Here is a 115,343-nt window from a genome sequence, read left to right as displayed (position 1 = left end):
CCTCACGCGTTACTCGCCACCCGTCAGACGGTTCGCATCTTCATCGCTCGTTTGCTGCGCGATCAGCGCTTCGCGCGCGGCCGCATTGAACAACGGGTGCCCGGCCGCTTCCGCCGCCGTCAGCACGGGCGACACGCAACAATCCAGCGGCACCAGCAGCTCGACCCATTCGGCGAGCGGCCGCGTCGCGATCAGCTCGGCCATGTCCTTGATCAATTGCGCGGCATCCGGCCCAGCGATCGCCTGGCCGAGACTCCAGTGGCGCGTCGCCCAGTCCGGGCGATCGAGCGCCATGCACAGCGTTTCCCAGAACTTGAGTTCGAGCGCGCCGACAGCGAGCCATCGTTCGTCGAGCGTGCGGTACAGGTTGTAGCACGGCACGCCGCCGTTCAGCAGGCTGCCGCCCGCAATAGGCGCCGTGCCGTCGTTGGCGAGCGCGACTTGTGCGACGACGTTGTGCGCGTACGTGCAATGCGCCATCGACACATCGACGAATTGCCCGTCGCCGCCACGCGCGACGGCCCACAATGCCGCGAGTATCTGGTTGACGGCCGACAGCGCGCCGCCCAGCAGATCGGCGATCTGGAAATTGGGGAGGATCGGCGTGTCGTCGCGCGCGGCCAGCTGGTCGAGCACGCCCGCGTAGCCGATGTAGTTCAGATCGTGTCCCGCCAGTTGTGAATACGGCCCCTGCGCGCCATAGCCCGAAATCGCGCAATAGACGAGCTTCGGATTGATCACGCGCAGCACGTCGTAGCCGAGTCCGAGCCGATCCATCACGCCGGGCCGGAAGCTCTCGATCAGCACGTCCGCTTCGCGCGCGAGCGCCATCAGCACGGTGCGTCCGCCTTCGGACTTCAAATCGAGCCGCGTTTCGCGCTTGCCGCGATTCAACTGACGGTAGAACGCGCCGGGACGTCCCGCGACGCGGTCGGCGCTGCTTTGCATCATTACGCGCGACGCGTCGCCAGCGCCGGGCGCTTCGATCTTCAACACGTCGGCGCCCATTTCCGCGAGCCGGAGCGTCGCGGCGGGACCGGGCAACAGGCGTGTCAGATCGAGCACGCGCAAGCCCTTCAGTGCGGCAGTAGACGACAATGCCCAGCCCTCCGTGGATGCTGGCGCGGCCTCGCTTTCCTGATGTCTTCCTTCGCGACGCGAAGGGGCCGCTAGCCGATTTGTTCGAGTTCCTCGTGCGCTTCGAGCCATTCGGCTTCGAGCGTTTCGAGGCGTGCGTTGACGTCCGCCTGACGGCGTATCGTTTCCGTCAGCTTGGTTTTCTGCTCGGCGCCATAGCTGGCGGGATCGGCGACAAATGCGTCGAGGGTCGCTTTTTCCGCGTTGAGCGCGTCCATTTCCTTTTCGATCTTCGCGATGCGCGTCTGCAACGGCTTCTTCAGGTGCGCGAGCTTCTGACGTGTTTCCGCTTCCTGGCGACGCTGCTCCTTTCGATTCACCGAAGCGTCCGCGCCATTTGCATTGCCGCCGTTCGCTGTCGTCGCGTCCGAAGCAGCCTTCAGCGCGGCGCGCTGCTCCGCGGCGTGCTGCAACAGCCAGTCGCGATAGTCGTCGAGATCGCCGTCGAACGGTTGCAACTGGTGCTTCGCGACGAGCATGAACTGGTCCGTGGTCGCGCGCAGCAAGTGGCGGTCGTGCGAGACGAGAATCAGCGTGCCTTCGAACTGCGCGAGCGCCATGGTCAGCGCGTGGCGCGTTTCGAGGTCGAGGTGGTTGGTCGGCTCGTCGAGCAGCAGCAGGTTCGGCTTCTGCCAGATGATCAGCGCGAGCGCGAGCCGCGCCTTTTCGCCACCCGAGAAGGGTGCGATGGCGGTGGTTGCCATATCGCCCGAGAAGTTGAAGCTTCCCAGGAAGTCGCGCAGTTCCTGCTCGCGCGTGTCGGGTGCGAGCCGAGACAGGTGCTGCAACGGCGAATCATCGGGACGCAGCGTTTCGAGCTGATGCTGCGCGAAGTAGCCGATCTTCAACCCCTTGCCTTCGCGCACGTGGCCGCCGAGTGGTTCGAGCGCGCCCGCGAGCGTCTTGATGAGCGTCGACTTGCCCTGGCCGTTCGCACCGAGCAGGCCGATGCGTTGTCCGTTCTGGATCGACAGCGCGACTCGCTCGACAATCGGAATCTCGCCGCCGTCCGCCCCGCGATAGCCGCAGCGAACGTTTTCCATCACCATCATCGGGTTCGGTGCGGAGTCGGGCGCGCGGAATTCGAACGTGAACGGCGACGCGATATGTGCGGGCGCAATCAGTTCCATTTTTTCGAGCGCCTTCATCCGGCTTTGCGCCTGGCGCGCCTTGGTCGCCTTCGCCTTGAAGCGGTCGACGAAGCTTTGCAGATGCTCGATGGTCTTGCGCTGCTTTTCGTAAGCGCTCTGTTGCAGCGCCAGTTGCTGCGCGCGCTGCACTTCGAACTGCGAGTAGTTGCCGCCGTATCGCTTGATCTGCTGGTTTTCGAGATGCAGCGTAACATTGCAGACGGAATCGAGAAATTCGCGGTCGTGCGAGATCACGATCAGCGTGCCCGGATAGCGATGCAACCAGTCTTCGAGCCAGACGATCGCATCGAGGTCCAGATGGTTGGTCGGTTCGTCGAGCAGCAACAGGTCCGAGCGGCACATCAGCGCCTGCGCGAGATTCAGGCGCATGCGCCAGCCGCCCGAGAAACTGCTCGCGCTCGCGCGCGTCTGTTCGAGCGTGAAGCCGAGGCCGAGCAGCAGCGCTTCGGCGCGCGCGGGCGCCGTGTAGCCGTCGGCATCGGCGAACGCGGCGTGCGCTTCGGCTTCGGCCGCGCCATCATGCGCGGCGGACGCCGCCGCGATGCGCGCTTCGATCGCGCGCAATGCAGCGTCGCCGTCGAGCGTATAGTCGAGCGCGGTTTTATCGACGGCCGGCGTCTCTTGCGCGACGTGCGCGGTCTGCCACGACGGCGGCATCGCAAAATCGCCTCCGTCGGCATGCAACTCGCCGAGCAGCACGGAGAACAGGGTCGATTTGCCCGCGCCGTTTGCGCCCACGAGGCCCGCCTTCTCGCCGGGATTGAGCGTGAAGGTGGTCTGTTCGAAAAGCGGCTTCGTGCCGCGCGCGAGACTGAACTGGTTGAAGCGGATCACAACGAGGCCGGCTTGAAGAAAAACGCTATTTTAGACTGCGCGGCGCAAGCTCAGGCATTGGCCGATCGGCCAGGTGGCGCGCGGCGCGAGAGTCCGTCGACTGGCGATATTCCTGGAGAGCAAAAACATGACAACGGACAAGTCTTCTATCTATTCCTTTTCGGCGCGCTCGCTGAATGGCGAGCCGATCAGTCTCGGCATGTATGACGGCAAGGTCATGCTGATCGTCAATACGGCGAGCGAATGCGGGTTCACGCCGCAATACGCGGGCCTGCAGAAGTTGCATGAGCAGTACGGCGTGCGCGGCCTGCAGGTGCTGGGCTTTCCGTGCAACCAGTTCGGCAAGCAGGAGCCGGGCGACGCCACACAGATCGGCGCGTTCTGCGAGAAGAACTACGGCGTCACGTTCCAGATGTTCGACAAGATCGAGGTCAACGGCGCGGAGGCGCACCCGCTTTTCAAGTATCTGAAGGACGAGGCGCCCGGCGTGCTCGGGATCGAAGCGATCAAGTGGAACTTCACGAAGTTTTTGATCGACCGCAATGGGACGGTCGTGAAGCGCTACGCGCCGACCACGAAGCCCGAAACGATCGCGGACGATATCGAGGCGCTGCTGTAAGCGCCGGGACACGGCTGCGTGATGGGCTGCGTGATGGGCTGCGTGATGGGCTGCCTGAGGCGGCCTTGGCGGCCACTTTACACAGCCCGTTAAACAGCCGTGCGACACGTGCCACGCGTCAGAGAATCGGCGCAAAGAGCCGCGCGACATGCATCGCGACGCGCCGCAGCGCAGGCGCATTGCGATATTCGCTGCGGTCGATCTCGAACGATTCGTCGAAGTCACGCAGCAGCATCGCTTCGACCTCGGCGGCAAATTTGCTGTCGACGGTCAGCACCATGATCTCGAAGTTCAGGCGGAACGAGCGGTTGTCGAGATTTGCGCTGCCCACGGCGGCGGCGATATCGTCGATCAGCACGACCTTCTGATGCAGAAAGCCCGGCCGGTAGCGGAAGATGCGCACGCCGGCGCGGATCGAGTCGTACGCGTAGAGCTTCGACGCCTCGAACACCACGCGGTGATCGCGCCGGCTCGGGATCATGATGCGCACGTCGACGCCGCGCAGCGCCGCGAGCCGCAGCGCGGCAAACACGGCTTCGTCGGGAACGAGGTAGGGCGTCGTGATCCAGATGCGCTCGCGTGCCGCATTGATCGCCTCGACGAAAAAGAGCGAACAGGTTTCCTGCTTGTCCGCGGGGCCCGTCGGAATGACGAGACAGTGCATGCCGTCTCCCGCTGCGACGGACGGCAAAGAGGGTAGCGAAGCGGCCCTTGAAGCAGGCGATAAAGCAGGCGGCGCGACGGCCGGCAAAACGCACGGCGCGGACGACGAATCGGGCGCCGGGTCGAATTCCGGCAGTCGCTGCGTAGCCCAGTACCAGTCTTCCGTGAACACGAACTGGATGCTCGCGACGGCGGGTCCGCGCACTTCGATATGCGTATCGCGCCACGGCGAGAGCGGCGGCTTGCCGCCCAGATACTCGACGCCCACGTTGTGTCCGCCGACGAATGCGCGCTCGCCGTCCACCACGACGATCTTGCGGTGATTGCGAAAGTTGAGCTGGAAGCGATTGACGAACCTGCGGTTCGTCGCGAACGGATGCATCTGTACGCCGCCCGCCAGCATCGACGCGACATAACGATGCGGCAGATCGAAGCTGCCGATGCTGTCATACAGCAGATACACGCGCACGCCTTGCGCGGCCTTCGCGATCAGCAGGTCTTTGAGCATTTCTCCAAGCGCATCGGCGCGCACGATGAAGAACTGCACGATCACGTAGCGCTTCGCGTTTTCGATCGCGTCGAGAATCGCGGCGAAGGTTGCGTCACCGTTCACGAGCGTGCGCACACTGTTGCCGGGCAGAAAGGGCATGCCGCCCAGACGCGTGAGCGAGCGCACGAACTGTTGTCCGAGCGCCTCCGTCGGCCGGCCCGGCGACGACGCAGCGCTATCCCATTCCGGCGGATGCGCGCGCGTGCGCAGCATCTTGTTCTCGATGCGGCGCGCGTCCGCATAGCCGGCGAACTTGCTACGCCCGAGAAAGAGATAGGGGACCAGCGTCAGATACGGCATCGCGACGAGCGACACCGCCCACGCAATCGCGCCTTGCGACGTGCGGGTATGCAGAATGGCATGGCACGCGGCGATTACGCCCAGCATATGAGCGAGAAACACGAGCGTGCCGACGTGAAGGAGATCGAATTGCATAAGCGTGCGAACGATGATCGTCGCGCTGCGCGTGGATGACTTTCGTCGTGAGTGCTATCCCATGTTGCCTGAGGTTGCACGGTGTTGCCTGGTGTCGCTTCAGGTTGCCTTCAGTTGCCTTCGGTTACGTTAGGACCACGCCAGCGCGGTCGCGCTCATATTACCGAAAGCGTCCGCATCGCGGTCTGCTCATCGGCAATCGGCGGCGGGCTTTTTTGCATGATCCGATGAAGACACAACGAGCCGAGGCGCACGGCATGGACTGCCCGAGAAAGCACACAACGCACGACGTCGGGCTTGATGGCGTGCGTTGTGCGATGCGACGAGAATGCGACTGCGGCGAGGCCGGGCGCTCGCGAAGGATCAGGCGGGCAAATCGTTCGCCTGGATCAGGAAGACGTTGTCGTCGCCGGCGCTCGTGGACATCCACACGAGGTCGAGGCCGCCGAACGCCGCTTCGACATGCGCGCGCTCATTGCCGATCTCGACAACGAGCCCGCCGTCGTCGGTCAGCCAGTTGCGCGCGTCGGCGATGATGCGGCGCACGATGTCCATGCCGTCCGCGCCGCCCGCCAGCGCCATTTCCGGCTCGTGCCGGTATTCGGCTGGCAGCGTCTTCATCGCTTCCGCGTTCACGTACGGCGGGTTCGTGATGATCACGTCGTAGCGGCGCTCGGGCAGCGGCGCGTACAGATCGCCTTCGAAGAGCGCGATGCGATCGTCGAGGTGGTAGTCGTGGACATTGCGCGTTGCCACTTCGAGCGCGGTGGGCGACAGATCGACGGCATCGATGTCGGCATTCGGGAACGCGTGCGCCGCGAGAATCGCGAGGCACCCGGAGCCCGTGCACAGTTCGAGCACGGCGGCGACCTGTTCGGGGTCCTCGACATACGGCTGCAGACCATCCTGCAGCAGCTCGCCGATGAATGAGCGCGGCACGATCACGCGCTCGTCGACATGAAAGCGGTAGCCGTGCATCCACGCTTCCTGCGTGATGTACGCGGCGGGCACGCGGTCGGTCGCGCGCCGCTCGATCACCTTCAGCACCGCGTCGATTTCCTCGGACGTGAGGCGCGCGTCGAGAAACGGATCGAGCAGATCGATGGGCAGATGCAGCGTGTGCAGCACCAGATAGGCGGCTTCGTCGTAAGCGTTCGACGAGCCGTGGCCGAACGACAGCCCGGCCTGGTTGAAGCGCGACACCGCATAGCGCAGCACGTCGCGAACCGTGGAAAACGGATGAGTCATGATGAAGGCCCTCCGTCAGGCGATCAGTTGTTCGAGCACGCGGCGATAGATGTTCTTGAGCGGCTCGATGTGTGCGACTTCGATATGTTCGTCGATCTTGTGGATGCTCGCATTCAACGGACCGAATTCGACGACCTGCTTGCAGATGCGCGCGATGAAGCGGCCATCCGACGTGCCGCCCGTGGTCGACAGTTCCGTCGCGATGCCCGTCTCGTCGCGGATCGCCTTTTCGAGCGCATTCGACAGCTCGCCGCGCGGCGTGAGAAAGGGCAGGCCGCTCACGGTCCACGTCAGATCGTAGTCGAGGCCGTGCCTGTCGAGGATATCGTGCACGCGCTTTTGCAGCCCTTCGACCGTGCTTGCCGTCGAGAAGCGGAAGTTGAACATCACGTCCGCGTGGCCAGGAATGATATTGGTCGCGCCCGTGCCGCTGTGCAGGTTCGAGACCTGCCACGTGGTGGGCGGGAAGTACTCGTTGCCGTCGTCCCAGCGTTCGGCGACGAGATCCGCGAGCGCCGGTGCAAGCAGATGGACGGGGTTCTTCGCCAGATGCGGATAGGCGATATGCCCCTGCACGCCTTTCACGATCAGCTTGCCCGTCATCGAGCCGCGCCGGCCGTTCTTCACCGTGTCGCCGAACTGCGTGCCCGACGTCGGCTCGCCGACGACGCAATAGTCGAGCCGCTCGCCGCGCGTCTGCAACGCTTCGACCACTCTCACGGTGCCGTCCGTCGCGGGGCCTTCTTCGTCGCTCGTGATGAGGAACGCCAGCGAGCCGCGATGCTGCGGATGCGCGGCGACGAACTCTTCGCTTGCCACCACGAAGCCGGCAATCGATGCCTTCATGTCGGCAGCGCCACGGCCATAGAGCTTGCCGTCGCGATGGCTCGGCTCGAACGGTGCCGACGACCATTGATCGAGCGGGCCCGTCGGCACGACGTCGGTATGGCCGGCGAACGCGAGCAGCTTGCCGTCCGTGCCCATCATGCCGCGCTTCACGGCCCACAGGTTGGTGACGCCGTTCGATTCGATCGTTTCGCATGCGAAGCCGATCGCGGATAGGCGCTCGACGAGCAGACGCTGGCAGTTCTGGTCGTCGGGCGTCACGGACGCGCGCGCGATCAGGGCTTCGGTAAGGGCAAGAGTGCCGGACATCGATTCAGTTCCTTCCAACCAGCTGGCAGATGAGATGCGCGGACCGTGTCCACGCTTGAAACTCGGGTGAAAAAATGCCGGCCTGAGTGGGCCGGCAACAGCATGCATGCAAATCGTTGCGCTCGGTGCGTTCTCCGCGCTCAATGCACTGAGCGCCGCGATGCAACGTGACGCACGGCGGCGTGGTGGGCCGACGCGAAAAACGCGGACGCTCAGTCGAACAGCGACGCGTACTGGTCAGCCGAAAAGCCGAGCGTTTTCACGCGCCCGTCGACCACCACGACGGGCCGCTTGATGACGGAGGGCTTCTCGATCATCAGCGCGATCGCGCCCGCTTCGCTGTCGGCGGAGGCCTTTACGTCATCGTCGAGGCCGCGCCACGTCGTGCCGCGCCGGTTCAGGAGCGCATCGAGCGACACGTCTTTCAGCCAGCCCTTCACGAGCGGCGCATTCACGCCTGCCTTCTTGAAGTCGTGAAACTCGAATTCGACGCCATGTTCTTCGAGCCACACACGGGCCTTCTTCACCGTGTCGCAGTTCGGAATGCCATAGACGACGGTCGTTTTCGCCGCGGCGCCTGCCATCAGTCGCCTCGCAGCAGTTCGTTCAGGCCGACCTTCGCGCGCGTCTTCGCGTCCACCTTCTTGACGATCACCGCGCAGTAGAGGCTGTGCGTGCCGTCCTTCGACGGCAGGTTGCCGGCGACCACCACAGAGCCCGCCGGAATGCGGCCGTACGACACTTCGCCTGTTTCGCGGTCGTAGATCTTCGTGCTCTGGCCGAGGTACACGCCCATCGAGATGACCGAGTTCTCCTCGACGATCACGCCTTCCACGACTTCCGAGCGCGCGCCGATGAAGCAGTTGTCTTCGATGATGACGGGATTCGCCTGCAGCGGCTCCAGCACGCCGCCGATGCCCACGCCGCCCGACAGGTGCACGTTCTTGCCGATCTGCGCGCACGAGCCGACGGTCGCCCACGTGTCGACCATCGTGCCTTCGTCGACGTAGGCGCCGATGTTCGTGTACGACGGCATCAGCACGACGTTCTTCGCGATGAACGAGCCGCGGCGCGCGATGGCGGGCGGCACGACGCGAAAGCCACCCGCGGCGAAGTCTTCGGCCGTGTAGTTCGCGAACTTCGACGGCACCTTGTCGTAGAACTGTGAGTAACCGCCCGCCGGCATCGGCGCGTTGTCCTCGAGGCGGAACGACAGCAGCACGGCCTTCTTCAGCCACTGATTGACGATCCAGTCGCCGTCCTTCTTTTCGGCGACGCGCAGCGCGCCCTTGTCCAGTTGCTCGATCGCGTGCGCGACGGCGTCGCGCACTTCGGCGGGCGCGGCCTTCGGCGACAGGTCGGCGCGGTTGTCCCAGGCGGTATCGATGATCTGCTGAAGTTGTTGCGACATGTTCGTGGTGTCAGAAGAGAAAGGGTTGAACTCGGAAAGCGGGTGAGGGCGCAGCGGCGGCGCTTTCGTGCGGCGCGTGGACTGCCGAAAGCTAGCCTCGACGCTAGCGCTTCAGGGAACGGCAGAAATCGACGATGCGCTGCGCGCCCTCCGTGCATTCGTCGACGCCGGCGACGAGCGCGAGGCGGACGAAATCGCGGCCGGGGTTCGTGTCGTGCGCGGTGCGCGCGAGATACGAGCCGGGCAGAACCGTCACATTATAGTCGGCGTACAGGCGGTGGGCGAACTCGGTATCCGACAGGCCCGTGCGCGCGACGTTCGCCCACAGATAGAACGCGGCGTCGGGCAGCTTGACGTCGAGCACGTCGGCGAGCATCGGCGTGACGGTCGAAAACTTCTGCACGTATTTCGCGCGGTTCTCGCGCACATGCGTCTCGTCGCTCCACGCGGCGATGCTCGCGGCCTGATAGACCGTCGACAGCGCCGCGCCGTGATACGTGCGGTAGAGCAGGAATTGCTTGAGGATGGACGCGTCGCCGGCGACGAAGCCTGAGCGCATGCCCGGCACGCTCGATCGCTTCGACAGGCTCGACAGCATCACCAGCCGCTCGAAGCCCCGGCCCAGCCGGTGCGCCGCTTCCAGCCCGCCGAGGGGCGGGCGCGCTTCGTCGAAATAGATCTCCGAGTAGCATTCATCGGATGCGATCACGAAGCCGTGGCGATCCGACAGTTCGAACAGCTCGCGCCAGTCGTCGAGCGTGAGCACGGCGCCCGTCGGGTTGCCCGGCGAGCAGACGTAGAGCAGCTGCGTGCGCGCCCAGACGTCTTCGGGAACGGCCGAGTAGTCGCACGCGAAATTGCGCTTCGGGTCGCTGTTGGCGAAATACGGCTGCGCGCCCGCGAGCAGCGCCGCGCCTTCGTAGATTTGGTAGAACGGGTTCGGACAGAGTACGATCGCAGGCTCGCCCTGCGCGTTCTTCTTCGGGTCGACCACCGTCTGCGCGAGCGCGAACAGCGCTTCACGCGAGCCGGACACGGGCAGCACCTGGGTCGCGGCATCGACGGGCAGGCCGTAGCGCTTCGTGACCCACTTCGCGATCGCCTCGCGCACTGCCGGCGTGCCGACGGTGGCAGGATACGACGCGAGACCGCCGAGCGAATCGATTACGGCGTCGCGGATCAGATCCGGCGTCGGGTGTTTCGGCTCACCGATCCCGAAGCTGATGTGCGCGAGGCCGGAGGGCGGCGTGACATCCTTGAAGAGCGCGCGCAGCTTTTCGAAGGGATAGGGCTGAAGGGAGTCGAGTAGCGGATTCACTTGGCGGTTCGGGCGTGTGTTCGGCGTGTTGCGGGACGGACTGACACAGGTGAAGGTGGCGCGCGGCGGCTGCGATGCTTGCCAGGCACATGATCCGAAAGGCCCGGAAGCGGCTGCGAAGTGCGCCCGATCGGGCATGGCAGCGGCAGCAGGACATCCGGCGGACAGGCATTGGCGCAGCACCGGCGACGAGCGATCGATTATAGCGTGTCGGCGGGCGGCGGAACGGCGCATCGTTCGAGCGGACAAGGCCTCGCGGCGTGCTACGCACGGTGCAGCAGGCGGGGATGCAAGCGGCGTGCGCGAGGCAGCGAACGCAGCGAAAAAAGCGCGGAGACGCCATGCGGGCAGTATCCCGACGCAGCGCCAAAGGATTCAACGGGATTCAACGGCAACGGAGGGCAGCGATCACGCGCCGCTGTCGCCGGAAACGGACAAAGCAGACAAGGCAGACAAGGCATGCAGCACAAGCCGGACATGTTGGACCTCGCGGGGAGCGGCCCGCGATGAACCTCTCGCTTCGCAACACATGGCCGACCCTCGCGATCATGATGGGCGCGTCGGTGTGGGGCATGGTGTGGTATCCGCTGCGGATGCTCAACGCGCTCGGCGTGACGGGCACCGCGGCGAGCGCGCTGACGAGCGGCGCCGGCTGCCTGTTCGTGCTGCTGGTCCGGCACAACGCGGTCAAGACCGTCCGCTGGCACTGGCTGTTGCCCGCGCTCGCGCTGTTCGCGGGCATCACCAATCTCGGTTTCGTGTGGGGCGCGATCCACGGTCAGGTGATGCGCGTGCTGCTGCTGTTCTATCTGACGCCCGCATGGACCGCGCTCTTTGCGCACTTCATCCTGCACGAGCGGCTGACGTGGGCGGGCGCGGGGCTCGCCGCGCTGTCGCTGGCAGGCGCGATGATGATGCTGTGGTCGCCGCAACTCGGGCTTCCCGTGCCGGGCAGTCTCGCTGAATGGGCGGGGCTCGCGGCCGGGATGAGCTTCGCGATGAGCAACGTGCTGATCCTGAAGACGAGCCGCGAGCTGCCCCACATGAAGGCCGAAATGCGCACGGCGATCATCTTCGGCGGCGCGGCGATCTTCGGCGGATGCGCGTCGCTGTTCGAAGCGATGCCGACGCCGCCGACGGGCGCTCACCTGGGCACGGCGGCGCTGCTCGTGCTCGCGATCGGCTTCGTGCTCGCGACCAACAACATGCTCGTGCAATATGGGCTCGCGCGCGTGCCGGCGAACCGCGCGTCGATCATCATGCTGTTCGAGATCGTCGTGACGGCGCTGACGGCCTGGCTATTCGCCGGCGAAGTGCCCGGTCCGCGCGAGTGGGCGGGCGGCGCGTGCATCGTGCTGGCCTCGGCGCTGTCGAGCTGGGTGCATCGGGCGAAGCCCAATGAAGAAGCCAGCGCCCGCAACGACGGAAACGCGGATGACAACGGTAAGAATCGCCCACGCGCGATGGTATGATTGCCCCTCATTGGCCGGCGGTGCAGCGTAGGGCGCGCCGCGGCGCCGGAATCGCAGCGGGCTCGCGCTCCGTTGTGCCGCTTGCGGGCTTTGCACCTGAAGCGGTCCACATACGAACACGCACGAACCGCGCGTTCCGTTTCCATAATTACTTTCAAACAGCGATATCGCCGTGCGTCTGACCTCGATTAAACTCGCTGGCTTCAAGTCATTCGTCGATCCCACGCATTTCCAGGTTCCGGGCCAGCTTGTCGGCGTGGTCGGTCCCAACGGTTGCGGCAAGTCCAACATCATCGACGCCGTGCGCTGGGTGCTCGGCGAATCGCGCGCCTCGGAGCTGCGCGGCGAGTCGATGCAGGACGTGATCTTCAACGGCTCGACGGCGCGCAAGCCGGGCAGCCGCGCCAGCGTCGAACTCGTGTTCGACAACGCCGACGGCCGGGCGGCCGGCCAGTGGGGCCAGTATGCGGAGATCGCCGTCAAGCGCGTGCTGACGCGCGACGGCACGTCGAGCTACTACATCAACAATCTCCCTGCGCGCCGCCGCGACATCCAGGACATCTTCCTCGGCACGGGACTCGGCCCGCGCGCGTACGCGATCATCGGACAGGGCATGATCGCGCGGATCATCGAGGCCAAGCCCGAAGAACTGCGCGTGTTCCTCGAAGAAGCCGCGGGCGTCTCGAAGTACAAGGAACGCCGCCGCGAAACCGAGAACCGTCTGCACGACACGCGCGAAAATCTGACGCGCGTCGAAGATATCGTCCGTGAATTGACGGCGAATCTTGAAAAGCTCGAAGGGCAGGCGGTCGTCGCGACGAAGTTCAAGGATCTGCAAGCTGAAGGCGAAGAGAAACAGCGCCTCCTGTGGCTGTTGCGCAAGAACGAAGCGGGCACCGAGCAGGACAAGCAGAAGCGCGCGATCGAACAGGCGCAGATCGACCTCGAAGCACACACGGCGAAGCTGCGTGAAGTCGAGGCGCAACTGGAGACGCTGCGCGTCGCACACTATTCGGCCAGCGACGCGATGCAGGGCGCGCAAGGCGCGCTGTACGAAGCGAACGCCGAGGTGAGCCGCCTCGAAGCCGAGATCAAGTTCATCGTCGAATCGCGCAACCGCGTGCAGGCGCAGATCGCCGCGCTCACCGCGCAACGCGAGCAGTGGCTCGCGCAGGCGCAAAAGGCCCAGGACGATCTCGAAGACGCCGAAGAGCAGCTTGCGGCGGGCGACGAGAAAGCCGTGATCGCCGAAGAGGCGGCCGCCGCGAAGCACGACGCGATGCCCGCGCTCGAAGCGCGCTGGCGCGACGCGCAGGCGCAACTAAGCGACGAACGCGCCGGGATCGCGCAGACCGAACAAGCGCTCAAGCTCGAAGCCGCGCATCAGCGCAACGCCGACCAGCAGTTGCAGCAGCTTCAGCAGCGCCAGGAACGTCTGAAGACGGAAGCGGGCGGCCTTGATGCGCCAGACGAAGCGCAGCTCGAAGAACTGCGCATGCAGCTGGCCGAGCACGAAGAAATTCTGCGCGACGCGCAAGAGCGTCTCGCCGACGCGCAGGACACGCTGCCGCGCCTCGACGCCGAGCGCCGCGCCGCGCAGGAGCGCGTGCAGGCGGAAAGCGCGCAGATCCATCAGCTCGAAGCGCGGCTGGCCGCGTTGCGTCAGCTGCAGGAGAACGTGCAGACGGAAGGCAAGATCCAGCCGTGGCTCGACAAGCATGAGCTGGGCGCGCTGCCGCGTCTGTGGAAGAAGCTGCATGTCGAAGCCGGTTGGGAGACCGCGCTCGAATCGTTGCTGCGCGAGCGTCTCGCCGCGCTGGAAGTGTCGAATCTCGACTGGGTGAAGCACTTTGTCAGCGACGCGCCGCCCGCGAAGCTCGCGTTCTACGCGCCGCCCGCCGCCGGTCAGCCGGTGGCCGCGCCGCCGTCGCTGCGTCCGCTGCTGTCGCTCGTGCGCATCGACGATGCGGGCATTCGCGCCGTGCTCAACGACTGGCTCGGCAACGCGTTCGTCGCCGACGATCTGCCCCAGGCGCTCTCGATGCGCTCGCAATTGCCCGAAGGCGGCGCGTTCGTCGTGAAGGCGGGTCACGTGGTGACGCGCGTCGGTGTGCAACTGTACGCGGCCGATTCCGAGCAGGCGGGCATGCTCGCGCGCCAGCAGGAAATCGAAAATCTGACGCGCCAGGTGCGCGCGCAGGCGCTGCTCGCCGAAGAAGCGAAGGCCGCGGCGATTCGCGCCGAGGCCGCGCATACGCAGGCATCGAATGCATTGACGGAAGTGCGCCAGCAGACCGAGCGCGCGACCCAGCGCGTGCACGCGCTGCAAATGGACGTCCTCAAGCTCGCGCAGGCGCACGAGCGCTACACGCAGCGCAGCACGCAAATCAGCGAGGAACTCGAGGAAATCACCGCGCAGATCGAAGAGCAGCGCGGGCTGCGAGCCGAATCGGAAGCGAACTTCGAGCGGCACGACGGCGAGCTCGCCGAACTGCAGGCGCGCTTCGAAGACAATCAACTGGCGTTCGAAGCGCTCGACGAAGAACTGGGCAACGCGCGCAACGAATCGCGCGATCTCGACCGCGCCGCCACCGATGCGCGCTTCGCCGCGCGCAACATGGCGAATCGCATCGACGAGCTGAAGCGCACGATTCAGGTCGCGCACGAGCAGAGCGAGCGCGTCGCGGGCTCGCTCGAAGACGCGCGCGCCGAACTCGAAACGATCAACGAGCAAACGGCGCATACGGGCTTGCAGGATGCGCTCGAAATTCGCCGCGTCAAGGAAGAGGCGCTGCATGCCGCGCGTCTCGAACTCGACGATCTGACGGCCAAGCTGCGTCAGTCCGACGAGCTGCGCCTGACAAGCGAGCGTGCGCTACAGCCGCTGCGCGACCGCATCACCGAATTGCAGTTGAAGGAGCAGGCGGCGCGCCTGAACGCCGAGCAGTTCATCGAACAGCTGACGGCGGCAGGTGTCGACGAAGCCGACTTGCAGGCGAAGCTCACGCCGGACATGAAGCCGTCGTACCTGCAAGGCGAAGTGACGCGTATCAACAACGCAATCACGGCACTCGGCCCCGTCAACATGGCCGCGCTCGACGAACTGAAAGCGGCGACGGAACGCAAGACTTTCCTCGACGCGCAGTCGGCCGATCTGACGCACGCAATCGAAACGCTCGAAGACGCGATCCGCAAGATCGACCAGGAAACGCGAACGCTGCTGCAAGGCACGTTCGACGAAGTGAACCGTCATTTCGGTGAGCTGTTCCCGCGTCTGTTCGGTGGCGGCCAGGCGAAGCTCATCATGACGGGCGACGAGATTCTCGACGCGGGCGTGCAGGTGATGGCGCAGCCGCCCGGCAAGAAGAACTCGACGATCCACCTGCTGTCGGGCGGCGAAAAGGCGCTGACGGCGACGGCCCTGGTGTTCGCGATGTTCCAGCTGAATCCGGCGCCGTTCTGTCTGCTCGACGAAGTGGACGCGCCGCTCGACGACGCGAACACCGAGCGTTTCGCGAACCTTGTGCGCGCGATGTCGGACAAAACACAGTTCCTGTTTATTTCCCACAACAAGATCGCGATGGAAATGGCGCAGCAACTGATCGGGGTGACGATGCAGGAGCAGGGCGTGTCGCGGATCGTTGCCGTCGACATGGAAACGGCTGCGGGATTTGTCCAGAATATCGTTTAAACGTCCACTCGCGCGCGATCTTCGGGGCCGCGCGCGGGTGTTGCTGAACACAGAATCGAACTCGCTGCGCGTCGGCGCCCGCAGCGGCGGCACGCAGTGCGTGCAGGCCGCGCGAGCCAGGCGCGGCGCGCAGCGGCGAAAAGAATTGCAGATGGAGCGTGCATGGACGAGTTGACACTCGGTTTGATCGGCGCGGGCGCCGTGGTGGTCGGGGGCGTGGTGGTCTACAACGCGTGGCAGGGCGCGAAGGTGCGTCGCAAGATGCCGCGGCCGATGCCTGCCGACACGGCGGAACCCACGGCTCGGGACGAGCACGTCGAGCAGAGCCCATTCATCGAGCCGGCGCGCCCGACGACGCGCCGCGAGCCCACATCGGGCGAGCATGCCGAGGCAGCGCGCGTCGAGCCGACCTTCGGCGCCGCCGCGCCCCTCGACACGCCCGCCGACATCCAGGCCGAGAACACGTCGCCGAACGGTTTCCCTGAAGCCGAAGAACGCGAGCAGCCGGCCGTCGAGCGCGAGGCCGACGATGAGCGCAACGAGCCGATCATGCCCGCTGCCACGACGATTTCGTCGGCGCCGCCGGCGATCGTCGACCGGCGCATCGACTGCATCGTCCCCATCAGGCTTTCCGCGCCCGTCGCGGGTGACAAGGTGCTGCCGCTCGCGCAGCGTCTGCGCCGCGCGGGCAGCAAGCCGGTGCATATCGAAGGAAAGCCGGAAGGCGGCGGCGCGTGGGAGCTGCTGCAAAGCGGCGTGCGCTATGAGGAGCTGCGCGCGGCCGCGCAACTCGCGAACCGCAGCGGCCCGCTCAACGAACTGGAGTTCTCCGAATTCGTGACGGGCGTCCAGCAGTTCGCCGACGCGCTCGATGCTTCACCCGAGTTTCCGGACATGATGGAAACGGTATCGATGGCGCGCGAACTCGATGGCTTTGCCGCGCAGTGCGACGCACAGCTGTCGATCAACGTGCTGTCCGACGGCGCGCCGTGGTCCGCGAACTACGTGCAAGCCGTCGCGTCGCAAGACGGGCTGCTGCTGTCGCGCGACGGCACGCGCTTCGTCAAGCTGGACGCGAAGCAGAGCCCCGTGTTCATGCTGCAGTTCGGCGACACCAACTTCCTGCGCGACGACCTCACGTACAAGGGCGGCCAGATGATCACGCTGATGCTCGACGTGCCCGTCGCCGACGAAGACATCCTGCCGTTCCGCCTGATGTGCGATTATGCGAAGTCGCTCGCCGAGCGCATCGGCGGACGCGTGGTCGACGACGGCCGACGGCCGCTGCCGGAAAGCGCGCTGCTCGCAATCGAGAAGCAGTTGATGACGCTGTACGCGAAGCTCGAACAGGCCGGCATTCCGGCCGGCTCGCCTGCGACGCGGCGGCTGTTCAGCCAGTAGCCGCGCGACGCAGCTTTGCGCGTGACGCGGCGGCTTATGCTGCCGTCGATGACACCGCCTGACGCATGGGAATGCTTCGGGCGGTTTTCATTTGCTCCGTGTATTTTCCGCGTTTTCCTTTGGAGCCGCGCCGAAAGCGCCATGGCATCGCCAGGTGCCAGCACCGATCGACGACGCGTATGCCGTGCCGTTTATCCCACGTCGTCCGGCCACGTTCGCCCGCTGATCCATGCCTTGACCGCGGCGACGACGGTCTCTTCCCTTCCATAGAACCCGTGATGCGACATCGCCTGGCAGGGTTTGCTGCGCGTGTCGCCGCCGTGCACGGTGATCAGCGCATATTGGCCGCTGTCAGCGATGCGCTTTAGCGCTTCATAGGAACAGAGATAGCAGCCATCGTCCGCGTGCTGGACGAACAGCTGGCGCGGACGAATCGCGCCGTAGTCGAAGCCGATCAGTGGCGCGGCCTGGCCGCGCGCCGGGCTGCTGAGCGTCGACATATGCACGATGGCGTTCCATACATCAGGCAACGCGCGTCCCACGTAGGCCGACGATATCGTGCCGCGGCTCATGCCCACCAGTACGAACTTCGCCTGTGGGAAGCGCTCACGCAGGTTCGCCGCAATCTGCGTGAGATCCTGCGCGGAACGCGGCGACGCACGAAAGGCATCCGAATAGCCACCCGGCTGATCCGACGGCGCATCGACGATGGCCGTCGCGAACAGTGAATCCACGAACAGGTTGCGCGCGCGGATCAGGAAGTTCTTCTTCTCGCGCATATGGATCGTGCCGCCCGGTTGCCGCGAGAGTTCGAGATCGCCTTCGCTGCCCGGAAACATGACGAGCACCCACTGCGGCTGGCTGCCGTCCTGTTGGGTCAGCAGATAGGAGATCGACGCGCCTTGACCGAGCGGCACGTCGACGACCTGTTCGCTCGCCATCGCGCTTCGCACATCGCAAGCGGCGAGCGTGGCTAGCACGATAAAGAGGCAGCGTATGAGGCAGGCGAAGGATGCAGGCATGTTGGCGGCTACGCAATGGAAGGCACGCGACAAGTTCGCATTGCGGACGACGTGCTGTCAACGGCTTGCGCGTCGATTGGCCGATCGGCCAGGATCGGCAGTCCATGTTCGGTTTGCGCGCGCACCAAACTGGCCATTCGGCCGATGCCACGGGAAGCGCTTCCTGAGATAATCTGACATCCGTTACATATGCCGAAACGCCGACAGCATGGCCCGAATCAAAGTCCCTGATCCTGCAACCAGCGCACCCGCCGAGCGGGCGTTGTGGCTGCGTGCCGAACTCGAACGCGCGAATCACGCGTACTACGTGCTCGACCAGCCGGAACTGCCCGATGCGGAGTACGACAAGCTGTTCAAGGAACTGCAGCAGATCGAAAGCGAGCATCCGGATCTGATCACGCCGGATTCGCCGACGCAGCGGGTCGGTGGGGAAGCAGCGAGCGGCTTCAGGCCCGTCGTGCACGACATGCCAATGCTGTCGCTGAATAACGGCTTTGCGGACGAAGACATCGCGGCCTTCGACAAGCGGGTATCGGACACACTGCATCATTCGCCCGTCGATTACGCGTGTGAGTTGAAGTTCGACGGCCTCGCGATCTCATTGCGTTACGAGGACGGCAAGTTCACGCAGGCGGCCACGCGCGGCGACGGCGCAACGGGCGAGGACGTCACGGAGAACGTCCGCACCATCCGCTCGATTCCCCTCAAGCTGAAAGGCAAGCGCGTGCCGAGGCTCATCGACGTGCGCGGTGAAGTGCTGATGTTCAAGCGCGATTTCGATCGGCTAAACCAGCGTCAGCGCGACGCGGACCAGCGCGAGTTCGCGAATCCGCGCAACGCGGCGGCGGGCAGCTTGCGGCAGCTCGATTCGAAGATCACTGCACAGCGTCCGCTGTCGTTCTTCGCGTATGGCATCGGTGTGCTCGATGGCGTCGAGATGCCGGCGACGCATAGCGAACTGCTCGACTGGTATCACGAGATGGGCCTGCCCGTGAACAGCGAGCGGGCCGTCGTTCAGGGCGCCGAAGGGTTGCTCGGCTTCTTCCACAAAGTTGGCGAGAAGCGGGAGACGCTGCCGTACGACATCGACGGTGTCGTCTACAAGGTCGACCGGCGCGATCAGCAGGACATGCTGGGCTTCGTTTCGCGCGCGCCGCGCTTTGCGCTCGCGCACAAGTTTCCGGCACAGGAAGCGCTCACGAAGCTCGTTGCCATCGACGTGCAGGTCGGCCGCACGGGCGCGATTACGCCTGTCGCGCGGCTCGAGCCCGTGTTCGTCGGCGGCGCCACGGTGACGAATGCGACGCTGCATAACGAGGACGAAATTCGCCGCAAGGACATCCGGATCGGCGATACCGTGGTCGTGCGGCGAGCGGGCGACGTCATTCCCGAAGTGGTGAGCGCGATGCTCGATCGCAGGCCAGCGGACGCGCGCGAGTTCGTGATGCCGACCGAGTGCCCCGTGTGCGGCTCGGCCATCGAACGTCTACCGGACGAAGCGATTGCGCGCTGCACAGGCGGCCTCTTTTGTCCGGCACAGCGCAAGCAGGCGTTGTGGCATTTCGCGCAGCGCCGCGCGCTGGACATCGATGGCCTCGGCGAAAAGATCATCGATCAGCTGGTCGAACTGAAGCTCGTGCGTACGCCCGCGGATCTCTTCAATCTGGGTTTCGCGACGCTTGCCGAACTGGATCGCTTCGCGGAGAAGTCCGCGCAGAACCTGCTCGACTCGCTGGAGAAAGCCAAGCACACGACGCTCGCGCGCTTCATTTACGCGCTCGGTATCCGGCACGTCGGCGAATCGACGGCGAAGGACCTAGCCAAACATTTCGGCTCGCTCGATCCCATCATGAACGCGACGGTCGACGAACTGCTGGAGGTCAACGACGTCGGGCCCATCGTCGCCGAAGCCATTCATCAGTTCTTCGCCGAGGAGCACAACCGCACGGTCATCGATCAGTTGCGCGCGCCCGGCAAGGTAACGTGGCCGGAAGGCCCGCCCGCGCCGAAGGCGCCGCAGGGCGTGCTGGCGGGCAAGACGGTCGTGCTGACGGGCACGCTGCCGAACATGGGCCGCGACGAAGCGAAAGAGTTGCTGGAGTCGGCCGGCGCGAAGGTGGCCGGTTCCGTGTCGAAGAAGACCGATTACGTGGTGGCCGGTGCGGAAGCGGGCAGCAAGCTTGCGAAAGCCGAGGAACTTGGCATCCCCGTGCTCGACGAAGATGGTATGCGTAAGCTCCTGGAGGGGCACACAACATGATTCACGAAATCCTCAAGATGGGCGATCCGCGTCTGTTGCGTATCGCCAAGCCCGTCGATCACTTCGACACGCCCGAGTTGCATGACCTCGTCCGGGACATGTTCGAGACGATGCGCGACGCGAACGGCGCGGGGCTCGCCGCGCCGCAGATCGGCGTCGATCTGCAGGTCGTGATTTTCGGGTTCGGCCATAACGAGCGCTATCCGGACGCGCCGTCCGTGCCGGAAACGGTGCTGATCAACCCTACCATCACGCCAGTCTCGCTGGATACGGAGGAGGGCTGGGAAGGGTGTCTCTCCGTGCCGGGGCTGCGTGGCGCTGTCACGCGTTTGTCGATGATCCGCTATCACGGCTTCGATCAGTTCGGCAAACCGATCGATCGCGTTGCGGAAGGCTTTCACGCGCGCGTCGTCCAGCACGAGTGCGATCACCTGATCGGCAAGCTGTATCCGATGCGGATCACCGATTTCGCCAAGTTCGGCTTTACCGAGGTGCTGTTTCCCGACATCGATCCGAAATCCGACGAATAAGCGGATGTCAGGGTCTCAGTAGTCGCTTTGGCCCCTTGCCGGAAAAGAAAAAAGCCCCGCTGATGCGGTTCGCCGCAGCGGGGCTTTTTCATACCAACGATATGCGATGCCTGCGGACCTCAGAACGACTCGTCGGGGCCCAAATAGCGCCATTGTCCGGGGGGCAGCGCGCCGAGCATGACGTGACCCATCCGCACGCGCTTGAGGCCGACGACATGCAGGCCGACCAGTTCGCACATGCGGCGAATCTGGCGTTTCTTGCCTTCACGCAGCACGAAGCGCAACTGCTCTCCGTTCTGCCAGCTCACCATCGCGGGCTTGAGCGGCACGCCGTCGAGTTCGAGCCCGTGGCGCAGCTTCGCGAGACTCTCCGGCGGGAAATGATGCTCGACATCCGTTTCCACGTCGCCGTATGTGACGCGCACGAGATACTCCTTGTCGACCTGCGAATTCCCGCCGATCAGCTGTTTGGCGACGCGCCCGTCCTGCGTCAGCACCAGCAGCCCGGTCGAATCGATATCGAGCCGGCCCGCCGGCGCCAGCTGACGCAGATGCGCGGCCGAAAAGCGGATGTCGGTGTGGTCGCCGTCCCACCGATTTTCGGGCTTGATGAGCGTCACGGCGGGTTCATAGCCTTCTTCCGCCTGGCCGGAAACGTAGCCGACCGGCTTGTGCACGAGGATCGTCACCTGCTTGAGCTGCGCGGCCTGGGCGGCGGGGTCGATCTGGATATCGGCGTCGGGGCGGACCTTCGTGCCGAGCGTATCGACGACAACGCCATCGACCGTCACCCAGCCTTTTTCGATCCACTCGTCGGCTTCGCGGCGCGAGCACAGGCCGAGCTCGGACATCAGCTTCGACAGGCGCAGATTGCCGGGCGCGTCGTTGTATTCGCCTTCGTCGCGGCGGCGCGGTTCTACGGCAGGGCGCGACTTGCGCGCCGGTTTCCCGGCGGGGCGGTCGAAGATCGCGGGACGGTCGAAGCTGTCGTCGATCGAGCGGGCGTCGCGCTTTGCCTTGTTCGTGCGTGCCGCGGGGGCCGATTTGGGCGGCACGGTTTCCTCGCGATCTGCATAGGCGCTCTTGACGGGTTTTGCGTAGGCGCGTCCGTCGCGGGCCGGGGTTTCGTCGCCGGTTGCACGGCGTGCTGCGCCTTCGTTCCGAGGACGACGATCTTGCGACGCGTCGCGGCCTTCATACGCGGCCTTGGCGGGGCGTGCATAGGTGCGTTCGCGCGACGGTGCGCCATCCGCAGCGCGGGCCGGACGCGGTGAGCCGCGGCGTTCTTCGTTGTCGCGCGGGGCGCGACGTGCACGGGGCGCATCGTCGTCGCGCGAAAAGCGCGGCGCGCGTTCGCCCGCCGAGGTGCCGCGCGAAGGGCGATCAGCTGAAACGCGCCGATCGGCAGGCGCCTCTGCATTGCGGCGGAAACCACCGTTTGTCGACGCGCCTTGCTTGCGCGCCGGCCGATCGTCCGCAGATCGGCGTTCGAACGACCCGGATTCGCCGCTTCGCGCGCGCGTCGGCCGGTCGCCCGCAGAGCGACGTTCGAACGATCCGGATTCACTCCGTCCGCGCGCCGGCCGGTCGTCCGCAGATCGGCGTTCAAACGACCCGGATTCACTCCGTCCGCGCGTCGGAAGGTCGCCTGCAGAGCGACGTTCGAACGATCCGGATTCACTCCGTCCGCGCGCGGGCCGGTCGCCCGCGGAACGGCGTTCAAATGAGCCGGATTCGCCGCTTCGTGCGCGCGCTGGAGGGTCGCCTGCAGAGCGACGTTCGAACGATCCGGATTCACTCCGTCCGCGCGCGGGCCGGTCGTCTGCAGAGCGACGTTCAAATGAACCGGATTCGCTTCGTCCGCGCGCCGGTGCGTCCGTCGCACGCGCGGGCCGGTCACCGGAGCGCGCGCCAGCGCCGCCTCGCGGCGCTGCGGACGAACCGCGGCGCTCACCCGCCGCGCCCGCCGTCTTGCCGAACGAGCGCTTCTCGGGCGTCGTCGAGCCTGTTTCGGCGCGGCGCGCGGCCGCCGATGTGGAAGAACCGGCGCCGCCGCGCGGCCCCGTGGACGGAGCCGTCTTGGCCGCCGGTGCGGCTGGCCGTGCCGGCTTGCGCGCAGTCGTGCTGCCCGGACGGACGGGGGCGCGTTCGGACGAAGCCGGCCGCGGATGCTTGGCTGTCAGTTTGACTCGCATGAAATCTCACACTGCGATCGCGCGCAGCAGCTCGGTTTCGACTTGGATTTGTCGTCGGTTGTCCGAGAGGCCGTGACCATCGAGTAGGAACACGTCCTCGACGCGTTCGCCAAGCGTATTGATCCGCGCCGCATGGACGCCGACCCGGTGCTCGGCCAGCACGCGCGCGATCGAATAAAGAAGGCCCGGCCGGTCGTTTGCCGACACGGACAGGATGTAGTACTGGCCGCGCTCGTCGGCCCGCAGGTCGACGCGCGGCGTGACGGGGAACGTGCGCGACAGGCGCGACAGACGGCCCTTCGATGGCTCCGGCAGCAGCGTGCCTTCCGCCGCGAGGCGTTCCGCCAGCTCCTGCTCGACGAGGTTGGCAATGTCGCGATAGTGGACGTCTCGCTCCGTATGCGCGACGAGGAAATTGTCGAGCGCGTAGCCGTGCTTCGTGGTGCTGACGCGCGCATCCAGCACCGACAGCGCATTGCGGTCGAAATACGCGCAGATGCCCGCGAACAGATCGGGGCGGTCCTTCACGTAGACCAGCACCTGCAGCGCTTCGCCGATGGGCGACGGACGCGCGCGCACGATCGGCGCCGCGGTCTCGACGTGCCGGTACAGCACGCGTGTCTGCCATGCGATATCGGCGGCGTCGTGCCGCAGGAAGTAGCCGACGTCGAGCTTGTCCCACAATGCGCGGTGCGCGTGCTCGGGCACGGTTTCGAGGCGCAGCAGCGCGAGCGCCTCCTCCTGACGCTGCTTCAGTTCCGAATGCGCGTCGGGACGGGCGCCGCCGAGCACGGCAAGCGTCGCACGGTACAGGTCTTCGAGCAGCTTGCCCTTCCACGTATTCCAGACTTTCGGGCTGGTGCCGCGAATATCGGCGACCGTCAGCAGATACAGCGCCGTCAGGCGCCGCTCGGTGCCCACCAGATCGGCGAAACGCTTGATCACCTCCGGGTCGCTCGTGTCCTGCTTCTGCGCGACCTGGCTCATCGTCAGATGATGCTGGACCAGCCATACGACGAGCGCTGCGTCGTCGGCGAGAATGCCGTGCTCGCGGCAGAAGCGCCGCGCGTCGGCCATGCCGAGCGTCGAGTGATCGCCGCCGCGGCCCTTGGCGATGTCGTGAAAGAGAGCAGCCACGTACAGCAGATACGGACGCTCGAAGTTCGCGATCAGCTGGCTGCAGAACGGATATTCGTGCGCATGCTCGGCGACGGCGAAACGCCGCATGTTCCGCAGCACCATCAGGATGTGCTGATCGACCGTATAGACGTGATACAGATCGTGCTGCATCTGTCCGACGATACGGCGGAAGTTCAGCAGATAACGCCCCAGCACGCTCGTCTGATTCATCAGACGCAGCGCATGCGTGATGCCTTGCGGTTGCTTCAGAATTTCCAGGAAAAGCCGACGGTTTTCGGGGTCGCGGCGCCAGCGATGGTCCATCTTGTCACGCGCGTTGTAGAGCGCGCGAAGCGTGCGCGCCGACAGGCCTTTGACACCCGGCGTTTTTTCGTACAACAGGAACGCTTCGAGGATCGCATTCGGCTCGCGTTCGAACACATCGTCGCTGGCGATCTCCAGCATGCCCTGCTTTTCGACGAAACGATCGGACAAAACGCGCGTGATGCCGCTCGTGTTCGGGAAGAGTTGCGCTTCGATGTTCTGGATCAGAATGGTCGAGAGCTGCGTGACGGCTTTGGCGGCCCAGTAGTAACGGCGCATCAGCTGCTCGCTGGCGCGGCGCGTGGACGTGGCCTTGAAGCCGAAGCTCTCGGCGAGTGCGGTCTGCAGATCGAAGACGAGGATGTCCTGGCGGCGTCCCGCGAGCACATGCAGACGCGCGCGCAACGTTTTCAGAAAACCTTCGTTGCGGCGCAGCTCGCGCGCTTCGCGATCGGTGATGAGGCCGCGCTTGTCCAGTTCGCGCCAACTGCTGCCGAATCCGGCCGCCTGAGTCACCCACAGAATCAGCTGGAGATCGCGCAAGCCGCCCGGACTTTCCTTGATGTTGGGTTCGAGCGCGTAGGGCGTGTCCTGGAACTTTGCATGCCGCTGGCGCATCTCCAGCACTTTCGCCTGGAAGAACGCGCGCGGATCGAGCGCATCGCGGTAGCGCAGCGAAAAGCCCTCGAACAGTGTCGTGCTACCGACGATGCGCCGCGCTTCGAGCAGCGACGTCTGCACGGTCACGTCGTTCGCGGCTTCCTCAATGCATTGCGACACCGTGCGCACGCTGCTGCCGAGCTCCAGACCCAGATCCCACGCAAGACCGATAAAGCGCTCGATGCTGGCTTCGAGATGCGGGACGGGCTCGTCGGGCAGCAGAACGAGAATGTCGATGTCGGAATGCGGGGCCAGTTCGCCGCGCCCGTAGCCGCCGACGGCGAGCAGCGCCAGCGACGCAGGCAGATCGCACGCGGCCCACGCGCCGCGCAACGCATCGTCGGTGATGCGCGCGAGCGAACGCATCAACGTGTCGACGTTGGATGCCGTCCTGAAACGATCGATCAGCGGGGTCTTGGCCACCTTGTAGTCCGCCTTGAGCGACGTGGCATCGGAAAGGGCGACGGCGGAAACGCTACTCATAGGCGAAGGGCGGAGAAATCAGGCGGTGGCGGCGGCCACGATTTGCGGGCGCGCGGGCGTGCCGGCCGAGACGGTCAGCACTTCGTAGCCCGTCGGCGTGACGAGAATCGTGTGCTCCCACTGCGCGGACAGGCTGCGGTCCTTCGTCTTGACGGTCCACTGGTCGGGCATCGTGCGGATCTCACGGCGGCCAGCGTTGATCATCGGCTCGATCGTGAAGATCATGCCCGGCTGCAATTCGATGCCGGTGCCGGGACGGCCGTAGTGCAGCACTTGCGGCTCGTCGTGGAAAACCTGGCCGATGCCGTGGCCGCAATATTCGCGCACTACGCTGTAGCCTTGGCCCTCCGCGTGCTTCTGAATCGCGTAGCCGATGTCGCCGAGATGCGCGCCCGGACGCACCTGCTCGATGCCGAGCCACATGCATTCGTAGGTGGTCTGGATGAGCCGCTTCGCCATGATCGAGCCTTCGCCGACGATGAACATGCGGCTCGTGTCGCCGTAGTAGCCGTTCTTGATCACGGTGACGTCGATATTGAGCACGTCGCCATTCTTCAACGTCTTGTCGCCGGGAATGCCGTGGCAGATCACGTCGTTCACGGACGTGCAGACGGCCTTCGGAAACGGCGGATAGCCGGGCGGCTGATAATTCAGCGGCGCCGGAATCGTGCCTTGCACGTTCGTCATGTATTCGTGGCAGAGTCGGTCGAGCTCGCCCGTCGTGACGCCGGGCTTCACGAACGGTGTGATGTAGTCGAGGACTTCGCTCCCGAGGCGTCCAGCGATGCGCATCTGGGCGATATCGTCTTCGTTTTTGAGCGTAATAGCCATGAGTCGGGCCTGAAAAGCGGTTTATCGCGTAATTATCGCACCTTATTTCCGTGATCGCTGGCTTTTACTGGGCGGATGGCCACGCGCCGCGCGGGCCGCAATGCATATCCGTGGCATGTTGCGTAGCAGCGGGTGCAACCCGCGGGGACTGCACGTGCTACCGCGTAGGTTGAGTCCTGCAATGCTCGCGTGCTATACTGTTTGGCTAAGTCAATCGTCAGTTCGAATATTCAGAATATTCACCTCGGCGGCGGACTTCCTCGCGAGCTGGTCATGAAGTGCAAGACCTATATGGCGCAATTCGTGGCGTAATTCGCGAGATTCGCAAGCCGGCGCACCCAGGGTGTTCGCGGCGTCAGGTCTTCCGAAGAGTGCGGAAGGCGGCGCGGCGGATACGGCAGCCGGCTTAAGACCCAACCCTAGCGGAGATATTCATGGCAGTTACCATGCGTCAAATGCTGGAAGCCGGTGTCCACTTCGGTCACCAGACGCGCTTCTGGAACCCGAAGATGGCCCCCTTCATTTTCGGCCATCGCAACAAGATTCACATCATCAACCTCGAAAAGACGCTGCCGATGTACAACGACGCGCTGAAGTACGTGCGTCAACTGGCAGCGAACCGCGGCACGATCCTGTTCGTCGGCACGAAGCGTCAGTCGCGCGACACGATCGCTGAAGCGGCTCAGCGCGCTGGCATGCCCTATGTCAACGCACGCTGGCTCGGCGGCATGCTGACCAACTTCAAGACGCTGAAGGTTTCGATCAAGCGCCTGAAGGACATGGAAGCGGCAGTCGAGGCAGGCGAGCTCGAGAAGATGAGCAAGAAGGAAGCGCTGCTGTTCGAACGCGAAATCGCCAAGCTGCAAAAGTCGATCGGCGGCGTGAAGGACATGGGTGGCATTCCGGATGCGATCTTCGTGGTCGACGTCGGCTATCACAAGATCGCCGTGACGGAAGCGAACAAGCTGGGCGTGCCCGTCATCGCCGTGGTCGATACGAACCACTCGCCGGAAGGCGTGGACTACGTGATCCCGGGCAACGACGACGCGAGCAAGGCGGTTACGTTGTACGCGCAAGGCGTGGCTGACGCGATCCTCGAAGGCCGTGCGAATGCGGTCAACGAAGTCGTGCAGGCTGCCCGCGGCGGCGACGGCGACGAGTTCGTCGAGGTCAACGGGGAAGCGTAAAGCACCCTGTGTCCGGCAAAAAAGGGGGCTCTCGATAGGCCCCCTTTTTTTAAGTCGCGACGATCTGGAATGGGCGTGCGGCAACTCGCACGCAGCAGCGCCGGAAATAAAAGTGCGCTGCGCGGAAACGAAATTCTGCTGCCGGCATCGAATGCGGGCGGCGTGTGACAGACAGACTCAAGGAGCGAATGATGGCGGCAATTACCGCAAGCATGGTGGCAGAACTGCGCGCGAAGACCGACGCGCCGATGATGGAATGCAAGAAGGCGCTGACGGAAGCTGACGGCGATATGGCGCGCGCTGAAGAGCTGCTGCGCGTTAAGCTCGGCAACAAGGCGTCGAAGGCGGCGTCGCGCGTCACGGCAGAAGGCGTGATCGCTTCGTTCATCGAAGGCGGCGTCGGCGCGATCGTCGAACTGAACTGCGAAACCGACTTCGTTTCAAAGAACGACGACTTTATCGGCTTCTCGAAGAAGGTTGCCGAACTCGTCGTCAAGCAAAACCCGGCTGACGTCGCTGCGCTGTCGGCGCTGCCGCTGGAAGGCTCGACCGTCGACGCGGTGCGTTCGGCGCTGGTCGGCAAGATCGGCGAAAACCTGTCGATCCGCCGTTTCGCGCGCTTCGAAACGTCGAACAAGCTGGCCGCATACCTGCACGGCACCCGCATCGGCGTGCTGGTCGAGTACACGGGCGCGGACGAGCAGGTCGGCAAGGATGTCGCGATGCACATCGCGGCGATGAAGCCGGTCTCGCTGTCGGCAGACGAGGTGCCCGCCGACCTGATCGCCAAGGAGCGCAGCATCGCCGAGCAGAAGGCAGCCGAATCGGGCAAGCCGGCTGAGATCGTCGCGAAGATGGTCGACGGCTCGGTGCAGAAGTATCTGAAGGAAGTGTCGTTGCTGAACCAGCCGTTCGTAAAGAACGACAAGCAGACGATCGAACAGATGCTGAAGGCCGCAAACTCGAGCGTGCAGAAGTTCGCATTGTTCGTCGTGGGCGAGGGCATCGAAAAGCGTCAGGACGACTTCGCGGCCGAAGTCGCGGCGCAAGTTGCTGCTGCGAAGCAGCAATAAGCTTCGTTTAAGTTTTACCCTGTACCGTTTGACCCGCGGCGGGGCTGGACCTCGCCGCGACCGGCAGCGCCGCCGGGGCTACGCGTGCGCAAGGCGCACGGCGGCCGGATCGACTCGCCTCGGTCGGTTGTTGAGGCGCGTCAATTTGGCGGCTCTTGCCCGAATTCGTATTTCACCCCTACAGTTAGTTCCTTGTTGTTTGGCGGCTTTTTGGCCCTGCTCAGCGCAATCTGGATATCTCTATGCCCACTGCCTATAAACGCGTCCTCCTCAAACTCTCTGGCGAAGCCCTGATGGGCGATGATGCATTTGGCATCAATCGCGCGACGATCGAAAGAATGGTGGCGGACGTGGCCGAGGTGGTGCGGCTCGGTACGCAACTGGCGGTGGTGATCGGCGGCGGCAACATCTTTCGCGGTGTGGCGGGCGGCGCAGCAGGTATGGACCGTGCGACGGCCGACTACATGGGCATGCTGGCCACGATGATGAACGCACTGGCGTTGCAGGACGCGATGCGCCACGCCGGAATCGAAGCGCGCGTGCAGTCGGCGCTGCGCATGGATCAGGTCGTCGAGCCGTACATCCGTCCCCGCGCCATCCGTCAGCTGGAAGAGGGCAAGGTCGTGATTTTCGCGGCCGGCACGGGCAACCCGTTCTTCACGACCGACACGGCGGCTGCGCTGCGCGGCTCGGAGGTCGGCGCCGAAGTCGTGCTGAAGGCGACCAAGGTCGACGGCGTCTATTCGGCCGACCCGAAGAAGGACCCGTCCGCGACGCGTTATTCGACGATCAGTTTCGACGAGGCAATTGGCCGCAACCTGCAGGTAATGGACGCCACTGCGTTCGCGCTGTGCCGCGACCAGAAGCTTCCGATCCGCGTGTTTTCGATCGTGAAGCCGGGCGCGCTCAAGCGCATCGTGCAGGGCGAGGACGAAGGCACCCTCGTGCACGTGTAAACTCTCTTTCACGTCTGTGGGCTTGAACGCGGGCTTGGGCGCCGCCTCGCGCGCGCTGGCGGGCCCGCATCGTTTTGAAGGTTCGGAGGTTTAATCATGTCTGTCGCTGACATCAAGAAAGGCGCTGAGCAGAAAATGCAGCGCTCGCTCGACGCGTTCAAGAACGATCTGTCGAAAATCCGCACGGGCCGTGCGCACACGGGCCTGCTCGATCACATCCAGGTCGACTACTACGGCTCGCCCGTGCCGATCTCGCAGGTCGCGAACCTGACGCTCGTCGACGCTCGCACGATCGGCGTGCAGCCGTGGGAAAAGAAGATGGTCTCCGTGATCGAAAAGGCGATCCGCGAATCGGATCTGGGCCTGAACCCGGCCACGCACGGCGATCTGATCCGCGTGCCGATGCCCCCGCTGACGGAAGAGCGCCGCAAGGAGCTCACGAAGGTCGTCAAGAGCGAGGGCGAGACGGCGAAGGTGGCCGTGCGCAACCTGCGCCGCGACGCGAATGAGCAGCTCAAGAAACTCGTGAAAGACAAGGAAATCTCCGAAGACGACGAGCGCCGCGCCGGCGACGATGTCCAGAAGCTGACGGACAAGTTCGTCGCGGAAATCGACAAGCTCGTGCAAACCAAGGAAGGCGAGATCATGACGGTTTGATGGTCTGGCGCACACCAGACATGAGAACGTTCACTGATCATCTCTTCTTTATTTGCTGCTTTACCCGACGGCCATGACCTATACAAGCTCAACCGTTCGCGTCCCTGACGTCTCAGCCGTACCGCGTCACATCGCGATCATCATGGACGGCAATGGCCGTTGGGCGACTCAACGCCGCCTGCCGCGCGTGGCGGGCCATACGCGCGGCCTCGACGCCGTGCGCTCGGCCGTCGACGCCTGTGCCCGGCGCGGCGTCGAGTATCTGACGCTGTTCGCATTCAGTTCCGAAAACTGGCGCCGTCCAATCGACGAGGTGTCGTTCCTGATGCGTCTGTTCGTCACCGCGCTCGAGCGCGAGATCGGCAAGCTGCACGCAAACGGTATCCGCCTGCGCGTGGTCGGTGATCTGTCGATGTTCGACAAGAAGATCCAGGACCTGATTACCCGCGCCGAAACCAAGACGGCGAAGAACACGCGCCTGACGCTGACCATCGCCGCGAACTACGGCGGCCGCTGGGACATCATGCAGGCCACGCGCAAGCTGGTCGAGGAGTCGGTGGCGGCGGGCAGCCCCGTCGAGGTCAACGAAGACGCGTTCGCCCAACACCTTGCAATGGCGTACGCGCCCGAGCCGGATCTTTTCATCCGCACGGGCGGCGAGCAGCGCATCAGCAACTTCCTGCTGTGGCAACTCGCGTACACCGAGTTCTATTTCACCGATACCTACTGGCCGGATTTCGACGCCGACGCGCTCGGCCGCGCGATCGCGTCGTACACCGAGCGCGAGCGCCGCTTCGGCCGCACGAGCGCCCAGCTCGAGCCGCAATCGCAAAACGCCGATTCGCTTCCATGCTAAAAACCCGTGTCATCACGGCGATCGTCCTGCTGGCCATTCTTATCCCCGTCACGCTATGGGCGCCGATCGGCGGCTTCGGCGCGCTGATCGCGTTCGTCGTCGTGTTCGCCGCATGGGAGTGGGCGCGACTGCTGAAGCTTCCGGGCGCCGGTCCCGTGGTCTACGCGATTATTGCTGCGCTGGCGCTGGTAGCCAGCACGAAGCTCGGCACGGGCCTCGCGGCGTCGCGGCCGCTCTTCGAAGCTTCGTCAATCTTCTGGATATTCGCTGGGCCGTTCGTGCTCTTGCGCAAGCCGGCGCTCGCGCAGGGCGCCTGGCGGCCGTTCCTGCTGCTGGCGGGCGTCATCGTGTTCGCGGCCTGCTGGCATGCACTCGTCGCAGCGCGTATCGAGGGCGTGCCGTTCGTGCTTTCCCTGCTCCTCGTGGTCTGGTTGGCCGATATCGGCGCATACTTTACGGGTAAGGCCTTCGGAAAGCACAAACTTGCGCCGTCGGTCAGCCCCGGCAAGACCTGGGAGGGGGCTGTCGGCGGGTGGCTCGCGGTGATGATCGTCGCGGCCGTTGCCGTCGTCACCCACGCGTTCGCGCCAACCCTGTTTTCCGCGCTGCTCGAGCATCTCGGCGCCGCGCGTGCGTTTGCCACGCTCACGCTGCTCGTCGTGTTCAGCGTGGTGGGCGACCTGTTCGAGTCGATGCTGAAGCGCCAGGCCGGCGTGAAGGATTCGAGCAACCTGCTGCCGGGGCATGGCGGCGTGCTCGACCGCATCGACGCCTTGTTGCCGGTGCTGCCGCTCGCGATGCTCGTATTGTCGTAGCCCATCGGCTAGAGAAAGAGATATGCAAAAACGACTCACTTTGCTCGGTTCCACGGGCTCGATCGGAGACAGCACGCTCGACGTCGTCGCGCGTCATCCCGAGCGTTTCTCGGTGTATGCGCTGACTGCGCATCGCAACGGCGACAAGCTCGTCGAACAATGCCTGCGCTTCAAGCCCGAAGTGGCCGTCGTCGGCGATGCCGATACGGCCGCGAACGTCGCCGCGAAGCTGCGCGACGCGGGTTGCAGGACGGAAGTCGCGTACGGCCCGCAGGCGCTCGTCGACGTATCGAAGAGCGACGGGTGCGACACCGTCGTCGCGGCGATCGTCGGCGCGGCGGGTCTCGAGCCGAGCCTTGCGGCGGCGCGCGCCGGCAAGCGCATTCTGCTCGCGAACAAGGAGGCGCTCGTGATGTCGGGCGCGATCTTCATGGACGCGGTGCGTGACAACGGCGCGATCCTGCTGCCCGTCGACAGCGAGCACAACGCGATCTTCCAGTGCCTGCCGCGCGAATCGGCGCTGCATGGCGGCGTATCGAAAATCATCCTGACGGCGTCGGGCGGCCCGTTCCGCACGCGCGAGCCGTCGACGCTCGTCGACGTCACGCCGGAAGAAGCGTGCAAGCACCCAAACTGGGTGATGGGCCGCAAGATTTCCGTGGATTCCGCAACGATGATGAACAAGGGCCTCGAAGTCATCGAGGCGCACTGGCTGTTCGGCCTGCCCGGCGAGCGCATCGATGTGTTGATTCATCCGCAGAGCGTGATTCATTCGCTCGTGTCGTACGCGGACGGATCGGTGCTCGCGCAACTAGGCAACCCCGATATGCGCACGCCGATCGCGCATGCACTGGCGTTCCCGGATCGCGTCGATTCGGGCGTCGCGCAGCTCGATCTCGCGCAGATCGCGTCGCTGTCGTTCGAAAAGCCCGATTACGCGCGCTTCCCGTGCCTCGCGCTCGCAATGCAGGCGCTGGCCGAAGGCGGCGTCGCCAGCGCCGCGCTGAACGCGGCGAACGAGATCGCCGTCGAGGCGTTCCTGTCGCGCCGCATCGGCTTCATGGCGATTGCCCAGATCGTCGAAGCCGTGCTGAACACATTGCCCAATCGCGAGGCGTCGAGCCTCGCGGACGTGGTCGACGCGGACGCCGCTGCGCGCCGCGCCGCCCACGCTTTGATCGACGGTCTGCCGGCGGGCGCTCGCCTCACGGAACGCGCCGTCCAGTGAGGCGTTTATGAATGTGCTGATCGAACTGGTCGCCTTCGCAGTCGCGATCGGCGTACTGGTGGTCGTCCATGAGTTTGGCCACTACAGCATCGCGCGCCTGTGCGGCGTCAAGGTGCTGCGTTTTTCGATCGGCTTCGGCAAGCCGCTTGCGCGCTGGGTCAGCGCGAAGACGGGCACCGAGTGGATCATCGCGTCGCTGCCACTCGGCGGCTACGTGAAGATGCTCGACGAGCGCGAAGAAGGCGCGCCGATTCCGCCCGCCGATCTGCCGCGCGCGTTCAATCGCCAGTCGGTCGGCAAGCGTATCGCGATCGTGGCGGCGGGTCCCATCGCCAACTTCATCCTGGCCATCGTCCTGTTCGCAGCCGTGTTCGCGACGGGCGTCACTGAGCCTGCCGCAATCGTCGCAGCGCCTGTTGCCGATACCGTCGCGGCGCGCGCGGGCTTTGAGGGCGGCGAGACCGTGGTCGGCGTGCGCGACGCGGACGGCGGCGAGTCCGAGCGCGTTCGCTCGTGGTCGGACTTGCGCTGGAAGCTCCTGGGCGCCGCGTTCGATCACAAGCGCATCATATTGAGCGCGAAGGACGGCGGGCACGGCACGTTCGACTTCCCGCTGGACTTGCAAGGCCTCACCGACAAGGAAGTCGACGACGACTTCATGTCGCGGCTCGGCTTCGAACCCGGCGGCGGCACGCTGTCGGTGGCGGGCGTGCAGCCGGGCAGCGCGGCGTTGCGCGCGGGTCTGCTCGCAGGCGACCGCATCCGCGCCGTCGACGGACGTCCCGCCGATAACGCCACGACCTTCATCAACTACATCAAGTCACACGCGGGCAAGCCTGTCGTGCTGCAAGTCGAGCGCGGCGCGAAGAACCAGCAGCCGGGGACGTTGCAGAATCTGACCATCGTGCCGGGCGTGCAGCGCGACGAGATGACGGGCCAGCAGGTCGGCCGCATCGGCGCCGAACTCGCGACGCAAGTGCCTTCGATCGACGTGCGCTACGGTCCCGTCGAGAGCGTGCGCCTCGGCGCGCGTCGCACATGGGACCTTGCTGTGTACTCGGTGCGGATGTTCGGCCGGATGATCGTCGGCGAGGCTTCGCTCAAAAATCTGTCCGGTCCCGTGACCATCGCGGACTACGCGGGCAAGAGCGCGCGACTCGGTCCATCAGCATTCCTGTCGTTCCTCGCGCTTGTCAGCATAAGCCTCGGCGTCCTCAACCTTTTGCCAATACCGGTATTGGACGGGGGGCATCTGTTATATTATCTGGTTGAAGCTGTTACCGGCAAAGCCGTATCGGATCGCTGGCAGCTCGTTCTTCAAAGAGCGGGACTGGCTTGTATCGTCGCCTTGTCGGCGATTGCGCTGTTCAACGATCTTGCTCGTTTAATCCATTTTTAAAGTGTCTGGCGGCGTACGATGACGCCCGCCTGACCTGATGCAGCTATACACACTGGGGAAGCACGTTGTTTAAACCTCATCGCTTTGTTCCAAAGACGGTTGTAGCCGCGGCATTCGCCGCGCATGGGCTGGTAGCTCACGCGACGACACCCTTCGTGGTGAAAGACATTCGGATCGAAGGGCTGCAACGAGTAGAACCCGGCACGGTGTTCTCCTATCTCCCCATCAAGCAAGGCGATACGTTTTCCGACGAAAAGGCTTCCGAAGCCATCCGCGCGCTGTACGCAACGGGCTTCTTCAACGACGTGAAGATCGCCACGGAAGGCGATGTCGTGGTGGTGCAGGTGCTGGAGCGTCCCGCCATCGGCACGATTGATTTCTCCGGTCTGCATGAATTCGAGAAGGACAACCTGATCAAGGCGCTGCGCGCAGTCGGTCTGTCGCAGGGCCGTTACTACGACAAGGCGCTCGTCGACAAGGCTGAGCAGGAACTGAAGCGCCAGTATCTGACGCGCGGCTTCTACGCCGCCGAAGTCACGACTACGATCACGCCGATCGATCGCAACCGTGTTGCGGTCCTGTTCGCCGTGATCGAAGGTCCTAGCGCGAAGATCCGCCAGATCAACTTCATCGGCAACAAGGCATTCAGCACGGGCACGCTGCGCGACGAGATGCAGCTGTCCACGCCGAACTGGTTCTCGTGGTACACGAAGAACGACCTGTATTCAAAGGAAAAGCTCACCGGCGACCTCGAGAACGTCCGCTCGTATTACCTGAACCGCGGCTACCTCGAGTTCAACATCGAGTCGACCCAGGTGTCGATCACGCCGGACAAGAAGGACATGTATCTGACGGTGACGCTGCACGAAGGCGAGCCGTACACGATCAACAGCATCAAGCTCGCGGGTAATCTGCTCGACCGCGAAGCCGAGCTGAACAAGCTGATCAAGATCAAGCCGGGTGACCGTTTCTCGGCGGAAAAGCTGCAGGCCACGACGAAGGCAATCGTCGACAAACTCGGCGAGTACGGCTACGCGTTTGCGACCGTGAACGCGCTGCCGCAAATCGACCAGGAACATCACAAGGTCGACCTGACGCTGCAGGTCGATCCGAGTCGCCGTGTATACGTGCGCCGCATCAACGTGAACGGCAACACGCGCACGCGCGACGAAGTGGTGCGCCGCGAGATGCGCCAGCTCGAAAGCTCGTGGTTCGATTCGAACCGCCTCGCGCTGTCGAAGGACCGCATCAACCGTCTCGGCTACTTCACGGATGTCGACGTGACGACGGTGCCCGTCGAAGGCACGCCGGACCAGGTGGACGTCGACGTGAAGGTCGCCGAAAAGCCGACGGGCGCGATCACGCTGGGCGCGGGCTTCTCGTCGACGGACAAGGTGGTGCTGTCGGCGGGCGTGTCGCAGGATAACGTGTTCGGTTCGGGCACGAGCCTGTCGGTGAACGTGAACACCGCGAAGACGTACCGCACGCTGACGGTCACGCAGGTCGACCCGTACTTCACGGTCGACGGCATCAAGCGCATTACCGACGTCTACTACCGCACGTACGAGCCGCTGTACTACTCGACGGATTCGAGCTTCCGCATCGTCACGATGGGCGGCGACCTGAAGTTCGGCATTCCGTTCTCGGAAGTGGACACGGTGTACTTCGGCGCGGGCTTCGAGCAGAACACGCTGGACGTCGACGCAAATACGCCGCAGGCCTACAAGAACTATGTGCAGCAATTCGGCCGCGTCTCGAACAACGTGCCGCTGACGGTCGGCTGGTCGCGCGACGCGCGTGACAGCGCGCTGGTGCCGAGCCGCGGCTACTTCACGCAGGCGAATGCGGAATACGGCACGCCGATCGGCGGCACCGAGTATTACAAGGCCGACTTGCAGGCGCAGTACTATTATTCGTTTGCTCGCGGCTTCGTGTTGGGCTTCAACATCCAGGGCGGCTACGGCAACGGCATCGGCAACGCGTATCCGATCTTCAAGAACTACTACGCGGGCGGTATCGGCTCGGTCCGCGGCTATGAACCGAGCTCGCTGGGTCCGCGCGACAAGGTCACGAACGACCCGATCGGCGGCAACAAGATGTTCGTCACCAACGTCGAACTCACGTTCCCGCTGCCGGGCACCGGTTATGACCGTACGCTGCGGGTGTTCACGTTCCTCGACGCCGGTAACGTGTGGGGCGATTCGCGTCAGGGCGGCGATACGACGGTCGGCTCGAACGGCTTGCGCTACGGTTACGGTGTCGGTCTCGCGTGGATTTCGCCGATCGGGCCGCTCAAGCTGTCGTTGGGCTTCCCGTTGCAGAAGCACGCGGGCGACCAGTATCAGAAGTTCCAGTTCCAGATCGGGACGGCGTTCTGATCGCGCGCTCGAGAACCGGAACCCCTTACAGCATCGAGAGGATGACTTTGCTAACTGGTATGTTTTCGAAACGTGTGGCGTGCGCAATGGCCTTGGTCATGACGCTCGGCGTGGGCGCGGCGAATGCCGCGCAGGCGCAGGAAGCGCGGATCGCCGCGGTGAATTCGGATCGCATCCTGCGTGAATCGTCGGCGGCGAAGGCGGCGCAGACCAAGCTGGAAGCGGAGTTCGCGAAGCGTGACAAGGACCTGCAGGACATGGCGCAGCGTCTCAAATCGATGTCCGACTCGCTCGACAGGAACGGCGCGTCGATGTCGCCCGTCGATCGCGCGCAGAAGCAGCGCGACCTGTCGCAGCTCGACACGGACTTCCAGCGCAAGCAGCGCGAGTTCCGCGAAGACCTGAACCAGCGTCGCAACGAAGAGCTGGCAGCCGTACTCGACCGCGCGAACAAGGTGATCAAGCAGATCGCCGAGCAGCAGCACTACGACCTGATCGTGCAGGAAGCGGTGTACGTGAGCCCGCGCATCGACATCACCGATCAGGTGCTAAAGGCGCTGGCATCGGCGGGTAATGGCAGCAGCGGCAACTGATAAGCACAGGGGCACGTAAGCGCAGCGCAATCCGCGCGCAAACTCGGCGCAGGACCGTCCCGCGAAACACACCCGGCGCGTGGTTCGCGCGTAAGGCAGGCAACTGAACAGCAGGAGCAGTACACGCATGGCATTCACGCTCGAGGAGATCGTGCAGCGGTTCGGCGGCGAGGTCGTCGGCGATCGCGCGCACCGCGTCGGCAATCTGGCGCCGCTCGATCAGGCTGGCCCGGATCAACTGGCGTTCCTCGCCAACCCGAAGTATCTGGCGCAGGTCGAAACGACGCGCGCGGGCGCGGTGCTGATCAACGCGGCGGATCTCGCGAAGCTCGCTTCGCGCGACGGTCGTAACTTCATCGTCACGCCGAATCCCTACGCTTATTTCGCGCGTCTCGCGCAGGCCTTCATTGACATGGCCGCGCCAAAGGCACAGCCGGGCGTGCACGCGAGCGCGACCATCGACCCCTCCGCGCAGATCGCCGCGAGTGCCGTGATCGGTCCGAACGTGACGGTCGAAGCGGGCTCCGCGATCGCCGATAACGTGCGGCTCGACGCGAACGTGTTCATCGGGCGCGGCACGAAGGTCGGCGCGGGCTCCCATCTGTATCCGAACGTCGCCGTCTATCACGGCTGCGCGATCGGCGAGCGCGTGATCGTTCACGCGGGCGCGGTGATCGGCTCGGACGGCTTCGGTTTTGCGCCGGATTTCGTCGGCGACGGCGATGCGCGCACGGGCAGCTGGGTGAAGATTCCGCAGGTCGGCGGCGTGTCGATCGGGCCGGACGTCGAAATCGGCGCGAATACGACGATCGACCGCGGCGCAATGGCCGATACCGTGATCGAAGAATGCGTGAAAATCGACAACCTCGTGCAGATCGGCCATAACTGCAAGATCGGCGCCTATACGGTGATCGCGGGTTGCGCGGGCATCGCCGGCAGCACGACGATCGGCCGTCACTGCATGATCGGCGGCGCGGTCGGCATTGCCGGCCACGTCACCCTGGCCGACTATGTGATCGTCACGGCCAAGTCAGGCGTGTCGAAGTCTTTGTTGAAACCCGGCATGTACACGAGCGCGTTCCCGGCCGTGGATCACGCCGACTGGAACAAAAGCGCCGCATTGATGCGCAATCTCGACAAACTGCGAGATCGTATCAAGGCACTCGAAGCCGCCGTCGCCAGCGCCTCCGGAGACAAGGCTTAAGCGTCGACGGGCGGGAAGCGCCGGCGCACGCGGCCATCAGGCGGCGCGCGGCCGGCACAGGAACGGGCGGCAGGGCGCGTTTCGTCATCCAGGCGCCAGCACCCAGCATTCGCAGTCATCATCGCGCAACCAATGCGTGAGCAGAAACACCATGAGCACCGAAAAAATCAATCTCGACATTCACAAGATCCTCACGCTGCTGCCGCATCGCTATCCGATCCTCCTCGTCGATCGGGTGCTCGAACTCGAGCCGCACAAGAGCATCAAGGCGCTCAAGAATGTGACGGTCAACGAACCGTTCTTTATGGGGCACTTCCCGAAGCGCCCCGTGATGCCGGGCGTGCTGATTCTGGAAGCACTCGCGCAGACGGCTGCGCTCCTGACCTTCTCCGAAGAGCCGCATGATCCCGACAACACGCTGTACCTGTTCGTCGGCATCGACAATGCGCGCTTCAAGCGCGTCGTCGAACCGGGCGATCAGCTGATCCTGAACGCCACGTTCGAGCGCCATATGCGCGGCATCTGGAAGTTCAAGGCGCGCGCCGAAGTGGACGGTCAGGTGGCGGCCGAAGCCGACCTGATGTGCGCCGTGCGTCAGGCCGACAGCGAGTGACGCAAAGCAACAGGCAGTAACGGCCGTGACGGGCGGACAGCGGGCGGATGAGGCAGGATCATGCTCCGTCATGTCCGCAACGGTCCGCAACGCCTGCGGCAGAACAATCGAAACTTCGGGCTGTCACAAGATGGGTTGCAACGTGGCGGCTTGAACGCGCTGGACGGCGCTGCAGCGTCGTCCGCGCCATGTAACGGAAATACAGCAGGAAATACAGCGAGGGCGCATGAGCAGGATTCATCCTACTGCGATCATCGAGTCGGGCGCACAGCTCGACGAATCGGTCGAGATCGGACCGTACGCAATCGTCGGCGCGAACGTCACGATCGGTGCGCGCACCACGGTTGGTTCGCACAGCGTGATCGAAGGTTATACGACGATCGGCGAAGACAACCGCATCGGCCATTACGCGTCGGTCGGCGGCCGGCCGCAGGACATGAAGTACCGCGACGAGCCCACGAAGCTCGTGATCGGCAACCGCAACACGATCCGCGAATTCACGACGATCCACACGGGCACCGTGCAGGACCAGGGCATCACGACGCTCGGTGACGACAACTGGATCATGGCCTACGTGCATATCGGCCACGACTGCCAGATCGGCAACAACGTGATCCTGTCGAGCAATGCGCAGATGGCGGGCCACGTGATCATCGGCGATTACGCGATTGTCGGCGGCATGTCGGGCGTGCACCAGTTCGTGCGCATCGGCGCGCACTCCATGCTGGGCGGCGCGTCGGCGCTCGTGCAGGACATTCCGCCGTTCGTGATCGCCGCAGGCAACAAGGCCGAGCCGCACGGCATCAACGTCGAAGGGCTGCGGCGCCGTGGCTTCTCGGCGGACGCCATTTCGGCGCTGCGCTCCGCGTACCGTCTGCTGTACAAGAACAGCCTGTCGCTCGAAGAAGCGAAGGTGCAATTACGCGAACTCGCGTCGGCGGGCGGCGAGGGTGACGAGCCCGTGCGCGCGCTCGTCGAATTCGTCGAGCAGTCGCAGCGCGGCATCATTCGCTGACCGATGCCGTTGCCTACCAGTCCGCTGCGGCTCGCAATGGTGGCCGGCGAGCCGTCGGGCGACCTGCTCGCGTCGTCGCTGCTGGACGGGCTCGCGGCCCGTCTGCCGCAAGGAACGCAGTACTTCGGCATCGGCGGCCCGCGCATGACCGCGAAGGGCTTCGACGCGCACTTTCCGATGGAAAAGCTGTCGGTGCGCGGCTATGTCGAAGCGCTTAAACACATTCCCGAAATTCTCGGCATCCGCAACGAGCTGAAGCGTCAGTTGCTCGCGGAGCCGCCGTCGGTGTTCGTCGGCGTCGATGCGCCCGACTTCAACTTCGGCCTCGAGCACGCGTTGCGCGACGCGGGCATTCCGACCATCCACTTCGTCTGTCCGTCGATCTGGGCGTGGCGCGGCGGCCGGATCAAGAAGATCGTCAAGGCCGTCGATCACATGCTGTGCGTGTTTCCATTCGAAAAGGCGCTGCTCGAGAAATCCGGCGTGGCGGCGACCTATGTCGGCCATCCGCTCGCGGATGAAATCCCGCTCGAACCGGACATGGCGGGCGCGCGCCGCGTGCTCGGCCTGCCCGACAGCGGCCCGGTGATCGCCGTGCTGCCGGGCAGCCGCCGCTCGGAAATCTCGCTGATCGGACCGACGTTCTTCGACGCGATGGAACTGATGCTGCAGCGCGAGCCAGGCGTGCGCTTCGTGATGCCGGCTGCGACACCCGCGCTGCGCGAACTGCTGAAGCCGCTCGTCGACGCGCACCCGAAGCTGCCGCTGACGCTGACGGACGGCAACGCTCAGCTCGCGATGACGGCTGCGGACGCGATTCTCGTGAAAAGCGGCACGGTCACGCTGGAAGCGGCGCTGCTGAAAAAGCCGATGGTGATTTCATACAAGGTGCCCTGGCTGACGGGGCAGATCATGCGCCGGCAGGGGTATCTGCCGTACGTCGGCTTGCCGAACATCCTGGCAGGACGTTTCGTCGTGCCCGAAATCCTGCAGCACTTCGCGACGCCTGAAGCGTTGGCCGACGCCACGCTGACGCAGTTGCGCGACGACGCAAACCGGCGCACGCTGACGGAAATCTTCACCGAGATGCATCACGTGCTGAAGCAGAACACAGCGCAGCGAGCCGCGGAAGCGGTCGTCGGCGTCGTTGAAGCGCGCCGGGGGCGTCCATGACGGGCGCGGCGGGCAAGAAGGCCGCGCCGCGCCGCAAGGCGCCCGCGACGATCGCGAAACAGACCGGTCTCGATTTTTCGTCGCCGGAAGACATCATTTGCGGGGTCGACGAAGCAGGGCGCGGTCCGCTCGCTGGTCCCGTGGTCGCCGCCGCCGTCATTCTCGATCCGACGAAACCGCGCATCCGTGGACTCGACGATTCGAAAGCGCTGACCGCGAAAAAGCGCGAAGAGCTGTACGACAAGATCATCGAACGGTCGCTTGCGTATTGCGTCGCGTCGGCGTCAGTCGAAGAGATCGACACGTTGAACATCCTGCACGCGACGATGCTCGCGATGAAGCGCGCCATCGAAGGCCTGAACGTTGCGCCGACGCTTGCGAAGATCGACGGCAACCGTTGCCCGATACTGAGCATTCGCAGCGAGGCGATCATCAGCGGCGATGCGCTCGTGCCGTGCATCTCCGCGGCGTCGATTCTCGCGAAGGTCACCCGCGACCGGATGCTGCTCGAACTGCATCAGACGTTTCCGATGTACGGCTTCGACGCGCACGTGGGTTACAGCACGCCGCAGCATCTGCTGGCGCTGCGTGAGCATGGTCCATGCGAGCACCACAGGCGGTCGTTTGCGCCCGTGCGCGATGCGTATGTGCGGCTCGGCATGGCCGTCGATTTGCCTGACGACGTCGTGATCGTGCCGCCCGTCACGGATGATGACGTGCTCATCGCCGACGACAGCGCGCCGTTCTGACGCCTCGCGGAAACGACTCAAGCGCCTTCGGGCGCTTTTCTTTTCACCCGTTTTTTCACGCTACCGATACGGTCTTCGCTGCCAGTGAAAGCCATTACTTCGCGGGACAATCCGCTCTATAAACGTCTGAAGGCATTGGCCGGTTCGACGCATCAACAGCGCAGGAGCGGCCATGCGCTGCTCGAAGGGTTTCATCTCGCGAGCGCCTATCTCGATGTCGCGGGGCAGCCCGAGACGTGCGTCGTCACGGAAGGCGCGCTGCGCCACGACGAAGCGCAGGCCATCGTCGCGCGCATCGATGAGCGGCGCATCGTCACGTTGCCGGACGCGCTGTTCGGGCAACTGTCGAGTGTCGTGAATGGCGTCGGCATGCTGCTGCTGGTCGAGAAACTCGACGAGGCGCTGCCCGAGCGCGTGACGCAAGGCTGCATCGTGCTCGACGGCGTGCAGGACGCGGGCAATGTCGGCTCGATTCTGCGCAGCGCGGCGGCGGCGGGCATCGGCCGCGTGTTTTGCGCGCCAGGCACCGCGTACGCGTGGTCGTCGAAAGTGCTGCGCTCCGGCATGGGGGCGCATTTCCTGCTGCACATTCATGAGGATGTCGAACCGCAGACGCTGATCGAGCGGCTCGACGTGCCTGTTGCGATCACGGACTCGCATGGTGCGCAGGCGATCTACGACACCGATCTGTCGGACCCGGTCGCCTGGGTGTTCGGCAACGAAGGGGCGGGCGTGTCACAGGCGTGGCGCGACGCGGTGAGGTATCGCGTGACGATTCCGCAGCCGGGCGGAATGGAATCGCTGAATGTCGCGGCGGCCGCCGCCGTGTGTCTTTTCGAGCAGTGCCGGCAGCAGCGCGGGCACGAGCCGCGCGCTTCCAGCTAACCTTCACTGCGGCTGCATCAATACGACGACCGGTCGAGCCTGATCTCCTGCAGAATGGTCGTCGCGATTTCCTCGATCGACTTGTGCGTCGACGACAGCCACTTGATGCCTTCGCGCCGCATCATCGTCTCGGCTTCGTTGATTTCGTAGCGGCAGTTTTCCAGCGCGGCGTACTTGCTGCCGGGACGCCGTTCGTTGCGGATTTCCGAAAGCCGCTGCGGATCGATCGACAGCCCGAACATCTTCGTGCGATGCGCGAGCAGCGGCGTCGGCAGCTTGCCGCGCTCGAAGTCTTCGGGGATCAGCGGATAGTTCGCCGCCTTCACGCCGTACTGCATCGCCAGATAAAGGCTCGTCGGCGTCTTGCCGCTGCGCGATACGCCGACGAGGATCACATCCGCTTCTTCCAGATTGCGATTCGACTGGCCGTCGTCGTGTGCGAGCGAGAAGTTGATCGCCTCGATCCGGTTCTTGTACTCCTCGGTGTCGGCGTTCTGGTGGCCGCGGCCCATCGCGTGGCTCGACTTCAGCTCCAGTTCCAGCTCGAGCGGCTCGACGAAGGTCTGAAACATGTCCAGCACGAGCGCATTCGAGTCCTTGACTATCTGGTTCGACGCGCTGTTCACGAGCGTCGTGAAGACGATCGGGCGGCGGCCTTCGTGATGGGCGGATTCGTTGATCTTTTCGAGCGTGGCATACGCTTTTTCCGTCGAATCGACGAACGGCACACGGACCAGGCGAAATTTCTGGTCGAACTGGGAGAGGATCGAATGCGCGAAGGTTTCGGCAGTAATCCCGGTACCGTCGGAGACGATGAATACGGTGGGCGGCATCAGTGGGGGCAGGGAACGCGAGCGTCAAAATCCGCTCAAATCACACATCGCCGCGTGGCGCGCGCTGCCCGGTGGCTGGCCGGAAACCCTGCAGCGGCGCCTTCGAGGCGCAATTCTTGTCCGACTGTCACATTTCGAGAGTCGGCACGGTAGAATAGCGGCAACCTGTTGGATAAGCAATTGCAGCCAAATCGCGTAACTATCCGTTATCGCCCTTGGATTGCGTCGCGATTTGTTCGTATCTTGCGCGGCTAAGCCGCAAGTTCGTTCAATCTCCTGCTTCGTCGGGCTTCGCGTCCGGCGCGGGCTCTTCCGCGATTGCTTTTCCAACAGGTTGCGCAAGGCACGAGCCACGCTTCTTATGGGCGCCTCGTGTTCAAGCCCACTTGCGCAATCGAGCATTTTTTCCACACTTAGGGGCTTGTATGACTAACGCAGTTAACGTTGCTAAGGATCAGGCGTATGTAGTTCCATTCGAGCAGTTGCGAATGACCGACGTGGACATCGTCGGCGGCAAGAATGCTTCGCTCGGCGAGATGATCAGTCAGCTCGCGGAAGCGGGTGTGCGTGTGCCGACCGGCTTTGCGACGACGGCGCTCGCATTCCGCGAGTTCCTGCATCACAACAACCTGACCGAACGCATCGCGCAGCGTCTGGAGACGCTCGACGTCGACGACGTGAAAGCTCTTGCCGCTGCGGGCAAGGAGATCCGTCAATGGATCGTCGACGCCCCGATGCAGCCGCGTCTCGAGCAGGAAATTCGCGCGGCGTTCGAAACGCTCTCGAAGAGCTCGCCTGAGGAACTGTCGTTCGCGGTCCGTTCGTCGGCAACGGCGGAAGACCTGCCGGACGCATCGTTCGCGGGCCAGCAGGAAAGCTACCTGAACGTGGTCGGCATCGAAGACGTGCTCGATCGCATGAAGCACGTGTTCGCGTCGCTGTACAACGATCGCGCCATCTCCTATCGCGTCCACAAGGGTTTCACGCATGCTGAAGTCGCGTTGTCGGCGGGCGTGCAGCGCATGGTGCGCTCGGACGTCGGCGCAGCGGGCGTGATGTTCACGCTCGACACCGAATCGGGCTTCAAGGACGCCGTATTTATCACGTCGAGCTACGGCCTCGGTGAAACCGTCGTGCAAGGCGCGGTGAATCCGGATGAGTTCTACGTCTTCAAGACCACGCTTGCGCAGAACAAATACCCGATCATCCGCCGCTCGATCGGCTCGAAGCTCATCAAGATGGAATTCACGAAGGCCGGCGAAGAAGGCCGCGTGAAGACCGTCGACGTGTCGCACGAGCAGCGCAACCGTTTCTCGATCACCGACGACGACGTAATCGAGCTCGCAAAGTACGCAGTCATCATCGAGAAGCACTACGAGCGTCCGATGGACATCGAGTGGGGCAAGGACGGCCGCGACGGCAAGATCTTCATCCTGCAGGCGCGTCCCGAAACGGTGAAGAGCCAGGGTCACAACAAGGCCGAGCAGCGCTTCAAGCTGAAGGGCCAGTCGCAGGTGCTGGCGACGGGCCGCGCGATCGGCCAGAAGATCGGCGCAGGCCCCGTGCGCGTGATCCACGATCCGTCCGAGATGGAGCGCGTGCAGCCGGGCGACGTGCTGGTCGCCGACATGACCGACCCGAACTGGGAGCCGGTGATGAAGCGCGCGTCGGCCATCGTCACGAATCGTGGCGGCCGGACCTGCCACGCGGCGATCATCGCGCGCGAACTGGGCGTGCCGGCAGTCGTGGGCTGCGGCGACGCGACCGACGTGCTGAAGGACGGCGCGCTCGTCACGGTGTCGTGCTCGGAAGGCGACGAAGGCAAGATCTACGACGGTCTGCTCGAAACGGAAGTGACGGAAGTCCAGCGTGGCGAACTGCCGGAAATCCCCGTGAAGATCATGATGAACGTGGGCAATCCGCAACTCGCGTTCGACTTCGCGCAATTGCCGAACAAGGGCGTGGGTCTCGCGCGGCTGGAATTCATCATCAACAACAACATCGGCGTTCACCCGAAGGCGATTCTCGAATACCCGAACGTCGATCAGGACCTGAAGAAGGCCGTCGAAAGCGTCGCGCGCGGTCATGCGTCGCCGCGTGCATTCTACGTCGACAAGCTGACGGAAGGCATCGCGACGATCGGCGCGGCGTTCTATCCGAAGCCCGTGATCGTGCGTCTGTCGGATTTCAAGTCGAACGAGTACAAGAAGCTGATCGGCGGCTCGCGCTATGAGCCGGACGAGGAAAACCCGATGCTCGGCTTCCGCGGCGCATCGCGTTACATCGCCGAAGACTTCGCGCAGGCGTTCGAAATGGAGTGCATGGCGCTCAAGCGCGTGCGTGAAGAGATGGGCCTCGACAACGTCGAGATCATGGTGCCGTTCGTGCGTACGCTGAAGCAGGCGGAGCGCGTGGTGAACCTGCTCGCGAAGTACGGCCTGAAGCGCGGCGAAAACGGTCTGCGCCTGATCATGATGTGCGAGGTGCCGTCGAACGCGATCCTTGCCGAGGAGTTCCTGCAGTACTTCGACGGCTTCTCAATCGGCTCGAACGACCTGACGCAGCTCACGCTCGGCCTCGATCGCGACTCGGGCATGGAACTGCTCGCCGTCGACTTCGACGAGCGCGATCCCGCCGTCAAGTTCATGCTCAAGCGCGCGATCGACACGTGTCTGCGCCTGAACAAGTACGTCGGCATCTGCGGCCAGGGCCCGTCGGATCATCCGGATTTCGCGCAATGGCTGACGGACGAAGGCATCGCGTCGATCTCGCTGAACCCGGACACGATCATCGAAACGTGGCAGGCGCTGGCGAAAACGACGGCGAAGTAAGCATTGCGCATCGTTTGTAGAGGTATGTAAAACGTACTTCGGCGAACGATAAAACGCTGACGCTTCATGCTATAAACACCCCGGTACATCCGGGGTGTTTTGCTTTGTGGAGGCCGACGTGATGCAGAGCGGGCTGTTCTGGTGGATTGGCGCGGGCGTGCTGATCGTCCTCGAACTGATGCAGGGCACGTTTTATCTGCTGATGGTGGCGCTGGGCTTTATCGCGGCGGCTCTTGCGCGCCTGGCGGGCGCCGGCTTGCCGCTGCAGTTCGGCATTGCAGCCGTCGTTGCGCTCGGCGCGGTGCTCGTGCTGCGCAAGTCGCGCTACGGGCGCAAGACAAAAACGCGCGCCGAAGCTGCGCGCAATCCCGATGTCAATCTCGACATCGGCTCGACACTCACGGTGCCCGCGTGGCACGACGGGCGCGCACGGACCAGCTATCGCGGCGCTTCATGGGAAGTCGAACTCGCGCCCGGTGAGCCGGAAGACGCGAATCTCTACGAAATCACCGCGTTGCGTGGCAATTGCCTCGTCGTTGTCGCAAGAAAGCACGCGGCTCGGGCTTGAATAACGGGATCCGATTCAGGCGTCGTTCGGGACGCAACTCACGCGCATCCGGATGCGCACAACAATTCAAAAACAGATTGGGGGTGCAGGAATGGAACCGTCGAGCGTCGTTGGACTCGTGTTGCTGATCGTCGTGATCGTGACTGCCGCGAAGACGATCAAGATCGTGCCGCAACAGCACGCGTGGGTGCTGGAGCGGCTCGGCCGCTATCACGCGACGTTGACGCCGGGCCTGACTTTCGTGCTGCCGTTCATCGACCGGATCGCGTACAAGCACGTGCTCAAGGAGATCCCGCTCGACGTGCCGAGCCAGGTCTGCATCACGCGCGACAACACGCAGTTGCAAGTCGACGGCGTGCTGTATTTTCAGGTCACCGATCCGATGAAGGCGTCTTACGGATCGAGCAACTTCGTGTTCGCGATCACGCAGCTGTCGCAAACCACGCTGCGTTCGGTGATCGGCAAGCTCGAACTCGACAAGACCTTCGAGGAACGCGACTTCATCAATCATTCGATCGTATCGGCGCTCGACGAAGCTGCCGCGAACTGGGGCGTCAAGGTGCTGCGCTACGAGATCAAGGACCTGACGCCGCCGAAGGAAATCCTCCACGCGATGCAGGCGCAGATCACGGCCGAACGGGAGAAGCGCGCGCTGATCGCGGCGTCGGAAGGGCGCAAGCAGGAGCAGATCAATATCGCGTCGGGCGGACGCGAGGCGGCCATTCAGAAGTCTGAAGGCGAGCGTCAGGCAGCGATCAACCAGGCGCAAGGCCAGGCCGCGGCGATTCTGGCTGTGGCCGAAGCAAACTCTCAGGCAATCCAAAAGATCGCGGCCGCGATTCAGTCGACGGGTGGCATGGAAGCCGTGAATCTTAAGGTCGCCGAGCAGTACGTGAACGCGTTTGCGAATCTGGCGAAGGCGGGCAATACGCTGATCGTGCCGGGCAACATGTCAGATATGAGTTCGATGATCGCGTCGGCGCTGACCATCGTAAAGCAGGGCAAGACGACCGCCTGAGCGTTAGGCGAGCGCGACATAAGAGGGCGTTTCACGCAAGCATGGCAACAAGAAAATGGCCCGCATGTTACTGCGGGCCATTTGCTATCCGGCGACTGAAACGCGCGCGCCGACTCAGGTCGGCGTGCGCATCAGCCGCGCCTTTTCGCGTTCCCAATCGCGCTTCTTCTCGGTCTCGCGCTTGTCGTGCAGCTTCTTGCCCTTCGCGAGGCCGATCTCGCATTTGACGCGGCCGTTCTTGTAATGAAAGTTCAGCGGCACGAGCGTGTAGCCGCGCTGCTCGACCTTGCCGATCAGCTTGCTGATTTCTTCCGCACGCAGCAGCAGCTTGCGCGTGCGCACGGGGTCCAGATTGGCGAATTTCGACGCTTCGGGCAGCGGGCTGATGTGCGTGCCGATCAGAAACAGCTCGGCGTTTCTGATCACGACGTAGCCTTCCTTGATCTGGCCGCGCCCGGCGCGCAGCGCCTTGACTTCCCAGCCCTCCAGCACGAGCCCCGCCTCGTAACGCTCCTCGATCGAGTAATCGAAGAACGCTTTTCTGTTGTCGATGATGCTCATGAATGGAAACGGCTCAACTCGTTTAAAATCACGATTTTAGCAAAGCGGGCCGCCGAAAACCCGCCGCGGTGTCACTCAGTTGTCACGCGTTCGCTATTTCCCAATCACCGTTGCCACGCGCTGTTCAATTTATGGCAGATGTCCAGAAAACCGTGTTGATACGCCATTCGGCGGAACAGATGTTCGACCTCGTCACCGATGTCGCCGACTACCCCAATTTTCTTCCGTGGTGCGGCGGCGTCGAGATTCGCCGCCAGGAAGAAAATCTGATGGAGGCGAAGATCGACATCAACTTCAAGGGCATCAAGCAGCACTTCGCGACGCACAACACGCAGGAGCGTCCCACGCGCATCGACATGGAGTTCGCGGACGGTCCGTTTCGCAAGTTCACGGGCTACTGGCGCTTTACGCCGCTGCGCGCGGACGCATGCAAGATCGAATTCGCGCTGCACTACGAGTTCACGAGCGTCCTGCTGGAAAAGATCATTGGGCCGGTGTTCAACCATATCGCGAACACCTTCGTCGAATCGTTCGTGAAGCGCGCCGACCAGCGCTACGGCAAGGCATGAGCGCGAATCTGACCATTGAAGTCTGCTACGCGCTGCCTGACGAGCAGACGCTGATCGAGCTCGAACTGCCGCAAGGCGCGACGCTTCGGCAGGCCATCGACGCGAGCGGCATTCTCACGCGGCATCCCGAGATCGATCTGACGAAGCAGAAGACGGGCGTGTTCGGCAAGCTCAAGCCGCTCGACGCCGTGCTGGCGGATCACGATCGCGTCGAGATCTACCGGCCGCTGATCGTCGATCCGAAGGTGTCGCGGCAGCGGCGTGTCGAGAAATCGCGCAGGGAAGGGTCGGTCGAGGGCCGCAAGTGGCTGCCCAAGGATTCGCGCTGACGCAAGGCCACGCCGAGGCAAGACCATAAAAGCAGCGAAAGAACGTCAAACGGCGCACCGTGTGGCACGGTGCGCCGTTTTTTATGTCCTCTCGACGTCCGTGTGCCTTGCGTCGTTTCTCTCGCCTGGTCGAGGGCGGAGTGCCAGGCGTGGTTTTTCTTGTCAAGGGCCGACTGCCGCGCGTCGTTCAATGCACAGCCGCCTGGGCGTTTTCTTCGAGCGTCGAGCGGTCCGAATCGTCGCCGGCGTGCTGGCGCACCGACCAGCTGACGCCCGCAACCAGCAGCACGATCGCCGCCAGTTCGAGCGGACGCGGCATACGATGGTCGTAGATGAACGCGTAGAGCAGCGCGAACAGCGTCTCAAACACGATCAGCTGGCCCGATAGCGTCAGCGGCAGGCGCTTGGACGCCGCGTTCCACAGGCCGTTGCCGAGCCACGACGCACCGAACGCGAGCCCCAGATTCAACAGCCAGAACAGATGCCAGCGCGTATCGACGTGCGAGGTATCGACGGCTGCGGGCGGCAGCAGCGCGACGACGAGCCACAGCAGCGCGCCGAGCAGGCCCGTGACGACGCCCCACAGCACCGACCATTCGTTGCCGCTGAAATGCGTCTGACGCCGCAGATAACGCGCGTTTTCGACGGCAAACCACGTCCAGCAGGCGAGCGCGCCGACCGCGCAGGCAATTCCCACCAGCTTCGTCGCAATCAACACCGAGCCGGCCCCCGATGTAGCGCCCGACGCGCTGAACACATCGATATTGATGCACGCGATGCCCGCGACGACGAGCGCGAGCGGCCATACGAGCCGTGCGAGCGGCACTGCGCCGTGATCGCGCCGGCCGAGCAGCGTCACCGTGACGGGCAGCACGCCGACGATCAGCGAAGACGGCGCAATGCCGACGAGGTGAACCGCACCCGTCAGCAGCAGGTAGTAGAGCAGGTTGCCCGTGAGCGCGAGCTTGACGAGCGCGTTCAGGTCCTCGCGTGTGAGACGGCGCAGCAGCGAGCGCGCCGACGGCAACGCGGCGACGAGCGATACCACGCCGTACATCACGTAGCGGCCCGCGCTCAGCAGCACGGGCGAAAAATCGGGCAGCAGGCGCGGCACCAGAAAGACCATGCCCCATAACGCTCCCGCGAACATCCCGTACACCACGCCGCGCTGCATCGCCTGCCTCGAATCGAAAACTGAAAGTGTGCGAAGCATAGCGGGCCGCAAGCGCCTGCGTCTTGTTCGATTCTGCACTTTGCGGGCATGGCAACTATGCTGGCGAAAGCTCGCGCGCTCGAATGAGCAAACGAAACTGGATCGAAAGCGAGCCGAACGCGGAAGCGAAATTCGGCCGCCGCTCGATGCGAAAAAACGTTGAACAATTTCGCTAACTGACTGTTCGCGCAGTGAAAACCGGGGATGTATCGCGTATAATTCGCTTTTGCGCCTATAGGATTTGCCATGCGTCTGATCCAAAAAGCACTCACGTTCGATGACGTGCTCCTCGTCCCGGCCTTCTCCGACGTTCTGCCGCGCGACACCAGCCTGAAAACCCGGCTGACCCGCAAGATCTCCCTCAATATGCCGCTCGTGTCCGCCGCGATGGACACCGTCACGGAAGCCCGCCTCGCCATCGCAATGGCGCAGATGGGCGGCGTCGGCATCATCCACAAGAATCTCACGGCGGCCGAACAGGCTCGCGAAGTCGCGAAGGTCAAGCGTTTCGAATCGGGCGTCGTGCGCGATCCGATCACGATTCCACCGCAGATGAAGGTGAGCGACGTGATCGCCCTGTCGCGCCAGCATGGCATTTCGGGCTTCCCGGTCGTCGAAGGCTCGCAACTGATCGGCATCGTGACGAACCGCGACCTGCGCTTCGAAACGCGCCTCGATGAGCCCGTGCGCACCATCATGACGCCGCGCGAGCGCCTCGTGACGGTCAAGGAAGGCACGCCGCTCGCCGAAGCGAAGGCGCTGATGCACAGCCACCGCCTCGAGCGCGTGCTGGTCGTCAACGACGCATTCGAACTGCGCGGCTTGATGACCGTGAAGGACATCACGAAGCAGACGGAGCACCCGGACGCCTGTAAGGACGAGCATGGCAAGCTGCGCGCGGGTGCCGCCGTCGGCGTCGGCGCGGATAACGAAGAGCGCGTGTCGCTGCTGGTGCAGGCGGGCGTCGACGTGATCGTCGTCGATACGGCGCACGGCCACAGCAAGGGCGTGCTGGAACGCGTCCAGTGGGTCAAGAAGAACTTCCCGCACGTCGAGGTGATCGGCGGCAACATCGCGACGGCCGACGCAGCGAAGGCGCTCGTCGAGTACGGCGCGGACGGCGTGAAGGTCGGCATCGGCCCGGGCTCGATCTGCACGACGCGTATCGTCGCGGGTGTCGGCGTGCCGCAAATCTCGGCGATCGCGAACGTGTCGGCGGCGCTCAAGGGCTCCGGCGTTCCCGTGATCGCGGACGGCGGCGTGCGCTTCTCGGGCGACGTCAGCAAGGCGCTGGCCGCGGGCGCGAACGCCGTGATGATGGGCAGCATGTTCGCTGGCACGGAAGAGTCGCCGGGCGACGTGTTCCTGTATCAGGGCCGCCAGTACAAGTCGTATCGCGGCATGGGCTCGGTCGGTGCGATGAAGGACGGCGCGGCTGACCGCTACTTCCAGGACAACTCCGCGAACATCGACAAGCTGGTGCCCGAAGGCATCGAAGGCCGCGTCGCGTACAAGGGCTCGGTCGGCGCGATCCTGTTCCAGCTGATCGGCGGCGTGCGCGCAAGCATGGGCTACTGCGGCTGCAACACGATCGACGAACTGCACGAGAAGGCCGCGTTCGTCGAAATCACGGCGGCGGGCATGCGCGAATCGCACGTGCACGATGTGCAGATCACGAAGGAAGCGCCCAACTACCACGTGGACTGATCGCCGATGAAGCCGCTGCTGCGTGCCGTACTGATCATCGATGCTCTGATACTGCTGGCGTCCGGGCTGCTTTTCCTGCTCACGCCGTGGAAATCACTGTACGACGCGCTGCAGCTGTCGCAGACGGACCCTGTGCTGGTTGGTCAAGGCTTCGGCATCGCGCTGATCGGACTCGCGTGGCTTGCGCTGCATGCGTCGATCGACGGCGCGATGACGGCGACGGTGGCCAAGGTCGTCGGCCATGTGAACTGGCTGACGGGCGTGCTGATGCTGATCTGGCTGGTCGGGCTGCACACGCCGTCGCTGTCGGGTCTCGATCAATTGGTGGCGGTCGCGACGGGCGCGGTGCTGCTCGTCGTCGGCCTGGGTGGCGTGAGGCTGGCGAGCGCCGTACGCCGGCGCGATCGACTGGCGGGCACGGCGGCTGCCGAGCGTGCCGGGCGCGTGGCCGCTCGCGACACAGCGAACGAAGCGCGCAAGGCCGAGCGCGAGCGCGACGCGGCGCGCCCGGATGGCGTCTATCCGGCGGGCGGGTCGCATGCGGTCGAGCCGATGCCCGGAACGACGCTTCCTGGGAGCGCAGTGTCTCCTGTGAGTCCCGCGACGGGCCATCCTGTCGAGTCGGATCTGACGGCGCCGCCGCGCACTTCTGCGACGCGATCGCGTGAAGACGCGCTTGCACGCGAGCGTGCAGCCGCAGCGGACGAAGAAGCCGCCGCGCGGGAGCGCGCCGCGGCCGAAGGGAAGTCCGGCACGCCACGGCCTCCGTTTCATGGCTGATCCGCGACGCGACACGCTCTCTGCCGAAACAACCGGAATCCGTCTGCGCGCAGGCCTTTTGCCGATGGAGCGGCACCGCTGCGAGTGCAGCGCCGGGATGCCGTCGACGATGCTTCATCGCGATGCGGTCATGCCGCCAGCGCGACCGCTTGTGTCCGCGCTTGTGCCTGTTGAACCGGTCCGTTTTGAATACCACGCCGCCCGGTCGCGAAGCGACTCGCGCGGCTTTCCCTATCCGTTCTTTTTAAATTCCGTCCGCTGCCATGCATGACAAGATCCTGATCCTCGACTTCGGTTCGCAAGTCACCCAACTGATCGCACGCCGCATCCGCGAAGCGCACGTGCTGTCGGAAATCCATCCGCACGACGTCAGCGACGAATTCATCCGCGAATTCAAGCCGAAGGGCATCATCCTGTCGGGCGGCCCGAACTCGGTGACCGAGACCGACACGCCGCGCGCGCCGCAAGCGGTGTTCGAGGCGGGCGTGCCCGTGCTCGGCATCTGCTACGGTATGCAGACGATGGCCGAGCAGCTCGGCGGGAAGGTCGATACCGGCCATCTGCGCGAGTTCGGTTATGCGGAAGTGCGCGCGCGCAACCACACGAGCTTTCTCGATGGCATTCAGGACTTCGCGACGCCCGAAGGCCACGGCATGCTGAAGGTGTGGATGAGCCACGGCGACAAGGTGCTGGAAATGCCGACGGGCTTTCAGCTGATGGCATCGACGGAATCGTGCCCGATCGCCGCAATGGCGGATGAAGCGCGCCACTTCTACGGCCTGCAATGGCACCCGGAAGTCACGCACACGGTGCAGGGCCGCGCGATGCTCGAGCGTTTCGTGCTGAAAATCTGCGGCGCGAAGCCTGACTGGGAAATGGGCAACTACATCGACGAAGCCGTCGAAAACATCCGCAAGCAGGTCGGCGACGAGCACGTCATTCTTGGCCTGTCGGGCGGCGTGGATTCGTCGGTGGCGGCGGCGCTGCTGCATCGCGCGATCGGCGATCAGCTGACGTGCGTGTTCGTCGATCATGGCCTGTTGCGCCTGAACGAAGCGGAGCAGGTGATGTCGATGTTCGCGGATAACCTCGGCGTCAAAGTGATCCACGTCGACGCAAGCGAAGCGTTCATGTCGAAGCTCAAGGGCGTGACCGATCCCGAGGCGAAGCGCAAGATCATCGGCGCGGAATTCGTCGAAGTGTTCCAGGCCGAGGCCGACAAGCTGACGGACGCGAAGTGGCTCGCGCAAGGCACGATCTATCCGGACGTGATCGAGTCGGCGGGCAAGGGCAAGAAGGCGGCGCACACGATCAAGAGCCACCACAACGTCGGCGGCCTGCCGGAGACGCTGAACCTGAAGCTGCTGGAACCGCTGCGCGAACTCTTCAAGGACGAAGTGCGCGAACTGGGCGTGAAGCTGGGCCTGCCGCCGTCGATGGTGTATCGCCATCCGTTCCCAGGCCCGGGCCTAGGCGTGCGGATTCTCGGCGAAGTGAAGCGCGACTACGCGAACCTGCTGCGCCGCGCGGACGCGATCTTCATCGAGACGCTGCGCACGTTCATCGACAAGGAAACGGGCAAGTCGTGGTACGACCTGACGAGCCAGGCCTTTGCGGTGTTCCTGCCTGTGAAGAGCGTCGGCGTAATGGGCGATGGCCGCACGTACGAGTACGTCGTCGCGCTGCGCGCCGTGCAGACGCTGGACTTCATGACGGCGCACTGGGCACATCTGCCTCACGATCTGCTCGGCCATGTGTCGAACCGGATCATCAACGAAGTGCGCGGCATCAATCGCGTCGTGTACGACATTTCGGGCAAGCCGCCTGCGACGATCGAGTGGGAGTGAACTTCAGCGGCGAGGTGATCTACACGTTCGAAGCGTGTCAGCAGAACACGCCCGACGGTGGTGTCGAGAAGCTGTTCTTCAATATCTGATCACAGCATCACGTGATTCAAACGCCCGGCAGGAGGACATCTGCCGGGCGTTGTTTCTTGTGCGGCGAGCGGCCGTCATCTGGTTGACGATCAGGGATGTTTCCCTCACCGGCGTACCTGCGACGCTGCTGTGACCCGACTTACACTACCAGGATTCGAGGCGCCCCAACTCGCTCCGACACATCGCTTTTGTTTGTCGCGATGCCCGATCCAGACACCGCTGCGTGCACTGCTGACATGGCGGGATGGCCGCGGTCCGAGATGCGTGTCAAGGCGAGGCTGCTGCATACCGAGCGCTTGCACATCACGCTGCACCATCTGGGCGACTTTGCGCGTGTGCCGGGGTAGCTGTCGCGCGCGCATGCGCCGCAGCGACAGGCATTGACGTGCTGCCATTCGGCGCGACGCTCGATCGGGCCTCAAGCTTCAACGGGCGGCAGGGGCATCGGCCTTTGGGGCTGACGGGGAGCGCCGGGCTGGACGAATTGATCCACCTTCAGCGAGGACTTGGCGACACGCTCAGAGGGGCAGGTCTGCGTATTTCGCGCGCGCGTGTCACGCCCCGCCTCACGTTGCTGTACGGCGCGGGCAGGTTCGATCCGCACGCGATTGGACCGATCACCTGGACCGTGCGCGAACTTGTCCTTATTGATAGCTGACTCGGCAAGACGCGCTACGACGTAAAAGGGCGCTGGCCGCTGAGGGGCTGCGGCGTCTGAGCCCTGTCGGCAGCAGTGCTGGAAGCCGATTTTCCAACACATGAAGACTGCTGATTGCACTCTGCTCACGCTGGAAAAAAGCGGCGCACGCGAAGCTCGTGTTGTCGCTTGCAGTCGGCACTGTTTGCGATGTTCTACGAACCGGGACACGCCTGACGCCGGGTTGCGGCCCGGCAATTGGTTCGCGTGGTACGCCAGTGGGACATTGCGCGCGTTGCATGCGCATCGCGCGCGCCCGACGTCACCCGCGCGCACGGGTCATCGGTGAATCAATAGCGATCGAGCCGGTTGCCCGCGATGCGCACGCGGTCGCCGGGATGCAGGTCGCCGGGTGCGCCGACATCGAAAGCGCGCATTGAGCCGTCATTCAATTGCACGGAAACCCGGTAGCCGCCCGGCGACGACGCGCCCGCCTGCTGTCCAAGCTGATTGCCCGCGACAGCGCCGCCCAGCACGCCGATCGCCGTCGCCGCATCGCGCCCGTGACCGTGTCCGAACTGGTTGCCGATCACACCGCCCACGACGGCGCCGATCACCGTGCCCGCGACGCCACCCGCTGTCACGGCACCGGGATTGGCCAGCGGCTGGATCGACGAGACGATGCCGTATTGCTCGCCGTATCCGTAGCCCTGCTGCGGCTGCTGATAGCCCTGATTCTGGCCGTCCTGCCAGTCGGATTGACCATACGCGGGCTGTTGCTGATATTGCGGCTGTTGCGCGTAGGGCTGCTGATACTGCGGCTGCGCGTAACCCGGCTGCGAATAGCCAGGCTGCGAGTAAGCCGGTTGGGCGTACGCCGGTTGCCCATACGCCGGTTGTGTGGCGTACGACGAACCGTAAGCAGAACCATAGGGTGCGTTGCCGGGAACAACACAGCCGGCAAGCGGTAGCGTTACGCAGAATGCGATCAGCGACGTTCGGACGAGAGGGCGGGCAAAACGGGAGTGGGTCATGTTGCGTGATTGTCGTGGCGCCACCAGCTGTGGACGGCGACGAGTATAGGGAAGCGCACGTCGTTATTGAGCCGCGTCCTGCGTAACAGTGTGTAAATTGCGCGTCGGAGAAAAACGACCGCACGATCGGAACACTCAGGCAGGAAATCGACAACCATATTTCGATGCCGAACGCCATCCATAGGAAATTTCTTAAGACCTGATTGCATACTCTAGGCGTCTGACAAATGCATTTCGCGGCTCCTGATAAAATGCCCGAGCCGCAACGTAGTGGATTGCAAATGAAATTGCTTGATGCACTTGTCGAACAACGGATTGCCGCCGCGGCCGCGCGCGGCGAGTTCGACGATTTGCCGGGAGCCGGCGCGCCCCAGACGCTCGACGACGACGCACTGGTGCCCGAAGAGGTTCGAATCGCGAACCGCATTCTGAAGAATGCGGGCTTTGTGCCGCCGGCAGTCGAACAGTTGCGGGCGCTGCGCGACCTGCAGAACGAACTGGATGCCGTCAGCGACCGGTCGACCCGTTGCCGTCTGCAGGCAAAGATGCTGGCGCTCGACATGGCGCTGGAATCGTTGCGCGGCGGGCCGCTCATCATGCCGCGCGAGTACTGCCGGCGGATCGCCGAGCGTCTTTCGGAGCGCGCCGCTGACGACCCGGCCGCCGATGCGGGGCCGGCGTGAGCACCGACGCCGATCCTTCCGCGTCGCAAACCGATTTGCCCGCCGGTTCGCCCGTCCAGCCGGCCGTCGATCAAACGGGCACGCGGCCGCCGCTTGCCGTGCCTTCCAGGGCCGCTTCGAATGCTTCTTCGAGTGCTTCGAATGCTTCGAATGCCGAAGCCGCCGTTCCCGCAGAACGCACCAATGTCTCCGAACGCGATCTCCACTTCATGGGCCTCGCACAGGCCGCCGCCGATGAAGCGCGCGCCGCGGGCGAAGTCCCCGTCGGTGCGGTGCTCGTGCGCGGCGATGAAGTGATCGCGAAGGGCTTCAATCACCCGATCAGCGGACACGATCCTTCCGCGCACGCCGAAATGGCCGCGCTGCGCGCCGCCGCACAAAAGCTCGGCAACTATCGGCTGCCGGGATGCGAGCTTTACGTGACGCTCGAACCCTGCCTGATGTGCGCGGGCGCGATCATGCATGCGCGCATCGCGCGCGTCGTATTCGGCGCACGCGATCCAAAGACGGGTGCATGCGGCAGCGTGGTCGATGCGTTTGCAAATCCTCAGCTGAACCATCACACGACCGTGATCGGCGGCGTGCTCGACGACGAATGCGGTGATGCGCTGCGCTCGTTCTTCGCAGACCGCCGGCGCGCTGCGCGGGAAAGGCGCGCCGCGGCCGGGCGCGACGGCGAACCTGGCGCGTCCGAACCGCTCTAAGACACCAATTTCCGTCAACAGAACAACAGCCCGATATGGCCACGCATCGCACCATCGAACTGATCGCGCCTTCGGGCTATCCGCACGATCCGAGCGCAATTCATCTCGCGCTGAAACGGTTGCGCGCGCAAGGGCACCACGTTGAAAACGTCGGCGCGACGCAGCGGCGTTACCAGCGCTTTGCCGGCACCGACGGCGAACGCGCAGCGGAGCTGAACCGGCTCGCGGACCCATCGCGCGAGCTGCCCGACATCGTGCTCGCCGTGCGCGGCGGCTACGGCGCCGTGCGCATTCTGCACGGGCTCGACTACGCGGGGCTGCAACGCCGCTTGCGCGACCAGCCGATCGCGTTCGTGGGCCACAGCGATTTCACCGCGCTCCAGCTGGCGCTGCTGGCGCAGGCGGGCGTGACGACTTTCGGCGGCCCGATGCTTGCGGTCGATTTCGGCGCGGAAACCGTCAGCGACTTCACGATGAAGCACTTCTGGCACGCGCTGACTTCGGATACCTACACGATTTCGAGCACGCTCCCCCAAGCGCGGGCCGTCGACGTCAAGGGCACGCTGTGGGGCGGCAATCTGGCTGTGCTGGCGTCGCTGGTCGGCTCGCCGTATATGCCGCCTGTCGAGGGCGGCATCCTGTTCGTCGAGGATGTCAACGAGCAGCCGTTTCGGATCGAGCGCCTGATCTATCAACTGCATCTCGCGGGTATCCTCGAGCGGCAGCAGGCGCTCGTGTTCGGCGACTTTTCGGGGGGCAAGCCGTTCGACTACGACAACGGCTACGATCTTGACGCGATGATCGCGCAGGTGAGGTCGGTGATCGGCATTCCCGTCGTGACGGGCCTGCCGTTCGGCCACATCCCCGACATGGTGACGCTGCCCGTCGGCGCGCCGGCGCATCTCGTCGCGGGGGCGCATGGATTCAAGCTAACGGTGTCCGGACACCCAGTGCTCGGGTAAGGGACGCGGCAAGGCGGCGCATTGCATCGGAGAAAGGCGAGGCGACTCGCCTTTTGTTTTGTCCACCAGATGCAACTAACGGTCTTATTCATTTCACGCCTACGAATCGCTGCACGCCTGCAGTCACCGCAAATTTTGTTGACAAAATCCCATCAGAGAAGGAGGACATCGAACGACGCGGCTGGTCGCTCAGCCGCGCAGGACGGTCGACAGAGCTCGATTTGGGTAGTTACGAGCACGTCAGTCCAAACCAAAATTGTCGAAAATTGGCGGCTTAGATTGTTGACAATTTTTATGTCCGCCCTAAGATGAACGCCATAACACCACGCTCATCATGTCAGAGACACCCAACGCCGCCGCGAGCAGCACGAAACCCGAAGCGATCGCCGAGCGCATTCGCGCCGCGATCCTCGAGCATCGGATTGCGCCCGGCGCGAAATTGACGGAAGCGCAGTTGTGCGACGTGTTCGGCGTCAAGCGCGGACCGATCCGGCAAGCGCTGGCCCTGCTGGCCACCGACCGCCTCGTCGATCTGGAGCCGAACCGCGGCGCGTTTGTTGCCAGTCCGTCGCTGCAGGAAGTGCATGAAGTGTTCGAGATGCGCCGGATCATCGAGCTGGCCGTCGTCGACAAGATTTGCGCCGGCCAGGGCTCGCGCCGGTTGAGGAGCATCGGCGGGATGATCGCCCGCGAGCGCAGGGCGTTCGAGTCGCGCGACTTCCCGGCATGGATCAGGCTGTCGGGCGAGTTTCATACGGAACTTGCTTCGCTGACGGGCAACACCGTGCTGTGCGATTGCCTGAACGGCCTGGTCGCGCGTTCGACGCTGATTTCGGCGCTTTATGAATCGCTCGGCCGCAGCCCCTGTTCGTTCGAAGATCACGAAGCGATTCTCGCGGCGATCGACGCGGGCGATGCGAAGACGGCGGGCGCGCTGATGTCGCGCCATCTGCAGAGCGTCGAGTTGAAGATGCTGGACCGGCCGGCAAGCGGTGGCACCGATCTGCATGAAGTATTCGGCATGCGTGTGCCTAAGGTCGTCGCCGGCTGAATCAAAGTGCATGAGTGACGCCCGCCGGCGCTTGCAGGCGGTGCGCGCTGCACTGAAATGAACTGTGTTTGATCACAAAGTCGGCCGACAGGCCGACCGGGACATGAACCGATACGAGCCGCACCCGGCGCGCATCGAGACCGAAAGACCGTAAGGCGTGGTTGCTCATCAGGCGGCCATGCCGACGCGGCAAAGCCTTGCAGGCATTCGCGGAAAGCCTGCCGGGCCATCAAAACAAGTACGTAAGTACGGAGACACCCGCGGCAACGTGCAGACGCTGCGCATCGGCACGACCCACATGATGGGCCCGTCGCGCGCCTGGCATACACGATGCAATGTTCGTCGATCCCCGTCGACGTTCCCACCTTAGGAGGAATCCATGGCTCAGTTCAGTGCAGCACCGGATAGTTCGGCAATTCCCGATTACGAGAGCGGCGCGCCAAGCGGTCACGCGCTTCCGGCCGGCTACAGCGAGCGTCTGTACAACGAAGACCTCGCACCGTTGAAGCATCAGACGTGGGGCGCCTATAACATCTTCGCGTTCTGGATGTCGGACGTGCATAGCGTCGGCGGCTATGTGTTCGCGGGCAGCCTGTTCGCGCTGGGGCTCACGAGCTGGCAGGTGCTGATCGCGCTGCTCGTCGGCATCACGATCGTGAACCTGCTGTGCAACATGATTGCGAAGCCGAGTCAGCTAAACGGCGTGCCGTATCCCGTTGCATGCCGCGCCACGTTCGGCGTGCTGGGTGCGAACGTTCCTGCCGTGATCCGCGGGCTCATTGCCGTCGCGTGGTATGGCATTCAGACGTATCTTGCATCGAGCGCGCTCGTCATCGTCGTGCTCAAGTTCCTCCCGCAGCTCCTGCCATACGCGGATGTGCATCATCACGGCTTCATGGGACTGTCGACGATCGGCTGGGCCGGCTTCATGTTGCTGTGGGTGCTGCAGGCATTCGTGTTCTGGAACGGCATGGAGACGATCAAGAAGTTCATCGACTTCGCCGGTCCGGCCGTGTATGTCGTGATGTTCATCCTGGCCGGCTACATGGTGTGGCGCGCAGGTTGGCAGAACATCGGCATCAACCTGGGCGGTGTGAAGTATCACGGCATGGAAGTGATCCCCGTAATGATCACGGCGATCTCGCTGGTGGTGTCGTACTTCTCGGGCCCGATGCTGAACTTCGGCGACTTCTCGCGCTACGGCAAGAGCTTTCGCAGCGTCAAGCGCGGCAATTTCTGGGGCCTGCCCGTCAACTTCCTCGCTTTTTCGCTGGTGACGGTCATCACGACGGCCGCGACGCTGCCCGTGTTCGGCGAGCTCATCACCGATCCCGTCGAAACGGTGGGCCGCATCGACTATCCGACGGCCGTGATTCTCGGCGCACTGACGTTCACCATCGCGACCATCGGCATCAACATCGTCGCCAACTTCGTGTCGCCTGCATTCGACTTCTCGAACGTCGCGCCGAAGCTCATCAGCTGGCGCGCAGGCGGCATGCTCGCTGCCGTCGCGTCGATCTTCATCACGCCGTGGAACCTGTTCAACAACCCGGCCGTGATCCACTACACGCTCGATGTGCTCGGCAGCTTCATCGGACCGTTGTACGGCATCCTGATCGTCGACTTCTTCCTCGTGAAGCGTCAGAAGATCGTGCTCGACGATCTGTACACGGTGTCGGAGAAGGGCGCGTACTGGTATCACAAGGGCGTGAACTATCGTGCAGTGGCCGCGCTGCTGCCGGCTGCACTGATAGCAGTGATCTGCGTGATGGTGCCGTCGCTGGACGGTCTGGCGAACTTCTCGTGGTTCATCGGCGCGGGACTCGGTGCCGTGTTCTACAGCGTGCTTGCCCGTAAGCTGCAACGCAGTGCATGAACGCGCATGACAGTTCATCAAAGGTGCAACAGGAGTTCTTGACATGCGTATCAAACTGATCAACCCGAACACGACGCAACGGATGACGGAGGCCATGGGCCGTTGTGCGCGCAGCGTCGTGTCGCCGGGGACGGAGCTGGTGGCGGTGAGCCCGACGATGGGCCCGCCGTCGATCGAAGGCTACTACGACGAAGCGCTCGCCACGCCGGGGCTGCTGGCGGAAGTCGAAGCGGGCGAGCGTGAGGGCTTCGACGGCTACGTGATCGCGTGTTTCGGCGATCCTGGCCTCTATGCGGCGCGCGAACTGGCGCGCGGCCCGGTGATCGGCATCGCGGAAGCAGCGATGCATGCCGCGAGCGTGCTCGCGCCCGGCTTCTCGGTGGTAACGACGCTCTCGCGCACCTGCGGGATGGCCTGGCATCTGGCTGAGCGTTATGGCATGAAGCGTTTTTGTCGCAACGTCCGCGCTACCGATGTCGCCGTGCTCGAGCTCGATCAGCCCGGCTCGGCGGCACGGCGCATCATTCTCGACGAATGTCGTCGCGCGCTCGACGAGGACGGATCGGATGCGATCGTGCTCGGCTGCGCGGGAATGGCGGAATTGTGCGCGGAGATCGAAGACGCACTGGGCGCGCCCGTGATCGAGGGCGTGACGGCTGCCGTCAAGTGGGTCGAGGCGCTCGTCGCATTGCGCCTCGCAACGGCCAAGCGCGGCGACTATGCACGACCGCTCGCAAAGCGCTATGACGGCGAGCTCGCACGCTTCAGTCCGACGGGTGACGCACCCGCCGACGCGGCATGTGGACAACCAGCCGCGCCCGACGCGAATGCCGCGACGGGCGCCCACGGCGCGCTGCTGCGGGTCAACGCGAGCGCGTTGCGTGCCGACCCCGCCGCCGATATTGCGCCGCACATACATTCCGTCTGACACGCACTATCTGCCCGGGTGTATGGGCGCACCCGGGTGTTTTCGCTACACTGGTTCAACCCTGCCGGCCCTGCCGTAGCGCGTTTCTCCGCTTTCGCGACGTCCGCCGGCGCAGACTTGCAACCGCTCACGTCAACCGCTGCGTCACTCACATCATGTCACTCGATTCGAACTATCCACGCGACCTGGTCGGCTACGGCCGTCATCCCGTGCAGGCTGACTGGCCAGGACGCGCGCGCGTCGCGGTCCAGTTCGTTCTCAACTACGAAGAGGGCGGCGAGAACTGCGTGCTGCATGGTGATCCGGGATCGGAACAGTTTCTGTCGGAGATCGTCGGCGCGGCGGCGTATCCGTCGCGTCACATGAGCATGGAGTCGATCTACGAATACGGTTCGCGTGCGGGCGTATGGCGCATCCTGCGCGAGTTCGAGAAGCGCGGCCTGCCGCTCACGGTGTTCGGCGTCGGCATGGCGATCGAACGGCATCCGGAAGTGGCGCGCGCGTTCGTCGAACTGGGCCATGAGATCGCATGTCACGGCTATCGCTGGATTCACTATCAGGACATGTCGCCGGAGCGCGAAGCCGAGCACATGCGTCTCGGCATGGAGGCCATCGAGCGCGTGACGGGCGAGCGGCCGCTCGGCTGGTACACGGGCCGCGACAGTCCCAATACGCACCGCCTCGTGGCCGAATACGGCGGCTTCCTGTACGACTCCGACTACTACGGCGACGATCTGCCGTTCTGGATGGACGTCGAGGTGACGGGCGGCGCGAAGATGCCGCAACTGATCGTGCCGTACACGCTCGATACCAACGACATGCGCTTCGCGACGCCGCAAGGCTTCAATACCGCGGACCATTTCTTCACGTATCTGCGCGACGCATTCGACGTGCTCTACGAAGAGGGCGACGAAGCGCCGAAGATGATGTCGATCGGCATGCATTGCCGTCTGCTCGGCCGCCCTGGGCGCTTTCGCGCGCTGCAGCGTTTTCTCGATCACATCGAGAAGCACGAGCGCGTCTGGGTCTCGCGGCGCGTCGATATCGCGCGTCACTGGCGCGAGCATCACCCCTATCAATCACAGGACAACCGCGGGGCTGCGGCATGAAGGCGATGCAATACACACTCGACCAATTGAACAGGATCTCGACCGACGCGTTCGTCGCGGCGCTGTCGGGCATCTTCGAGCACTCGCCCTGGGTCGCAGAAGTGGCGGCCGCGCAGCGTCCTTACGAGAGCATCGACACGTTGCACAAGACGATGTCGAATGCCGTCGAAACAGCGGGCGAAGCGAAGCAGCTCGCGCTGATCAACGCGCACCCGGAACTCGCGGGCAAGGCGGCCGTGCGCGGCGAGCTGACGGCCGAATCGACGCGCGAGCAGAGCGGCGCCGGCCTCGATCAATGCACGCAGGAAGAGTTCGACACGCTGCTGCGGCTGAACGCGGCGTATCGCGAGAAATTCGGCTTTCCGTTCATTCTCGCCGTGCGCGGCTATGACCGGCACGGGATCATCGCGAACTTCGAATCGCGTGTGAGCAACAGCCGCGCCGACGAACTGCGCGCGAGCCTCGACCAGATCTATCGCATCGCGCGGTTCCGTCTCGACGATCTGATCAGCGCGTGAGCGTCGCGCTCGCGGCGCGCCCGGCAATGCGCCGGAAGCGCGACGCGCGCTCAAGGTACTCACACGACGTACTCACACGACGTACTCACACGACGTACTCACACGACGCACCCACACGACGCACCCACACGACGCACCCACACGACGCACCCACACAAAGCAACAACCCGATAGTAAGGACGACAAAGATGGCACTCCCGATTCTCGATCCCAACGCACCCGAATTCACCCGCCGTTTCGTGAATCTCGCGGACCCGCGTCTTGGCGCACAAGCGCTCGAATCCAGCGACGATTTCTTCGCACCGAAGGAGCGCATGCTGAATCCGGAGCCCGCCGTCTTCATCCCAGGCAAGTACGACGAGCACGGCAAGTGGATGGACGGCTGGGAGACGCGCCGCAAGCGCACGACGGGCTACGACTGGTGCATCGTGAAGCTCGCGCGTCCGGGCGTCATCAAGGGACTCGACATCGATACGAGCCACTTCACGGGCAACTTTCCGCCGGCGGCATCGGTGGAAGCGGCACGCGTGACGGATGGCGCGCCGAACCAGTCGACGCAATGGACCGAGATCGTTCCGTCGACGACGCTGCAAGGCAATAGCCACCACTACATCGAAGTGGACAACACGAACGCGTACACGCATTTGCGCGTGAACATCTATCCGGACGGCGGCATCGCGCGCCTGCGCGTGTACGGTCAGCCGCAAGTCGACTGGGCGGGCGCGAGCCGCACCGATCTGTTCGATCTGGCCGCGATGGAAAACGGCGCGTATCTGGTTGCCGCGAACAATCAGCACTTCGGCGCTGCGTCGACGCTCTTGATGCCGGGCCGCGGCGTGAACATGGGTGACGGCTGGGAAACGCGCCGACGCCGCGAGCCGGGCAACGACTGGGCGATCGTCGCGCTCGCGCAGCCGGGCATCATCAAGAAGATCGAAGTCGATACGGCGCACTTCAAGGGCAACTTTCCCGATCGCTGTTCGCTCCAGGCCGCCTATGTGACGGGCGGCACCGACAGCTCGCTGATCACGCAGGCGATGTTCTGGCCGGTGCTGCTCGGCGAACAGAAGCTGCAGATGGACAAGCAGCATTTCTTCGAAAGCGAGATTGCTGCGCTCGGCCCTGTCACGCATGTCCGCTTCAACATCATTCCGGACGGAGGTGTGTCGCGTCTGCGTCTGTGGGGCACGCTCGCATGATGAAGACACTCGCCATCGAACCGCTGACACGCGAAGCGTTCGCGCCGTTCGGCGACGTGATCGAGCTGGAAGGCGCGAAGCAGATTCCGATCAACCTCGGTACGACGATCCGTTATCACGATCTCGCGAAAGTCGATGTCGCCGATCAGGACGGCCGCACGCTCGTCAATCTGTTTCGCGGGCAGCCGCGGGTCCTGCCGTTCGAAGTGAAGATGGTCGAACGCCATCCGCTCGGGAGCCAGGCGTTCATTCCGTTGAACGACAAGCCGTATCTCGTCGTGGTCGCGCCGGTCGGCGCACTCGATGAGCCGAAGGTCCGCGCATTCGTCACGAGCGGCTGGCAGGGCGTGAACTACGCGAAGGGCGTGTGGCACCATCCGCTGATCGCGTTGGGTGAAGTGAGCGATTTCATCGTTGTCGATCGCGGCGGCGAAGGACTCAATCTCAACGAGCAGGATCTCAGGGCTTCGCTGTGGCTTACTGAAGAGGCGTTGAGCGCTGTAGCGGTTTGAGTGTGGTGGCATGCATCGCATCGTACGCGGTGCTTGGGTAATAAGGGAATAGCCCATCGCGGATGAATGTCCGCGATGGGCTATTTTGTTGGCGGGTTTGGGATCGGAGGGACCCGCCGCGTCGATTGCTTTCGAGTTCGACGAGCCTTTGAACGGCATGCTCTTCTTCGGGCTACGCAGCGGCTGACGATGTGTCGCGTTGCGCATTGGGCGCAATGAAAATTCTTCGCGGAACAGAGCGAGCAGGTAGTCTTCGAGCAGGCTTTGCTCCGAAGCGATTTGCCGACTATTGAAGCGCGAGGGGGCACAATCGGCAGCATCCAGCTTATAGACGCAACGCTGCAAAACACCTGCTAAATGCGCATGCTCTCGCGTTGGGTTGCGAACACGCCGGCATCGATTCATCCGCACGCAAACATGCGGTCCAGTGCAGTTGCCAGGCGCAAAGAAGACGGGCTGCCGCTTGCGCGAACAGCCCGCCAACCTCGAAGAAACGGGCTCGCGCCCGTCATCGACACCTCGTCTGTTATTTCACTGCGCCACCCTGAAACCACGCGGCGATCTGTTGCCGTTCGCCGTCGGTCATGTGCGTGACGTTGCCGAGCGGCATTGCCTTGAGCGTCACAGCCTGCTGATAGATGCGTTGCGCGTTCATCGAAATTTCGTCGGGCGTATCGAGCAGCACGCCGGCGGGCGCGCTGCCCATCAGCGTCGGATGCGCGGAGTGGCACGCGACGCAGCGTTGCTGCAGCACGGGCACGATATCGGCCGTCTTCACGACGGGCGCATTCGCAGCTTCCGCGACGGGCACGACCGGCCTCGGCATCGTCCAGAACAGCGCGCCGAACATCAGCGCAACGCCGGCGAGAGGGAGATACCACAGCACCTGGCCGCGGTGACGCATCACGAAGAACTGGCGGATCAGCGCGCCTGCCAGCATGATCACGATGAGCACTGCCCAGTTGTACGGATGCGTGTACGTCATCGCGTAGTGGTTCGACAGCATTGCAAACACAACGGGCAACGTGAAGTACGTGTTGTGCACGGAGCGCTGCTTGCCGCGCTTGCCGTAGATCGGGTTCGGCGTGTCGCCCTTGAGCATCGCGTCGACCATCTTGCGCTGGCCGGGAATGATCACGAAGAACACATTCGCCGACATGATCGTCGCGAGCATCGCGCCCATGATCAGATACGCTGCGCGGCCCGCGAAGATGTGACATGCGAGAAAGGCAGCGATCAGCACGTAGATGCCGACGCAGATGCCGAGCAGCTTGTCCTTGTTGCCGAGGATGCGGCACAGCGAGTCGTAGACGATCCAGCCTGCCGCGAGGAAGCCGAGTGCCGAGAAGATCGCGACGACGGGGCCCATATCGAGCACGTTCTTGTCGATCAGATACGTGTTCGGCGCGAACAGGTACAGCACGGTGAAGAGGCCGAAACCGGAAAGCCACGTCGTGTATGACGGCCACTTCGACCAGTGCAGGTCGTCGGGCATCTCCGGCGGCGCGACGGTGTACTTTTGCATGTTGTAGAAGCCGCCGCCGTGCACGTGCCACAGTTCACCGAACACGCCGCGCCGGCGCTGGTTCGGGTCCGTAGGCGGCTTCAGGCTGTTATCGAGAGCGACGAAATAGAACGACTCGCCGATCCAGGCGATTGCGGCGATCACGTGAAACCAGCGAATCGCGAGATTCAGCCAGTCGGTAATAAAGCCTTCCATGAAACTCCTCCACTCCTGATTCGTTGTTCGCGCAGCATCTCGTGTACTGCGCGCAATGCGATGCTGTTGCGCCGCTGCATGTCCGCGAGGGGTTCAGTGCATGCAACGACAATAAGATGAACTCGGGTACTGATGGACCGCGTCTATCCGCCTTGCGCTTCGCGAATGTCTCCATGTCATCGGCGAAACGCATGCGCACGTGTACGCTGCGCGGCTTCGTTCCGCGTCAGCTGCCGCGATAGGTGCTGTACGACCACGGCGACACCAGTAGCGGTACGTGATAATGCGCACCTGCATCGGCGATACCGAAACGCAGTACGACACGATCGACGAAGCGCGGCTCCGGCACTTCGGTGCCGACCGACGCGAAGTAGTCGCCCGCATGGAACACGAGTTCATATTCGCCGACAGTCAGTGCATCGCCTTCGAGCAGCGGCTCGTTGCAGCGGCCATCGTGATTGGTGATGGTGGTCTTGAGCGCGCGGCGCGTGTCGCCGGAAAGCGCAAACAGTTCGACCTTGATATCGGCGCCGGGACGGCCGTTTGCCGTGTCCAGCACGTGGGTAGTGAGCTTGCCCATTCGCGATTGTCCTTGTGTAGATGCGAGGTTTCAGCGGCGGCCCGATCCATCACAGTTTGCGGCGGATCGAGGCTCCACGTCAGTGGCTACATACCCGTCGGCGGATTGAAGCGAGCGCCGTGACATCCATTGTAGAAACATTGTTCATCTGCGAGAGCGAGCGATAGGAAAGATAATCGCTGCCGCATGACGGCCCGTTGACTGCCTCTGCACAGGCAGTCGAGTGCATTCCGGAACGGTATGGCTGCGCTTGCTCGAGTGCTTGCTCGATCGTACCGGCACCAAAAATACCGACTATATGCACTGCGTGAATCCGGGTATCGCAACCGCCCGAGTTGCCAGCGCAATTTTGTTGCACGAAGGTTACGCCCATGCACGGCGCGGCCGTGCATCCCGAAGACGGCGGAGCGCGCCGGGTAACCGGGCCAACGGCGTTCGAACGGGACGCGGCGGCACGGTGGCGTGCCGGCGACATCGCGTTCGAACGACTTTTGCACTCGCCCGGACTGCCGCGGACAATGATCGCGTGCAGCTCGATGCAGCAGAAACCGACGGCATGCAATCCTATGCAGCCGAATGCAGCGACAGCGGCATCGCGAGGCGGCGGACAGGGCGGCACTGGAGAAACGAATGACGATGCAAACCCACCCAACGGGCGCAACGCGAACAACCGGCCAGCGCGGCAAGACGATGCTGGTCCGGCACGCAGACGTGCTCGTGACGATGGACGGCGAGCGGCGCGAAGTGCGCGACGGCGGCCTCTATATCGAAGACCACCGGATCGTCGCCGTCGGCAGGACCGCGGAACTGCCGGACACGGCCGACGAAATTCTCGACATGTCGGGGCATCTTGTCATTCCCGGGCTCGTCAACACGCACCATCACATGTATCAGAGCCTGACGCGCGCGATTCCCGCCGCGCAGAACGCCGAGCTATTCGGCTGGCTGACGAACCTGTACAGGGTGTGGGCGAATCTCACGCCGGAGATGATCGAGATTTCGACGCTGACGGCGATGGCGGAACTGCTGCTCTCAGGCTGCACGACGTCGAGCGATCACCTGTACATCTATCCGAACGGCAGCCGTCTCGACGACAGCATCGTCGCCGCGCGCCGCATCGGCATGCGTTTTCATGCAAGCCGCGGGAGCATGAGTGTTGGACAGAAGGACGGCGGCCTGCCGCCCGATTCTGTCGTCGAAAGCGAAGCGGACATCCTGAAGGACACGCAACGGCTGATCGAGGCGTATCACGACGAAGGGCGCTACGCGATGCTGCGTGTCGTCGTTGCGCCGTGCTCGCCGTTTTCGGTGAGCCGCGATCTGATGCGCGAATCGGCTGCACTGGCGCGGCATTACGGCGTGTCGCTGCATACGCACCTCGCCGAGAACGTGAACGATATTGCATACAGCCGCGAGAAGTTCGGCATGACGCCGGCCGAGTATGCCGAGGACCTGGGCTGGATCGGCCGCGACGTCTGGCATGCGCACTGCGTGCAACTCGACGATGCCGGCATCGGCCTGTTCGCGCGCACGGGAACGGGCGTCGCGCACTGTCCGTGCTCGAACATGCGGCTCGCGTCGGGCATCGCGCCCGTGAAGAAGATGCGGCTGGCGGGCGTGCCCGTCGGGCTGGGCGTCGACGGGTCGGCGTCGAACGATGGCGCGCAGATGATCGCCGAAGTGCGCCAGGCGTTGCTGCTGCAGCGGGTCGGTTTCGGGCCCGACGCGATGACCGCGCGCGAAGCGCTCGAAATCGCGACGCTCGGCGGCGCGAAGGTGCTGAACCGCGACGATATCGGCGCGCTGGCTCCCGGCATGGCCGCGGATTTCGTGTCGTTCGATCTGCGTCAGCCGCTTTTTGCGGGCGCACTGCATGATCCCGTCGCGGCGCTCGTGTTCTGTGCGCCGTCGCAGGTATCGACGAGCGTGATCGGCGGAAAAATCGTAGTGAAGGACGGCGTGCTGACGACGGTGGACCTCGGCCCCGTGATCGAACGGCACAACCGCCTTGCGAAGTCGCTGTACGAAAGTGCCGCTTAAAAGCAAAGCGGCGGTTTGGCAACCGCCGCCTGCAACATAGTGCTTACTTCGTCGCGCTTCACTTGTCGACGAGCGTTTTAGTTGCCTCCGCGACGAGGCTGCGCAACCAGCGCACTTCATCGGAGTAGTGCACGCGCTCGTGCCACAACTGGTAATACTGCATTGGCGGGAAGTCGAGCGGCGCGGGCACGACGGTCAGCGGCAGGAACTTCGCGTAGTAGTCGGCGAAGAGGCGCGTCGTCGTGAAGATCAGGTCCGACTTGATCAGCACGTAAGGCGCGAGGTTGAAGTACGGCAGCGTGACGACGACGTGGCGCTTCAGGCGCTCGCGGGCCAGATGGACGTCGATCGCGCCGCGCTGGCCGACGGAATAGGGCGTCGGCGCGAGATGCGGCGCGTTCAGGTACTGGTCGAGCGTCAGGCCGCCGCGCCGGGCGAATGGGTGCGTGTTGCTCATCAGGCACACGATCTGGTCGACGAACAGATTCGACAGGTGCAGCTGCTCAGGTGGTTCCGGCCAGTTGCCGACGACGATGTCGAGCTTGCCGTCCTCGAGTGCCAGTTCATAGTCGAACGCGGGCCCGAGCGAGTGGAACTCTAGTGTCGCGTTCGGCGCCGCCTGGCGGAAGCGCTCGACGACAGTCGGCACGAACAGCACGTTTAGGTAGTCCGGGCAGCCGATCCGGTAGCAGCGGATCGACGTAGCGGGGTCGAAGTTGTGCTGCTGAAATTTAATGCGTTCGATCTCGCGCAGTGCATTCTGGACGGGTTCGAGCAGGCGCAGTCCGTACTCGGTCGGCACCATGCCGGATTTGCCGCGCACGAGCAGCGGATCGCCGGTGATGTCGCGCAGCCGTCGCAGCGCGGCGCTGATGGCGGGTTGGGACTGGTTCAGTTTGACGGCGGCGCGCGTGACGCTGCGCTCCATCAAAAGAGTGTGCAAGACGCGCAGTAGGTAAGTGTCGATCGCCTCGCGTTGTTGGCTCATGACTTCTCCGAAATATATGTTCAGGCTGATCGAACTAGTGTGGGGCTATATGCGTTTTAATATAGAGATAAGGGACCGTCAAGGGAGGGATACCCGCAAACCGTGCAGTGGCGCGGCTCTGCGGGAATTTTGGCGGCTCGACTGATGGGGTCGATTTCGGTATCGTCGACCGGCTGCGGCACCACGACACGCGCGTCCAGGCGGGCGATTCAATCGGGGAAACGCGTCAGGCCGCGTGCTGGCGGCATCACGCGTAATACGGAACAACATGAGCGACACATCTTCAGTCAGCCCGACGGGCGGCAGCGCACACGCAAGCGGCGCAAACCGTAGCGGCGGCGCCACACCGCGCCTCGCGCTCACGGGCATCAGCAAGCAGTATCCCGCCGTGCGCGCCAACGACGACGTCACGCTGATTGTCGCGCCCGGCGAAATCCACGCGGTGCTCGGTGAAAACGGCGCGGGCAAGAGCACGCTGATGAAGATCATCTACGGCGCGGTGCGGCCGGATGCAGGCGAAATCCGCTGGGAAGGACAGCCCGTCGAGATCGCGAGTCCCGCTGCCGCGCGCAAGCTCGGCATCGGCATGGTGTTTCAGCACTTCTCGCTGTTCGAGACGCTGACGGTCGGCGAAAACATTGCGCTCGCGCTCGACGAACCGTTCGATCTGAAGGCGCTCGGCAAACGTATCCGCGAGGTGTCGGCGGACTATGGGCTCGACATCGATCCGCAGCGTCACGTGCACAGCCTCACGGTCGGCGAGCGGCAACGCGTCGAGATCGTGCGCTGCCTGCTGCAGAACCCGCGTTTGCTGATCATGGACGAGCCGACTTCCGTGCTCACGCCGCAAGCCGTGCGCAAGCTGTTCGAGACGCTGCGCCGTCTCGCGTCGGAGGGCTGCAGCATTCTCTACATCAGCCACAAGCTCGACGAAATCCAGGAGCTCTGCGACACGGCGACCGTGATGCGCGGCGGCAAGGTGACGGGCCACGTGAAGCCGCGCGAAGAAACGCAAGCGTCGCTGGCGCAACTGATGGTCGGCCATTCGCTGCCCGATTACGAACGCCGCGCGCACACGCCGGGCGACGTGCTGCTCGACGTGAAGCATCTGTCGTCGTCGAGCGATGATCCGTTCGGCACGTCGCTCGACGATGTGTCCTTCAGCGTGCATGCGGGCGAGATCTTCGGCATCGCAGGCGTGTCGGGCAACGGGCAGGCCGAACTGCTCGCCGCGCTGTCGGGCGAACACAAGGCCAACAAGGGCCATCGCGCGGATGCCGTGACGATCTGCGGCAAGCCCGCCGGCAAGCTGGGCGCCGCCGCGCGCCGCAAGCTGGGCTTCGCGTTCGTGCCCGAAGAGCGTCTGGGACGCGGCGCCGTCCCCGCGATGTCGCTCGCGGAGAACGCGCTGTTGACGGCGCACCGGCAGCAGATGGTCCGCTCGGGCTGGATCAATGCGGGCGCGATGCGGGCGTTCGCGACGCGCTGCATCGAAGCCTTCGACGTGCGCTGCGGCGGCGAGGGCGCGCTCGCGCAGAGCCTGTCGGGCGGCAATCTGCAGAAGTTCATCGTCGGGCGCGAGATTTTGCAGGCGCCGAAGGTGCTCGTCGTCGCGCAGCCGACATGGGGCGTCGACGTCGGCGCGGCCGCGTTCATCCGGCAGCAGTTGCTGGATCTGTCGGCGCGCGGCGTCGCGATTCTGGTGATCTCCGAGGAGCTCGAAGAACTGTTCGACATTTGCGATCGCCTGGCTGTGCTGGCGCGCGGGCGTCTGTCGCCGTCGCGCAAGACGGGCGACACGAACGCGGAAGAAATCGGCCGCTGGATGGCCGGTCTCTTCGGTGATCGCGAAGGCGCGCCGCCGTCTGCCGGTCAACCGGCGCATGCATGACAGTGCATGAATGACGAGGCGCATGCATAACGGCGCACTCAATCGGCACATGCACGACTCGACGCGTCTCACGCGAGCCTGCATCAAACCGCAGATACCCCATCGACCATGCACACCATGATTCTTCCGTATCGACTCGAAGCGCGCACGACGCCCTCGCGAACGATGCAGCTCGCCGTGCCGCTGATCGCCGCGCTTCTGACGCTCGTGATCGGCTTTCTGATCTTCAGCCTTGTCGGCCGCGATCCCGTGCAGGCGATGGTCGCGTTTTTCATCGAGCCGCTTTCGAGCGTCAACGGCTGGTCCGAGCTGTTGCTGAAGGCGTCGCCGCTGTGCCTGATCGGCCTGGGTCTCGCGATCGGCTATCGCGCGAACGTGTGGAACATCGGTGCGGAAGGGCAGATGGTGCTGGGCGGCATTGCGGCGAGCGGCGTCGCGATCTACTTCGATCAGGCGACGGGCTGGTGGATCCTGCCGACGATGATGATCGCCGGCATGCTCGGCGGCATGGCGTGGGCGGCGATTCCGGCGCTGCTCAAGAGCCGCTTCAATACGAACGAAATCCTCACGAGCCTGATGCTCACCTATGTCGCGACGCAATTGCTGATCTATCTGGTGAGTGGCCCGTGGCGCGACCCGCAGGGCATGAACTTCCCGCTCTCCGAAATGTTCACGGGCGACGCGCTGTACCCGACGTTCTACGGCGACTGGCACTGGAAATTGATGCGCGGCACGCGACTGAACGCATCGATCTTCGTGACGATCGTGGCGATCCCACTCGTCTGGCTCTTCATGCGCAAGAGCTTCGCGGGCTTCCGGATGAACGTCGGCGGTCTGGCGCCGCTCGCCGCCCGCTACGCGGGCTTCTCGGACAAGAAGACGATCTGGACGTCGCTGCTCATCAGCGGCGCGCTGGCGGGCCTCGCGGGCATGGGCGAGATCGCGGGCCCCATCGGTCAGTTGCAGGCGACGTGGTCGCCGGGCTATGGCTTCACCGCGATCATCGTCGTGTTCGTCGGGCGGCTGCATCCCGTCGGCATCGTGCTCGCGAGTCTGCTGATGGCGCTGCTGTACCTCGGCGGCGAGGCCGTGCAGACGTCGATGCAGCTGCCGCAAGCGTTGTCCGGTGTGTTCCAGGGGCTGCTGCTGTTCTGCCTGCTGGGCGCCGATCTGTTCGTCAACTATCGCGTGCGCCGTCGCGGCATCGCGGCATCGTAACAACGCTCGAAACCGGATCAACATGGATATTCAACAAGCTAGCTCGCTGACGTCGAGCGCGGTCGTCGCGGCGATTCCGCTGATGTTCGCGGGCATCGGCGAACTCGTGACCGAGAAGTCGGGCGTGCTCAACCTCGGCGTCGAAGGGATGATGCTGATGGGCGCCGTGACGGGCTACGCGGTGACGTCGATCACGGGCAACCCGTGGCTCGGCGTGCTCGCCGCGATCGGCGCGGGCATCGCGATGTCGCTGCTGTTCGCGTTCCTCGTGCTGTCGATGCTCGCGAACCAGGTCGCCACGGGCCTTTCGCTGACGATCTTCGGGATCGGCCTTTCCGCGTATGTCGGCAAGCCGTACACGTCGGCGGCCGTGCGCGAGTCGATCGGCACATGGGTCATTCCCGGCCTCTCGAAGATTCCCGTGCTCGGCCCGGCGTTGTTCAGTCTCACGCCGCTCGGCTATCTCGCGTTCGTGATGTTCGCCGTCGTCGGCTGGTTCCTGTACCGCACGCGCGCCGGGCTCGTGCTGCGCTCGGTCGGCGAGTCGCCGCAGGTCGCGCACTCGGTCGGTTTTCCCGTGATCGGTGTGCGCTACGGCGCGACGCTCTTTGGCGGCGCGATGGCGGGGCTCGCCGGCGGCTACTACTCGATCGTCAATCTGCACTTGTGGCAGGAGCAGTTGACTTCAGGTCGTGGCTGGATCGCGCTTGCACTCGTCGTATTCGCGACGTGGCGTCCGGGACGGCTGTTGATCGGCGCACTATTGTTCGGTGCAGTGACGGGCCTGCAGTTTTATGCACAGGCGATCGGCGTTCCAGTGCCGACGCAGTTTCTTGCGATGCTGCCTTATCTTGCGACCGTCGTCGTACTCGTGCTGATTTCGCGCAATCCGAACACGATTCGTCTGAATGCGCCTGCGTCACTCGGCAAGCCGTTCTTCGCGGCGGGCTGAGCGCCTGAACGAATCCGTACGCGGGGCTCGTGCTCCCGGTTCATCAATCAAAACCCAACGACAGGAGAAAACATGAAGAAAAGAACCATGCTGAGCGCAGTTGCGCTGGCGGCTGCGTCGCTGGCTGTCGGCGGCGCGCTGACGCAGACGGCGCAGGCCGCCGATGTGCCCGGCGTCGCGTTCGTGTACCTCGGTAATCCGGGTGACGCGGGCTGGACGTTTGCGCAAGACCAGGGCTCGAAGGAAGCGGAAGCGAAGTTCGGCAACAAGATCAAGATCACGCGCATCGAAAACGTGCCGGAATCCGCGGATTCGGAACGCGTGTTCCGCGATCTGGCGAACAAGGGCAACAAGATCATCTTCGGTTCGAGCTTCGGCTACCAGGATTTCGAGTTGAAGGTGGCGAAGGACTTCCCGGACACCGTTTTCCTGCACGCAACGGGCTACAAGAAGGCAGCGAACTTCGGCACGTATGACGTGCGCATGTACCAAGGTGCATACCTCGCAGGCGTCGCCGCAGGCTACGTGACGAAAACGAACACACTTGGCTTCGTCGCGTCGGTGCCGATTCCTGAAGTGGTGCGCAACATCAATGCATACACGCTTGGCGCGCGCTCGGTGAATCCGAAGGTGCACACGAAGGTCATCTGGATCAACAGCTGGTTCGATCCGGGCAAGGAAAAGCAGGCGGCTGAAACGCTGATCGGCCAGGGCGCCGACGTGCTGTTGCAGAACACCGACTCCAGCGCGACGCTCGCGACGGCTTCCGAAAAGCATGTGCATGCATTCGGCTGGGATTCGGACATGAAGAAGTTCGGTCCGGATGCGCATCTCGGCTCGGTGGTCGCGCACTGGGGCGTGTATTACTCGGCTGCCATCCAGCAGGTGCTGGACGGCAAGTGGAAGAACGACCCCGTGTGGTGGGGCATTCCGCAGAAGGCCGTCAATCTCGAAGACCTGAATACGTCGGCGATCCCGGCCAATGCGCAGAAGGAGGTCGAAGCGAAGCGCACGCAACTGGCAGGCGGCAAGTGGGACGTCTTCACGGGTCCCATCAAGGATCAGACGGGCGCCGTAAAGGTGCCGGCCGGCAAGACGCTGACCGATCCGGAACTGCAGCGCCTGAACTGGTACGTCGAGGGTGTGGACGGCTCGTTGCCGAAGTGACGTGACAAGCTGAAGTGCCGACGTGACGAGCCGACGTGACGTGACGATGTGAATCGCGCGCTGCATGCGGGATTTGACGCAGCGCGTGAATCGACATGCATCCGGTCTGCACGGCGCGTGCGACTCTAGAAGCTGCATAGGGCTATGGGCCCCATGCAGCTTTTTTCATGAGCTACGCGAATTGAGCGACCGCGCTTTCGGCCGCATGCGTGCCGGCACGCCGGCATCAATCCTCGATGCGCAAGCCGACCTTGAGCGTCACCTGCCAGTGCGAAATCTTGTTGTCTTCGATCTGGCCGCGCGTTTCGACGACTTCGAACCAGTGCAGATTGCGCAGTGTTTCGCCGGCCTTTTCTATCGCGCAACGAATGGCGTCGTCACTGGACTTCGTCGACGAACCGGTTAGCTCGATCTGCTTGTACACGTGGTCGCTCATGATTCACCTCCTGGTGGTCGAAAAAAGTATAGGCAATGCCTGTCGTGTGAACGAACCAGAATTGACCCGCACGTCGCGTGCCCGGCATGATGCATTGCGATGCCACCGGTATCATTGACGGTTCATGTGCCATGCAACGACGGCTGCACTCCGGTGCGTTTGATGCATCGAACAGAGGAGAAAGAAGTGGAGATCGGTTTTTGCGGACCGGGACTGATGGGCGCGCCGATGATTCGGCATCTGCTGAGTTCAGGACATGCAGTGCAGGTGTGGAACCGCACGCGCGCCAAGGCGGACACGCTGGTGGCCGACGGCGCGACCGTGGCGTCGACGCCTGCGGAACTGACCAGTCGGGCTGAAGCCATTTTCCTGTGCGTGCTGGATGCGGCGGCCGTCGAGGAAGTCGTGTTTGGTAGGAACGGGGTCGTGCAGGGCATCAACGAGTCGAACGGGGCAAGTCCTGTCCGCTGGATCGTCGATCATGGCAGCATTCCGCCGTCGTCGACACGCGTCTTCGCAAGGCGAGCCGCCGAAGCGCGTATCGGCTGGATCGACGCGCCCGTGTCGGGCGGCGTTGCAGGCGCAATCGCGGGCACGCTCGCTGTGATGGCGGGCGGAGACGCCGCCGATGTCGACGCGGTCACGCCCGTCATCGGAGCCTATGCATCGCGCGTCACGCATATGGGCGCGGTGGGCGCGGGACAGACGACCAAGCTCTGCAATCAGGCGATCGTCACATCGACGGTGGCGGCGATCGCCGAGGCCGTCAGCCTCGCGCAACGCAGCGGCATCGACGCCGCGCGCCTGACGCAAGCGCTCGCGGGCGGCTGGGCCGACTCGGTGCTGCTGCAGACTTTCGTGCCGCGCATGACGCAAGCGGGCCAGCCGCCCATCGGCACGTTGAGCACGTTCCAGAAGGACGTCGATACGATTGCAGCCGCCGCATACGAAACAGGCACTCCAATGCCGGTTTCTGGCACAGTGCAGCAGCTATTGCGCCTGGGTTCAGCCATGGGGCTGGCGGATGCCGATCTGTCCGGTTTCATCGACGTGTTGCACACGCCGCGTAAAAAAGCGTAGCGGGGGATCGCGGCGGCCCGGAGCGCGGCGCGCGAGATGCGATAACCTGCTAAAATATTTGGTTTTTCGCCGATCTACATTCAAAGGGACGCGCCGTGCTGTCTACTGCCAACATCACCATGCAATTCGGGCCGAAACCCCTGTTCGAGAATATCTCGGTCAAATTCGGCGAAGGCAACCGCTACGGCCTGATCGGTGCGAACGGTTGCGGCAAGTCGACGTTCATGAAAATTCTGGGCGGCGACCTGGAGGCGAGTTCCGGCAACGTGATGCTCGAGCCGAACGTCCGTCTCGGCAAACTGCGTCAGGACCAGTTCGCGTACGAAGACGTGCGCGTGCTCGACGTTGTGATGATGGGCCACGCGGAAATGTGGGCGGCGATGACCGAGCGCGATGCGATCTACGCGAATCCGGAAGCGACCGACGACGACTACATGCACGCGGCGGAACTCGAAGCGAAGTTTGCCGAGTACGACGGCTACACGGCGGAAGCGCGCGCGGGTGAACTGCTGCTCGGCATTGGCATCGCGATCGACCTGCACAATGGTCCGATGAGCAATGTCGCGCCGGGCTGGAAACTACGCGTGCTGCTGGCGCAGGCGCTGTTCTCGAAGCCCGACGTGCTGCTGCTGGACGAGCCGACTAACAACCTGGACATCAACTCGATCCGCTGGCTCGAGGACGTGCTGAACGAGTACGACTCGACGATGATCATCATCTCGCACGACCGTCACTTCCTGAACCAGGTCTGCACGCACATGGCGGACATGGACTACGGCACGCTGAAGGTCTATCCGGGCAACTACGACGACTACATGCTCGCGAGCACGCAGGCACGCGAGCGCCAGCAGGCCGCGAATGCAAAGGCGAAGGAGCGCGTCGCCGACCTGCAGGACTTCGTGCGCCGCTTCTCGGCCAACAAGTCGAAGGCGCGTCAGGCAACCAGCCGCCTGAAGATGATCGACAAGATCAAGATCGAGGAATTCAAGCCGTCGTCACGTCAGAACCCGTTCATCCGCTTCGAGTACGAGAAGAAACTGCACAATATTGCAGTGGTCGCGGAAGACGTCACGAAGAAGTACGACCGCACGATCTTCCAGAACTTCAACTTCAGCGTGCAGCCGGGTGAGCGCATTGCGATCATCGGCGAAAACGGCGCGGGCAAGACGACGCTGCTGCGTTCGCTATATGGCAATCTCACGGTCGACCACGGCACGATCAAATGGGCCGAAAACGCGAACGTCGGCTATATGCCGCAAGACACGTACGAAGAATTTCCGGACGACGTCACGCTGATGGACTGGATCGACCATTACCGCAAGGAAGGTGACGACGAGCAGATGGTGCGCGGCACGCTCGGCCGTCTGCTCTTTAATGCAGACGACATCAAGAAGTCGGTGAAGGTACTGTCGGGTGGCGAGAAGGGCCGCATGATCTGGGGCAAGCTGATGCTGGGCCGCCACAACGTGCTGCTGATGGACGAGCCGACCAACCACATGGATATGGAATCGATCGAGTCGCTGCAGATCGCACTGGACAAATACGACGGCACGTTGATTTTCGTTTCGCACGACCGTGAATTCGTGAGCGGCCTCGCGAACCGCATCATCGAAGTGAAGACGGACGGCACGCTGAACGACTTCGGCGGCAATTACGAAGACTTCCTGGCGAGCCAGGGCGTGCAGTAAGCAAGCGTTACTGCCTGGCTTCTTGAGAAAACCCGCTTCAGACGAAGCGGGTTTTTTGTTTGGTGCCGCAGGCTATGGTGTTGTTCGAGCCGATTAGTCTCGTGTGTGTCCGAATACGTCCTAAGTCGGCGAGTAGAATAAATAGAGACAATCCGTGCACCAGGACAGAAGACATGAAGACCTTCGAGCACTTCTATATCGACGGCAAATGGATCAAGCCATGTGGCACCGGCACGATCGACGTGATCGATTCGGGCACCGAGGAGATCATGGGTCGCATCCCCGAAGGCATCGAAGCGGATGCCGAACAGGCGATTAACGCTGCGCGTGCTGCATTCGACGGCTGGGCAACGACGCCACCCAAAGAGCGCGCCAAGTACCTGCAAAAGATTGCCGACAACCTTAAGGCCCGCTCCGATGAACTAGCCGGCTACATTTGCGGCGAAGTCGGCATGCCGATCAAGCTTGCACGTGCGATTCAGGTCGGTGGTCCCGTATACAACTGGAATGCCTACGCGAAGCTAGCAGGTGAATTCCACTTCGAAGAGCAGATCGGCAACTCGCTCGTGGTGCGAGAACCGGTCGGTGTCGTGGCCGCGATTACGCCGTGGAACTATCCGCTGAACCAGATCACGCTTAAGGTTGCGGCGGCGCTTGCAGCGGGCTGCACTATCGTGCTCAAGCCGTCGGAAGTTGCTCCGCTCAATGCGTTCGTGCTGGCCGAAGCGATTCATGATGCAGGACTACCCGCCGGCGTATTCAACCTCGTCTGTGGATATGGACCGGTGGTCGGCGAAGTGCTCGCCAGTCATCCGTCCGTCGACATGGTGTCGTTCACAGGTTCCACGCGCGCGGGCAAGCGCGTATCGGAACTGGCGGCGGCATCGGTGAAGCGTGTCGCGCTGGAACTGGGTGGCAAGTCGGCGTCGGTGATACTCGACGATGCGGATTTTGCAGCGGCGATCAAGGGCACGGTGAATGCGTGCTTCCTGAACTCGGGGCAAACCTGTTCCGCGCATACGCGCATGATCGTGCCGGAATCGCGCTATGACGAAGTACGCGATCTCGTGAAGAAGGCGGCCGGAGCCTTCGTGGCGGGCGATCCGCGTGCGGAGACGACGCGTCTTGGTCCGCTCGCTTCGGCTGCGCAGCAAGCGCGCGTGCAGCACTATATTGCGCGCGGCATCGAGGAAGGCGCGGATCTCGTGACGGGTGGCGTAGGGATGCCAGATGGTGTGTCCAAAGGCTTCTTCGTGAAGCCGACGGTGTTCGGCCGTGTGCATCCAAAAGCGACCATCGCGCAGGAGGAAATCTTCGGGCCCGTGCTGACAATCCTCACGTACAAGGACGAAGACGAAGCCGTGCGCATTGCCAATGACTCGCTATACGGTCTCGGTGGCGCAGTGTGGGCAGGCAGCGACGAGCGCGCGATCGGCGTCGCGCGGCGCATCCGCACGGGGCAGGTCGACATCAACGGCGGCGCATGGAACATGGCCGCTCCGTTCGGCGGCTTCAAGCAGTCCGGGCATGGTCGCGAGAACGGCACGTACGGACTTGAAGAGTATCTCGAGTACAAGTCGATGCAGTTAAAGGTCAACAAGCCCGCGTAGACCTGCACTCATCTGCATGAGCGCGATGCACTGCGATTTATCTCGCTACCGCATGCACTGCAGATGACGAAGCGCAACCAAAGTGCGTGTCTTCTATGGACGCGCACTTTTTGTTTGACTTCACTCAACATACGGCATTTGCCAGTTGCGACCATCGAGGCTTTGCGTCGAATCCCATCGACGACGGAGGCCTCTCATGTTTCCCTCTCATCCGTTTGCACCGCTTGTCATTCGCGGTCGGTCGCTATTGCCCGTCGTGCAGGGCGGAATGGGCGTCGGTATATCTGCGCACCGCCTTGCGGGCAGCGTTGCGCGCGAGGGCGCGCTCGGCACGATCGCGAGTATCGACCTGCGCCACCATCATCCCGATCTGCTCGAACGTTGTCGCGCGACTCCCGATCGCACAACGCTGGAAGACGCGAACCGCACCGCGCTTGCCCGCGAAATCGAAGCCGCGCGCAGGCTGAGCGAAGGGCGCGGAATGATCGCCGTCAACGTGATGAAGGCGGTCAACGCGCACGCGGATTACGTGAGGATCGCCTGCGAAAAGGGTGCCGATGCAATCGTCATGGGCGCCGGTCTGCCGCTCGATCTGCCGGATATGACGCAGGGGCACGATATTGCATTGATCCCGATCCTGTCCGACAGCCGCGGTGTCGGCGTCGTGTTGAAGAAGTGGATCAAGAAAGGCCGTTTGCCCGATGCGATCGTGATCGAACATCCCGCTCACGCGGGCGGCCATCTCGGCGTGACGAACCTCGACGACATGCGCGATGCGCGTTTCGAATTCGCGCGGGTGCTGCAGGAGATCGACGACCTGTTCACTTCGTTGCAGATCAGCCGAACTGAAGTGCCGGTGATCGTTGCAGGCGGCATCAACAGTCATGCCGCTGTGCGCACCTGTCTGGGAGCAGGCGCGAACGGCGTGCAGATCGGCACGCCATTCGCCGTCACCGAGGAGGGCGACGCCCATCCGAATTTCAAGCGCGTGCTGGCCGATGCGAAGTCCGACGACATCGTGGAATTCGTCAGCGTAACGGGCCTTCCTGCGCGCGCCGTGAAGACGCCGTGGCTCGATCGCTATCTGCGCAACGAGACGCGCATTCGCACGAAGATCGGTGCACTCAAGCGTGCGTGTCCGACTGCACTCGAGTGTCTGAGTGCATGTGGCTTACGCGACGGCATCGAAAAGTTCGGCCACTTCTGCATCGATACGCGGCTGGCTGCTGCACTGCGCGGCGATGTTGCCAACGGCCTGTTCTTCCGTGGACGTGAAGCGCTGCCATTCGGCAATGCAATTCGCAGCGTGCGCGATCTTCTGGAACTGTTGCTGACGGGTGTTGCGCGACCGGCTGTCGCAGGGCGCTTGGCATTTTCCCTGGGTTGACGGCGGTCAATGAGCGCACCCTGGCGAGCTTCGACAATCGCTCGCGCGTCACTACATTGGTGACGCAATCACAAAAAAATCAGGGTAGCTTATGACCGGAAACACTCGATTGATCGCAGCCGCTCTCTGCGCAGCAGGGATAGCGCTGACGACTCCACACGCCTTCGCAGCAGACATCGATTCGACTTCAGGCATTCATGCAGGCGACACACTCGTGCGTCTGCGCGCCATCGCCATCGTGCCGGAGGTTCGCACCAGCGACGCATTGTCGACGCTCAACGTCGGCGTCAACAACGCAACCGTGCCTGAACTCGATTTCACCTACATGATCCGCGACAACATCGGCGTGGAACTGATTCTCGCGACGTCGCGGCATCAACTGACGTCGAGCGCCGGCGGGCTGGGCGGCGTCAACGTGCTGCCGCCGACGTTGCTGCTGCAATATCACTTCAATCATCAGGGGCAGGTTCGGCCGTACGTCGGCGCGGGCGTGAACTATACGTACTTCTACAACAACGGACTGCATGCGGGCGGTCAGGACATTTCGATCAAGCGCAGCAGTTTCGGTCCGGCACTGCAGATGGGCGTCGACGTGCAAGTGACGAAATCGGTGTTCGCCAACCTAGATGTCAAGAAAGTCTGGATGAAGACGGATGCATCGCTCAACGGCACGCCGCTCGGCACGCTGCATATCGACCCGTTGATCGTCGGCGTCGGTGTCGGCATGAAGTTCTAAGCGCAACGCGCGCAGACGTCGATGTAATGAAAAACGCCGGCTCGCACACGCGAGCCGGCGTTTTGTTTTTCTCGCCTTCGCCGGGGTCTCGTGCAAAAAACTGCATCGAGGCCCATGCGAATCACAGCTTGTCATACTTGAATCGCATCGCCGTGCCTTCGCGTTCGATGCGTTCCCACACGGTGCGCTTTTCCTCATCGGTGAGGAACACCCAGTTCGACACTTCCTCCGCCGTACGGCCACAGCCCTTGCAGACCTCGTCGAATAGCGTCGAGCAAACGCCGATGCAGGGACTATCAGGGAGGTCGTGCAGATTCGAAGACATCGAGTTACCTTGGATCGGAAATGCGGGCGGTCCGCTATGGTAAACCAAAAGCGCAATCGGCTTCGGTGTCGCTTCGGTGCTGGATGCGACTGCGCTTGAGTGCTTTTATGCATGGTTCGGTCCGACTGCATCACTGATGCATCAAGCCACGAGCCGGTGCACGCGCAAGCACTTCCGTTCATCCCGTCGCCGTTTCCCAGATCAGCGCGCCATTCAGTGCGATGATCCCCGCCGCGCAAGCCCACGCGAGCGCGAGCGGCACGCCATGCACGCGCCAGCCACGCATCAGCCGAGCGTCCGACGCAAAGCGGATCAACGGCACTACTGCAAGCGGCAATTGCAGGCTCAGCACGACCTGGCTTGCCACCAGCAGTTGCGCCGAGCCGTGCGGCCCGAACATAGCAACGGCGACGAGCGCCGGACCGATCGCCAGCGAGCGCGTCAGCAGCGCGCGTTGCCAGCGCGGCAGGCGAATCCGCAGGAACCCTTCCATCACCGCCTGGCCGGCGAGCGTGCCCGTCACGGTTGCGCTGAGTCCGCATGCGAGCAGCGCAGCCGCGAACAGCACCGCCGCCCAGCGCGAGCCGACGATCGGCGCAATGAGCCGGTGCGCGTCGGCGAGATCGGTGACGTTGTGGTGGCCGCTCGCATGGAACACGGCTGCCGACACGATCAGCAGCGCCGCGTTGATCACGAAAGCCAGTGAAAGCGAGCTGAAGGTGCCGAAGTTGACGCCACGCAGCGCGCGGGCGATATCGGCGTCGCTGGCCGAGCGCGCATGCGTCCTGACGAGCGCCGAGTGCAGATAGAGGTTATGCGGCATCACGGTCGCGCCGAGGATGCCCGCCGCGAGCCACACCATGCCCGCGTCGCGCAAGAGCCCTGGGCTGGGCACCGCGCCCGCCAGCGCTGCGCGCCAGTCGGGCCTCGCGAGCGCCAGTTCGACCACGAAGCACATTCCGACGAACACGATCAGCGCGACGACGGCCGTCTCCAGCGTGCGCCGGCCATGCCGCTGCAGCGCGAGCATCGCGAAAGTGCCGACGGCCGACATCAGCACGCCGACCGTCAGCGACACGCCCAGCAGCAATTGCAACGCGACGGCGCTGCCGACCACTTCGGCGACGTCGCACGCGATGATCGCGATTTCGCTCGTGATCCACAGAAAGAATGTCGTGCGCCGGCTGGTGCGCGCGCGGCAGAGCTGCGCGAGGTCGCGCCCCGTCACAACGCCGAGCCGCGACGAGACCCACTGCAGCAGCATGGCCATCAGGCTCGACATGACCACGACGCTGAGCAGCCGGTAGCCGTAGCCTGCACCGCCCGCAAGCGCCGTCGCCCAGTTGCCGGGGTCCATGTAGCCGACCGCGACGAGCGCGCCCGCGCCGACGAACCCGAGCCAGTTTTCAGGGCGCGGCCGTCCCCGGTCGACACGGCGTCGGCGGCGAGACGGATCGAATGCGAACGGGTTCGTGTTCATCGCAGTGTGACGGGCTGACGGGCGTAAGGCTTTCGGTGCAGCAAGCATGCCTGCAATGATTCGCGGTACGCCGCGCGCCTGCCACTATCTGGGCTGATTTGACAGTCTATAGTGATGTTGAGAGACGCGTATCGAGCCGGGTGCAGCAGGATGCGGGCGCCGTTGGCGGGGACGCGATGTGCGATGTTTCTGCCGCATCGGGAAGGAGGTTTTTTTCGGGTGGACAGGACACGATAACCCGATAAAATTGCGGCCAATTTTGCAGCCGCATGACGGGCGTCGCGGCGCGCTTCACGCGAAGGAAGCGGGGCGCAGCGGCGATCGACAGCCACTGGCAGGTCATCGGCAAGCGATCGGCAGCAATCGGGTGATGCCCGGATCGATACGCATGAGCGCACAGGAAACCTGAGCTAAGGCCGCGCGCTGTACCCTTTGCGCGACATCCGGCGGTTTTTTTTGAATCGGGCATCGTTTGATGGTAGCTTTCGGGTTTTTCAAGGGTAGCCGCCCGTGGCATGGAGCGGCTTGAGGCGGGGTAAGCGACCGGTTTTCGCGCCGGTCAGAACGGAGAACGGAATGAAAAAACTGGTGGTGGGCCAACTGGCTGCGCTGGTGTTGTGCGCTACGCCTTTCATGTCGGCGGCGGCAAAAGATACGCAACTGAATGTGTACAACTGGTCGGACTACATCGCCAAGGACACGATTCCGAACTTCACCAAACAGACGGGCGTCCAGGTCAAGTACGACAACTACGACAGCGACGACACGCTGCAGGCCAAGCTGCTGACGGGCAACTCCGGCTATGACATCGTCGTGCCGACCAGCAACTATGCGGGCAAGCAGATCGCAGCGGGCATCTTCGCGCCGCTCGACAAGTCGAAGCTCCCGAACCTCAAGTATCTCGACCCGTCGCTGATGGCGCTCGTCGCGGGCGCCGATCCCGGCAACAAGTACGCGGTGCCCTGGGCGTACGGCACGACGGGCCTGGGCTACAACGTGACGAAGGTGCAGCAGATTCTCGGCAAGGGCGTCGCGCTCGATAACTGGGACATCCTCTTCAAGCCGGAAAACATCTCGAAGCTCAAGGCGTGCGGCGTGTCGGTGCTCGACGCGCCCGACCAGATGTTCGCGGCTGCGCTGCACTACATCGGCAAGGACCCGATGAGCACGAAGCCGGAGGACTATCGCGCCGCGCTCGCGATGCTGAAGAAGATCCGTCCGTACATCACGCAGTTCAACTCGTCGGGCTACATCAACGACATGGTCGGCGGCGACGTCTGCTTCGCGTACGGCTGGTCGGGCGACGTCGTGATCGCGAAGCATCGCGCGCTCGAAGCGAAGAAGCCATACAAGATCGACTACTACATTCCGAAGGGCGGCGCGCCCGTGTGGTTCGACGTGATGGCGATTCCGAAGGACGCGAAGAACAAGGAAGCCGCGCTCGAGTGGATCAACTACATCGAGACGCCGCAGGTCCACGCGGCCATCACGAACGCCGTCTACTATCCAAGCGCGAATCTCGAAGCGCGCAAGTACGTGGACAAGGATGTCGCGAACGATCCCGCCGTGTATCCGCCGGCGGACGTCGTCAAGACGCTGTTCCTGCTGAAGCCGCTGCCGCCTGAAATCCAGCGTCTGCAGACGCGGCTGTGGACCGAGTTCAAGTCCGGCCGCTAAGCCAGTCCGAAACTGACGGCTGTGCAGGAATGCATCATCATGAAGCCCTCGGCATCCAGCCGGGGGCTTTGTTCGTCAAATGCAGGGAGAGAAGCAGCAGATCATGAGTGACCAGTCGAATGCACTGGCAGGAGCCGGCGTGTCGTCCTCGGGCAATTCCGCCGCTGGGCAGGAGGCAGCGGATAACTTCGTGCAGATCGTCGACGTCGTGAAGAAATTCGGCGAGACGGTTGCCGTCAAGGGTGTGAACCTGTCGGTGAAGAAGGGCGAGCTGTTCGCGCTGCTCGGCAGTTCCGGTTGCGGGAAGTCGACGCTCTTGCGCATGCTCGCGGGCCTCGAGACGATCACGTCGGGCAGGATTCTGATCGATGGCGAAGACCTCGCGCAGATGCCGCCGTACCGGCGGCCCGTCAACATGATGTTCCAGTCGTATGCGCTCTTTCCCCACATGACGGTCGAAGCGAATGTCGCGTTCGGTCTCAAGCAGGAAGGCGTGCCGAAAGCCGAGCTGAAGGAGCGCGTGCAATCCGCGCTCGATCTCGTGCAGATGGGCCGGTTCGCGAAGCGCAAGCCGCATCAGCTGTCGGGCGGCCAGCAGCAACGCGTCGCGCTCGCGCGCTCGCTGGTCAAGCGTCCGAAGCTGCTGCTGCTCGACGAGCCGATGTCCGCGCTCGACAAGCAGATCCGCCAGCGCACGCAGATCGAGCTCGTCAATATTCTCGATAAGGTCGGCGTCACCTGCATCATGGTCACGCACGATCAGGAAGAAGCGATGACGATGGCGAGCCGCCTCGCCGTGATGAGCGAAGGCGAGATCATTCAGCTCGGCACGCCGGGCGAAGTCTACGAATATCCGAATAGCCGCTTCTCGGCGGAGTTCATCGGCTCGACGAATCTGTTCGACGGCAATGTCGTCGAGGACGAGCCGGATCACGTGTATATCGAAACGCCCGATCTGCCCGTGCGCATGTACGTGAGCCACGGCATCACGGGGCCGCTCGGGATGCCCGTGACGATCTCGGTGCGGCCCGAGCGCATCGCGCTCACGCGCAAGCCGCCCGAAGGCGCGTTCAACTGGGGCAAGGGCGTCGTGACGAACATCGCGTACATGGGCGGCTACTCGCTGTACCACGTGAAGCTCGACGCGGGCAAGACAGTGATCGCGAACGTGTCGAGCCTCGCGTTGTCGGAAATCGAAACGCCGACGTGGGGCGACGAAGTCTATGTGCGCTGGAGCGCATCGGCGGGCGTGGTGCTGACGTCATGAAGAGCGCGCTGCAATCCTTCCTGGCGTGGCCGGTGCGGCGCTTCGGTCTGACGGGACGCACGGCCGTCGTCGCGGGGCCGTTTGTCTGGTTGCTGCTGTTCTTCCTCGTGCCGTTCCTGCTGGTCGTGAAGATCAGCTTCGCGGACCTGCAACTGGGCATCCCGCCATACACAGAACTGACGACCTTCAAAGAAGGCATCGTTCACGTTGCACTCGATCTGTCGCACTACGCGTTTCTGCTGACCGACAGCCTGTACTTCGCGACCTATGTGAACTCGGTCGTCGTCGCGGCGATCTCGACGCTGCTGTGCCTGCTGCTCGGCTACCCGATGGCGTACTACATCGCGCGCTCGAATCCCGCCACGCGCAACATCCTGATGATGGCGGTGATGCTGCCGTTCTGGACGTCGTTTCTGATTCGCGTGTACGCGTGGATCGGCATCCTGAAGAACAATGGCCTGCTGAACAACTTCCTGATGTCGATCGGGCTGATCCACACGCCGATCGAGCTGTATCACACGAATACGGCCGTCTATATCGGCATGGTGTATTCGTACCTGCCGTTTCTCGTGATGCCGCTGTACGCTCACCTCGTGAAGATGGACCTGACATTGCTCGAAGCCGCCTACGACCTCGGCGCGAGGCCGTGGAAGGCGTTCTGGCAGATCACGCTGCCGCTGTCGAAGAACGGCATCATCGCGGGCTGCCTGCTGGTGTTCATCCCGGCTGTGGGCGAGTACGTGATTCCTGAACTGCTCGGCGGCGCGAACACGCTGATGATCGGCCGCGTGATGTGGAATGAGTTCTTCGACAATGCGGACTGGCCGATGGCATCCGCGGTCACATGCGCAATGGTGCTGCTGCTGCTCGTGCCGATGGCACTCTTCCAGTACTCGCAGGCGAAGGAACTGGAGGAGAAGCGATGAAGCCGAATCGCATACTGCAATTTATTGCACTCGCCATCGGCTTTGCGTTTCTGTATGTGCCGATCATCAGCCTCGTCGTGTATTCGTTCAACGAGTCGCAGCTCGTCACCGTATGGACGCGCTTCTCGACGCGCTGGTACGCCGCACTGCTGCAGGACGATGAACTGATCAACGCCGCGTGGCTGTCGCTGCGCGTCGCGCTGCTGACGGCGTTCGCGTCGGTGTTCATCGGCACATGGGCAGGCTTCGTGCTCGCGCGGATGGGGCGCTTTCGCGGATTCACGCTGTACACGGGGATGATCAACGCGCCGCTCGTGATCCCCGAGGTGATCCAAGGTATTTCGCTGCTGCTGCTCTTCATCGAAATGGGGAAGTGGCTGGGCTGGCCGGCGGGACGCGGCATCTTCACGATCTGGATCGGCCACGTGATGCTGTGTATTTCCTATGTCGCGATTATCGTCCAGTCACGCGTGCGTGACCTGCATCCGTCGTTGGAAGAAGCTGCTCTCGATCTGGGCGCGACGCCCTTGCGTGTATTTTTCTTCATCACGTTGCCGCTGATTTCGCAGGCGCTGGTCGCAGGGTGGCTGCTGTCGTTCACGCTCTCGATCGACGATGTGGTGCTGTCCGCGTTCCTGTCGGGCCCGGGGTCGACGACGCTGCCGCTGGTGGTGTTCTCGCGTGTGCGACTCGGCCTGAATCCGGAGATGAATGCACTGGCGACGCTGTTCATTGCAGTCGTCACCGTCGGCGTAGTGGTCGCGAACCACTTCATGCAGCGCGCCGAGAAGCGACGGCTGGCGATGGCGGTTTAGGGTTAGGAGCCCAGGCGCCGGGGGCGAGCAGGTTTTCGATCCGGCGCTGCGATGCGTAAACGCACAAGAGGGAACGGCCGGTGCTTCCGATGAGCACCGGCCGTTCTTTTTTGCCGCTTGCTCTTGCTGATCGATCGTCGACCGTTATGCGGACAACAACCCGTTGTCAGATCCGATATCCGATTCTGAGTCCGCCCCAATGCCTGCCGTTCACGAAGATGGGCGCTGACGCGTCCTTCATCAGCGCGTATTCGCCGCCACCCATGTCGCGCCGGTAAGTCTGCAACAGGAAGCGTTTCGTGTTCGTTCCAGCAGCGAGGCCGGTGCGGTCGTTGAACAACCGGCGATTCCTGCAGTTTGCTGCATTCCACACGGGGTCGTCGCGCTGCGGCTGCGAGAACTTGAGATTGTGGGTCGGCAGGTAGCCGCGTACGTCGACGGCCGCGCAGAAGGCCACGCGTGCATCGAGGCCGAGCATCGGCTCCTGGATCAAAGGCAGCACGCGATCGGTGAACCCGGTGAAGCGCGTCGTGAATTGCGGAGGGTTCGTGCCCGGCACGGGCACGTAGCGGTCGTCGAACAGATCGTTGATCGAGAGTTCGCCGCGAGCCACGGCGGCCTCGAACAGCTTGCCGACTTTCCCGGCGGCGTGCTCGACGGCGTCGATGAACGGGGTATCTGCCGTCTCGGCGCCCGTGGCCGCCGTCAGTTCGATCAGGCTTTCCGATACGCCCAGCAGATGGCCGAGCTGATCCTTCGCCTGCACGAAGTTCTCGCCTGAATGCTCGACGTCCGTTGCAATTTCCAGCACCTGCGATTCGAATGCATTGCATTGCTCTTCGATTTCACCGGAGAGCAGTGCAATCTGGTTCGCCTCTGCATTCAATTGCATGATCGCGTGACCCGTCGAGTGCACGACGTCGCCGATCATCCGCGTGCCTTCGCGTACGCGTTGCGCTCGTGCGGTGTTTTCGGCGCCCTCGGCGATCAGCCTCTCGGTCTGCCCCGTGAGTTCCGCAAGCGTCGTCTCGATCTGGCCGGTGGCCTGTGCCGTCTTTGCCGACAACGTCTTCACCTCGGCTGCGACGACCGCAAAGCTCTTGCCGAATTCCCCTGCACGTGCCGCTTCGATGGCTGCATTCAGCGCGAGCAGATGGGTCTGCCGGGCGATCAGCGAGATTTCCTCCGACACGCGGCTCACGTGCGAAAGGGCCGCGCGCAGCGCGCTGATCTGGCTCTCGATCACGGTCACGCCCTCGACGAGCCCATGAATATCGGACAGCGATGCTTCGAGCGTTTGCTGCGATCGACCGACTTCGTCAGCAGCCTGGGCGGTGACGGTGTGCATTTCGCGCGCCGCGGCGGCGATCCGGTGATTGCCGGCGAGCGTTGCGGCTGCCGACTGGCGAAGCGTCTGGCATACGTCGGCCTGTCGATTTACGCGCGCCGCAACTTCTTCGATATGGCCGGACACATCGCAGATTTCGATGCCGAGCTTGCCCGCCTGCGCGGCAATGTCGCCGACGACGGATGAAGCGCCACCTTTGCGGCGCGTGCGCCGAGCGAAGAAACCCATCATCGCGAAAGCTCCCGGACGGCGCGGCGATTGTGTTCGCATCGTCGTCCCAATGTCCATTGAATGCGCACCTTCGTGCATGTGTCGCGTACGTGTGCTGCATGCAGTGCATCTGTCGCTGATGGATGAAGAACGACACAACGGATGAACTGCGGTATATGAATTGCGCGTCTAACGCGCTTTCATTTTTTCTACGGCGCCTTACGCGGACGCTTGATAGGGACTATCCCGCAGTCGATTCGGGTAGGATCGAGTGCATGCGCGAGTCGTAGTTCGCGTCTGTCGAATCAACCAACCAATGACCGATGATTGAATCCGTCGCGCGCGTGTCGGGCTGGGACCAACTGGTGTATCTGTGGGAGTTGATCGTGCTGCTTTGCAAGTTCCTGTGGAATCTGCTGCGCCTGCTAGGCGGCGGCTGAAGCGCGGCAGCTGAAGCGCAATGCAGTGCATTGTCACGCAATAGAAGGTGAGCCACGGGAACCGGATTGCATGCTTGTCGCGACCTCACGTAACGCTGTTCACCAGCGCTCCAATTACATGACACATGATTCCACTCAGCGCTTCACTGATCGCGTGACCGACTACGTCAAATACCGGCCCGGCTATCCGCGCGACATCGTGACGTTCCTGCACGACACATGCGGAGTTCCGGAAGGCGCTCGGGTTGCCGATATCGGCGCGGGTACGGGCATTTCGACTCGGCTCTTTCTCGATGCAGGGTATCCCGTCGTCGCCGTTGAGCCGAATCAGGCAATGCGTGCGGCCGCCGATGCATGGCTGACGCACTACGCCGGCTACGCGAGCGTCGCTGGCACAGCAGAAGCGACGACATTGGCAACGGCGAGCGTCGATCTCGTCATCGCCGCACAGGCATTCCACTGGTTCGATCTGAAACCACGCGGACTGGTCGCCTTGCTGTGGAACAGCAGGCTGCTTGAAGGCACTGCGTTTCTGGCGGGTTATGAAGCGCTGCTGCGCCGTTTCAGCGAAGACTATCAGTCCGTCGCTGAGCGCTATGCCGACGACGAATCGATGGCCGAGTGGTTCGGCAACGGCTTGAGTCACAAGGTGGGTTTTCCGAATGCACAGCGGCTCGACTTTGAAGGATTGAAAGGGCGTTTGCTGTCGTCGTCCTATGCACCGAAGGCAGGGCATCCCAATCATGACCCGATGCTCGCGGCGTTGCGTGATCTGTTCGACCGTACCGCGCGGGACGGCATGGTCGAATTCGTCTATGAGACGCGCGTCTACGCCGGATCTGCATAGAGAGAACGCTAGGTCTGCAACGGAATGCCGCGAGTCCTGGACCTCACGTAGAACGTTCGCAGATCGCGCCAAACGCGTTGCGGTGCTTCTTCCAGCGGAATGTGTCCCGAGTCCGTTGTGCGTGATCGCGTGTGAACCGGGTGTGCGGTGCGTGAATTCTGCTTCATGCGCTGGCGGAATCCAGATCGCGCGCGACTTCGTCTGCAACTGCATCCCACTCCAGCAACGACGGGAATCCGTGCATCATCACGATCGGGCTAGTGCCTGTGTCCGTGCCTTCGTCGATATAGTGCACGTCCGCGGCCAATCTGCACGAAGCGCGAACCGCTTTGGGTGTAACGGCGTTTCAGGTCATCGCGCGGCATGCATTATGATGCCGAGCCGCGCGGCGAACGAGCGGAGCGGCAGAGGCGCATGCACACACTACGTCGCAGCGGCATTTCTCATTTTTGTCTGCCTGGATGTTGTGCTGCGTCGATTTAACCGCTTTCGATGCACACTGCTAACGCGAAAAGATGTACTCGGCGGCACGCACGCGTCGCGTGAGCCGGCGGAAGTTGAACGTGAAACCCGGCCAGATCGCCGTGACTTTGCCGCTCTTCGTCTGGTAGTAGCTGTGGCAGCCGCTCGTCCATACCGATCGCTGCATATTGCGTTGTAGACGTGCATTGAACGTGCGTTGCACGTCTGGGCGCAAATTCATCGTGCGTGCGCCACGTCGCTGCAATTCGCGCAGGCAATCAGCAATGTATTGCATCTGCGACTCGATCATGTAGATCATCGAGTTGTGGCCGAGGGCCGTGTTCGGCCCTGCCATCATGAAGAAATTCGGAAAGTCAGCGATGCTCGTGCCGAGGTACGCTTCGGGTCCGTCGCTCAGCCACAATGCGTCGAGATCGGCGCCGCCGACGCCTGTCACGTCGAATGGCGCGCCCGCGTCGTTCACCTGGAATCCCGTGCCGCAAATGATCGCGTCGACGGCATGATGCGTACCGTCTGACATCACGATACCGTCGTGCACGATTGCGCGGATCGGCGCGGTCACTATTTCGACGTTCGGCTTGCCAAGCGCCGGATAGTAGTCGCTCGACAGCAGCACGCGCTTGCATCCCAGCCGATAGTCAGGCGTGAGCTTGACACGTAATGCGGGATCTTTCACGCGCCGCTCGAGATAAGCGCGCGCGAATTTCATCGTGGGTTCCATCAGCTTCGGATTGACGAAGAACGCGATGCCACGCGACTCCATCTGCCAGTAGATCGCGTTGCGCACGCAGCGTTGCGTAAAGGGCAGATGTCTGAAGAACCAGCGCGCGCGTTCGCTGACGGGCTTGTCGGACTTCGGCAGGACCCACGGCGCGGTGCGCTGGAACAGAAGCAGTTTCTCGACGCGTGGCTGGATTTGCGGCACGAACTGGATTGCACTTGCGCCGGTGCCGATTACGGCGACGCGTTTGCCTTCGAGTGCATAGTCATGATCCCAGCGCGCCGAATGAAATATCTTGCCGCCGAATGTATCGAGTCCGTCGATTCCCGGCATCGCAGGACGCGACAACGGGCCGCTCGCCGCGATCACGACATCGGCTTCGACCGCCTCTTGTACTCCGTTGCATTCGATATTGAGCCGCCACACGAGTTGCGTTTCGTCGAAGCGCGCTGCTGTCACACGTGCATTGAAGCGTATTGCACTATCGATCTCGTACTTGACTGCACAATGCTTCAGGTACGCGAGTATCTCGTGCTGATGACTGAATGCGCGCGACCATGACGGGTTTGCTTCGAACGAGAACGAATACAGATGGGACGGCACATCACATGCGGCGCCTGGATACGTGTTGTCGCGCCAGGTGCCGCCCAGATCGCTCGCCGCCTCGTAGATCGCGAACGACGTATAGCCCAGGCGCTTCAGACGGATCGCCATGCCGATGCCCGCAAAGCCGCTTCCGACAATCGCGATACGTAAATCGGCGCGACGGGGTGACGGCATATGTGCAGTGCTCCAAAGAATCCGCGGAGTCAGCAAAGCTCCGACGGCGAGTGAGAGGAAAGAAGAATTGTCTACGTCAGTCTGCGACGGCTAAAGCGCAGAGTAGACAACTGTACACAGTCAGTCAAGATCGTTGTAAAGTGCTGACTCCGAGATCACGACGCCGTCGGCCTCAACGCATTCGAACAAGACGCTCATGCAATTGACAATGGAACCGGAACTCGCGCCGGGCAAGCGCAAGCTGATCGAGGCGGCGTTGCGCCTGACGGCGGGCGGCCGCAGTTTCGCGACGCTCGGCTTGCGCGAACTCGCGCGCGAAGCCGGCCTCAATCCCAACACGTTTTATCGGCACTTCGATACGCTCGACGATCTCGCGCGCGAAGCCGTTGGATGGATCAGCCGACGTTTGCGTCCGATGTTGCGGCGCGAGCGCTGGCTGGCTGCGCACGATGAGCCGCATAGCGTGCCGCGTCGCGCATGCGCGGCGTTTTTCACGTTTGCCCTCGAAAACCGCGAGGCGTTTCTGAGCGCGCTGGCCGAATATCACGGCACGTCGGCAGCGTTGCGCGAGGTGGTGCGCGTGAACCTGCGCGAGGTATCGGCGGAGATGACCGAGGACGTCGTGCAATTGAACCTGATGCCCGCGCTGTCGCGCGAAACCGTCGAGGAAATCTGCACGCAGATCGTGCTGCAGCTTTTCCATCTTTCGCATGAGTACATCGGCAACGCCGCGCAGCGTGAGGCGCTGATCGACTACGCGGAGCGTTTCATCGTGAGGCTCTTCGTGGGCGCCGTCACGCTTGCGCAGCACGACGCGCAGGGTTCGATGTGATTGCAATGAAAAAGGGCTCCGGAAGGAGCCCTTTGTGCTAGCCGCACATACGTCGAACGGTTTGCGCCGATAGCGACGCAAGCCCGCATCAGGTGTCGTTCCAGCCGCCCGAATCGTCGCTGCCCATGTCGACGCCGCCGTCGCCACCGCCATCGCTCCAGTCGTTGGAGCCCTGACCAAAGTCGACGGAGCCGGCGTCGTTGCCGGCGCGCTTGCGTGCTTCGTCGTCGACGATCACATCGCGCTCGATCACGCGGTCGCGCCCGGAGCTCAGCGCTTCGCCGAGCAGCACGCCCGTCAGCAGACCACCCATGCCGCCGCCGAAACCGCCGCCTTGCTGCACGATGACGGGCGGCTGCTGTTGCTGCGGATACGGGTAGGGCGCTTGCGGCGGATAACCCGGTGGATAGCCCTGTTGCTGTCCGCGGCCGAACGCCTCGTTCGCTTCGCGCGCATACGGGGATTCGCCCGCGCCCGACGATGCGGCAGGCGCCGCGTTCGGATCGGGCCGGCCCTCGGCGCGCGCCTTCAGGCTCGCCACCTGCCGTTCGAGATCTTCCACCTGATACGGCGGCACGGGGTTCTTGCTGTTCGACAGCGCTTCGACCAGTTGACGCAGTTGCGTCTCCATGCCTTCGACTTCGCGTTCGAGCGCTTCATGTCCGGGCGCCGTCGACAGCTTCACATCCAGCTTCAGCGAACGCACATCGTTGAGCAGATCGGTGGCGCGCTTGAGTTGCACGCGGCGATCGTCGTTGGCGCGCGTATCTTCCTGCGAGCGCGCGCGGCGCAGCGTCCAGCGCAGGATCAGTGCGACCGCGCCGAGCAGCACGGCGATGCCTATCCACATGCCCATCGACGGGCCGTGGCGTTGCGGCGCCTGCTCGAGCGCGGACGGCGAAACGGGCGCGGCCTGCTGCTGCGCGAACGGATTGGCAGTGCGATGCGCGCCGTTGGCCGCGAGGCTGCCCGCCGTGCCGCCGCTGACGCGCGCGGCGTCGGCGCGCAGGCGCGCTTCCGTCTGCGCGAAGCGGGCGGGATCGGTGAAACGAACCTGCGGATCGAGCGTCTTCGCCTGCTGAAGCTGCGCGAGCGCGTCCGCCGAGCGGCCTTCGCGATCGAGCACCTGCGCGTACAGATAGTGCGCGCGGGCGTTGTTCGGATGCGCCTTCAGCACTTCGTTCAACTGCGAATCGGCTTGCTGCCAGTTGCCTTGTTGAATCGACGTTTCGATCTGCGTCGCCGTCGGCAACGCGAATGCGGCGCCCGACACGAGCATCAGCGAAACACAGGCTGCTGCGAGGAATTTTTTCATGATGCGGGCCGGGCGGATTGACGCCCGTCTCCATGACTATCGAGTTGCCGTGCCGCGCGCCGGCCGATGCGCTTACTGGCCGGCGCGCCGCACATCGCCTGCAATGCCGTTACTGCGCAGGCGTGTCCAGCTGCTTTTTCAGCGCTGCGAGGCGGTCTTCGACAGACGGACCGCGATTCAGATCCGCGAGCTTGTCGTCGAGCGCCTTGCCGCTTTTCTCGTCGGCGGAATTCAGGCGCGCGTCCGAGCGTGCGTTCGACAGCGACACCTTGTCTTCCAGCTTCTGGAAGTCTTCAGCAAGATTCTTGCCGCCGATGCCGCCCAGCGCCGTCGCCGCCGTGTCCTTGGCCTGCGCGATCTGCTGCTTCGCCTGCAGGATGTTCGAGCGCGCGTTCAGATCGTTACGGCGCTCGCGCATGTCGTCGATCTGCTTCTTCAACTGCTCGACCGAGGGCTCGAGCGTCGAGAGTTCCTTCGCGAGCGCGTCGCGCTCCGCTTCGGCCGTCGCCTGTGCGCCGAGCGCCTCGCGCGCGAGCGCTTCGTCGCCGGCTTGCAGCGCGCGCCTTGCGCCGTCCTCGTACTTCTTCGCCTTGTCGGCGGCCACGTCGCGCTTGCTCTGCTGCGTGGCGACCTGCGCCTGGATCTCGATCAGCGAGTTCTCTGCTTTTGCGATGCTATCGTCGAGTTCGCGCACGATCTGGCGCGCATCACGCGACGGGTCCTGCACGGAATCGGCTGCGTCGTTCAAGAGACCTTTGACCGTTCGCGTGATGCTGTCAAAAAGCGACATGAATACCTCCATTGGATGAAATCGACGCTGAATACCCGGCGCGCTGCATGGGGGCGTAATCACGTCGACAGCACGTAGTTTACGCCGCCCTGCGCGAGACTGCGGATCATGTGCATGCCATCGCGGATCGCGTTCATGTGCATGCTCGCGATGACATCGGGGCGCATGCACGGATTGCAATAGCGCGATGAGAATTTAACGTTGCCGTAGCGCCATGTCCGACACTTCGAACCGGTCCGAAGATCGACGCGAACGGGTATTCAACAGCTCGCGGATATTACACCACGCGTACCCTTAAAACCGTCTTAAAGCACGATTTCGTGCGCGTTTCGGCGGGTCCGCTCGCTGTGTCGTGCGGCTCGTGTGTCGAGCGCAATCGACGCAATCGCAGAACGAACGAATGCGCGGATCGATCGAAATACAGACGAAAGAATTCTTTCGGATAGCCGACGATGCGTGGCCTTGCTCACACACCGCATGGGCAAGCATCGACATGCTCGACACGCCGGGTTCACGCGAAGCTACCGTTGCCTTCGGTGGGGTCGATGTTCGGTTCGTCCTCTTCGTGCTCACGTTGGCGCTTGCTGGCGGCGCTACGTTTCGACGACAGCAGTGTGGCAGTCCGGGATGGCGTACGCGTGTCGCTGCCCGTAGCCGTGACCTCGTCCGTATCGTGGGCGATGGCGGCCGCTTTCGCGGCCGCCACGCGCGCGGCAACCTGCGCGGCCGTATCGTCATCCACGCCTTCGAGCGTGCCGGCGGGCGCGAGCACGGCAGCGGAATCGGCGGGGCGCGCGAGGTCGATCGGCGCGAGCGTTTCGTGCGGCTTACCGGATGCGGCGAGCGCGGCACCGTTTGCTGTCGATGCCGCCGGCTCGGGCGTGGTCGAAGGGTCGGTGAGGGACTCTGCACGTGACACGGCAGACGATGCAGCAGACGCCCCGGCGCGAGCTTTGAGCGCCGCCGGCGCCGTCTGCCGCAGGCGGTTGCTCGAGCGCGCGACGCGTTGCAGCGCTTCGTTCAGCGCGTCCGGTTCGCGTGGCGCGCGCAGCCGGTCGACGATGCTCGCCGCCTTCACCTGCTCGCTGGTCGCGCCGAAGCTCAGGACCGCGCGACGCATGAGCTCGCTGACGCTGATGCCGAGGTTGTCCGCCGTCGCGGAGATGGCGCGTTTCTGGGCGGGCGTCACGAAGACGACAATGCGTTCGCTGGGCTTGTTCATAGATCGGCTCGCGTTCTTTGTTGGTGTCGAACTGCGGAGGAATCCGGGCAGGGTGCAAGGCTGCTTGGCGCGCGTCGAATCATCATAAGACTAAATCGTGGCGCGCGGTGACGCGCCGCTGCAAATCGGGCGGCCTGCAAAATGGCTGCCACATCAACGGGTTGCCCGGGTTGCACGGACATTGTCCACAGGGCTTTGCACAATTTCTGTTGATAACCGCACAAGCGCGCCACGGCGGGCTCGTGCGGTGTTTTTGCACTTCAGGGCACGATCATGAGGGAATTCTTACAAAAAAATCACGATCCACGCGGCTTGATTTCTTTAAAATGCGCTGTTACGTTGCGCCAGAACCTGTCTGGGCGTGCCGTGCGGCCGGCTGGAACGGGGTAAGCATACGGCGCCGCACGGCGGCAGTAGCCAAGGCAGAAACGAGCGCCGCGCGCAGTATCATTGCAGGGCCGCCGGCAGCGCCGCATCCGGTGGCGAAACGAGTCTGCGCGAATGCCGCCGCGTCGGCAGATGGCGTCGCTTCGGCGTGCAACGGTGCCGCTGCCGTCCGTTCGGGCACGCGACGCACGCCACGACCACGATTCGAGCGCACCGCGCGTGCATAGCCGGCGTGTAGGAAAGCGCCAATCATTCCAGTCATGCCAATCATCAAACGACCGCATTCTTCCCACCCTGGCCGCGAGCCATCTTTCGGCAACAACGACAACCCGAGTCGCGACTATCGCTACGCGCAGCGCGAAGAAGACGACGGCGACGACCACGGCCGGCGCGGTGGCCGCTCGATCTTCGGCACGATCGCGCTGTGGTTTGCCGGACTGTTCGCGACGCTGGCGGTGGTCGGCGCGCTGATCGTCGGCTACGCACTCGTCGTGATGGGACCGCAGCTTCCTTCGCTCGACGCGCTGACCGATTACCGTCCCAAGGTGCCGCTGCGCATCTATACGGCGGATCACGTGCTGATCGGCGAGTTCGGCGAAGAGCGGCGCAGCCTCGTGCGCTTCCAGGACATCCCCGACGTGCAGAAGAAAGCCGTGCTCGCGATCGAAGACTATCGCTTTTACGAGCATGGCGGCGTCGACTTCATCGGCATCCTGCGCGCGGGTTTCGCGGACATCATGCACGGCGGCTCGTCGCAGGGCGCGAGCACGATCACGATGCAGGTCGCGCGCAACTTCTTCCTGTCGAGCGAGAAGACGTACACGCGCAAGATCTATGAAATGCTGCTCGCGTACAAGATCGAGCGCGCGCTCACGAAGGACCAGATTCTCGAGCTGTACATGAACCAGATCTATCTGGGCGAGCGCGCTTACGGTTTTGCGGCCGCCGCGCGCGTGTACTTCGGCAAGGATCTGAAGGACATTTCGGTTGCCGAGGCAGCGATGCTCGCGGGCCTGCCGAAGGCGCCGTCCGCGTATAACCCGGTCGTCAATCCGAAGCGCGCGAAGATCCGCCAGGAGTACATCCTGAAGCGGATGCTCGATCTGCGCTACATCACGCCGGAACAGTACGACCAGGCCGTCAAGCAGGAGATCCACACGAAGACGGCGGGCAACGAGTACAGCGTGCACGCCGAGTACATCGCGGAAATGGTGCGTCAGATGATGTACGCGCAGTACAAGGACGAGACCTATACGCGCGGCCTCAGCGTCACGACGACGATCGATTCCGCCGATCAGGAAGCCGCTTATCACGCCGTGCGCAAGGGCGTGATGGATTACGAGCGCCGTCACGGCTATCGCGGTCCGGAAGGCTTCGTCGAATTGCCGGCTGCGGGCGACGAGCGCGACGAGGCGATCGAAGACGCGCTCAACGATCATCCCGACAACGGCGAGATCGTCGCCGCCGTCGTGACGTCGGCGACGCCGAAGGAAGTGAAGGCGCAACTGCTCGACGGCACGCAGGCGAGCATCAAGGGCGACGGGCTGCGCTTTGCGGCGGCTTCGCTGTCGCCGCGCGCGGCGCAGGCGCAGCGCATGCGTCCGGGCGCGATCATCCGCCTGATCGCGGATGCGAACGGCAACTGGCAGATCACGCAGTTGCCGCAGGTGGAGGGCGCGCTCGTGTCGATGACGCCGCAGGACGGCGCGATCCGCGCGCTCGTCGGCGGCTTCGACTTCAACAAGAACAAGTTCAATCACATCACGCAGGCGTGGCGCCAGCCGGGTTCGAGCTTCAAGCCGTTCATCTATTCGGCGGCGCTCGACAAGGGCCTCGGACCGGCGACGATCATCAACGACGCGCCGCTGTACTTCCCGCCGAGCGCGCCGGGCGGCGACGCGTGGGAGCCGAAGGACGACGACCAGCCGGACGGTCCGATGCCGATGCGCCTCGCACTGCAGAAGTCGAAGAACCTCGTGTCGATTCGCATCCTGTCGTATATCGGCACGAAGTACGCACAGGACTACGTGACGCAGCGCTTCGGCTTCGACGCCGACAAGACGCCGCCGTATCTCCCGATGGCGCTCGGCGCGGGGCTCGTCACGCCGCTGCAGTCGGCGGGCGCGTATAGCGTGTTTGCGAACGGTGGCTACCGGATCAATCCGTATCTGATCGCCGAAGTCGACGATGCGCACGGCCAGCCCATTTCTCGCGCGCAGCCGCTGACGGCGGGCCGCGACGCGCCTCGCACGCTGGACCCGCGCAACGCATACATCATGAACAGCCTGCTGCACTCGGTCGCGACGGGGGGCACAGGCGCGGGGACGAACGTGCTGCATCGTAGCGACCTGCAGGGCAAGACGGGTACGACGAACGATGCGAAGGACGGCTGGTTCGCCGGTTATCAGCAATCGCTCGTGGCCGTCGCATGGATGGGCTACGACCAGCCGAAGTCGCTCGGCAGCCGCGAATTCGGCGCGCAGCTGGCGCTGCCGATATGGGTCGACTACATGCAGCGCGCGCTGCGCGGCGTGCCGCAGGCCGAGCCCGAAATGCCCGCGGGCGTGACGAGCGTCGATGGCGAGCTGTTCTATGCGGACATGACGCCGGGCAGTGGCTTCATCGCGAGCATCGGCATGGATTCGGCGAATCCGCTGGCGAGCGGCGGCGATGCCGTCGGCACCGTGGGTCCGGCAGGCATGACGCCGCCGGCGCCACCGCCGCCGAACGTCACGTCATCGGAGAAGAAGCAGATCATGGATCTGTTCGAGTCGAACAAGCCTTGATCGCTTGAGCCTGGATGAAAGACGCGCCCGTGGTGAAAATCACGGGCGCGTTTTTTGTGTGGATGTCACTGGAAGATCAGTCGAGGATTAAGGTGCGCGCTCAACGGGTTAGCGCGATTGTCCAGGTGTTATCAACAAGCCTGTGCACGGAATCTGTTGATAACAGGCGCGAACGCACCGTTGACGGCTTTTCGGGCACGCGCCGCGCAATCTTCATCGCGAGACAAAACCGCTGACGCCTCAATGTCTTATCCCGCTTGTCCCGGCGTTCTCAACAAGATCATCCCCAGAAACTGGGGATAACCGCATGCGGCCCGATCACTGCGCAGCCGTCGCGGCGCCCGTCGATACCGACGCCGCGCGCGTATCGTCGATGGGTGGATTGCCCATCGCCTGAAAGAGCGCGGCCGTGTCGTTCAAGCGCGCGCCCGTGTAGCGAATCTCGTCGAGCCGCGCATTGCGATACTGCTGCTCGCTCGCTCTCGCGGCCATCACGGGCACCGCGCCCAGACGATAGCGCGCCGACGTCTCGTCAAATGAACGCTGCGCCGTTTGCGCTGCGATATTGGCCGCGTCGAGCGCCTGCGCGTCGTGCTCGAGCGCGGCAAGCGTATCGGCGACGTTCTGGAACGCGGCGAGCACGGTTTGCTTGTATTGCGACACCGAGGCTTCATACGATGCGACGGCCGCGCGACGTTGCGCGAACAATGCGCCGCCGTGGAAGATCGGTTGCGTCAGCGATGCGCCGAGGCTCCAGATCGCTCCCGCGCCCGACACCGCGACCGGCCAGCTGAAGCCGCCTTGTCCCATCGACGCGTTCAGCGTCAGGCTCGGAAACATCTGCGCTGTCGCGACGCCCACTTCGGCGGCGGCCGCCTTCAGCGTCGCGTCGGCGGCCTCGATGTCGGGGCGCGCCTGGAGCAGATCGGATGGCACGGACACGGGCACCTGTTCCGGCACGTGCAGCGACGCGAGATCGAGTGGCGGCGGCGCCTGGTCCGGCGTGCGGCCGAGCAGTACCGCGAGCGCGTGACGCGTTGTCAGCAGTTGCTGGCGCGCGGCGGGCAGGCTCGCGGCCAGCGACGCCGCGCTTTGCTGCGCATTGAGCAGATCGCTGTGCGGCACCGCGCCGAGTTCATAGCGTCGCTGCGTGTCGCGCGCCTGGTCGTTGGCGAGCGCGCCGAGGCGCTCGGTCGTCCGGACCTGCGCATCCAGCATCGACGCCGAAATCGCCGCCGTCACGATGTTCGCTGCTAGCGCGCGCCGCGCCGCATCGAACTGAAACGCCTGCACGTTCACGCGCGACGCGAGCGCCGCATTCGCAAGCCGCGATGCGCCGAAGATGTCGAACGTGTACTGCGCCTGCAACTGGCCGACGAACACGTTGTACAGAAACGTGTTCGGCCCGGCTTCGGGAATCCCGAGCGCGCGTTGCCGCGCGACCTGGCCGCCCGCATCGATGGACGGCAGCATGTTGCTGCCGATCTGCGCGCGCAACTGCTCGCGCGCAGCCGTCAGGTTCTTGTCGGCGGCGGCGAGCGTCGGACTGTTGCGCAAGCCTTCGTCGACGAGCGTATTCAGCTCGTCCGACTGGAACGTGCGCCACCATTGCGGCACCGCTTTCGCACCGGCGACGAACTGCTGTGTGACGCCTTGCGCGGGCACTGTTTGCGTCGGCAGTGGATCGGCGCCATAGTGCGCGGGCTCGGGCATCGCCGGCGGCGTGCCGTTCGGGCCGAACGTGCACGCCGTGGTGAGCAGCGAAGCAGCGGCAAAAGCGATGGCGCTACGGGCGATGGAAGGGAGGCTCATGATCAATTCCCCGAATGTTCGGACGGCTCGGGCCGCGGATCGCGCTCGTCGCCGCGCACGCGGAACCACGCGGCGTACAGCGCGGGCAGATAGAACAGCGTGAGCACCGTCGCGCTGGTGATGCCGCCCATCAGCGCCGTCGCCATCGGGCCAAAGAAGTTCGAGCGCAACAGCGGGATCAGCGCGAGCACGGCCGCCGCCGCCGTCAGCGTGATCGGGCGGAAGCGCCGCACCGTCGCGCCGACGATCGCATCGAAGCGCTTGTGTCCCTGCGCGATGTCCTGCTCGATCTGATCGACGAGAATCACCGAGTTCCGCATGATGATGCCGAACATCGCGATCACGCCGAGCATCGCGACAAAGCCGAACGGCTTGCCGAACAGCAGCAGCGTCGCGACGACGCCGATCAGCCCGAGCGGTGCCGTCAGCACGACCATCAGCACGCGGGCGAAGCTCTGCAACTGGATCATCAGCAGCGTCAGCACCGCGATGATCATGATGGGCATCTGCGCGTTGATCGACGTCTGTCCCTTCGCGCTTTCCTCAACTGATCCGCCGATCTCGATCCGGTAGCCGACGGGCAGCGCCGCGCGAATCTGTGCGAGCTGTTTGTCGACGGCGTGCGTGACGTCGATGCCTTGCGCGTTGCCCTGCACGTCGGACTGCACGGTGATCGTCGGTTGGCGGTCGCGTTCCCAGATCACGCCGTATTCGAGATCGCTGCGCAACCGGCCGAGCGTGCCGAGCGGCACCGAGCCGTTGGGCGTCGGCATCGCGAGCGTCAGCAGTTGCGACGGGTCGACGCGTTCGTTCTTCGGCGCGCGCAGATCGACGCTGATCAGCTTGTCGCGCTCGCGGTACTGCGTGACGGTGTAGCCAGAGAGCGTCATCGCGAGAAAACTCGATACGTCCGCCGACGTGATGCCGAGTTCGCGCACTTTCTTCTGATCGACCTCGAAGCGCACCGAGCGCTCGGCCGGTTCGTCCCAGTCGAACTGCACGTTCGCCGTGCCGGGATTGGCGCGCATCGTTGCCGCCACCTTCTCGGCGATCGAGCGCACCGTCGCGATGTCGTCGCCGCTTACGCGGAACTGCACGGGATAGCCGACGGGCGGGCCGTTCTCGAGGCGCGACAGGCGCGTGCGGATCGCGGGGAAGTCGTTGCGCAGTTTCGGTTCGAGCCAGCGCGCGAGTTTCTCGCGATCTTCGACGGTCTTCGCGGTGATCACGAACTGCGCGAAGTTCGGCGTCTGCAATTGCTGGTCGAGCGGCAGATAGAAGCGCGGCGCGCCCGAGCCGACGAAGTCCACCGAATGATCGATTTCGGGCCTGCCTTCAAGCGCTTTTTCGATCCGCTGCGCCTGGCGCAACGTCGCGTCGAACGACGCGCCTTCGGGCAGGCGTACATCGACGAGCAGCTCCGGCCTGTCCGAGCTTGGAAAGAACTGCTGCGGGACGAGCGTAAAGCCCGCGAGCGACACGACGAACAGAATGACCGTGATCGCGAGCACGACGAAGCGCCGCTCGATGCACCAGCTGATCCAGTCCGTCAGCCGCCGATAGAAGCGCGTTCCGTAGATGTCGTGCTCGTGGTCGTCGGGCTCGTGCGCCTGACGCTTGCGCTCGGGCAGCATGTGATAGCCGAGCATCGGAATCAGCACGACGGCGGCGAGCCACGATGCGATCAGCGCAATCGCCGACACTTCGAAAATCGAGCGCGTGTATTCGCCCGTGCTCGACTTCGCGAGCGCGATGGGGAGAAAGCCCGACACGGTGACGAGCGTGCCCGTCAGCATCGGGAGCGCCGTGCTCGTGTACGCGAACGCCGCGGAGCGCGTGCGGTTCCAGCCCTGTTCGAGCTTTACGGCCATCATTTCGACGGCGATGATCGCATCGTCGACGAGCAGGCCGAGCGCGAGCACGAGCGTGCCCAGCGACACCTTGTGCAAGCCGATATCGAACAGATACATGCACAGCGCGGTGACGGCGAGCACGACGGGAATCGAGATCACGACGACCATCCCCGTGCGCACGCCCAACGACACGAGACTCACGACGAGCACGATCGCAACGGCTTCGGCGACGGCTTCGAGAAAATCGTCGACGGAACGCGAGACCGCGTGCGGCATGCTCGACACTTCGACGAGCTTGAGTCCTGCGGGCAGATGCGCCTGCAGCTCCGCCATCTTCGTGTCGAGCGCCTTGCCGAGCTGGATCACGTCGCCGCCCGGCTGCATCGTCACGCCGATACCGAGCACCGGCTTGCCCTGGAAGCGCATCTGTGTGACGGGCGGATCGTCGTAGCCGCGCCTGATCGTCGCGATATCGCCGAGCCTGAACGAGCGGCCGTTGATGCGGATCAGCGTGTCGGCGAGCGCGTTCAGATCGTTGAATTGCCCCGTCGGACGCACGAACACGCGATCGTCGTGCGTCGTCAGCGTGCCGGACGGCGACACGCTGTTCTGCGAGTTGATCGCCTGCGCGAGCTGTTGCGGCGTGATGCCGAGGCGCGTCAGCTGCGTGTTCGCGATTTCGACGTAGACGTGCTGATCGGGATCGCCGAAATAGTCGACCTTCGCGACGCCCGGCACGCGCAGCAGCACCGTGCGCAGCTCGTCCGCGTAGTCGTGCAGTTGCGCCGCCGAGAAGCCGTCGCCTTCGAGCGTGTAGATGTTCGTGTAGACGTCGCCGAATTCGTCGTTGAAGAACGGACCCTGGGTGCCTTGCGGCAATGTCTGCGCGATGTCGCCAACTTTCTTGCGCACCTGATACCAGGTCTCCGGCACGTCCTTGACGGGCGCGGAGTCCTTCATCGTGAAGAAGATCAGCGATTCGCCGGGGCGCGAATAGCTGCGCAGAAAATCGATCGCAGGTGTTTCCTGCAGCTTGCGGCCGATGCGATCGGTGACCTGCTCCTGCACCTGGCGCGCGGTCGCGCCAGGCCAGAAGGTGCGGATCACCATCACGCGGAACGTGAACGGCGGGTCTTCCGATTGCGCGAGCTTCGTATAGGCGAGGATGCCGAACGCCGTCGCGAGCGTGATCAGAAAGACGACGAGCGCCTGATGGCGCAGCGCCCATGCGGACAGGTTGAAGCGTCCTTCCTCATTTTGCGCTGTACTCATGACGCGAAATCCTCGGGGTGCAGCGGCGGCACGACGCGGACTTTTTCTCCCGCCGTCACCGTATGCACGCCTTGCCACACGACCCGCTCGCCTTCGTTCAGGCCTTGCGTGACCGCGATGGTCCGCTCGGTGTAATGCGCGACCTGCACGCGACGCAGTTCGAGCTGATCGCTGCCTGCGCGCACGACCCATACGGCGGGCGTCGTGCCGTCATGAAAGAGCGCGGTGGAAGGCAGCGTGAACGACGCAGGCTGACTGCTGGCGTGGTCGCGGGCGAAGTCGATATCGGCCGTCATGCCGAGACGCACGTCCGGGCCCGGATGATCGAGCGTGAGCTTCGCGCGATACGTGCGGCTCTGCGGATCGGCAGCGGGCGACAGTTCGCGCACGCGCGCATTGAACGTGCGGCCGGGCAGCGCGCCCAGCTTGACGGTCGCCGCCTGCCCGGCACGCAGCGACGCGAGCGCGCCTTCGGGCACGTCGCAGACCACGTCGACGTCGCCGGACCATGCGAGGCTGTACACGGCCTGTCCCGCCGATACGTTCTGCCCCGTGTCCGCCTGTTCGGCCGTGATGACGCCCGCGTGATCGGCGGCGAGCGTCGCGTATTGCAACTGATCTTTCGCGAGCGCGGCCTGCTGCGCGGCCTGATCGCGCTGTGCGGCCGCCGACGCATACGCGTCTTCCGTCTGTTCCAGTTGCGTCTGCGCGATCAGCTTCTCGTGCGCCTGCGCACGGTCGCGGTCGAGCTGCTGCTTCGCATAGACGAGCCGGTGCTGCGCGGCTTCGAGCTGTGCGGCGGCGCTTGCGGCATTCTTCTGCGCGTCGGCGGGATCGAGTCGCGCGACGATCTGACCGTTCTGCACGACGTCGCCAAGACGCACGCGGCGCTCGATGATCTTGCCGGCGATACGGAACGACAGCGGCGTCGAGTAACGCGCCTGCACTTCGCCCGGCAGCGATGCCGCGAGCGGCAGTCCGTCCGCATGCACGGCGACGGCCACCACGGGCCGTGGCGCGGGCGCGGCGGCTTCCTTGTTGTGGCACGCGGCGAGCGTCAGTGCGCCCACGACGACGAGCGCACCGATCCTCGCATGACGAAGCAACGGCACGGACAAAGTAGATGAGGTGAGGCGGAACGGCTTGTGCGCGCGAGATGACGCGCCACGATGGGAACGATTCACGATGCCTCCGGGCTGGAGAAGCAAACGAATACGGCAAGCCAGAGGCTACCGACGACGTGCTGCTGAATGTGCTTTGAAGTGTGCTTCCGTGCGGCCTGCGAGCGCTGCCATTCAACCCGCGTCGCATCGAGGTCCGTAATCTCACCCATTGATCCGGATGGTGCTTTGCATTCTAATACACAGTTGTATCTGAATGCAAAGCTGAATCTCGGGACGGACCAATGCTAGACTGTTAAATATGAAACGCAAACGACTCACGCGAGAACAGAGCAAGGACCAGACGCGCCTGCGTCTGCTGGATGCTGCGCAGGCCATTTTCATGAAGAAGGGGTTTGCGGCGGCGAGCGTCGAAGACATCGCCGAGGCGGCGGGCTACACGCGCGGCGCGTTCTACTCGAACTTCCGCAGCAAGCCCGAGCTCTTTCTGGAACTGCTGCGGCGCGACCATGAGTCGATGCAGGCGGAACTGCACAGCATCTTCGAAGAAAACGCGACACGCGAAGAAATGGAAGCGAACGTGCTGCGTTACTACAGCCGCCTGCCGCGCGACAACAAGTACTTCCTGCTATGGGTCGAAGCGAAGCTGCTCGCCGCGCGCGACGCGCGTTTTCGCGTGCGCTTCAACGCGTTTCTGCACGAGAAGGTCGAACAGCTGACCGAGTACATCAGCGAGTTTTCGGTGCGCGTCGGCACGCCGCTGCCATTGCCCGCGGAAACGCTGGCGCTCGGGCTGATGGGCCTGTGCGACGGCATGCAGTTTTTCTTTACCGTCGATCCACAGAACATCTCGGGCGAGCGAGCGGAAGAGGTGCTGGGCAACTTCTTCGCGCGCGTCGTCTTCGGCAGGACGATGGGGTAAGGGCGGCTATTGAAGCGAAGCGCGGCTGTTCGCGCCGCGCTTCATCGGGCGCAGAGCAATGCGCTCGGATCGATATCAGATCCACACGTCGTTCGCAGCCGTCCGGTCGCTGTTCTCCTCGCCCGTGTTCTTGACGCCGCGCGGCTCGATCAACAGCAGTTTCACTTCTTTTTCCGCGTAGGGCTTGTGCTCCTTGCCCTTCGGCACCACGAACATCTCTCCCGCCGACAGATGCACGGCGCCGTCACGAAAGTCGATCCGCAGATTGCCTTCCAGCACGATGAAGGTTTCATCCGTCTGCGCGTGGTCGTGCCAGATGAAATCGCCTTCGATCTTGACGACCTTGAACTGGTAGTCGTTCATCTCGGCGACGACGCGCGGTTGCCACTGCTCGTGGATGCGGCTGAGCTTATCGGCGAAATTGATGGGCGCGAATCGGGTGGGCTGATCGGGTGCGGCGGGCATGGCGTCTCCTCCATTGAAGTCCATGCGACGGAGTGTAGGCGGGCGCTCTCGCGGACGTCTTGAACGTTTGTGCACGCTTCGAATGCTGGGCCCGCGCAGGACCCTGCGCGGAACGCGTTTTCAGCGGGACTGGCTTCTGAGCATCTTCAGCCAGCGCGACGGCGTCACGCCATACGCCGCCGTGAAGTGCCGCGTCATATGGCTCTGGTCCGCGAAACCCGCGGCGGCCGCCGCCTCCGCGAGCGTCTGGCCGCACAGCAGCGCTTCTCGCACGGCGTCGAGGCGGCGCATCGTGAGATAGCGATGCGGGCTCGTGCCGAAGAACGCGCGGAAATCGCGCGACAGGCTCCAACGGTCCCGGCCGCTTGCGGCAGCCAGTTCGTCGAGCGTGACGGGACGCTCGAGCGCCGCGTGCAGATAGTCGCGCGCGAGCAGTGCCGCGCGGAAATCGGCGGAGGCGCGCAGCGGCCGCGCACCCGACACGGCATCGAGCGCATGCGCGAGATCGTAGACGGCGTCGTCCTGTTCAAGCGGGTCCAGCGCGGCGTGGATGCCTTGCAGCAGTGCCTGCGTCGCGGCGGCAAGGCGCGGATCGTCCGACAGCCCGCCTTCGATGAACGGCAGCGCCTTGCCGCCGAGCGCCGCCTGGAAGAGCGCCGGCTCGACGTACAACATCCGGTAGCGAAAGCCCTCGTCGGTGCCGGCCTGGCCGTCGTGAGCCTCGTCAGGGTGCAGCACGATCGTGCCGCCGGGGAGGCTGTTGCACACGCCGCGTCGATAGTGGAAGCTTTGCACGCCCGCAAGCGTGCGGCCGATCGCATAGGTATCGTGCCGATGCAGTGCGTAGCCGTTGTGCTGGAAGAAGGCTTCGATGCGCTCGACGCCGCCCTGTGCGGGCGCGCGGCGAATCCAGTCGCGCTTGCCGTGAACATCCGGAGGCCGCTGCTCCGCCCGCCGCGACCGTTCCTGAATCGCGGATGCCTCGTGCGCGTCTCGCCCGTGCCGCATCTTCAGCCCGTCAGATGCCAAGACCGGGGCCGAAATTGCTGCCGATCAGCTTCGTGACGGAGTCGATATCCGCGTAGTCCTGCTCGGGCAGGCCGTCGAGCATCGCGAGCACTTCGTTGCTTGCGCCCGCTTCGCGCGCTGCGTCGACGAGCGCGTCCTTGTTCAGCGGATAGCTGACGCCGCGCAGAACGTCGGCGATCTGCAGGTCGATCGATTCGCGGGGGATGGCTGATCCCGTCATGCTCGCGCTCCATTGTTCTGAAAGTTATCGACACGAACGGGACGATCTGTCGATCCCGTACGTCCTGTCACGTCTGCAGATGCTCGTCCTGCGCTTTGAAGCCGCGCTCCAGATGCCGCGATTTCGGCAGCGCGATATGTTCCCATCGCTCCGGCCGGATATCGGTCTGGGCCGCGACGTCCGGCGCGGCGGGCGCGACGGGGGCGGCATTGGCGCGGGTGGCGGCCGTGTCGAACGTGCCGTCCGTCGCCATATGCACCGGCGCGGCGAAACACGAGGCCGACAACGTCACCATGGTCAACAGCGTCGAGGTTTTCATCGCTCGACCTCCTATTCCAGGCAGCGCAAGAACATCACGCAAGCGTTATGCCATTCCGGTGGCGACGGATTGGCGTCCGCCTGGCGCGGCTGCCGTCTGCGAGCGCCGCGCATCTTTCGCATATTACGCCAGTTATTTTTACAAGCGCTGATGGCGCGTCACGGCGGCGCGCCCGTCGCGTGCCTGGCATTGATTTCCCGGAGGATTTCGTCGCGGTCGGTCGTGCGGCGCATTCCGCGGGCGCAAGGCCGCACGTTGCGTCGCGCATTAGGTATGTAGAAAGCGGGTGGCGTTAACCCCGTGATGCTCGCGATGCACACGGATCAAGAGGTGTGGGCATGGAGGGCTTCAGCGCAGCACGTCGAAGCGCGTCCACGGCCATGACGGCCGGTCGCGCATGTAGCCGTTGAGCCAGTTCCATTGCGGATGTCGTTTCATGAACGCTTGCGCGTCGAACGGGCGTCCGCACGGATGTCCCCAACGTGCGTCGAACGCCATCTCGCGCGCCATTTCACTGTCGATAACCTTGCCGTCGTTCGCGCCCCAAGGATTGAACGGACCATGATCCGAGCCGCCGAAGCGCTGATCGTCGAGTTCGAGGTGGCCGCAGATCGTCCGCGAGCACGGGTTATCGGGGCGGTCCAGATAGACGTCATGATGATCGGCGATCATGGCCTTCGCCAGTTCGACGTCGATCCGCCCACGATGCATCTCTTCGAGCTGCATGAAGCGCAGCCGACGCGCGCCGTTTCTGCGCACGTCCGTGTAGTCGTCGCCTTCGCCCGTGCATTCCTGGTTGCGGATTTTCAGATCGGTCGCCGTGTTGTAGCCGCTGTAGAAGCCGTCTAGGGTGCTTTCGAAACCGGAATAGTGCAGGCCGAGTTCATAGCGGGCGATCTCGCCCGTCTTGATGTCGCCGAGCAGCCAGCTGTTCGCGTAGCCGCCGTTGTTCGCGAGCGCGAACATCTCGCACCATTCGCCAATGCTGTTCGCATATTGCGTCGCGCGCCGCGAGCGATAGAACTCCGGCGCGCCCGCCGCGTTATAGCCCGCGAAGTTCGAGATCGTGGTTTCCGTCACCATCAGTCCCGCCGACGTGACCCAGAAATCCGTCAGGCTGGAAATGCAGCCGGGCAGTCCCTGCATCAGAATGCGGTTGCCCGATTCGGGGACGATGTCGAACACGACGTTGAACGCGTCGCCGGCCGCGTAGCGGTCCCACGAGTTGTGCGCCATCACGATGCGGCCGTCGCGCGTCGCGCTGCCCGTCGCGATGAACGCGCTGCAATGATGCCCGCGCCGGCCGCGCCACGGCTTGAGGCCGAGTTGCGGCTTCTGCTGCGCAGCGTGCTGCGGCCACCAGCTTTGCAGCAGATCCATATAGCCGTTCCACGCGAGCACTTCGGCGAACGGCAGCTTCGCGCCGTCGGCGATGCCCTGGATTTCGTCGGCGAATTCATGGTCGATGCGCGGCGCGAACTGCTCGACGGCGGCGTTGACGAACGTGTCGAAATCTTCGCCTGTATCCCATTTCGCGAGATAGCGCGCAGTGCGGATCGCGTTCTGGATTTCGGCGGCGAGCAACTGGCCGTGCTGCTCGCCGCGGTCGTACGGTTCGCCTTCTATATGCACGAAGATCCAGCCCGCATGATCGCGGCGCACGGCATCGATGGACGGTTCGCTCATCTTCGCTCCCGTTCGTAGCGCGCGGCATCGCCGTCGGCGTTGCTCAGCGCCGTATATCGCGGGATGCAGCCTGCGGCTCCTCTATGGTCAATTCATTGTAGAGAAATTGCCGGGCTTTGCCATGCGCCGAACGGGCGATGCGCAGGCGGGCAAGCGCAGGCAAGCGCAAGCAGAAAAACGCCTATCGCGCGGGGTTCATGCGGAAGTACGCATCGAGCAGCGAGGTCTTGTAGACGACGCCTGCTAGCGTCGGCCGCGCAGTGCTTTCGACGACGGGCAGCCGCTCGCCCTGGAACGCCATGAAGTGCTGAAGCGCGACGCCGAGCGGCATGTCGGGCGTGAGCACGTCGAAGTGCGGCTGCAGATAGTCGGCGGCCGTCCTGGCGGACGTGTCGGTCCGGTCGAGCAGATCGGAGGTGATGTCCTTCAGCGCGACGACGCCCAGGAAGCAGCCGCTTTCGTCCGTCACGTACAGATACTTGACGGGATACTCGAGGAACACGCGCGTCATGTCGTGCACGGTTGCGTTGGGCAGCACGACGGTTTGCGGCGGACGGATCAGCTCGCGCATCTGCGTTGAGCGCAGGCGCATGCGCTCCTGTTCCTCGCGGTTCCGGTGCAGCGTGATCTCGTACATCGACGTCTTGCCGATCGCGCGCGCCGCGAAGTACGCGACCACGCACGACAGCATCAGCGGCAGCACGACCTGATAGCTCAACGTCATTTCGAAGATCATCAGGATCGCCATCAACGGCGCTTGCGTCGCGCCCGCGAGGAATGCGCCCATGCCGACCATCGCGTACGCGAACGGCGCGGACGTTGCGTGCGGCCAGAGCGCATTCATGCCAAGCCCGAACAGCGAGCCGAGCGCAGCGCCGACGAAGAGCGTCGGCGTGAACACGCCACCGACGGCGCCCGATCCGACGGTCGCCGCCGTCGCAATCACCTTGAACGCGAGCACGATGACGAGCGCCGTCCACGTCCACGGCGAATGCAGGATCGAGTTCACGACGCTATAGCCGTTGCCCCACACTTCGGGCGTCCACGTCGACAGAATGCCGACGATCAGACCGCCGAGCGCGAGCCGCACGGGCAATGGCACGGGCAGGCGCCGGAAGGCGGACTTGCTGGTGTCGATGAGCCGCAGAAACTGCGGCGCGGCCGCGCCGCACAGCAGGCCGAGCGCGACGAAGAGCAGCACTTCGAGGCCCGCGACGGGCGGGAACACGGGCATCTCATACGGCGGCTTGTAGCCGGCGAATTCGCGCATCACGATGTTCGCGACCACCGACGACACGACAACGGGCCCGAAGCTTTCCATCGCAATCGAGCCGAGCACGATCTCGGTGACGAAGAATGCGCCCGCGATGGGCGCGCTATACGCCGACGTGATACCCGCTGCCGCGCCGCACGCGACGAGCAGGCGCAGGCGCGGCGGATCGAAATGCACGAGGCGGCCGATCAGCGATGCGCCGAGCGCCGCGAGCTGCACCATCGGACCTTCGCGGCCGATCGAGCCGCCCGTCGAAATCGTGAACAGCGACGACACGCTGCGCCACAGGCTCACGCGCACGGGCACGACGCCATCGCCGATCACGACGGCTTCCATGTAGTCGGTGTGCAGCTTCTTGTCGGCGCCGCGTTGCGCGAG

General features: G+C 63.8%; 96 protein-coding genes and 1 pseudogene (1 of these 97 cut by a window edge). 60 read left to right on the top strand and 37 right to left on the bottom strand.

The window, feature by feature from the left end:
• Positions 1-9: 9 nt before the first annotated feature.
• Both BMW76_RS09105 and BMW76_RS09100 read right to left on the bottom strand, forming a co-directional pair.
• Positions 10-1,080 carry a CaiB/BaiF CoA transferase family protein gene (locus tag BMW76_RS09105; RefSeq protein WP_090864961.1) on the bottom strand — a complete coding sequence of 357 codons (1,071 nt, stop codon included), beginning with the start codon at positions 1,078-1,080 and terminating at the stop codon, positions 10-12.
• Between the two features lie 89 nt (positions 1,081-1,169).
• On the bottom strand, positions 1,170-3,122 hold the full coding sequence (locus BMW76_RS09100; RefSeq protein ID WP_090864811.1) for an ATP-binding cassette domain-containing protein: 1,953 nt from the start codon (positions 3,120-3,122) through the stop codon (positions 1,170-1,172).
• Between the two features lie 127 nt (positions 3,123-3,249).
• On the opposite strand from BMW76_RS09100, the gene BMW76_RS09095 reads away from it, so the two are divergent.
• Positions 3,250-3,741, top strand: coding sequence for a glutathione peroxidase (locus BMW76_RS09095; protein ID WP_090864810.1), 492 nt, complete (start codon positions 3,250-3,252; stop codon positions 3,739-3,741).
• 118 nt (positions 3,742-3,859) lie between these two features.
• Here the strand turns inward: BMW76_RS09095 and BMW76_RS09090 are convergent, their stop codons facing one another.
• The 6 genes from BMW76_RS09090 to dapC all read right to left on the bottom strand — a co-directional run bounded on the left by BMW76_RS09090 (position 3,860) and on the right by dapC (position 10,521).
• Positions 3,860-5,389, bottom strand: coding sequence for a cardiolipin synthase (locus BMW76_RS09090; RefSeq protein WP_090864809.1), 1,530 nt, complete (start codon positions 5,387-5,389; stop codon positions 3,860-3,862).
• A 363-nt stretch (positions 5,390-5,752) separates the two neighbouring features.
• Positions 5,753-6,637 (bottom strand): 50S ribosomal protein L3 N(5)-glutamine methyltransferase, encoded by an 885-nt coding sequence (gene prmB / locus BMW76_RS09085; RefSeq protein ID WP_090864808.1) that lies wholly within the window; start codon positions 6,635-6,637, stop codon positions 5,753-5,755.
• A gap of 15 nt (positions 6,638-6,652) precedes the next feature.
• Positions 6,653-7,792: a succinyl-diaminopimelate desuccinylase gene (gene dapE / locus BMW76_RS09080; protein ID WP_090864807.1), complete on the bottom strand. Its 1,140-nt coding sequence runs from the start codon at positions 7,790-7,792 to the stop codon at positions 6,653-6,655.
• Between the two features lie 212 nt (positions 7,793-8,004).
• Positions 8,005-8,376 carry an ArsC family reductase gene (locus tag BMW76_RS09075; protein WP_090864806.1) on the bottom strand — a complete coding sequence of 124 codons (372 nt, stop codon included), beginning with the start codon at positions 8,374-8,376 and terminating at the stop codon, positions 8,005-8,007.
• Positions 8,376-9,203 (bottom strand): 2,3,4,5-tetrahydropyridine-2,6-dicarboxylate N-succinyltransferase, encoded by an 828-nt coding sequence (dapD, locus tag BMW76_RS09070; RefSeq protein ID WP_090864805.1) that lies wholly within the window; start codon positions 9,201-9,203, stop codon positions 8,376-8,378. Before dapD ends, BMW76_RS09075 begins: the two co-directional genes overlap by 1 nt.
• 103 nt (positions 9,204-9,306) lie before the next feature.
• Entirely contained in the window at positions 9,307-10,521 is a 1,215-nt protein-coding gene (gene dapC / locus BMW76_RS09065) for a succinyldiaminopimelate transaminase (protein WP_090864804.1), read from the bottom strand.
• 506 nt (positions 10,522-11,027) lie between these two features.
• On the opposite strand from dapC, the gene BMW76_RS09060 reads away from it, so the two are divergent.
• The 3 genes from BMW76_RS09060 to BMW76_RS09050 all read left to right on the top strand — a co-directional run bounded on the left by BMW76_RS09060 (position 11,028) and on the right by BMW76_RS09050 (position 17,085).
• On the top strand, positions 11,028-11,993 hold the full coding sequence (locus BMW76_RS09060) for a DMT family transporter (RefSeq protein WP_090864803.1): 966 nt from the start codon (positions 11,028-11,030) through the stop codon (positions 11,991-11,993).
• A gap of 172 nt (positions 11,994-12,165) precedes the next feature.
• On the top strand, positions 12,166-15,684 hold the full coding sequence (gene smc, locus BMW76_RS09055) for a chromosome segregation protein SMC (RefSeq protein ID WP_090864802.1): 3,519 nt from the start codon (positions 12,166-12,168) through the stop codon (positions 15,682-15,684).
• Between the two features lie 162 nt (positions 15,685-15,846).
• Positions 15,847-17,085, top strand: a complete 1,239-nt coding sequence (locus BMW76_RS09050) for a cell division protein ZipA C-terminal FtsZ-binding domain-containing protein (RefSeq protein ID WP_090864801.1) — start codon at positions 15,847-15,849, stop codon at positions 17,083-17,085.
• A 191-nt stretch (positions 17,086-17,276) separates the two neighbouring features.
• On the opposite strand, the gene BMW76_RS09045 is transcribed toward BMW76_RS09050, so the two are convergent.
• A complete protein-coding gene (locus tag BMW76_RS09045; RefSeq protein ID WP_090864800.1) occupies positions 17,277-18,107 on the bottom strand; it encodes a hypothetical protein in 831 nt (276 codons plus the stop codon).
• Positions 18,108-18,315: 208 nt separating this feature from the next.
• Here BMW76_RS09045 and ligA point away from each other — a divergent pair, with 208 nt between their 5' ends.
• Positions 18,316-20,367: an NAD-dependent DNA ligase LigA gene (ligA, locus tag BMW76_RS09040; RefSeq protein WP_090864799.1), complete on the top strand. Its 2,052-nt coding sequence runs from the start codon at positions 18,316-18,318 to the stop codon at positions 20,365-20,367.
• Entirely contained in the window at positions 20,364-20,897 is a 534-nt protein-coding gene (gene def, locus BMW76_RS09035) for a peptide deformylase (protein WP_090864798.1), read from the top strand. The genes ligA and def overlap by 4 nt, the downstream gene beginning before the upstream one ends.
• 119 nt (positions 20,898-21,016) lie before the next feature.
• Here the strand turns inward: def and BMW76_RS42945 are convergent, their stop codons facing one another.
• From BMW76_RS42945 to map, 3 genes are read right to left on the bottom strand one after another with little or no spacing between them, the layout of a single operon-like run.
• A complete protein-coding gene (locus BMW76_RS42945; RefSeq protein WP_177200338.1) occupies positions 21,017-23,092 on the bottom strand; it encodes a pseudouridine synthase in 2,076 nt (691 codons plus the stop codon).
• Between the two features lie 6 nt (positions 23,093-23,098).
• The gene (locus tag BMW76_RS09025) at positions 23,099-25,678 is read right to left on the bottom strand and encodes a [protein-PII] uridylyltransferase (protein ID WP_090864797.1); all 2,580 of its coding nucleotides are present in this window, start codon (positions 25,676-25,678) and stop codon (positions 23,099-23,101) included.
• Between the two features lie 18 nt (positions 25,679-25,696).
• Complete coding sequence (gene map / locus BMW76_RS09020; RefSeq protein WP_090864796.1) at positions 25,697-26,509, bottom strand: type I methionyl aminopeptidase; 813 nt, start codon at positions 26,507-26,509, stop codon at positions 25,697-25,699.
• A 434-nt stretch (positions 26,510-26,943) separates the two neighbouring features.
• Between map and rpsB the strand changes: the two genes are divergently transcribed.
• The 16 genes from rpsB to BMW76_RS08940 all read left to right on the top strand — a co-directional run bounded on the left by rpsB (position 26,944) and on the right by BMW76_RS08940 (position 43,290).
• Positions 26,944-27,696 carry a 30S ribosomal protein S2 gene (gene rpsB, locus BMW76_RS09015; RefSeq protein ID WP_087735373.1) on the top strand — a complete coding sequence of 251 codons (753 nt, stop codon included), beginning with the start codon at positions 26,944-26,946 and terminating at the stop codon, positions 27,694-27,696.
• Positions 27,697-27,887: 191 nt separating this feature from the next.
• Positions 27,888-28,769, top strand: coding sequence for a translation elongation factor Ts (tsf, locus tag BMW76_RS09010; protein ID WP_090864795.1), 882 nt, complete (start codon positions 27,888-27,890; stop codon positions 28,767-28,769).
• Between the two features lie 242 nt (positions 28,770-29,011).
• Entirely contained in the window at positions 29,012-29,725 is a 714-nt protein-coding gene (gene pyrH, locus BMW76_RS09005) for a UMP kinase (RefSeq protein ID WP_090864794.1), read from the top strand.
• Positions 29,726-29,821: 96 nt separating this feature from the next.
• Positions 29,822-30,382, top strand: coding sequence for a ribosome recycling factor (gene frr, locus BMW76_RS09000; RefSeq protein WP_090864793.1), 561 nt, complete (start codon positions 29,822-29,824; stop codon positions 30,380-30,382).
• Between the two features lie 73 nt (positions 30,383-30,455).
• On the top strand, positions 30,456-31,238 hold the full coding sequence (gene uppS / locus BMW76_RS08995) for a polyprenyl diphosphate synthase (protein ID WP_090864959.1): 783 nt from the start codon (positions 30,456-30,458) through the stop codon (positions 31,236-31,238).
• Complete coding sequence (locus BMW76_RS08990) at positions 31,232-32,053, top strand: phosphatidate cytidylyltransferase (RefSeq protein ID WP_090864792.1); 822 nt, start codon at positions 31,232-31,234, stop codon at positions 32,051-32,053. The genes uppS and BMW76_RS08990 overlap by 7 nt, the downstream gene beginning before the upstream one ends.
• A gap of 22 nt (positions 32,054-32,075) precedes the next feature.
• Entirely contained in the window at positions 32,076-33,281 is a 1,206-nt protein-coding gene (locus BMW76_RS08985; protein ID WP_090864791.1) for a 1-deoxy-D-xylulose-5-phosphate reductoisomerase, read from the top strand.
• Positions 33,282-33,288: 7 nt separating this feature from the next.
• The gene (gene rseP, locus BMW76_RS08980) at positions 33,289-34,680 is read left to right on the top strand and encodes an RIP metalloprotease RseP (RefSeq protein ID WP_090864790.1); all 1,392 of its coding nucleotides are present in this window, start codon (positions 33,289-33,291) and stop codon (positions 34,678-34,680) included.
• Between the two features lie 65 nt (positions 34,681-34,745).
• The gene (gene bamA, locus BMW76_RS08975) at positions 34,746-37,058 is read left to right on the top strand and encodes an outer membrane protein assembly factor BamA (RefSeq protein ID WP_090864789.1); all 2,313 of its coding nucleotides are present in this window, start codon (positions 34,746-34,748) and stop codon (positions 37,056-37,058) included.
• 41 nt (positions 37,059-37,099) lie between these two features.
• Positions 37,100-37,651: an OmpH family outer membrane protein gene (locus tag BMW76_RS08970; protein WP_177200337.1), complete on the top strand. Its 552-nt coding sequence runs from the start codon at positions 37,100-37,102 to the stop codon at positions 37,649-37,651.
• 127 nt (positions 37,652-37,778) lie between these two features.
• Positions 37,779-38,855, top strand: a complete 1,077-nt coding sequence (lpxD, locus tag BMW76_RS08965; protein ID WP_090864787.1) for a UDP-3-O-(3-hydroxymyristoyl)glucosamine N-acyltransferase — start codon at positions 37,779-37,781, stop codon at positions 38,853-38,855.
• A 151-nt stretch (positions 38,856-39,006) separates the two neighbouring features.
• Complete coding sequence (gene fabZ, locus BMW76_RS08960) at positions 39,007-39,468, top strand: 3-hydroxyacyl-ACP dehydratase FabZ (protein ID WP_090864786.1); 462 nt, start codon at positions 39,007-39,009, stop codon at positions 39,466-39,468.
• 226 nt (positions 39,469-39,694) lie between these two features.
• Positions 39,695-40,483, top strand: coding sequence for an acyl-ACP--UDP-N-acetylglucosamine O-acyltransferase (gene lpxA, locus BMW76_RS08955; RefSeq protein WP_090864785.1), 789 nt, complete (start codon positions 39,695-39,697; stop codon positions 40,481-40,483).
• Between the two features lie 3 nt (positions 40,484-40,486).
• Positions 40,487-41,656, top strand: a complete 1,170-nt coding sequence (gene lpxB, locus BMW76_RS08950; RefSeq protein ID WP_090864784.1) for a lipid-A-disaccharide synthase — start codon at positions 40,487-40,489, stop codon at positions 41,654-41,656.
• Positions 41,653-42,405, top strand: a complete 753-nt coding sequence (gene rnhB / locus BMW76_RS08945) for a ribonuclease HII (protein WP_090864783.1) — start codon at positions 41,653-41,655, stop codon at positions 42,403-42,405. The genes lpxB and rnhB overlap by 4 nt, the downstream gene beginning before the upstream one ends.
• Before the next feature lie 84 nt (positions 42,406-42,489).
• Positions 42,490-43,290: a TrmH family RNA methyltransferase gene (locus BMW76_RS08940; RefSeq protein ID WP_090864782.1), complete on the top strand. Its 801-nt coding sequence runs from the start codon at positions 42,490-42,492 to the stop codon at positions 43,288-43,290.
• 17 nt (positions 43,291-43,307) lie between these two features.
• Here BMW76_RS08940 and ppsR read toward each other — a convergent pair whose 3' ends face one another.
• A complete protein-coding gene (ppsR, locus tag BMW76_RS08935) occupies positions 43,308-44,123 on the bottom strand; it encodes a posphoenolpyruvate synthetase regulatory kinase/phosphorylase PpsR (protein WP_090864781.1) in 816 nt (271 codons plus the stop codon).
• A 425-nt stretch (positions 44,124-44,548) separates the two neighbouring features.
• On the opposite strand from ppsR, the gene ppsA reads away from it, so the two are divergent.
• The 3 genes from ppsA (at position 44,549) to BMW76_RS08920 (ending at position 48,540) form a co-directional block, all read left to right on the top strand.
• Positions 44,549-46,954, top strand: a complete 2,406-nt coding sequence (ppsA, locus tag BMW76_RS08930) for a phosphoenolpyruvate synthase (RefSeq protein WP_090864780.1) — start codon at positions 44,549-44,551, stop codon at positions 46,952-46,954.
• A 118-nt stretch (positions 46,955-47,072) separates the two neighbouring features.
• Positions 47,073-47,522 carry an NfeD family protein gene (locus BMW76_RS08925; RefSeq protein ID WP_090864779.1) on the top strand — a complete coding sequence of 150 codons (450 nt, stop codon included), beginning with the start codon at positions 47,073-47,075 and terminating at the stop codon, positions 47,520-47,522.
• 91 nt (positions 47,523-47,613) lie between these two features.
• Positions 47,614-48,540: an SPFH domain-containing protein gene (locus BMW76_RS08920; protein WP_090864778.1), complete on the top strand. Its 927-nt coding sequence runs from the start codon at positions 47,614-47,616 to the stop codon at positions 48,538-48,540.
• A 114-nt stretch (positions 48,541-48,654) separates the two neighbouring features.
• Here BMW76_RS08920 and smpB read toward each other — a convergent pair whose 3' ends face one another.
• Positions 48,655-49,101 carry an SsrA-binding protein SmpB gene (gene smpB / locus BMW76_RS08915; protein WP_090864777.1) on the bottom strand — a complete coding sequence of 149 codons (447 nt, stop codon included), beginning with the start codon at positions 49,099-49,101 and terminating at the stop codon, positions 48,655-48,657.
• Positions 49,102-49,232: 131 nt separating this feature from the next.
• On the opposite strand from smpB, the gene BMW76_RS08910 reads away from it, so the two are divergent.
• Together BMW76_RS08910 and BMW76_RS08905 are read left to right on the top strand one after the other, a co-directional pair.
• On the top strand, positions 49,233-49,670 hold the full coding sequence (locus BMW76_RS08910) for a type II toxin-antitoxin system RatA family toxin (RefSeq protein WP_090864776.1): 438 nt from the start codon (positions 49,233-49,235) through the stop codon (positions 49,668-49,670).
• Positions 49,667-49,999: an RnfH family protein gene (locus BMW76_RS08905; protein ID WP_090864775.1), complete on the top strand. Its 333-nt coding sequence runs from the start codon at positions 49,667-49,669 to the stop codon at positions 49,997-49,999. Before BMW76_RS08910 ends, BMW76_RS08905 begins: the two co-directional genes overlap by 4 nt.
• A 187-nt stretch (positions 50,000-50,186) precedes the next feature.
• On the opposite strand, the gene BMW76_RS08900 is transcribed toward BMW76_RS08905, so the two are convergent.
• On the bottom strand, positions 50,187-51,173 hold the full coding sequence (locus BMW76_RS08900; RefSeq protein WP_090864774.1) for a DMT family transporter: 987 nt from the start codon (positions 51,171-51,173) through the stop codon (positions 50,187-50,189).
• Positions 51,174-51,458: 285 nt separating this feature from the next.
• On the opposite strand from BMW76_RS08900, the gene guaB reads away from it, so the two are divergent.
• From guaB to BMW76_RS42760, 4 genes and pseudogenes are all read left to right on the top strand, one after another.
• Positions 51,459-52,919 (top strand): IMP dehydrogenase, encoded by a 1,461-nt coding sequence (gene guaB / locus BMW76_RS08895; RefSeq protein WP_090864773.1) that lies wholly within the window; start codon positions 51,459-51,461, stop codon positions 52,917-52,919.
• 6 nt (positions 52,920-52,925) lie between these two features.
• Positions 52,926-53,699 (top strand): hypothetical protein, encoded by a 774-nt coding sequence (locus BMW76_RS08890; RefSeq protein WP_090864772.1) that lies wholly within the window; start codon positions 52,926-52,928, stop codon positions 53,697-53,699.
• 263 nt (positions 53,700-53,962) lie between these two features.
• On the top strand, positions 53,963-55,546 hold the full coding sequence (gene guaA, locus BMW76_RS08885; protein WP_090864771.1) for a glutamine-hydrolyzing GMP synthase: 1,584 nt from the start codon (positions 53,963-53,965) through the stop codon (positions 55,544-55,546).
• Positions 55,547-55,765: 219 nt separating this feature from the next.
• Positions 55,766-56,291, top strand: a pseudogene (locus BMW76_RS42760) (2'-5' RNA ligase family protein); the annotation flags it as partial.
• A gap of 332 nt (positions 56,292-56,623) precedes the next feature.
• Here BMW76_RS42760 and BMW76_RS08875 read toward each other — a convergent pair.
• Positions 56,624-57,307 (bottom strand): outer membrane lipoprotein, encoded by a 684-nt coding sequence (locus BMW76_RS08875; protein WP_090864770.1) that lies wholly within the window; start codon positions 57,305-57,307, stop codon positions 56,624-56,626.
• A gap of 281 nt (positions 57,308-57,588) precedes the next feature.
• Between BMW76_RS08875 and BMW76_RS08870 the strand changes: the two genes are divergently transcribed.
• The 10 genes from BMW76_RS08870 to BMW76_RS08825 all read left to right on the top strand — a co-directional run bounded on the left by BMW76_RS08870 (position 57,589) and on the right by BMW76_RS08825 (position 66,849).
• Positions 57,589-57,990: a DnaJ family domain-containing protein gene (locus tag BMW76_RS08870; protein ID WP_090864769.1), complete on the top strand. Its 402-nt coding sequence runs from the start codon at positions 57,589-57,591 to the stop codon at positions 57,988-57,990.
• A gap of 98 nt (positions 57,991-58,088) precedes the next feature.
• Positions 58,089-58,694 (top strand): tRNA adenosine(34) deaminase TadA, encoded by a 606-nt coding sequence (gene tadA, locus BMW76_RS08865; RefSeq protein WP_090864958.1) that lies wholly within the window; start codon positions 58,089-58,091, stop codon positions 58,692-58,694.
• Between the two features lie 35 nt (positions 58,695-58,729).
• Positions 58,730-59,656 carry a muramoyltetrapeptide carboxypeptidase gene (gene ldcA / locus BMW76_RS08860; protein ID WP_090864768.1) on the top strand — a complete coding sequence of 309 codons (927 nt, stop codon included), beginning with the start codon at positions 58,730-58,732 and terminating at the stop codon, positions 59,654-59,656.
• A gap of 334 nt (positions 59,657-59,990) precedes the next feature.
• Positions 59,991-60,707, top strand: coding sequence for a GntR family transcriptional regulator (locus BMW76_RS08855; RefSeq protein WP_090864767.1), 717 nt, complete (start codon positions 59,991-59,993; stop codon positions 60,705-60,707).
• A gap of 379 nt (positions 60,708-61,086) precedes the next feature.
• Positions 61,087-62,583, top strand: coding sequence for an NCS1 family nucleobase:cation symporter-1 (locus BMW76_RS08850; RefSeq protein WP_090864766.1), 1,497 nt, complete (start codon positions 61,087-61,089; stop codon positions 62,581-62,583).
• A 43-nt stretch (positions 62,584-62,626) separates the two neighbouring features.
• The gene (locus tag BMW76_RS08845) at positions 62,627-63,511 is read left to right on the top strand and encodes an aspartate/glutamate racemase family protein (protein ID WP_090864765.1); all 885 of its coding nucleotides are present in this window, start codon (positions 62,627-62,629) and stop codon (positions 63,509-63,511) included.
• A gap of 155 nt (positions 63,512-63,666) precedes the next feature.
• The gene (gene puuE, locus BMW76_RS08840; protein ID WP_090864764.1) at positions 63,667-64,620 is read left to right on the top strand and encodes an allantoinase PuuE; all 954 of its coding nucleotides are present in this window, start codon (positions 63,667-63,669) and stop codon (positions 64,618-64,620) included.
• Positions 64,617-65,138 (top strand): 2-oxo-4-hydroxy-4-carboxy-5-ureidoimidazoline decarboxylase, encoded by a 522-nt coding sequence (uraD, locus tag BMW76_RS08835; protein WP_090864763.1) that lies wholly within the window; start codon positions 64,617-64,619, stop codon positions 65,136-65,138. The genes puuE and uraD overlap by 4 nt, the downstream gene beginning before the upstream one ends.
• 188 nt (positions 65,139-65,326) lie before the next feature.
• The gene (gene alc / locus BMW76_RS08830) at positions 65,327-66,337 is read left to right on the top strand and encodes an allantoicase (protein ID WP_090864762.1); all 1,011 of its coding nucleotides are present in this window, start codon (positions 65,327-65,329) and stop codon (positions 66,335-66,337) included.
• On the top strand, positions 66,337-66,849 hold the full coding sequence (locus BMW76_RS08825) for an ureidoglycolate lyase (protein WP_090864957.1): 513 nt from the start codon (positions 66,337-66,339) through the stop codon (positions 66,847-66,849). The genes alc and BMW76_RS08825 overlap by 1 nt, the downstream gene beginning before the upstream one ends.
• Before the next feature lie 526 nt (positions 66,850-67,375).
• On the opposite strand, the gene BMW76_RS08820 is transcribed toward BMW76_RS08825, so the two are convergent.
• Positions 67,376-68,569, bottom strand: coding sequence for a urate hydroxylase PuuD (locus BMW76_RS08820; protein WP_090864761.1), 1,194 nt, complete (start codon positions 68,567-68,569; stop codon positions 67,376-67,378).
• A 226-nt stretch (positions 68,570-68,795) separates the two neighbouring features.
• Positions 68,796-69,149: a hydroxyisourate hydrolase gene (gene uraH / locus BMW76_RS08810; protein WP_090864759.1), complete on the bottom strand. Its 354-nt coding sequence runs from the start codon at positions 69,147-69,149 to the stop codon at positions 68,796-68,798.
• Positions 69,150-69,779: 630 nt separating this feature from the next.
• Here uraH and BMW76_RS08805 point away from each other — a divergent pair.
• Entirely contained in the window at positions 69,780-71,189 is a 1,410-nt protein-coding gene (locus tag BMW76_RS08805) for an 8-oxoguanine deaminase (RefSeq protein ID WP_090864758.1), read from the top strand.
• Between the two features lie 58 nt (positions 71,190-71,247).
• Here the strand turns inward: BMW76_RS08805 and BMW76_RS08800 are convergent, their stop codons facing one another.
• Positions 71,248-72,177: a LysR substrate-binding domain-containing protein gene (locus BMW76_RS08800; protein ID WP_087735332.1), complete on the bottom strand. Its 930-nt coding sequence runs from the start codon at positions 72,175-72,177 to the stop codon at positions 71,248-71,250.
• 268 nt (positions 72,178-72,445) lie between these two features.
• On the opposite strand from BMW76_RS08800, the gene BMW76_RS08795 reads away from it, so the two are divergent.
• The 4 genes from BMW76_RS08795 (at position 72,446) to BMW76_RS08780 (ending at position 77,405) form a co-directional block, all read left to right on the top strand.
• Positions 72,446-74,068 carry an ABC transporter ATP-binding protein gene (locus BMW76_RS08795; protein ID WP_090864757.1) on the top strand — a complete coding sequence of 541 codons (1,623 nt, stop codon included), beginning with the start codon at positions 72,446-72,448 and terminating at the stop codon, positions 74,066-74,068.
• Positions 74,069-74,185: 117 nt separating this feature from the next.
• Complete coding sequence (locus BMW76_RS08790; RefSeq protein ID WP_090864956.1) at positions 74,186-75,286, top strand: ABC transporter permease; 1,101 nt, start codon at positions 74,186-74,188, stop codon at positions 75,284-75,286.
• Between the two features lie 22 nt (positions 75,287-75,308).
• Positions 75,309-76,238 (top strand): ABC transporter permease, encoded by a 930-nt coding sequence (locus tag BMW76_RS08785; protein ID WP_090864756.1) that lies wholly within the window; start codon positions 75,309-75,311, stop codon positions 76,236-76,238.
• A 72-nt stretch (positions 76,239-76,310) separates the two neighbouring features.
• A complete protein-coding gene (locus tag BMW76_RS08780) occupies positions 76,311-77,405 on the top strand; it encodes a BMP family ABC transporter substrate-binding protein (RefSeq protein WP_090864755.1) in 1,095 nt (364 codons plus the stop codon).
• 226 nt (positions 77,406-77,631) lie between these two features.
• Here the strand turns inward: BMW76_RS08780 and BMW76_RS08775 are convergent, their stop codons facing one another.
• The gene (locus tag BMW76_RS08775; protein WP_090864754.1) at positions 77,632-77,841 is read right to left on the bottom strand and encodes a dodecin; all 210 of its coding nucleotides are present in this window, start codon (positions 77,839-77,841) and stop codon (positions 77,632-77,634) included.
• A 162-nt stretch (positions 77,842-78,003) separates the two neighbouring features.
• Between BMW76_RS08775 and BMW76_RS08770 the strand changes: the two genes are divergently transcribed.
• The 5 genes from BMW76_RS08770 (at position 78,004) to BMW76_RS08750 (ending at position 84,342) form a co-directional block, all read left to right on the top strand.
• Complete coding sequence (locus BMW76_RS08770; protein WP_090864753.1) at positions 78,004-78,921, top strand: NAD(P)-dependent oxidoreductase; 918 nt, start codon at positions 78,004-78,006, stop codon at positions 78,919-78,921.
• 95 nt (positions 78,922-79,016) lie between these two features.
• Complete coding sequence (locus tag BMW76_RS08765; protein WP_090864752.1) at positions 79,017-80,609, top strand: ABC-F family ATPase; 1,593 nt, start codon at positions 79,017-79,019, stop codon at positions 80,607-80,609.
• Positions 80,610-80,782: 173 nt separating this feature from the next.
• Positions 80,783-82,219: an aldehyde dehydrogenase family protein gene (locus BMW76_RS08760; protein WP_090864751.1), complete on the top strand. Its 1,437-nt coding sequence runs from the start codon at positions 80,783-80,785 to the stop codon at positions 82,217-82,219.
• A 196-nt stretch (positions 82,220-82,415) separates the two neighbouring features.
• Positions 82,416-83,606: an NAD(P)H-dependent flavin oxidoreductase gene (locus tag BMW76_RS08755; protein ID WP_090864750.1), complete on the top strand. Its 1,191-nt coding sequence runs from the start codon at positions 82,416-82,418 to the stop codon at positions 83,604-83,606.
• Between the two features lie 91 nt (positions 83,607-83,697).
• Entirely contained in the window at positions 83,698-84,342 is a 645-nt protein-coding gene (locus BMW76_RS08750) for an OmpW/AlkL family protein (protein WP_090864749.1), read from the top strand.
• Between the two features lie 121 nt (positions 84,343-84,463).
• Here the strand turns inward: BMW76_RS08750 and BMW76_RS08745 are convergent, their stop codons facing one another.
• Positions 84,464-84,667 (bottom strand): DUF1289 domain-containing protein, encoded by a 204-nt coding sequence (locus tag BMW76_RS08745; RefSeq protein WP_090864748.1) that lies wholly within the window; start codon positions 84,665-84,667, stop codon positions 84,464-84,466.
• 178 nt (positions 84,668-84,845) lie between these two features.
• Positions 84,846-86,147 carry an Nramp family divalent metal transporter gene (locus BMW76_RS08740; protein ID WP_090864747.1) on the bottom strand — a complete coding sequence of 434 codons (1,302 nt, stop codon included), beginning with the start codon at positions 86,145-86,147 and terminating at the stop codon, positions 84,846-84,848.
• A 576-nt stretch (positions 86,148-86,723) separates the two neighbouring features.
• On the opposite strand from BMW76_RS08740, the gene BMW76_RS08735 reads away from it, so the two are divergent.
• The 4 genes from BMW76_RS08735 (at position 86,724) to BMW76_RS08720 (ending at position 90,832) form a co-directional block, all read left to right on the top strand.
• Positions 86,724-87,824: a polyamine ABC transporter substrate-binding protein gene (locus BMW76_RS08735; RefSeq protein WP_090864746.1), complete on the top strand. Its 1,101-nt coding sequence runs from the start codon at positions 86,724-86,726 to the stop codon at positions 87,822-87,824.
• Between the two features lie 103 nt (positions 87,825-87,927).
• The gene (locus BMW76_RS08730) at positions 87,928-89,091 is read left to right on the top strand and encodes an ABC transporter ATP-binding protein (RefSeq protein ID WP_090864955.1); all 1,164 of its coding nucleotides are present in this window, start codon (positions 87,928-87,930) and stop codon (positions 89,089-89,091) included.
• Positions 89,088-90,017 (top strand): ABC transporter permease subunit, encoded by a 930-nt coding sequence (locus BMW76_RS08725; RefSeq protein ID WP_090864745.1) that lies wholly within the window; start codon positions 89,088-89,090, stop codon positions 90,015-90,017. Before BMW76_RS08730 ends, BMW76_RS08725 begins: the two co-directional genes overlap by 4 nt.
• Positions 90,014-90,832: an ABC transporter permease subunit gene (locus BMW76_RS08720; protein ID WP_090864744.1), complete on the top strand. Its 819-nt coding sequence runs from the start codon at positions 90,014-90,016 to the stop codon at positions 90,830-90,832. The genes BMW76_RS08725 and BMW76_RS08720 overlap by 4 nt, the downstream gene beginning before the upstream one ends.
• Before the next feature lie 166 nt (positions 90,833-90,998).
• Here the strand turns inward: BMW76_RS08720 and BMW76_RS08715 are convergent, their stop codons facing one another.
• The gene (locus tag BMW76_RS08715; RefSeq protein WP_090864954.1) at positions 90,999-92,411 is read right to left on the bottom strand and encodes a methyl-accepting chemotaxis protein; all 1,413 of its coding nucleotides are present in this window, start codon (positions 92,409-92,411) and stop codon (positions 90,999-91,001) included.
• Between the two features lie 537 nt (positions 92,412-92,948).
• Between BMW76_RS08715 and BMW76_RS08710 the strand changes: the two genes are divergently transcribed.
• The gene (locus BMW76_RS08710; protein WP_090864743.1) at positions 92,949-93,677 is read left to right on the top strand and encodes a class I SAM-dependent methyltransferase; all 729 of its coding nucleotides are present in this window, start codon (positions 92,949-92,951) and stop codon (positions 93,675-93,677) included.
• Between the two features lie 163 nt (positions 93,678-93,840).
• Here BMW76_RS08710 and BMW76_RS42425 read toward each other — a convergent pair whose 3' ends face one another.
• The gene (locus tag BMW76_RS42425) at positions 93,841-93,972 is read right to left on the bottom strand and encodes a hypothetical protein (protein ID WP_281248499.1); all 132 of its coding nucleotides are present in this window, start codon (positions 93,970-93,972) and stop codon (positions 93,841-93,843) included.
• Positions 93,973-94,179: 207 nt separating this feature from the next.
• The gene (locus tag BMW76_RS08705) at positions 94,180-95,661 is read right to left on the bottom strand and encodes a flavin-containing monooxygenase (protein WP_090864742.1); all 1,482 of its coding nucleotides are present in this window, start codon (positions 95,659-95,661) and stop codon (positions 94,180-94,182) included.
• 196 nt (positions 95,662-95,857) lie between these two features.
• Here BMW76_RS08705 and BMW76_RS08700 point away from each other — a divergent pair, with 196 nt between their 5' ends.
• Positions 95,858-96,493 (top strand): TetR family transcriptional regulator, encoded by a 636-nt coding sequence (locus BMW76_RS08700; protein WP_090864741.1) that lies wholly within the window; start codon positions 95,858-95,860, stop codon positions 96,491-96,493.
• 88 nt (positions 96,494-96,581) lie between these two features.
• On the opposite strand, the gene BMW76_RS08695 is transcribed toward BMW76_RS08700, so the two are convergent.
• From BMW76_RS08695 to BMW76_RS08685, 3 genes are all read right to left on the bottom strand, one after another.
• Positions 96,582-97,808, bottom strand: a complete 1,227-nt coding sequence (locus tag BMW76_RS08695) for a tetratricopeptide repeat protein (RefSeq protein ID WP_090864740.1) — start codon at positions 97,806-97,808, stop codon at positions 96,582-96,584.
• A 109-nt stretch (positions 97,809-97,917) separates the two neighbouring features.
• Positions 97,918-98,598 carry a PspA/IM30 family protein gene (locus BMW76_RS08690; RefSeq protein ID WP_090864953.1) on the bottom strand — a complete coding sequence of 227 codons (681 nt, stop codon included), beginning with the start codon at positions 98,596-98,598 and terminating at the stop codon, positions 97,918-97,920.
• Between the two features lie 511 nt (positions 98,599-99,109).
• Positions 99,110-99,820, bottom strand: coding sequence for a plasmid mobilization protein (locus tag BMW76_RS08685; protein WP_090864739.1), 711 nt, complete (start codon positions 99,818-99,820; stop codon positions 99,110-99,112).
• A 647-nt stretch (positions 99,821-100,467) separates the two neighbouring features.
• Here BMW76_RS08685 and BMW76_RS08680 point away from each other — a divergent pair.
• Together BMW76_RS08680 and BMW76_RS08675 are read left to right on the top strand one after the other, a co-directional pair.
• Complete coding sequence (locus tag BMW76_RS08680; protein WP_090864738.1) at positions 100,468-102,993, top strand: penicillin-binding protein 1A; 2,526 nt, start codon at positions 100,468-100,470, stop codon at positions 102,991-102,993.
• Between the two features lie 14 nt (positions 102,994-103,007).
• Complete coding sequence (locus tag BMW76_RS08675; RefSeq protein ID WP_090864737.1) at positions 103,008-103,229, top strand: hypothetical protein; 222 nt, start codon at positions 103,008-103,010, stop codon at positions 103,227-103,229.
• A gap of 82 nt (positions 103,230-103,311) precedes the next feature.
• Here the strand turns inward: BMW76_RS08675 and BMW76_RS08670 are convergent, their stop codons facing one another.
• The 3 genes from BMW76_RS08670 to BMW76_RS08660 are packed head-to-tail and all read right to left on the bottom strand — an operon-like array spanning position 103,312 to position 109,036.
• Positions 103,312-104,805: an efflux transporter outer membrane subunit gene (locus BMW76_RS08670; protein ID WP_090864736.1), complete on the bottom strand. Its 1,494-nt coding sequence runs from the start codon at positions 104,803-104,805 to the stop codon at positions 103,312-103,314.
• A gap of 2 nt (positions 104,806-104,807) precedes the next feature.
• The gene (locus BMW76_RS08665; RefSeq protein ID WP_090864735.1) at positions 104,808-107,930 is read right to left on the bottom strand and encodes an efflux RND transporter permease subunit; all 3,123 of its coding nucleotides are present in this window, start codon (positions 107,928-107,930) and stop codon (positions 104,808-104,810) included.
• Entirely contained in the window at positions 107,927-109,036 is a 1,110-nt protein-coding gene (locus BMW76_RS08660; protein ID WP_322789261.1) for an efflux RND transporter periplasmic adaptor subunit, read from the bottom strand. Before BMW76_RS08660 ends, BMW76_RS08665 begins: the two co-directional genes overlap by 4 nt.
• A gap of 316 nt (positions 109,037-109,352) precedes the next feature.
• Here BMW76_RS08660 and BMW76_RS08655 point away from each other — a divergent pair, with 316 nt between their 5' ends.
• Positions 109,353-109,973 carry a TetR/AcrR family transcriptional regulator gene (locus BMW76_RS08655; protein ID WP_090864733.1) on the top strand — a complete coding sequence of 207 codons (621 nt, stop codon included), beginning with the start codon at positions 109,353-109,355 and terminating at the stop codon, positions 109,971-109,973.
• A 75-nt stretch (positions 109,974-110,048) separates the two neighbouring features.
• On the opposite strand, the gene BMW76_RS08650 is transcribed toward BMW76_RS08655, so the two are convergent.
• The 6 genes from BMW76_RS08650 to BMW76_RS08625 form a co-directional block, all read right to left on the bottom strand.
• The gene (locus tag BMW76_RS08650; protein WP_090864732.1) at positions 110,049-110,438 is read right to left on the bottom strand and encodes a cupin domain-containing protein; all 390 of its coding nucleotides are present in this window, start codon (positions 110,436-110,438) and stop codon (positions 110,049-110,051) included.
• Between the two features lie 120 nt (positions 110,439-110,558).
• Complete coding sequence (locus BMW76_RS08645) at positions 110,559-111,467, bottom strand: AraC family transcriptional regulator (protein WP_245763156.1); 909 nt, start codon at positions 111,465-111,467, stop codon at positions 110,559-110,561.
• The gene (locus BMW76_RS08640) at positions 111,457-111,687 is read right to left on the bottom strand and encodes a DUF2795 domain-containing protein (RefSeq protein ID WP_090864731.1); all 231 of its coding nucleotides are present in this window, start codon (positions 111,685-111,687) and stop codon (positions 111,457-111,459) included. The genes BMW76_RS08645 and BMW76_RS08640 overlap by 11 nt, the downstream gene beginning before the upstream one ends.
• 67 nt (positions 111,688-111,754) lie before the next feature.
• Positions 111,755-112,006, bottom strand: coding sequence for a hypothetical protein (locus BMW76_RS08635; protein ID WP_090864730.1), 252 nt, complete (start codon positions 112,004-112,006; stop codon positions 111,755-111,757).
• A 348-nt stretch (positions 112,007-112,354) separates the two neighbouring features.
• Positions 112,355-113,692 (bottom strand): C45 family autoproteolytic acyltransferase/hydolase, encoded by a 1,338-nt coding sequence (locus BMW76_RS08630; RefSeq protein WP_090864729.1) that lies wholly within the window; start codon positions 113,690-113,692, stop codon positions 112,355-112,357.
• Positions 113,693-113,873: 181 nt separating this feature from the next.
• Positions 113,874-115,343 carry the 3' portion of a ClcB-like voltage-gated chloride channel protein gene (locus BMW76_RS08625; protein ID WP_090864728.1) on the bottom strand. Its footprint extends 264 nt past the window's final position, so only the last 1,470 of its 1,734 coding nucleotides appear in the window; its start codon lies off the right edge, out of view; it ends in the stop codon at positions 113,874-113,876.

Source organism: Paraburkholderia diazotrophica (assembly GCF_900108945.1).
GTDB lineage: Bacteria > Pseudomonadota > Gammaproteobacteria > Burkholderiales > Burkholderiaceae > Paraburkholderia > Paraburkholderia diazotrophica.
The sequence above is the reverse complement of the archived record's forward strand: the minus strand, read 5'-3'. Positions and strand labels throughout refer to the sequence as shown.

Bases quoted from the DNA above. Each gene is read 5' to 3' on its own strand.
- BMW76_RS09095 (WP_090864810.1), top strand. From the start codon at position 3,250: ATGACAACGGACAAGTCTTCTATCTATTCCTTTTCGGCGCGCTCGCTG.
- BMW76_RS09090 (WP_090864809.1), bottom strand. From the start codon at position 5,389: ATGCAATTCGATCTCCTTCACGTCGGCACGCTCGTGTTTCTCGCTCAT.
- prmB (WP_090864808.1), bottom strand. From the start codon at position 6,637: ATGACTCATCCGTTTTCCACGGTTCGCGACGTGCTGCGCTATGCGGTG.
- dapE (WP_090864807.1), bottom strand. From the start codon at position 7,792: ATGTCCGGCACTCTTGCCCTTACCGAAGCCCTGATCGCGCGCGCGTCC.
- BMW76_RS09075 (WP_090864806.1), bottom strand. From the start codon at position 8,376: ATGGCAGGCGCCGCGGCGAAAACGACCGTCGTCTATGGCATTCCGAAC.
- dapD (WP_090864805.1), bottom strand. From the start codon at position 9,203: ATGTCGCAACAACTTCAGCAGATCATCGATACCGCCTGGGACAACCGC.
- BMW76_RS09060 (WP_090864803.1), top strand. From the start codon at position 11,028: ATGAACCTCTCGCTTCGCAACACATGGCCGACCCTCGCGATCATGATG.
- BMW76_RS09050 (WP_090864801.1), top strand. From the start codon at position 15,847: ATGGACGAGTTGACACTCGGTTTGATCGGCGCGGGCGCCGTGGTGGTC.
- BMW76_RS09045 (WP_090864800.1), bottom strand. From the start codon at position 18,107: ATGCCTGCATCCTTCGCCTGCCTCATACGCTGCCTCTTTATCGTGCTA.
- ligA (WP_090864799.1), top strand. From the start codon at position 18,316: ATGGCCCGAATCAAAGTCCCTGATCCTGCAACCAGCGCACCCGCCGAG.
- def (WP_090864798.1), top strand. From the start codon at position 20,364: ATGATTCACGAAATCCTCAAGATGGGCGATCCGCGTCTGTTGCGTATC.
- BMW76_RS42945 (WP_177200338.1), bottom strand. From the start codon at position 23,092: ATGCGAGTCAAACTGACAGCCAAGCATCCGCGGCCGGCTTCGTCCGAA.
- BMW76_RS09025 (WP_090864797.1), bottom strand. From the start codon at position 25,678: ATGAGTAGCGTTTCCGCCGTCGCCCTTTCCGATGCCACGTCGCTCAAG.
- map (WP_090864796.1), bottom strand. From the start codon at position 26,509: ATGGCTATTACGCTCAAAAACGAAGACGATATCGCCCAGATGCGCATC.
- rpsB (WP_087735373.1), top strand. From the start codon at position 26,944: ATGGCAGTTACCATGCGTCAAATGCTGGAAGCCGGTGTCCACTTCGGT.
- tsf (WP_090864795.1), top strand. From the start codon at position 27,888: ATGGCGGCAATTACCGCAAGCATGGTGGCAGAACTGCGCGCGAAGACC.
- pyrH (WP_090864794.1), top strand. From the start codon at position 29,012: ATGCCCACTGCCTATAAACGCGTCCTCCTCAAACTCTCTGGCGAAGCC.
- frr (WP_090864793.1), top strand. From the start codon at position 29,822: ATGTCTGTCGCTGACATCAAGAAAGGCGCTGAGCAGAAAATGCAGCGC.
- uppS (WP_090864959.1), top strand. From the start codon at position 30,456: ATGACCTATACAAGCTCAACCGTTCGCGTCCCTGACGTCTCAGCCGTA.
- BMW76_RS08990 (WP_090864792.1), top strand. From the start codon at position 31,232: ATGCTAAAAACCCGTGTCATCACGGCGATCGTCCTGCTGGCCATTCTT.
- BMW76_RS08985 (WP_090864791.1), top strand. From the start codon at position 32,076: ATGCAAAAACGACTCACTTTGCTCGGTTCCACGGGCTCGATCGGAGAC.
- rseP (WP_090864790.1), top strand. From the start codon at position 33,289: ATGAATGTGCTGATCGAACTGGTCGCCTTCGCAGTCGCGATCGGCGTA.
- BMW76_RS08970 (WP_177200337.1), top strand. From the start codon at position 37,100: ATGACTTTGCTAACTGGTATGTTTTCGAAACGTGTGGCGTGCGCAATG.
- lpxD (WP_090864787.1), top strand. From the start codon at position 37,779: ATGGCATTCACGCTCGAGGAGATCGTGCAGCGGTTCGGCGGCGAGGTC.
- fabZ (WP_090864786.1), top strand. From the start codon at position 39,007: ATGAGCACCGAAAAAATCAATCTCGACATTCACAAGATCCTCACGCTG.
- lpxA (WP_090864785.1), top strand. From the start codon at position 39,695: ATGAGCAGGATTCATCCTACTGCGATCATCGAGTCGGGCGCACAGCTC.
- lpxB (WP_090864784.1), top strand. From the start codon at position 40,487: ATGCCGTTGCCTACCAGTCCGCTGCGGCTCGCAATGGTGGCCGGCGAG.
- rnhB (WP_090864783.1), top strand. From the start codon at position 41,653: ATGACGGGCGCGGCGGGCAAGAAGGCCGCGCCGCGCCGCAAGGCGCCC.
- ppsR (WP_090864781.1), bottom strand. From the start codon at position 44,123: ATGCCGCCCACCGTATTCATCGTCTCCGACGGTACCGGGATTACTGCC.
- ppsA (WP_090864780.1), top strand. From the start codon at position 44,549: ATGACTAACGCAGTTAACGTTGCTAAGGATCAGGCGTATGTAGTTCCA.
- BMW76_RS08920 (WP_090864778.1), top strand. From the start codon at position 47,614: ATGGAACCGTCGAGCGTCGTTGGACTCGTGTTGCTGATCGTCGTGATC.
- smpB (WP_090864777.1), bottom strand. From the start codon at position 49,101: ATGAGCATCATCGACAACAGAAAAGCGTTCTTCGATTACTCGATCGAG.
- BMW76_RS08910 (WP_090864776.1), top strand. From the start codon at position 49,233: ATGGCAGATGTCCAGAAAACCGTGTTGATACGCCATTCGGCGGAACAG.
- BMW76_RS08905 (WP_090864775.1), top strand. From the start codon at position 49,667: ATGAGCGCGAATCTGACCATTGAAGTCTGCTACGCGCTGCCTGACGAG.
- BMW76_RS08900 (WP_090864774.1), bottom strand. From the start codon at position 51,173: ATGCAGCGCGGCGTGGTGTACGGGATGTTCGCGGGAGCGTTATGGGGC.
- guaB (WP_090864773.1), top strand. From the start codon at position 51,459: ATGCGTCTGATCCAAAAAGCACTCACGTTCGATGACGTGCTCCTCGTC.
- BMW76_RS08890 (WP_090864772.1), top strand. From the start codon at position 52,926: ATGAAGCCGCTGCTGCGTGCCGTACTGATCATCGATGCTCTGATACTG.
- guaA (WP_090864771.1), top strand. From the start codon at position 53,963: ATGCATGACAAGATCCTGATCCTCGACTTCGGTTCGCAAGTCACCCAA.
- BMW76_RS08875 (WP_090864770.1), bottom strand. From the start codon at position 57,307: ATGACCCACTCCCGTTTTGCCCGCCCTCTCGTCCGAACGTCGCTGATC.
- BMW76_RS08870 (WP_090864769.1), top strand. From the start codon at position 57,589: ATGAAATTGCTTGATGCACTTGTCGAACAACGGATTGCCGCCGCGGCC.
- ldcA (WP_090864768.1), top strand. From the start codon at position 58,730: ATGGCCACGCATCGCACCATCGAACTGATCGCGCCTTCGGGCTATCCG.
- BMW76_RS08855 (WP_090864767.1), top strand. From the start codon at position 59,991: ATGTCAGAGACACCCAACGCCGCCGCGAGCAGCACGAAACCCGAAGCG.
- BMW76_RS08850 (WP_090864766.1), top strand. From the start codon at position 61,087: ATGGCTCAGTTCAGTGCAGCACCGGATAGTTCGGCAATTCCCGATTAC.
- BMW76_RS08845 (WP_090864765.1), top strand. From the start codon at position 62,627: ATGCGTATCAAACTGATCAACCCGAACACGACGCAACGGATGACGGAG.
- puuE (WP_090864764.1), top strand. From the start codon at position 63,667: ATGTCACTCGATTCGAACTATCCACGCGACCTGGTCGGCTACGGCCGT.
- uraD (WP_090864763.1), top strand. From the start codon at position 64,617: ATGAAGGCGATGCAATACACACTCGACCAATTGAACAGGATCTCGACC.
- alc (WP_090864762.1), top strand. From the start codon at position 65,327: ATGGCACTCCCGATTCTCGATCCCAACGCACCCGAATTCACCCGCCGT.
- BMW76_RS08825 (WP_090864957.1), top strand. From the start codon at position 66,337: ATGAAGACACTCGCCATCGAACCGCTGACACGCGAAGCGTTCGCGCCG.
- BMW76_RS08820 (WP_090864761.1), bottom strand. From the start codon at position 68,569: ATGGAAGGCTTTATTACCGACTGGCTGAATCTCGCGATTCGCTGGTTT.
- uraH (WP_090864759.1), bottom strand. From the start codon at position 69,149: ATGGGCAAGCTCACTACCCACGTGCTGGACACGGCAAACGGCCGTCCC.
- BMW76_RS08805 (WP_090864758.1), top strand. From the start codon at position 69,780: ATGACGATGCAAACCCACCCAACGGGCGCAACGCGAACAACCGGCCAG.
- BMW76_RS08800 (WP_087735332.1), bottom strand. From the start codon at position 72,177: ATGAGCCAACAACGCGAGGCGATCGACACTTACCTACTGCGCGTCTTG.
- BMW76_RS08795 (WP_090864757.1), top strand. From the start codon at position 72,446: ATGAGCGACACATCTTCAGTCAGCCCGACGGGCGGCAGCGCACACGCA.
- BMW76_RS08790 (WP_090864956.1), top strand. From the start codon at position 74,186: ATGATTCTTCCGTATCGACTCGAAGCGCGCACGACGCCCTCGCGAACG.
- BMW76_RS08785 (WP_090864756.1), top strand. From the start codon at position 75,309: ATGGATATTCAACAAGCTAGCTCGCTGACGTCGAGCGCGGTCGTCGCG.
- BMW76_RS08780 (WP_090864755.1), top strand. From the start codon at position 76,311: ATGAAGAAAAGAACCATGCTGAGCGCAGTTGCGCTGGCGGCTGCGTCG.
- BMW76_RS08775 (WP_090864754.1), bottom strand. From the start codon at position 77,841: ATGAGCGACCACGTGTACAAGCAGATCGAGCTAACCGGTTCGTCGACG.
- BMW76_RS08770 (WP_090864753.1), top strand. From the start codon at position 78,004: ATGCATCGAACAGAGGAGAAAGAAGTGGAGATCGGTTTTTGCGGACCG.
- BMW76_RS08760 (WP_090864751.1), top strand. From the start codon at position 80,783: ATGAAGACCTTCGAGCACTTCTATATCGACGGCAAATGGATCAAGCCA.
- BMW76_RS08755 (WP_090864750.1), top strand. From the start codon at position 82,416: ATGTTTCCCTCTCATCCGTTTGCACCGCTTGTCATTCGCGGTCGGTCG.
- BMW76_RS08750 (WP_090864749.1), top strand. From the start codon at position 83,698: ATGACCGGAAACACTCGATTGATCGCAGCCGCTCTCTGCGCAGCAGGG.
- BMW76_RS08745 (WP_090864748.1), bottom strand. From the start codon at position 84,667: ATGTCTTCGAATCTGCACGACCTCCCTGATAGTCCCTGCATCGGCGTT.
- BMW76_RS08740 (WP_090864747.1), bottom strand. From the start codon at position 86,147: ATGAACACGAACCCGTTCGCATTCGATCCGTCTCGCCGCCGACGCCGT.
- BMW76_RS08735 (WP_090864746.1), top strand. From the start codon at position 86,724: ATGAAAAAACTGGTGGTGGGCCAACTGGCTGCGCTGGTGTTGTGCGCT.
- BMW76_RS08730 (WP_090864955.1), top strand. From the start codon at position 87,928: ATGAGTGACCAGTCGAATGCACTGGCAGGAGCCGGCGTGTCGTCCTCG.
- BMW76_RS08725 (WP_090864745.1), top strand. From the start codon at position 89,088: ATGAAGAGCGCGCTGCAATCCTTCCTGGCGTGGCCGGTGCGGCGCTTC.
- BMW76_RS08720 (WP_090864744.1), top strand. From the start codon at position 90,014: ATGAAGCCGAATCGCATACTGCAATTTATTGCACTCGCCATCGGCTTT.
- BMW76_RS08715 (WP_090864954.1), bottom strand. From the start codon at position 92,411: ATGATGGGTTTCTTCGCTCGGCGCACGCGCCGCAAAGGTGGCGCTTCA.
- BMW76_RS08710 (WP_090864743.1), top strand. From the start codon at position 92,949: ATGACACATGATTCCACTCAGCGCTTCACTGATCGCGTGACCGACTAC.
- BMW76_RS08705 (WP_090864742.1), bottom strand. From the start codon at position 95,661: ATGCCGTCACCCCGTCGCGCCGATTTACGTATCGCGATTGTCGGAAGC.
- BMW76_RS08700 (WP_090864741.1), top strand. From the start codon at position 95,858: ATGCAATTGACAATGGAACCGGAACTCGCGCCGGGCAAGCGCAAGCTG.
- BMW76_RS08695 (WP_090864740.1), bottom strand. From the start codon at position 97,808: ATGAAAAAATTCCTCGCAGCAGCCTGTGTTTCGCTGATGCTCGTGTCG.
- BMW76_RS08690 (WP_090864953.1), bottom strand. From the start codon at position 98,598: ATGTCGCTTTTTGACAGCATCACGCGAACGGTCAAAGGTCTCTTGAAC.
- BMW76_RS08685 (WP_090864739.1), bottom strand. From the start codon at position 99,820: ATGAACAAGCCCAGCGAACGCATTGTCGTCTTCGTGACGCCCGCCCAG.
- BMW76_RS08680 (WP_090864738.1), top strand. From the start codon at position 100,468: ATGCCAATCATCAAACGACCGCATTCTTCCCACCCTGGCCGCGAGCCA.
- BMW76_RS08675 (WP_090864737.1), top strand. From the start codon at position 103,008: ATGAAAGACGCGCCCGTGGTGAAAATCACGGGCGCGTTTTTTGTGTGG.
- BMW76_RS08670 (WP_090864736.1), bottom strand. From the start codon at position 104,805: ATGAGCCTCCCTTCCATCGCCCGTAGCGCCATCGCTTTTGCCGCTGCT.
- BMW76_RS08665 (WP_090864735.1), bottom strand. From the start codon at position 107,930: ATGAGTACAGCGCAAAATGAGGAAGGACGCTTCAACCTGTCCGCATGG.
- BMW76_RS08655 (WP_090864733.1), top strand. From the start codon at position 109,353: ATGAAACGCAAACGACTCACGCGAGAACAGAGCAAGGACCAGACGCGC.
- BMW76_RS08650 (WP_090864732.1), bottom strand. From the start codon at position 110,438: ATGCCCGCCGCACCCGATCAGCCCACCCGATTCGCGCCCATCAATTTC.
- BMW76_RS08640 (WP_090864731.1), bottom strand. From the start codon at position 111,687: ATGACGGGATCAGCCATCCCCCGCGAATCGATCGACCTGCAGATCGCC.
- BMW76_RS08635 (WP_090864730.1), bottom strand. From the start codon at position 112,006: ATGAAAACCTCGACGCTGTTGACCATGGTGACGTTGTCGGCCTCGTGT.
- BMW76_RS08630 (WP_090864729.1), bottom strand. From the start codon at position 113,692: ATGAGCGAACCGTCCATCGATGCCGTGCGCCGCGATCATGCGGGCTGG.